At 53.8% G+C, this 91,991-nt stretch carries 72 protein-coding genes; 29 read left to right on the forward strand and 43 right to left on the reverse strand.

All coding sequences use genetic code 11. From position 1 onward, the window contains the following. Positions 1–113 precede the first annotated feature (113 nt). The 4 genes from EI42_RS13890 to EI42_RS13905 all read left to right on the forward strand — a co-directional run bounded on the left by EI42_RS13890 (position 114) and on the right by EI42_RS13905 (position 4,749). Positions 114–857, forward strand: coding sequence for a DUF4097 family beta strand repeat-containing protein (locus EI42_RS13890; RefSeq protein WP_111322953.1), 744 nt, complete (start codon positions 114–116; stop codon positions 855–857). Positions 858–1,079: 222 nt separating this feature from the next. Beyond that, entirely contained in the window at positions 1,080–2,240 is a 1,161-nt protein-coding gene (locus EI42_RS13895) for a DUF4097 family beta strand repeat-containing protein (protein WP_170142609.1), read from the forward strand. A 116-nt stretch (positions 2,241–2,356) separates the two neighbouring features. Beyond that, positions 2,357–3,022: an endonuclease III gene (gene nth / locus EI42_RS13900; RefSeq protein ID WP_111322957.1), complete on the forward strand. Its 666-nt coding sequence runs from the start codon at positions 2,357–2,359 to the stop codon at positions 3,020–3,022. A gap of 206 nt (positions 3,023–3,228) precedes the next feature. Continuing rightward, a complete protein-coding gene (locus EI42_RS13905) occupies positions 3,229–4,749 on the forward strand; it encodes a flavin monoamine oxidase family protein (protein WP_111322959.1) in 1,521 nt (506 codons plus the stop codon). A 33-nt stretch (positions 4,750–4,782) separates the two neighbouring features. Here EI42_RS13905 and EI42_RS13910 read toward each other — a convergent pair whose 3' ends face one another. After that, on the reverse strand, positions 4,783–5,598 hold the full coding sequence (locus tag EI42_RS13910; RefSeq protein ID WP_111322961.1) for a MerR family transcriptional regulator: 816 nt from the start codon (positions 5,596–5,598) through the stop codon (positions 4,783–4,785). Positions 5,599–6,049: 451 nt separating this feature from the next. Here EI42_RS13910 and EI42_RS13915 point away from each other — a divergent pair, with 451 nt between their 5' ends. Together EI42_RS13915 and EI42_RS13920 are read left to right on the forward strand one after the other, a co-directional pair. After that, on the forward strand, positions 6,050–6,946 hold the full coding sequence (locus tag EI42_RS13915; protein ID WP_111322963.1) for a serine/threonine protein kinase: 897 nt from the start codon (positions 6,050–6,052) through the stop codon (positions 6,944–6,946). Positions 6,947–7,011: 65 nt separating this feature from the next. Beyond that, positions 7,012–8,223 (forward strand): class I SAM-dependent methyltransferase, encoded by a 1,212-nt coding sequence (locus EI42_RS13920; protein ID WP_111322965.1) that lies wholly within the window; start codon positions 7,012–7,014, stop codon positions 8,221–8,223. On the opposite strand, the gene EI42_RS13925 is transcribed toward EI42_RS13920, so the two are convergent. Both EI42_RS13925 and EI42_RS13930 read right to left on the reverse strand, forming a co-directional pair. Next, positions 8,220–8,609 carry a VOC family protein gene (locus EI42_RS13925; RefSeq protein ID WP_111322967.1) on the reverse strand — a complete coding sequence of 130 codons (390 nt, stop codon included), beginning with the start codon at positions 8,607–8,609 and terminating at the stop codon, positions 8,220–8,222. The two genes, EI42_RS13920 and EI42_RS13925, sit on opposite strands and share 4 nt — an antisense overlap. Then, positions 8,610–8,996 carry a MerR family transcriptional regulator gene (locus tag EI42_RS13930; protein WP_170142610.1) on the reverse strand — a complete coding sequence of 129 codons (387 nt, stop codon included), beginning with the start codon at positions 8,994–8,996 and terminating at the stop codon, positions 8,610–8,612. 347 nt (positions 8,997–9,343) lie between these two features. Between EI42_RS13930 and EI42_RS13935 the strand changes: the two genes are divergently transcribed. Next, positions 9,344–11,500, forward strand: a complete 2,157-nt coding sequence (locus EI42_RS13935) for a tetratricopeptide repeat protein (RefSeq protein ID WP_111322971.1) — start codon at positions 9,344–9,346, stop codon at positions 11,498–11,500. A gap of 46 nt (positions 11,501–11,546) precedes the next feature. Here EI42_RS13935 and EI42_RS13940 read toward each other — a convergent pair whose 3' ends face one another. After that, positions 11,547–12,275, reverse strand: a complete 729-nt coding sequence (locus EI42_RS13940) for a class I SAM-dependent methyltransferase (protein ID WP_111322973.1) — start codon at positions 12,273–12,275, stop codon at positions 11,547–11,549. A gap of 209 nt (positions 12,276–12,484) precedes the next feature. Then, positions 12,485–13,591 (reverse strand): threonine aldolase family protein, encoded by a 1,107-nt coding sequence (locus tag EI42_RS13945; protein ID WP_111322975.1) that lies wholly within the window; start codon positions 13,589–13,591, stop codon positions 12,485–12,487. Positions 13,592–13,997: 406 nt separating this feature from the next. Here EI42_RS13945 and EI42_RS13950 point away from each other — a divergent pair, with 406 nt between their 5' ends. Beyond that, positions 13,998–15,455, forward strand: a complete 1,458-nt coding sequence (locus EI42_RS13950) for a leucine-rich repeat domain-containing protein (RefSeq protein ID WP_111322977.1) — start codon at positions 13,998–14,000, stop codon at positions 15,453–15,455. A 180-nt stretch (positions 15,456–15,635) separates the two neighbouring features. After that, positions 15,636–17,261, forward strand: a complete 1,626-nt coding sequence (locus EI42_RS13955) for a thiamine pyrophosphate-binding protein (RefSeq protein WP_111322979.1) — start codon at positions 15,636–15,638, stop codon at positions 17,259–17,261. A gap of 54 nt (positions 17,262–17,315) precedes the next feature. On the opposite strand, the gene EI42_RS13960 is transcribed toward EI42_RS13955, so the two are convergent. Continuing rightward, the gene (locus EI42_RS13960; RefSeq protein WP_137686031.1) at positions 17,316–18,068 is read right to left on the reverse strand and encodes a hypothetical protein; all 753 of its coding nucleotides are present in this window, start codon (positions 18,066–18,068) and stop codon (positions 17,316–17,318) included. Positions 18,069–18,243: 175 nt separating this feature from the next. Here EI42_RS13960 and EI42_RS13965 point away from each other — a divergent pair, with 175 nt between their 5' ends. The 3 genes from EI42_RS13965 (at position 18,244) to EI42_RS13975 (ending at position 21,813) form a co-directional block, all read left to right on the forward strand. Then, entirely contained in the window at positions 18,244–19,044 is an 801-nt protein-coding gene (locus EI42_RS13965) for a MerR family transcriptional regulator (protein WP_111322983.1), read from the forward strand. Between the two features lie 79 nt (positions 19,045–19,123). After that, positions 19,124–20,410, forward strand: coding sequence for an ABC transporter ATP-binding protein (locus tag EI42_RS13970; protein ID WP_211326165.1), 1,287 nt, complete (start codon positions 19,124–19,126; stop codon positions 20,408–20,410). Beyond that, on the forward strand, positions 20,407–21,813 hold the full coding sequence (locus tag EI42_RS13975) for a hypothetical protein (protein WP_111322985.1): 1,407 nt from the start codon (positions 20,407–20,409) through the stop codon (positions 21,811–21,813). Before EI42_RS13970 ends, EI42_RS13975 begins: the two co-directional genes overlap by 4 nt. 56 nt (positions 21,814–21,869) lie before the next feature. On the opposite strand, the gene EI42_RS13980 is transcribed toward EI42_RS13975, so the two are convergent. The 3 genes from EI42_RS13980 to EI42_RS13990 form a co-directional block, all read right to left on the reverse strand. Then, positions 21,870–22,658, reverse strand: coding sequence for a TerC family protein (locus EI42_RS13980; protein WP_111322987.1), 789 nt, complete (start codon positions 22,656–22,658; stop codon positions 21,870–21,872). Between the two features lie 126 nt (positions 22,659–22,784). Next, complete coding sequence (locus EI42_RS13985; RefSeq protein WP_170142611.1) at positions 22,785–23,957, reverse strand: AI-2E family transporter; 1,173 nt, start codon at positions 23,955–23,957, stop codon at positions 22,785–22,787. Positions 23,958–24,209: 252 nt separating this feature from the next. After that, a complete protein-coding gene (locus EI42_RS13990) occupies positions 24,210–24,443 on the reverse strand; it encodes a helix-turn-helix domain-containing protein (protein WP_111322991.1) in 234 nt (77 codons plus the stop codon). Between the two features lie 541 nt (positions 24,444–24,984). On the opposite strand from EI42_RS13990, the gene EI42_RS13995 reads away from it, so the two are divergent. Then, positions 24,985–26,124, forward strand: a complete 1,140-nt coding sequence (locus tag EI42_RS13995; protein ID WP_170142612.1) for a site-2 protease family protein — start codon at positions 24,985–24,987, stop codon at positions 26,122–26,124. Positions 26,125–26,537: 413 nt separating this feature from the next. Here EI42_RS13995 and EI42_RS14000 read toward each other — a convergent pair whose 3' ends face one another. The 4 genes from EI42_RS14000 to EI42_RS14015 form a co-directional block, all read right to left on the reverse strand. Further along, positions 26,538–28,088, reverse strand: a complete 1,551-nt coding sequence (locus tag EI42_RS14000) for an ABC transporter ATP-binding protein (RefSeq protein ID WP_111322995.1) — start codon at positions 28,086–28,088, stop codon at positions 26,538–26,540. A 12-nt stretch (positions 28,089–28,100) separates the two neighbouring features. After that, positions 28,101–29,015, reverse strand: coding sequence for an ABC transporter permease (locus EI42_RS14005; RefSeq protein ID WP_111322997.1), 915 nt, complete (start codon positions 29,013–29,015; stop codon positions 28,101–28,103). Positions 29,016–29,019: 4 nt separating this feature from the next. Continuing rightward, complete coding sequence (locus EI42_RS14010; protein ID WP_111322999.1) at positions 29,020–30,312, reverse strand: ABC transporter permease; 1,293 nt, start codon at positions 30,310–30,312, stop codon at positions 29,020–29,022. A gap of 96 nt (positions 30,313–30,408) precedes the next feature. Further along, positions 30,409–31,479: a BMP family lipoprotein gene (locus EI42_RS14015; RefSeq protein WP_111323001.1), complete on the reverse strand. Its 1,071-nt coding sequence runs from the start codon at positions 31,477–31,479 to the stop codon at positions 30,409–30,411. A 726-nt stretch (positions 31,480–32,205) separates the two neighbouring features. Between EI42_RS14015 and EI42_RS14020 the strand changes: the two genes are divergently transcribed. Beyond that, the gene (locus EI42_RS14020) at positions 32,206–32,745 is read left to right on the forward strand and encodes a GNAT family N-acetyltransferase (protein ID WP_111323003.1); all 540 of its coding nucleotides are present in this window, start codon (positions 32,206–32,208) and stop codon (positions 32,743–32,745) included. A gap of 56 nt (positions 32,746–32,801) precedes the next feature. Here the strand turns inward: EI42_RS14020 and EI42_RS14025 are convergent, their stop codons facing one another. After that, positions 32,802–33,617: an SDR family oxidoreductase gene (locus EI42_RS14025; protein WP_111323005.1), complete on the reverse strand. Its 816-nt coding sequence runs from the start codon at positions 33,615–33,617 to the stop codon at positions 32,802–32,804. A gap of 179 nt (positions 33,618–33,796) precedes the next feature. Between EI42_RS14025 and EI42_RS14030 the strand changes: the two genes are divergently transcribed. Next, positions 33,797–34,471, forward strand: coding sequence for a 1-deoxy-D-xylulose-5-phosphate synthase N-terminal domain-containing protein (locus EI42_RS14030; RefSeq protein ID WP_111323007.1), 675 nt, complete (start codon positions 33,797–33,799; stop codon positions 34,469–34,471). Positions 34,472–34,487: 16 nt separating this feature from the next. Next, complete coding sequence (locus EI42_RS14035) at positions 34,488–35,405, forward strand: transketolase family protein (RefSeq protein ID WP_211326167.1); 918 nt, start codon at positions 34,488–34,490, stop codon at positions 35,403–35,405. 47 nt (positions 35,406–35,452) lie between these two features. On the opposite strand, the gene EI42_RS14040 is transcribed toward EI42_RS14035, so the two are convergent. After that, complete coding sequence (locus EI42_RS14040) at positions 35,453–36,541, reverse strand: phosphotransferase enzyme family protein (RefSeq protein ID WP_111323009.1); 1,089 nt, start codon at positions 36,539–36,541, stop codon at positions 35,453–35,455. Positions 36,542–36,844: 303 nt separating this feature from the next. Here EI42_RS14040 and EI42_RS14045 point away from each other — a divergent pair, with 303 nt between their 5' ends. After that, complete coding sequence (locus tag EI42_RS14045) at positions 36,845–37,999, forward strand: radical SAM protein (RefSeq protein ID WP_111323011.1); 1,155 nt, start codon at positions 36,845–36,847, stop codon at positions 37,997–37,999. A 362-nt stretch (positions 38,000–38,361) separates the two neighbouring features. Continuing rightward, positions 38,362–39,519: a beta propeller repeat protein gene (locus EI42_RS14050; RefSeq protein WP_111323013.1), complete on the forward strand. Its 1,158-nt coding sequence runs from the start codon at positions 38,362–38,364 to the stop codon at positions 39,517–39,519. A gap of 56 nt (positions 39,520–39,575) precedes the next feature. Here EI42_RS14050 and EI42_RS14055 read toward each other — a convergent pair whose 3' ends face one another. Both EI42_RS14055 and EI42_RS14060 read right to left on the reverse strand, forming a co-directional pair. Continuing rightward, complete coding sequence (locus tag EI42_RS14055; protein ID WP_111323015.1) at positions 39,576–40,922, reverse strand: NAD(P)/FAD-dependent oxidoreductase; 1,347 nt, start codon at positions 40,920–40,922, stop codon at positions 39,576–39,578. Between the two features lie 169 nt (positions 40,923–41,091). Next, positions 41,092–41,907, reverse strand: a complete 816-nt coding sequence (locus tag EI42_RS14060) for a GNAT family N-acetyltransferase (RefSeq protein ID WP_111323017.1) — start codon at positions 41,905–41,907, stop codon at positions 41,092–41,094. A 313-nt stretch (positions 41,908–42,220) separates the two neighbouring features. Here EI42_RS14060 and EI42_RS14065 point away from each other — a divergent pair, with 313 nt between their 5' ends. Further along, positions 42,221–42,901 (forward strand): HAD family hydrolase, encoded by a 681-nt coding sequence (locus EI42_RS14065; RefSeq protein ID WP_111323019.1) that lies wholly within the window; start codon positions 42,221–42,223, stop codon positions 42,899–42,901. Positions 42,902–42,948: 47 nt separating this feature from the next. Here the strand turns inward: EI42_RS14065 and EI42_RS14070 are convergent, their stop codons facing one another. From EI42_RS14070 to EI42_RS14120, 11 genes are all read right to left on the reverse strand, one after another. Further along, entirely contained in the window at positions 42,949–43,788 is an 840-nt protein-coding gene (locus EI42_RS14070; protein ID WP_111323021.1) for an ATP-binding protein, read from the reverse strand. A gap of 1,014 nt (positions 43,789–44,802) precedes the next feature. Then, positions 44,803–45,279, reverse strand: a complete 477-nt coding sequence (locus tag EI42_RS14075) for a GNAT family N-acetyltransferase (RefSeq protein ID WP_170142613.1) — start codon at positions 45,277–45,279, stop codon at positions 44,803–44,805. 88 nt (positions 45,280–45,367) lie between these two features. Further along, positions 45,368–45,826: a DUF3592 domain-containing protein gene (locus tag EI42_RS14080; protein ID WP_111323025.1), complete on the reverse strand. Its 459-nt coding sequence runs from the start codon at positions 45,824–45,826 to the stop codon at positions 45,368–45,370. 522 nt (positions 45,827–46,348) lie between these two features. Beyond that, positions 46,349–46,525 carry a hypothetical protein gene (locus EI42_RS32510; RefSeq protein ID WP_170142614.1) on the reverse strand — a complete coding sequence of 59 codons (177 nt, stop codon included), beginning with the start codon at positions 46,523–46,525 and terminating at the stop codon, positions 46,349–46,351. 282 nt (positions 46,526–46,807) lie between these two features. Next, positions 46,808–47,053 (reverse strand): hypothetical protein, encoded by a 246-nt coding sequence (locus EI42_RS33245; RefSeq protein ID WP_111323027.1) that lies wholly within the window; start codon positions 47,051–47,053, stop codon positions 46,808–46,810. A 49-nt stretch (positions 47,054–47,102) separates the two neighbouring features. Further along, positions 47,103–51,200 (reverse strand): DUF6788 family protein, encoded by a 4,098-nt coding sequence (locus tag EI42_RS14090; RefSeq protein ID WP_111323029.1) that lies wholly within the window; start codon positions 51,198–51,200, stop codon positions 47,103–47,105. Between the two features lie 627 nt (positions 51,201–51,827). Then, positions 51,828–52,820: a 1-phosphofructokinase family hexose kinase gene (locus EI42_RS14100; protein WP_111323033.1), complete on the reverse strand. Its 993-nt coding sequence runs from the start codon at positions 52,818–52,820 to the stop codon at positions 51,828–51,830. A gap of 2 nt (positions 52,821–52,822) precedes the next feature. Beyond that, on the reverse strand, positions 52,823–53,731 hold the full coding sequence (locus tag EI42_RS14105) for an SIS domain-containing protein (RefSeq protein WP_170142615.1): 909 nt from the start codon (positions 53,729–53,731) through the stop codon (positions 52,823–52,825). Positions 53,732–53,908: 177 nt separating this feature from the next. Next, positions 53,909–54,940 (reverse strand): tagatose 1,6-diphosphate aldolase, encoded by a 1,032-nt coding sequence (locus EI42_RS14110; protein ID WP_111323037.1) that lies wholly within the window; start codon positions 54,938–54,940, stop codon positions 53,909–53,911. A gap of 709 nt (positions 54,941–55,649) precedes the next feature. Further along, the gene (locus EI42_RS14115) at positions 55,650–56,780 is read right to left on the reverse strand and encodes a hypothetical protein (RefSeq protein WP_137686030.1); all 1,131 of its coding nucleotides are present in this window, start codon (positions 56,778–56,780) and stop codon (positions 55,650–55,652) included. Positions 56,781–56,792: 12 nt separating this feature from the next. Continuing rightward, positions 56,793–57,296 (reverse strand): hypothetical protein, encoded by a 504-nt coding sequence (locus EI42_RS14120; RefSeq protein ID WP_111323041.1) that lies wholly within the window; start codon positions 57,294–57,296, stop codon positions 56,793–56,795. Positions 57,297–57,931: 635 nt separating this feature from the next. Between EI42_RS14120 and EI42_RS14130 the strand changes: the two genes are divergently transcribed. Next, positions 57,932–58,915: a GNAT family N-acetyltransferase gene (locus EI42_RS14130; RefSeq protein ID WP_170142616.1), complete on the forward strand. Its 984-nt coding sequence runs from the start codon at positions 57,932–57,934 to the stop codon at positions 58,913–58,915. On the opposite strand, the gene EI42_RS14135 is transcribed toward EI42_RS14130, so the two are convergent. Beyond that, positions 58,887–59,585, reverse strand: coding sequence for a nitroreductase family protein (locus EI42_RS14135; protein WP_111323047.1), 699 nt, complete (start codon positions 59,583–59,585; stop codon positions 58,887–58,889). The genes EI42_RS14130 and EI42_RS14135 overlap by 29 nt on opposite strands. A 174-nt stretch (positions 59,586–59,759) precedes the next feature. Beyond that, the gene (locus tag EI42_RS14140) at positions 59,760–60,593 is read right to left on the reverse strand and encodes an SGNH/GDSL hydrolase family protein (RefSeq protein ID WP_137686029.1); all 834 of its coding nucleotides are present in this window, start codon (positions 60,591–60,593) and stop codon (positions 59,760–59,762) included. Between the two features lie 222 nt (positions 60,594–60,815). Here EI42_RS14140 and EI42_RS14145 point away from each other — a divergent pair, with 222 nt between their 5' ends. Next, positions 60,816–61,235 carry a hypothetical protein gene (locus EI42_RS14145; RefSeq protein WP_111323051.1) on the forward strand — a complete coding sequence of 140 codons (420 nt, stop codon included), beginning with the start codon at positions 60,816–60,818 and terminating at the stop codon, positions 61,233–61,235. A gap of 837 nt (positions 61,236–62,072) precedes the next feature. On the opposite strand, the gene EI42_RS14155 is transcribed toward EI42_RS14145, so the two are convergent. Further along, a complete protein-coding gene (locus EI42_RS14155; protein WP_111323055.1) occupies positions 62,073–62,597 on the reverse strand; it encodes a hypothetical protein in 525 nt (174 codons plus the stop codon). Positions 62,598–62,818: 221 nt separating this feature from the next. Here EI42_RS14155 and EI42_RS14160 point away from each other — a divergent pair, with 221 nt between their 5' ends. From EI42_RS14160 to EI42_RS14175, 5 genes are all read left to right on the forward strand, one after another. Continuing rightward, positions 62,819–63,388, forward strand: a complete 570-nt coding sequence (locus EI42_RS14160; protein WP_137686028.1) for a hypothetical protein — start codon at positions 62,819–62,821, stop codon at positions 63,386–63,388. A 10-nt stretch (positions 63,389–63,398) separates the two neighbouring features. Further along, on the forward strand, positions 63,399–65,708 hold the full coding sequence (locus tag EI42_RS14165; protein ID WP_111323059.1) for a peptidase domain-containing ABC transporter: 2,310 nt from the start codon (positions 63,399–63,401) through the stop codon (positions 65,706–65,708). A 349-nt stretch (positions 65,709–66,057) separates the two neighbouring features. Next, on the forward strand, positions 66,058–66,324 hold the full coding sequence (locus EI42_RS14170) for a mersacidin/lichenicidin family type 2 lantibiotic (protein ID WP_111323061.1): 267 nt from the start codon (positions 66,058–66,060) through the stop codon (positions 66,322–66,324). A gap of 280 nt (positions 66,325–66,604) precedes the next feature. After that, complete coding sequence (locus tag EI42_RS31915) at positions 66,605–67,054, forward strand: hypothetical protein (protein ID WP_137686027.1); 450 nt, start codon at positions 66,605–66,607, stop codon at positions 67,052–67,054. Between the two features lie 97 nt (positions 67,055–67,151). Continuing rightward, on the forward strand, positions 67,152–67,808 hold the full coding sequence (locus EI42_RS14175; protein WP_111323063.1) for a class F sortase: 657 nt from the start codon (positions 67,152–67,154) through the stop codon (positions 67,806–67,808). A 76-nt stretch (positions 67,809–67,884) separates the two neighbouring features. Here EI42_RS14175 and EI42_RS14180 read toward each other — a convergent pair whose 3' ends face one another. Together EI42_RS14180 and EI42_RS14185 are read right to left on the reverse strand one after the other, a co-directional pair. After that, entirely contained in the window at positions 67,885–71,166 is a 3,282-nt protein-coding gene (locus tag EI42_RS14180) for a type 2 lanthipeptide synthetase LanM family protein (RefSeq protein WP_170142617.1), read from the reverse strand. Positions 71,167–71,297: 131 nt separating this feature from the next. Next, positions 71,298–71,603: a mersacidin/lichenicidin family type 2 lantibiotic gene (locus EI42_RS14185; RefSeq protein WP_211326168.1), complete on the reverse strand. Its 306-nt coding sequence runs from the start codon at positions 71,601–71,603 to the stop codon at positions 71,298–71,300. Positions 71,604–72,239: 636 nt separating this feature from the next. Here EI42_RS14185 and EI42_RS14190 point away from each other — a divergent pair. Both EI42_RS14190 and EI42_RS14195 read left to right on the forward strand, forming a co-directional pair. After that, positions 72,240–75,959, forward strand: coding sequence for a DUF6788 family protein (locus EI42_RS14190; RefSeq protein ID WP_111323067.1), 3,720 nt, complete (start codon positions 72,240–72,242; stop codon positions 75,957–75,959). 383 nt (positions 75,960–76,342) lie between these two features. Beyond that, positions 76,343–77,290: a sigma-70 family RNA polymerase sigma factor gene (locus EI42_RS14195; RefSeq protein ID WP_111323069.1), complete on the forward strand. Its 948-nt coding sequence runs from the start codon at positions 76,343–76,345 to the stop codon at positions 77,288–77,290. A 150-nt stretch (positions 77,291–77,440) separates the two neighbouring features. Here the strand turns inward: EI42_RS14195 and EI42_RS14200 are convergent, their stop codons facing one another. The 3 genes from EI42_RS14200 to EI42_RS14210 form a co-directional block, all read right to left on the reverse strand. Further along, on the reverse strand, positions 77,441–77,944 hold the full coding sequence (locus EI42_RS14200; RefSeq protein WP_111323071.1) for a GNAT family N-acetyltransferase: 504 nt from the start codon (positions 77,942–77,944) through the stop codon (positions 77,441–77,443). 150 nt (positions 77,945–78,094) lie between these two features. After that, on the reverse strand, positions 78,095–79,078 hold the full coding sequence (locus tag EI42_RS33250) for a DUF3761 domain-containing protein (protein WP_174843897.1): 984 nt from the start codon (positions 79,076–79,078) through the stop codon (positions 78,095–78,097). 199 nt (positions 79,079–79,277) lie between these two features. Beyond that, entirely contained in the window at positions 79,278–80,063 is a 786-nt protein-coding gene (locus tag EI42_RS14210; protein ID WP_137686026.1) for an endonuclease/exonuclease/phosphatase family protein, read from the reverse strand. Positions 80,064–80,235: 172 nt separating this feature from the next. Between EI42_RS14210 and EI42_RS14215 the strand changes: the two genes are divergently transcribed. Then, positions 80,236–80,706 carry an NUDIX hydrolase gene (locus EI42_RS14215; RefSeq protein ID WP_111323075.1) on the forward strand — a complete coding sequence of 157 codons (471 nt, stop codon included), beginning with the start codon at positions 80,236–80,238 and terminating at the stop codon, positions 80,704–80,706. A gap of 196 nt (positions 80,707–80,902) precedes the next feature. On the opposite strand, the gene EI42_RS14220 is transcribed toward EI42_RS14215, so the two are convergent. From EI42_RS14220 to EI42_RS33260, 7 genes are all read right to left on the reverse strand, one after another. Further along, on the reverse strand, positions 80,903–82,315 hold the full coding sequence (locus EI42_RS14220; protein ID WP_111323077.1) for a PP2C family protein-serine/threonine phosphatase: 1,413 nt from the start codon (positions 82,313–82,315) through the stop codon (positions 80,903–80,905). A 49-nt stretch (positions 82,316–82,364) separates the two neighbouring features. Beyond that, on the reverse strand, positions 82,365–82,601 hold the full coding sequence (locus tag EI42_RS14225; RefSeq protein WP_111323079.1) for a hypothetical protein: 237 nt from the start codon (positions 82,599–82,601) through the stop codon (positions 82,365–82,367). A 4,072-nt stretch (positions 82,602–86,673) separates the two neighbouring features. Beyond that, positions 86,674–87,300, reverse strand: coding sequence for a ribbon-helix-helix domain-containing protein (locus EI42_RS33255; protein ID WP_211326170.1), 627 nt, complete (start codon positions 87,298–87,300; stop codon positions 86,674–86,676). Then, positions 87,284–88,054, reverse strand: a complete 771-nt coding sequence (locus tag EI42_RS14235) for a ParA family protein (RefSeq protein WP_111323081.1) — start codon at positions 88,052–88,054, stop codon at positions 87,284–87,286. The genes EI42_RS33255 and EI42_RS14235 overlap by 17 nt, the downstream gene beginning before the upstream one ends. A gap of 524 nt (positions 88,055–88,578) precedes the next feature. Further along, complete coding sequence (gene dnaB / locus EI42_RS14240; protein WP_174843896.1) at positions 88,579–89,988, reverse strand: replicative DNA helicase; 1,410 nt, start codon at positions 89,986–89,988, stop codon at positions 88,579–88,581. A gap of 12 nt (positions 89,989–90,000) precedes the next feature. Further along, complete coding sequence (locus EI42_RS14245) at positions 90,001–90,963, reverse strand: AAA family ATPase (RefSeq protein WP_111323083.1); 963 nt, start codon at positions 90,961–90,963, stop codon at positions 90,001–90,003. 2 nt (positions 90,964–90,965) lie between these two features. Further along, positions 90,966–91,991: hypothetical protein (locus EI42_RS33260; RefSeq protein WP_211326171.1), on the reverse strand; the 1,026-nt coding region annotated here is incomplete at its 5' end.

A 91,991-nucleotide genomic window follows, 5' to 3' on the forward strand; every position in this document is an offset into this window, starting at 1 on the left:
GACTTCTTCACCGAATCTCAACCAAACTGTAACATTTCTGTAACACAATCCACAAAAATATCTGTCATACTCCTCATAGAAGCTTTTTATTCTCAAAAGTGTTGAGGAGTGCAATGGGAAGAAGTATTGTATGGGCCAGATGGGGAGGTTGCTTTCTCCTGTTTCTGCTGTTTGCTCTGAGCGCCTGTGACCAGAAGCAGATAACCTCGAAAACAGAGGACGGTGGTACGATTCCTTTTCAGGTCGTCGAGCCCCCGGAGCTGGTGATAGCAAGCGATGTAGCAGACATCGTGATCCGCAAGGGGGACAGCAATACCGTGACCTTCGCTATCACGCAGATCACAGATGAGGAGCGCAAGGACTTTCACATCACCGCGCGTCAGGATGGCAACACCATCCGCATAGAAGAGGTCTTACGTTCCAGAACAGCCAGCAATGAGACGCATCACGGGCCGCGCCTTGAGCTCACAACCCCGGAACACAGCAACATCCAGATCAAGAACAAGGTTGGTAGCTCCTCTATTGAGCAAATCACCGGCGTGGTCAAGATCCGTTCGGAGGCAGGAGCGATCGACATGAATGAGGTGACGCTGAAAGCCGGCTCGACGTTCCAGACCACAGCCGGAGCAATCGCCTTTCACGGTACGCTGGATACAACGGGCCCCTACTCTTTTGAAACCGAGGTCGGCTCGATTGATCTCACGCTGCCAGCCGATTCCGCCTTTCAACTCAATGCCTTCAGCACGCTCGGCCCTATCTCCAATGCCTTCGAGAGCGACGTGACGGGAAACAGCCCCAGAGCAGCGCTCACGCTGAGAACGGTGGTGGGCAATATCGCAATTCATAAGGCGAACTGAGCGTCGTCGGCTTCCCGGTATAAAGGAGGCTCGGGAGACCGGGCCTTCCTTTTCTTTACCAACAGGTCCCGGTTTTCTCATCTCTTTTGCTCTGATATGGTATATTTAGGCTGGACAACTGATTTTTTTTCTGGCAACAGATCGATAGATTTCAGTCCGAGAATTGCCAGCAGAAGGGAAGCCCTTCCTGATCGTACACGCAAGGAGAGACAAGGAGCCGTCATGAGTTATCAGGGAACGCCAAACGAGCCAGCCGAGCACCTCACTTTCTCGGAGACCGTCAACCGAGAAACGCCGCCCGCTGCTTCCCCGTATAGCTTTCACGGTACGGACCCGAATCTGCAACTGGATCCCACCCCGGTCGTCCGCACATCGACGCCGCCAAAACTGACCGGCTTCTTCCCACGGCTGAAGCTCCCTTCGCATGCCAAACCGAAGCAGGCAACTGATGAAGACGATATCTTTTCCCTGCCCTACACTAAAAAAGACGATCCCTCGCAGGTGACGGCCCCGACACTGCTGCTTCCTTTCGCACCCATTCCGCCGAAAGCAATTCAGAAGCGACATTCCGCTATTGTGAAGAGCCGCTGGCGCCTTCAGGCCGAGCAGGAAGGCGAAGAACTCACCACCAGCGCTCCCTGGTGGCGCTTTCCGCTGGTGCTGGTACTGTGTGGCATACTCCTGATTGCAGGCTTCTTCGTGGTGCGCCAGCTCAACGATAAGCCGGTTGATATCCCGCAACAGACGATCACGGTCGGCACGACGCCCCTGGTCAACATTCAGAGCAACGGCGGCGGACAGATTTTCCTCCATAGTGGACAGACCGGCTCAATTGAGGTCAAGGGAAGCCGTCACGCCTCCGGTTTCCTCGGCAATATCGCCAACGCAACGCTTGAGCTCAAGCAAAAGGGAAGTGAGCTTGATATCCTGACTGGCGGCCAGAATAGCGCGATCCCGCTGCTTCAACAGGAACGCGTTGACCTGGATATCACCCTGCCGAGTAATTGTACCGTTCAGATCACGCATACAAATGGCTCAATCACAATTGATGGCTTGCAGAGCCAGATCACGGTGACCACCCAGAGCAGCGATATCGACCTGACGAACGTCACCCTGAAAGGACAGAGCACGCTGAAAACGACGGATGGCGATATCACAATCAAGGGCGCGCTCGATCCCAACGGTAACTATCAACTGTACTCGGAAAGCGGCTCGATTGATCTCACGCTGCCCGCAGAGAGTACTTTTGCCCTGCAAGCCGAGGCCAAAGATGAGAAAGAAGTCTATAACGATTTCGCCAGCACCAACGCCGCTCACCCGCGCATTCAGGCCAGCGCACCAAAAGGCAGCATCTCACTCCATAAACAAAATACCCATTCATAACAGTCGCATTGACAAGCGGTTACAGAGCCTCTAGAGTATGCTGAAGACCCTTTCCATTTTTGCAAATGAGAAAAAGAAAAGGGAAGCGAAGCAATTCAGAAAAGAAGGGGCTCACAATGACACCTTATAGCGGTCCCGCCCCCTGCTCTCAGGAGCAGGTTCAGGCTATCATCAAGACACTGCATGATCTCTATCCGAACGCACGGTATGATCTCGACTTCTCCACGCCGCTTGAGATGCTGGTTGCGACCATCCTCGCCGCCCAGTGCACGGATGAGCGCGTCAATGCCGTGACCGGAGAGCTTTTCAAGAAATATCATACCGCCGCGGACTACGCGAACACGCCACAGGAAGAGCTTGAGCAGGATATCAAGTCAATCACGTTTTTCCGCAACAAGGCCCGCAGCATCCGCGCCGCCTGCCAGTATATGCTTGACCACTATCATGGAGAGGTCCCGCAGACCATCAAGGAGCTGGTCAAAATGCCGGGCATCGCGCGCAAAACGGCAAACGTGATCCTCGGGAACGCCTTCGGGATCAGTGAGGGCTTTATTGTTGACACGCATGTGGCCCGCCTCTCTGGCCGCTTCGGCTGGAGCAAGCAGAGCGATATCAACAAAATCGAGCAGGATCTGATGCGAATCATCCCCCGGGATGCATGGCTCGGACTCGCGTTCAGGATGATCTATCATGGCCGGGCGATCTGTAAGGCTCGCAAGCCGCTCTGTGACCAGTGCCAGCTTGCCGCATACTGTCCCTCGGCTTTTACCGTTGAGAAATAGCGCGGCGGGAGGATCATGTCCTCCTGCTGCCCTCCCCCGGCCGATGTTCCACCCTCAAAAACAGGGAAAAATAGGGTACAATAAGGGGAGAGAGCACCTATCAGTAGAAGATCAGCAGCTCCCTTAGCCTTGACAGAAGGGCGCTTTCTCCGCATAAAAACGGGATTCTGCGAAGGGTCCGCACGCCTTCCGAGGAGTTTTCTTTCATGAAGCAAGCTTCAAATGCGCACCACACAACACCCGACGATGACTGTATCACCCGCCAAAAGCGCTCATTCTCCCCTTCCAGACGCATGATAGGCCATATCGCCATTGTCGGAGCAGGCATAGCCGGACTGAGTGCAGCCCTCACCCTCCATGATGCCGGGGTTCCCTGCACTCTCTACGAAGCAAGCGACAGAGTAGGAGGGCGCATCCATTCCGCCACGCACTGGAGCCAGCAGCAAAGCGCGGAATGGTGCGGTGAGTACATCGATAGCGATCATTCTACCATTCTCGCGCTTGCTCGACGGTTTCGCCTTCCTCTCCTCGAAACACACCATGCGCATGGAGAAGACACAGGTATCAAATATCAGCTTCTCGGCAGATCCTATACCTTTGGCGAGCTGACCCGGTCCTTTCAGGAGATCGCTCCGCGCGTGCTTGAGCAGTATCATCAGATCGACCCTGCAACCACCTGGGACCATTACACGCCGATGGCAGCGATGCTTGATCATATGAGCACATACGATTGGATCGAGCGCTACATCCCCGACGGGCACGCTTCGCCGACAGGCATGCTGCTCGACACCCTCTATACAACCCTGTATGGCGTGGACACCTGGGAACAGAGCGCCATGAACCTGGTGACGTACCTCGGCTACCTGCTTGCCCATTCCCCGCAGTCAGCACTCTCCAGCTCTATTGACGTGAGCTACCGGATTGCGGGTGGCAATCAGCGACTGCCGGAAGCAATTGCGGCCTCTCTTCCCGAAGACGCTATCCGCCTGAGACACCGCCTTGTCGCGATCAAACGTCACGCCAACGATCGGGTAACGCTAACCTTCGACACCGAGCGCGGATTTCAGGACATCTCCTGTGAGTACGCGCTGTTAACGCTGCCATTTAGCGCCCTGCGCGAGGTCGATTATCGCAAGGCTGGCTTTGATACGCTCAAGCAAAAGGCCATCGCTGAGCTCGGGTATGGCACCAACTCCAAGCTCATACTTCAGTTTGATGCGCGTCCCTGGCAACGGATTTTCCAGAACCACAGCTTCCAATCGGACCGCCTGCAAGCGATCTGGGAAGCCACAACCGGTCAGCAGGGCGAGGGGGGCATTCTGGTTCACTTTACCGGCGGCACAAAAGGGCGCTTGTATGCTCCAGCCGCACCCTATACCACCACCAACGAGCCGGAGCATGCCGATCTGCTGCGTCACTATGCTCGTGACACGCTCGAACAGCTTGAGACGTTGCTTCCCGGCCTCAGCGATCACTTCACCGGCAAGGCCGCCCTGAGCTATCCCACAGGAGACCCGTTCATCCGTGGAAGTTATGCCTGCTGGTTGGTCGGACAGGTGACGAGTTTCTGCGGCTACGAAGGCGCCCGGCAGGGACCGATCCTCTTTGCGGGCGAACATTGCGCGAACGAGATGCAAGGCTTCATGGAAGGAGGCGCGCAGGAAGGTGTGCGAGCCGCCCGCGAGATTCTCCGGGATTGCGCCGTTTCTGTGGAGCAACCACTATAGCAGCGTTTTTTCCATCAAAACGACAGGGCACGCTTAGCGCCGCTGCTCATAGAGAGCAAGGGCCCGATATAGAAAGGCCTCCTCTTCTCCCTCATAGGGGAGCTGAAAGGGCCGCTGCTCCGGACTCATCTGCTTGATGTCGGTATGCATCCGCTTCAGGCTCTCGATAATGTCGGGATCGCCATGTGTGAAGCCCTGCATCAGGTCCAGCCATTCCGCCACCAGTTGTTGCGCTTCGGGGCTCTCCGGGGCGATGCCCTCGCGTACCATGCGCCTGAGTTCGCCACCGATGCGCTCCCACCTCAGACTTGCTTGCTTTTGCTCCTCTTCGCCGAAATCTTTGCCCCATTCCGCCAGCTTTTGCCGCTGTGCCTCAGTGTAGTGGGTTCGAGACAGCTCCTCAAGCCGTTTGACCTGCCACTCATCCAGATACTTCCTTCTCCAATCTCCCGCCTGCTCCTGCTGCATCATCTGGATTATATGAAGCAGTGTATGCCAGTCGCCAGCACCTGCCCGCAACATCTGTTCTGTTTTCTCGATTGCTTGCAGAATCGAATCAAGCTGCATACGCTTCTCGCGTAGCATGATCTTTTGCAGCAACAGCCATTCGCCCAGTTCATAAGGAGCGATCTGCAAGCAGCACTTGATCTCATCCAGCGAGAAGCCCAGATATTTGAGCGCCAGAATCTTCTGCAACTGCAAAACGTCCTCATCGGTATAGAGCCGATATCCCTTCTCGCTATGTGCCGAAGGCGAGAGCAACCCTTCCCTATCATAAAAGCGCACCGTGCGCACTGTCACACCTGCCATCCGAGCAACCTCACCGGTATAGTAGAGCCGCTTATTCACTGCTTCTTCTCCTGATCAAACTCTCTTTTTGGTTTGTACACCATGACGTAGCGTCACGGTCAAGGTCTTCCAGGTCCCAATGGACGTGTGCAAAAAGCCCGCGAAAATATGCTATACTTTCCTGCAAAGAACGCTTTCGGGAAACAGCATGTAGCCCGCGGGAGATATGATAAAGCGAATACCTGTTTTGCAGGACAGCGCCGAAAGGTGTCTATACACTAGCCATTTTAGCCTGTTTCCTTTCAAACCGTTGCTACAAAAGATACTATAGACTGGGGGACAGGGATTCTCCCTTTCGTATTGTAGAACACTACTGTATTTCAAAACGATCGAGAACAGAAGCTGTTGGAGGCAGGCGCGTTCATGGAACCCATAGCAAAAACTCTTTGAACGCTCTCTACAGCGCTCATCTCTCGCACCGGAGATGGCAGCCTGCTGAGGATACACAAAAATGACTATTCTGGAGCAAAACCGCCTACAAACAATAAACGGGTATCGAATCGTGCGCCTGCTGGACCGGGGCGAGGGCTCTGAAGTCTATCTGGCAATTCGAGAGCAGGATCAACAGCAGGTCGCGCTGAAAATTCTGCCAGGACGCCGCATGGGCGAGGAGTTGACCAAATTCTATGTGCATGCCAAGAAGCTGGCCCGGCTCCGACATCCGCATATCGTCCATATTCTGGATTTTGGTGTTGAGGACGACTTTGCCTTTTTAATTATGGATTACGCGCCAAATGGCACCCTGCGTGAGAAACACCCCCGTGGAAGCGTGCTGGCCCCTGAGACCGTCAATCAGTATGTGCAGCAGATCGCCGCTGCAATCGGGTATCTTCACGAGCAAACGCTGATCCACCGCGATCTCAAGCCGCATAACCTGCTTGTCGGGCCCCGTGGTGAGGTGCTGCTAGGAGACTTCGGCATTGCTGTGGTCTCGCATAGCCTTGACCCACTCTACCCGGAACAATACGACTTTGAGGGAACGGTGCTCTATGCTGCTCCCGAACAGCTTATCGGGCGGCCTCGACGCAGTAGCGATCAATACTCACTCGGAGTCATCGCCTATGAATGGCTCTGCGGTGAATGCCCCTTCACTGGCGACTTTGAAGCGCTGGTCGAGCAGCATCTGCACAAGCCCGCGCCGCCGCTGCGGAGCAAAAACCCGGCGCTGTCTCCCTTGATCGAGCAGGTCGTGATGAAGGCCCTGACCAAAGACGTTGAGAAGCGCTTCCCAAGCATCGCGGAGTTCGCCCAGGCGCTCGATTGGGCCACAGCACAGGTACTCACGCAGAAGGTCCGGGCGCTTCCCAGGCCAAAGCGACAGTTCAAATCCCCGCGCCTCTTCCCCTGATCCCCGGCCAGTGTTGCCGCATGCGTACCCCTGATGATACAATGCGGTCGACAAGGAGGGAATGTATGGCGGCACACTGGTGGCAGACGCTTTTCACAATCATTGCGGCACTGGACACACACCAAATCGATTATACGCTAAGCGGAGAAAGCGCACTTTACGCGCAACACATTGAGCTGGCAGGCACACCGCCTATCACGATCGCGCTTCAATGGGACCTTTTCCCTCGCGCCCGTGAGCTGTTCCCGGCCGCACAGATGCCAGATGAGACCACACTTTCGTTTCAACAAGATGGAGTCTCAGTAACCCTGTTCTGTCGCTATAATACGGTCGTCGCAACCGATCCCTACCGGCTTCAGATCGAGCGCGAGGGCCATCGTCTCTGGGTTCGCTCGGCCTATTTCTACGCCGCTCATCTGCCGGAACAGGACCCAATCGTGCAGGCGATCAGGCGCTACTGGCACACGCTCCAACAGCAGAACACGCGCCTCAATCAACAGGCCTGGACACAGGAAAGCTATGATGCCTGGGTGCATCGCTTCGGCCCAGCAGAAGCCGTCGCCTCACGCCTGCGCAAAGAGCCATATCAGCGCCTCGGCACGCTGGCCCCCTATCTTGTGACCTCCTCACCGGTTTCGTCTTCCGCGCGCCTGACCGACGAGCTGGCAGGAAAGCGCATTATCAACCTGCTTGGCTCACATGGCCTCAAAGCGACCGCTCTGGCGTTGTGTGGCGCGCAGGTGACCGTGGTCGACATTTCACCCGAAAACGCACGCTATGCCCTCGATGTCGCCCGGGCAGCAGGCGTGACGCTCCATTATCTGGTCTCCGATGTGCTGACGATGCCCGAGAGCGAACGACAGAACACGTATGACCTTGCCATCATGGAACTGGGAATTCTGCACTACTTTGTGGACCTTCAGCCGCTCTTTCAGACAGTCATGCAGGTCCTCAAGCCTGGTGGCAGGCTGATCCTTCAGGATTTCCACCCGATTTCAACCAAGCTGATTACCTCTCAGGGCAAAAAGCAGAAGGTCAGCGGCAACTACTTTGACCCGACCATCGTCGAAACAGATGTCGCCTTCCGCAAACACCTGCCCGACGAGCTGCAAAGCCGAACAGGCAAGGTCTATCAGCGCCGCTGGACCCTGGGCGAAATCGTCACCGCCGCCGCGCGGTCCGGGCTCCTGATCCGGCAACTGGACGAGGAGCCGAACCTGAAAAAGGATGATATCGGCATTCCCAAACTCTTCACGCTGGTCGCCGAACATCCTTAACCAATATTGACTTCAGCTACCTGCTCTTTCACATGTTGCACGTATTCCACAATTGTGCCATCAGGATGGCGGGCCAGCATATTCATCCCGGTCGGGACGCGCTGTGGCTCCTTCAGGATCTCCCCATGCGCCTCTAACAGCACACTCCGGAACGCTTCAAGCGAATCGACAAGGTAGGTTGCTTGTGTGGCCCGAAAGGGAGCAAGCGCCTGCTCCGAGCCCGCAATCAGCAGCATCGAGCCAACCTGAGCCAGTTCCAGTCCCATTTCAGCGTACTGAAAGCGCAATGTACACGGTTGACTGTACAATTTCTCGTAGAAAGCAATGCTCTCATCCAGGTGCTCCGCCTTAAGATATACTCGTAGCAGTGTAGATAGAATTTTCATTTACTCTCCTTCCGCAAGCTTTTCATACATCATCAATTGTTGCTCTATCTGTGCTAGCATGCATTCAAGAGAGCGCTTTTGCTCTTCATATAATGCATGATATTGACGCAGGATCTGTAAGCGGCGCTCAAGCAGTTCTTGCGGCAGCCCTCCATGCTCACGCCCCCTGTTGGGACAACCACCACGCATAAAGAGCGTGATATCTTCAAGCGACATCCCAAGCTGTTTGAGCTCATGCATACAGCACAAGAAAGAAATATCTTGCTCGGAAAAATCTCGCGTTCCGGCGGGTGTGCGAGCAATACGGGGAAGAATACCACTCTTCTCATAAAAGCGAATAGTATAGGCAGAAAGCCCCGTTCGCTTCACAACATCCTGGATCTTCATGTACACAACCTCCGCAGGTTCTGACGGAATCATACTCTTTAGAGTCGGCTCTAAGTCAAGGGGAAACCTCACAACAGGTATGCGCTGCCTCTACTAGCAGTATTTCTACAACAAAAGCGATCCCTCTTTTTCTCAAACAGAGAGAGTATTTATTGGTAAAGCAAAACGATAAGAGACCATTGCTTTTTCTTCTCTTTACAGAGAAATGAAAAGCGATTAAAAGCGAAATAGAGGATGAAAGCATAAACACATAGTTGCTTTATAGTCGATTCATCGTTATTATCTACAGAAGCAGTCCGTGCAGGGCCGCCCACGAAAACAGAGCGTCAGAAGGAAACGTAGCAAGCATGGAAACCGGTCTGTTCGACTCATTCGGCGACATTCTCAAGGCATATCGTAAACGCAGGAAGCTCACACAGAGCAAGCTTGCAGCACTCCTCAAGATACACCCGAACACCGTCGGCGCCTGGGAAAGAGGCGAATATCTCCCCGAAACCAAAGAAATCGTACTGGAGCTGGCTCGTCTGCTCCAACTGGATGAACAGGAAACACGCCGCCTGCTTGAAGCCAGCCTGTCCGCCCTCACACCGTACTGGTATGTCCCCTACCAGCGCAACCCTTTCTTTACGGGACGTGAAGCGCTACTGGATACCCTGCACACCCTGCTCCATACCAACCCCCGACGCCCCGCCTCCTATGCGCTCAGTGGCCTGGGTGGAAGTGGAAAAACACAGGTAGCTATTGAGTATGTTTATCGCACATTTCAGGAATATACGGCTGTCTTCTGGCTGGATGCCGCAACCACATCTACGCTGCTCGGTAGCTTCTATGCGCTGGCCGAGGCGCTCCAGGTTCCCGGCTTTCAGCATTTTGAGCCGCAGAAAATCGTGACCGTGGTGCAGCGCTGGCTGAACATGCATCGTGATTGGTTGCTCGTTGTGGATAATGTGGCAGACATTGAGACCCTGCGCTCATACCTCCCGGCGGCCCGTTCTGGTTCCCTGCTCTTCACCACGAGGCGGCAGGATCTCGATACCCTGGCTACCTGCCTGCCTGTAGAAGGGATGACCGAAGAGGAAGGGATCCATTTTCTGCTGAAGCGCGCTGGCCTGCCCAGGACACCCGATCTGGAAGCAACCGCCCGCACGCTGGTGCGCGAAATGGATGGGTTGCCGCTGGCACTCGATCAGGCAGGAGCATATATTTCTACTCAACAAATCCAGCGTCGCATAGCCAATCACCAAACTGATGATAGCCTGCGTGACTACCTGCATAGACTGCGACAGCAACCCATTCCATTATTGCAGAATCGCGGTGACTATAGCGATCACCCGCTTTCGGTGGTCAGCACCTTCACGCTCTCCTTTCTGGCTCTCAAGCAAACATACCCGGCCGCGGCTAAACTGCTGATCTTCTGCTGCTTTCTCGCCCCCGAGCCCGTCCCAGAGCGGCTTTTCACCAGAGGCATGACGACCCCGACGATACAGGCCATTGGAGAAAATCCGCTGGAGTTCAATCGGGCGCTACAGGCTTTGCAGGCCTACTCGCTGCTGCACCGTCATCCGGAACACGAGACACTCCATATGCATCGGTTGGTCCAGGTTGTGCTAAAAGCCTCCTTTTCCGAGACGGAGCGGTTTCAATGGGAAGAACGCGTTCTGGCCTGCCTGTGCGCACTCCTTCCAGATTCCTCGAATCCCGACGCTGCATGGCCGCTCCTCCCACATGCGTTCTATGCCGTCACACACTACAGGCATGATAGCGAGCATTACATAACGCTGGCCACCAGAGCCGCCGCCTATCTGACAACTATGGCTCGCTATGAAGCAGCCGAGAAGCTCTACAGGCGGGTAATGCAGCTACAGCATCCGCCCACGCTCTCCACGCTGCTCGGCTTCGCCGAACTACGGAGCCAGCAACATCACTATGACGAGGCCGAGGCGCTCTATCGACAGGCACTCCAGCAGGACGAGGATCATCAGCTCGCACTCAGTGGGCTGGCCGCGCTGCTCAGCTCGCAGGGACGCCATCAGGAAGCGGAACAACTCTTACTGCGTTCCCTCTCACCACACAGACAGGAGCAGGCTTTTTCTCCTGAGTTGCTGAACAATCTGGCGCAGCTCTACTATCAACAGGGACGCTATGAAGAGGCAGAGACTGTCAGCCTGCGCTCGCTCTACATGCTGGAACAGCGGCAAGGACGCGAGAGCCTTGCCCTTGTCACGCCGCTGAAACTGCTGGCACAGCTTGCCACTCACGCCCGGGAGTATACAAAAGCGGAATTCCTCTACCATCGAATACGCACACTCTATGAGAAGCATCAGGAGACGAAGCACCCCGAATATCTCTCGGCCTGTGTCGCGCTGATCGAGCTTGCACTGCTTCAGGGACAGCAGGCTCATGAACGCTATAAACAACTTCTTTCTTCTATTGAAGCTTTCACACCCGAGATACAGGAAACCCTCGCGCATCTGGAACAGCTTTTCCGTCAATCCGACGCTTAGTTGTTTCCTGCTGAACCAACAACAGGAAACAACATCCGGGAAGCGCTCAGGACTTCTCCAGAACAAGCTGCATTCTGGGGTGCTCAGCAGTGGGCGCAATGTTCTCATCAGAGGACGAGCAGACCAGACGCGTGGTAAAGCCGCATGACGCCGCCAACTCACTGAACTCTTCGGCAGTAAACATCTGAAACTCGAAATGGTCGCTCCCCTGAATGCCCGACTCGTCCGCGTACTGGACGACCGAATGCAGGCGATTTCCCTCCAGGTACACGCTGGTTTCCACGACAAAGCCGTTGATGTCCTGCCGTTTGGTGCCGTGGTGTCCCTCATAGTAGGTTCGATTGTACATATCGATCACAAAGCGACCGGCTGGAACCAGCTTGCGATAAATCTGGCGCAAAATGTGTCTATTGGTCTCCTCATCAAAATAACAAAAGCTCTGCCACATATTGATGACAGCATCAAATTCCCCGGAAAGGGCCTCAAGCTCCCGCATATCGCCCTGAACATATTGAATATCTTTCCCGGCCTTTCTAGCGCGGCGTCTGGCCTCCGCAATCGCGTCTCTATCGCGGTCCAGCCCGGTCACGGTATACCCGTAATCAGCCAGTAACAGCGCATGGCGTCCATATCCGCAACAGAGATCAAGGACGCGCTTGTAGCGAGGTAACGGCAATTGACGCGCCAGAAACGCCACATCCTTGCGGGTCCATTCCTCGTTCTGCAACGGCATGAACAACTGAAACCATAAGGAGGAGTAGATATTCGTCGTCATACGTCTTTCCCTTCTTACTTTCCAGGCAAATACTCACATTCAAATACTCAAATCATATCCGGTTTACCGCTATTTGTACAGCCATACATGTAACTTTATGCATATTATTTCAATGGATTTTTTCTTCTACCCCTGTTACCCTTCATGAATAGCAAAAGGCCCCGGGGATATCCTCCCCGGGGCATCAAAAAAGCAGCCGTTCCATACGCTCAGTACGCTTGCTGGAAGGCTGCTCTATCCTGCTTTCGCATCGTTGTGTGAGGCGTCTCAACAATGGTGCGAGCCGCTTGAATTGCCTGTTCAATATCCTGTCGGGTGACATCCAGATGGGTAATGGCCCGAACACGACCATTCATCTTGCTGAAGCGCACCCCATGCTCGTAACGCGCACGATCAATGAACTGTTGCGTTGTCATGCCCGTTTCGGTCACATCGAAGAAGACAATATTTGTTTCCACATCCTGCGGACGAATCCGAATGCCCGGCACCTCGGCCAGCCCCTGCGCCAGAAGCTTCGCGTTCTCATGATCTTCGGCCAGACGCTCAACATGATGCTCTAATGCATAGATGCCCGCGGCGGCAATAATCCCGGCCTGACGCATGGCACCACCCAGAAGCTGCTTGTATCGCCATGCTTCCTCTATAAAGGCTTTCGAGCCAGCAAGCACACCCCCGACTGGCGCACCAAGCCCCTTGCTGAGATCCAGCCACAGGCTATCAAGCGAGGCGGCATAGGCTTTCGCACTGATCCCGGTCGCAACCACGGCGTTTAACAGCCGCGCCCCATCCATATGGGTCGCCATTCCGTGGGCATGCGCGACCTCGCAGACCTCGCGAATGGTTTCCAGTGGCCAGCACTTTCCACCACCCATATTCGACGTCTGCTCGATTGAAATCGCACGGCTACGAGGATTATAGCGGCTTCGCTCACGAAGGGCCTCTTCTACCTGCCGTGCGGAATAGACGCCGCGCTCTCCATCAACGGTCCGAATCAAAATACCTTTGAGTGGTGTCGGGCCGCCGCCCTCGTAGTGCAGAGGGTGCGCGGTCTTATCCATAATTACTTCATCGCCAGGCTGACAGTGGACACAGAAAGCGATCTGGTTACACATTGTGCCCGAGGGCAGATAGAGAGCCGCTTCCTTGCCCAGAAGCTCGGCCACCATGTCCTGTAAACGGTTCACGGTGGGATCTTCACCTAGTTGCTCATCGCCAACCTCGGCCTGACACATGTACTCGCGCATGGCCAGGGTTGGCCTGGTAATCGTATCACTGTACAGATCTACCCGGATGGGAATATCGGTAGGTACATCCATAACGCAGCTATAAGGCTCCTCATTTTTCTGTAAATTCATGTTTCGCGTTTTGAGCGGAACGTGCACGGCCCCTTCCCGCGCTTCTGATCTTCTACATATACCCTGCGGGTCAGGCCGCTCTCTTCTTCAGTATATAGTAGCATGCTAATGTATAACAAGTAGAGTAAAGATCTATATTCGATAATGCGACTATGGAAACAATGACCATTGCCCTTATGTTTCGGCCTTTCGATCCGCTATTGTGAGATCGCTCACGTTTCTCGCCATCCAAATTCGGCGCTTCTTTCTGAGGCAGAATGTAAAAGTGAAGTATTTCATAGACAACCCTGCTTAAAAAAGTCACAATGTCGGATAGAATAGCCGTTTGTTTGTAACATATAAAGCAGCAAGGAGCCATCCGGGAACAATGGATATCGCAAAGCTTCTCTCATCCGCACATCTCTCGCATGAGCCTGCTTTCCTGCACGAAGCAGTTCATCATGCTTCCGAAGCAGAGCTAGAAGCCCTGGTACTGGCTCTGCTTGAGCGCGGCGACAATGAACCATCCTATCAGCGCCTTTTGCACTTTCAGGCCCTCGCCTGCCTCTCTGCGCTGCCAGCGCATTCACCGTTGCTACCGCGCCTGCATGCAACACTGCTCACGCTCTTTCCACCTCAACATTTCTACGAAACAGAGCTGCTCGGCATGGCGGGCAATGCACTTGTAGAGCCGGTGCAAAACCTGTTGCTCCAGACCGATACTGCTGATACCAGCAGGTGGCAAGCCGGCCTGCATACCCTGTTGCATATCGGAGGTGAGCAGGCCATGAATGCGCTTCATCGGCTGCTTGAGTGGCTTCGTTCACGGGAGGAGTTCACGGCAATTGTGCAGCCTTTGCAGGATGAATGGCTTGAGGGCTGGAAAAGCCGCCGTTTCCCACCCGAACGCTTTGCACGGGATGTCCTTGTGCCCATCTTCGGCACCACACCCCGGCTCCTCTTGCGCGACCTCTCTGGCTCGCTGAGCGGGCTGCAATACCTCTCGCACCTGGAACAACTCAAGATCTACGAGAGCCCGGAATTGACAAGCATTCAGGCATTACACGGACACCCGAACCTCCGGCAGGTACAGCTTGTGGGATGTCCCCGATTGCGTGACGCCACCATTTTCACCACGCTGCCGCGTCTGGAGCTGCTTGATCTGGCCCGCTGTCCGGGCCTCTATGATATTGATGTACTTGCCTGCCTGTCTCCACACATCGAACTCAATCTATGGTTCTCGCGCTCGCTAAAGGGGCTCCATCGGCTTTCCGGGCTTACTGAGCTCTCCTGTGATGCGCTGGAAGATGCGGCCGAGCTGGCACAGCTTCCCGGACTAAAGCGCCTGTTCCTTGACGGCTACTCGTATAGCGACGGCACCCATACGCCCAGACCACGCAATCTCCATGTCCTGTCTACGCTCAGCGGGCTGGAATCCCTGACCTTGCGAGATCTCACGCTGGATACACTGGCAGTGCTGGCCCCGCTCACCCGGCTGAAAGAGCTGCACCTGTATGGCTGCCAGCCCTTCACCGATCTGTCACCGCTGACGGCGTTGTCCGAGCTGGAAACCCTTTCGATTACTGATAGCCTGATCGAAGATATTCGCCCGCTTGCTGAATTGCCACGCCTGCGCAAGCTCTCCCTCTCGCTGAATACCCGTATCAAGCGGCTTGACATGCTGCCCCCCGTTGAGACGCTCGATATCTCGGGTTGTACCAATCTCGATCTACAGGCTTTGCAGCCCGTGCTACGAGGCTCCTCACTCAAAGAACTGTTTATCGGCGAAAATCGTGGCGAGCTTGATTATGCGGCACTCCCGCCCAACATCGACATCCGTCAATAAGGAAGTGCTCAGCTTTTATGGCTAGTCCACTGCCTATTTTTTCCTATTCTCTCGATTCGCTGTTTATAATAAGAGAGATTTCATACATGATTTTTTCAAAGACACGCCGCAGGAGCCAGAGAACGGGCTAGCTCGATATGGCTGAACAGGAGCTCGGGCGTGAAAGGAGGATTCACCAGCGTGAACAAACGGCAGCACCTCACCGGTGCGCAAGCACTTATCGCCTCACTTCAGGCATTTCAGGTTGATACTCTGTTCGGTATTCCCGGCGTGCATACGCTCCCGATATATGATGTTTTACGCGAAACACCCGGCATACGCCATATTCTGGGACGACATGAGCAGGGAGCCGGTTTTATGGCGGAGGGATATGCACGGGTCACAGGCCGCCCCGGCATCGTCAGCACGATCACCGGGCCTGGCGTCACTAACGCCACGACGCCGATGGGCAGTGCATTCGCCGATTCAATTCCACTTATGGTTATCAGTTCAGGACCTGCTCGCGCCTCTGTCGGTCGCAACCGGGGCGAACTCCATGAGGTCAAAAATCAAGCGGGCATTATGGAGGCGCTCGCCGGGTGGACTCGCTGTGTCCAGCATGTAGAAGAGATTCCAGGCGCGATTCAAGACGCCATGCGCGTGATGCTGCAAGGTCGCCCGCGTGGCGCTTATCTTCAGATCCCCCTTGACGTCCTTCGCGAAAAGGCGTATGTCACGCTCCCCGACGAGGAGGATCTAACCTATACTCGACCGCAACCCGCTACAGCCGATATTCAGGCCGCCGCGCACCTGCTGCGCGAGGCACAGTTTCCGGTCATCGTTGCCGGAGCTGGCGTCACCTTTTCTGGCGCGAATACAGAGCTTGTGCTGCTTGCAGAGCGGCTTCAGGCTCCGGTCATTCTGGGAAGCAAGAGCCATGACGTGATGTCCAGCGCTCACCCGCTTGCTGTCCTCACGACGGCCTATATCACTGATGAGCTGGATCCGCTACTGACGCGGGCCGATGTCGCGCTTGTGATTGGAAGCAAGCTCGGCGCGGAACGGACCGCCTATGGCCGCATGAAGCTCCCCCGCACGCTGATTCATATCGATATCGATGCATCCGAATTCGGGCGCAATTATCCCGCTTCACTCGGCATCGTTTCCGACGCTCGGGCCGCTCTGGAAGCGCTTTTGCCGCTCCTACCAGAAGAGGCACCGGCACGACCCGAGTTGCCCGCGCTGCTGGATGAGGCACGTGCCGCGGTCGTTGCCCATACCCGGGCCTATTTCGGCGAAGGGGTTTGCTTCCTGCCAGCCATCCGAGAGGCGCTGCCCCATGACGCGATTGTGGTGGCCGATATGACGATGCTTGGTTATGCCAGCACGGTCAGCCTGCCGATCTATGAGCCACGCACCTTCATCCACCCTAACGAATATTGTACTATCGGTTGTGGGCTTCCGCTGGCTCTGGGAGCGAAGGTAGCCGCACCGAAGCAGCCAGTCATCGCGCTCTGCGGTGATGCTGGCTTCCTGCTGAACATCGCTGAAATGGCGACAGCGGTACAGGAACAGATCCCGGTTATCGCGGTTGTCTTCAACGATTCGACCTTTACCGCGGTGAAAACCGAGCAGCGGGCTGCCTATGATCGCCGCTATATCGCGACGGATGTCATTGAGCCCGATTATGTGGCGCTGGCTCAGGCATTCCGCGCCTATGGAACCCGGGTCAGCACGCCGGAAGCGCTCCGGGACGCGCTCCGCGAGGCGCTCACCCTCAACCGCCCGACAGTAATTGAGGTCCAACTGCCACCCAAACAGTGGTAAAGTCAAGGGCAAGCGTCCCGACTCCGGTGACGCTTGCCTGCTCGTCTGGAAGCACTACTTCTTGAGACCGAGCATCAGGGTTTCGTCCAACAGTTTCCAGAAGCTCTGGTCAGCCTGCTTGATATGTCCAGCATCGTCGTTAAAGAAGACCGTGCCGCAGCCGCTTTGATCAGCGGTGACCTTGACTTCCTGCTTGCCTTGATAGAAGGTCAGGTCATAGTGCGGGCCCGCCATCATCGTACACATCTTTTTCTGGTCCAGTGGCGGCAACTTCTCGATCGCATCATACAGCTTTTGCACTTTCTCTTTATCGACAACCGTCGGCTTTTGCAGCGACGGGTTCATATCGACACCCCTCACCGTCGCATCCACCTTCTCAGGCTGAAACGCTGCCTTTGCCTCCGTGATAAGCTGCATCAAGATATCTTTGCTATCGGCGGTCAGGCGTCGAGTATCCGTCTGACTGAACCTGATGGTTCCACATCCGCTTTCATCAATGCTCACTTTTTCCTGTTTATCGCCCTGATTGAAGACCAGCCCATAGCCAGGCCCTGCTTGCCTGGTACAGGGTGTGTTATTCGGCAGGGCAGGCGCTGCCTTCAGCGTTTCAAGCAGCTTTTGTACGTTATTCTGGTCTGTTGTCTGGTAGATAGCATTGACTGTCTTCTGGTCGGCAGCATACAGCGTCATCTGTACGCTATTGGCATCGGCTGCACCCGCTCCAGTGGTGGTACTGGCGCTTCCACATGCGACCAGAAGCAGTGTCAGGAGAAGCAGGCCGAAAGCCGATATACTCTGTTTCTTCATCAGCATCGAACGCTCCTTTCTTGAAGGGATGCTGTAAACGTTCCATCGGAGATAATGACGTTGGACCCTCGCATTTTGTTCCCGATTGCCTGCTTTTTTCCCTGCAATTCGCCCACTTGCCCTTGACCTTGTCGCAGGGACAAGGTTGTATGATGTGAGAGAGAAAGGAGCAAGCATGAGAAAGCATTTGCATATCGGCGAGGTGGCGCAACTGCTGGGCATCACCCCCAAAGCGATCAGGCATTATCAAAAGCTCGGGCTGCTTGAAGAGCCAGCTCGCAGCCCGGCGGGCTACAGGCTCTACGATACGCGTGCGATTCTCCGCCTGCATCAGATCAAGCAGCTTCAGGCGCTCGGGCTTCCTCTTAAGCGGATTCGCGCTCTGCTTGGCCGTCAGACCAGAGAACAACCGCTGCCCGTTATCTTACAGGCGCTTGATGCAGAGCTTACAGCACAGATCCAGGAGCTGGAAGCGCGTCGTGCCAGAATCCGTGAACTGCTCTCCGAAGGGCCACTTGAGCAGGTTGAGCAGCTTCCGGCTTCATCTCGCATGCTGCAACAGATCAGGCAACAGCTTGAGCAGGAGGGCATTCAGGTTCACCCGGCCATCTGGGAGATCGAGACGAAAGTGATCTCCCTGCTGGAAGATTTCCGGTGGCCGATCTCCTCTACGCTGCTAGAGCAGTTTCGCCTCCTGATGCACGAGCAGCCCGAGCTCTGGAGGCACCTGCTCTCCATCTATAGCAGGCTTTCAACCACGCTTGAAGCGTCTGCCGATGGAGAGCTTCTGTTACAAGATCAGGAGATACAGGCCCTGATCACTGATGTAGTGAAATATCTGCCTGTACCCGAAATGCAAAAGCCATTTACGGACGCTTTCGCAGAACTGATGCTCGGCTCGCTGTCACCGCAGGCCGAGACAATGATACAGCTTCTCAAGCAGGCTCTTCTTGAACAACCACACCAGGAGCCCTGAGAAGCTTCCTCAGGGCCAGGAGGAATAGATGCAAGATACTGACAACAGGACGTTATCACGAAGTGAAGTATTTCCACTTATGTTTTCGTATACCGCGATTCGCTCGCGCTTCAACAACACCCTTATCACGCTTTGCTGTCTGCTTTTCCTTGAGGGTGGTGTGCTCCTGCTCGTTCTCATGCTCCTGCCCGTCCACGCATCGTTCAAGTGGGGAGGGGCGGCACTCGCGCTGCTTCTGCCCATCATCATCCTTATAAAAATGCGGGCACCGCTCCACACGCGCCATTGCCTGACAGAGAGCGAGCTGACAGTGCGCTATGGCACCTTCGTGGCCACAGTGCCCCGTGCGCTGATTGAGGTAGCAGAACCTGTGCAGAAACGGCTTTCCCCGTTTCACAGCACAACCCCGCTCTATGAGCAAGATGAGCAGCAATTGAACGTCTGCTTCTCGGAACAGGGACAGGTGTTATTCCGGCTGCGTAAACCGCTTCCCCTGCTCATCGGCCAACACGAAAAGCCTGTCCGCTCCATACTGCTAAACGTTGATGAGCGTGATAGCTTTCTCCGGCTGCTCGCTCAAGAGGAGAAGACGGTGCATCACCTTTCCGGAGCGCTGTATGAAGCGATCCCGGAGGAACAAGCGGCCATCACTATCGAGGGCCTGACCGCCCGATTCGGCTCCCTGAGCGCTGTGGATAACCTGACTATCCGGGTGCGGCGCGGTGAGATTTACGGGTTTCTGGGAACCAATGGAGCAGGCAAAACGACAACAATCAAGATGCTGGTCGGTCTGCTGCAACCGACAGCGGGTCGGATCACGCTTGCAGGCTATGACATCTGGCAAGAACCGCTTCCAGTAAAACAGCGTCTCGGGTATGTGGCAGACCGGGCCATTCTCTATGAACGCCTGACCGGACGCGAGTTTCTGACGTTTCTGGCGAGCGTGCGCCGTGTTCCCCGGGCTCGGGAACGGATCAGTTCACTCCTCGAACTGCTGGACCTGAGCGAGCATGCAGAGCGCCCCTGCGGTACCTATTCACTCGGGATGAAGCGCAAGCTTTCCCTTGCAGGAGCTCTGCTGCATCAACCGGACGTACTGGTGCTTGATGAGCCTCTCAACGGGCTGGACCCACAAAGCGCGTTTCGGCTCAAGCGGCTCCTGAGCGAACAGGCTGCGGCAGGCACAACCATTTTTCTCTCGCTGCATGACCTGGCGACGGCTGAGAATATCTGTCAGCGAGTGGGCATTATCCACAAAGGACGGTTGCTTGCTGAAGGAAGTCCTGCCGAACTATGCACCCTGCTGGCCGCTCCCGATCTGGAAACGGCCTTCCTCAAACTAACACAAGGAGAGGTAAATGTATGATATATATCTGGCAAGCCCGCTTCCAGAGCCTCCTGAATGGGCTACGCTATGAGAAGCCCATGCGGGTGGCGTTACCCTTCATGGTGTTGTTTGGCCTGCTTCCGCTTGGCTGGATGGTTGCAGACCTATCTCCCTGGCAGGTTCTCGGAGGAAGCTGGCTGCTTGTCGTTCTGCTCGCGCTCTTGAGCATCCGTACAAGCCTGAATAGCACCAGTACACAGCTTCTCTTGCTGCTTCCCTTCACACCGCGTACCCTCTGTTATACCGTGCTTGGCGAGCTCATCCTTGAACAGAGCTGGCCGCTCCTGACACTCTCAGGTGGCTCGCTCCTCTGGCTTGCGTCCAGGCACATGAACATATGCTGGCTGCTGCTCCTGTCAGCGGGCATGTTGCTTGCGCCAGTCTGTGCCCTGCTCGGCCTTCTGCTTGCTCATTCTCTGGCAAGTGGTGCGCTGTGGAGGCGCCTATGCTCGCTTATGGCGCTCGTTAGTGGGCTTCTTTTCATGAGCATCGCAAAGCTGCTCACGCCTCAACCGGAAGCGCTTCTGCTGTTACTCTGCTGTCTGCTGGCGCTGCTTCTTGGCCCGCTGGCACCACTTATCGGGAAATTATACGCATCTGTCTTCTACCAGCAGCAGGCATCCCGGCGGCACCGGCAGGCAGTTCCCGGGATGCGCCCGCTTCTCGCCTGGCTTGAGCGCAAGAACAACCCTGAAAGTGCCTTTCTGTTCAAGGCACTGCTGAACCAGAGCCGTAACCCGTTTACCTGGATCCGAACGGGCATTATGGTGCTGCTTGTTGCCCTTTTTCCTCTGGTCTATCCATACGTGCAGGGATACGCGTCAAAGAGCGTCGTGGCAACGCTGTACGCGCTTGCGGTCACGCTATTCCACGTGCTGGAGCCGGGTACCTGCGCGCTCGGCGGAGAGGGAAACCGCCTGACGCTCCTGCTGACAGCGCCACTCAAGCCGGCCCATCTGCTTCGTGCCCGTTTGCTTGTCTTTCTGTTATTGATCGTCGGGGAGGGTCTGTTCATCGGCGCGCTGCTTGGTTGGTGGCTTCATCTCACCGCACAGGAATATGCGAGCATGTTCACTACTGTCTGTCTGCTGCTCAGTGGCTGCACGACACTGCTTGTCTGTGGAAGCGCCCACGATGCCGACCTGAACCAGGCAGCCGAGACACTGGCCGAGCGCCTGCTACAAGAAGAGGGCCCGTTCACACCCCTGCGGATGCTTCTGCTCGGGAGCTGTCTGGGCTACGCGTTTGGTTCGGGTGTGCTACTCTGGACGCTCCCATTCTGGTATGCTCTGCCGCTGCTCAGTGTTCTGACGGGGACGCTGTTCCTGTTGAGCTGGCGTTTCGGTCTGGGGGGACTCACCAGGCTTGTCAAGCCGCACTAAAGAAGAAGGCAACGTTTCCCTCTTGTCGAAACGTTGCCTTCTACATTTTTCTCAACTTATTTCTTCACTGCTTCGCCTGTCTGATCCTGCACACTTGTGGTCTGGCTGTCGCCATTCTGTTTCTGCTGCTTCTTCTGATGGGTCATCCACCAGACGTAGAGAATGAAACCGAGCATAATTACAAGCACGATCCCACGAATCACAATTTCTGCGTAGGGGAGATTCTGCATCAGCCAGGGGCCAAGCCGCTGGTCCTCAAGGATCATTGAGGCTGCCGTCCAGGCAAGAATCAGGCTGGCTACATCAATCAACCAGGGAAGTTTCGACATAATCGCCGAAATAACCGCACTACTCAATAACAGGAAGCCGATACTGACAATCAGGCCGAAAATAAGTACCCCGATATGCCCATCTGAGAGTGCGCCCACGGCCAGCACGTTATCAAGGCTCATTGTCACATCAGCGACCAGAATGGTGATTAATGCATTGAAAAAGCTCTTCCCCTTTTTCTTCGATTGTGAAGCCTGTATCTCTGCCTCATGCTGCTCTGGATCTTCTTTCTCCTCTTTCTCAAAGAGCAACTTGATCGCGATATAGATAAGAATCAGGCCGCCTATTGTTTGCAGAAGAGGTATTTCAAGCAAAAAGGCGGCCAGAATCGTAAAGGCGATACGGAGGATAACAGCACTTCCACCACCAAGCAGGATCGCCCACCAACGCGTGCGCTTCTCCAGACCGGCGGCGGCAGCGCCGATAACAAGCGCGTTGTCCCCACTTAACACAAGGTCGGCCAGAATAATACTTCCGACCGGAGCCAACAAACCAGCGAGTTGATTCCAGTCCATAATATAGCTCCTCTATTGCATCTCTTGCAAGATATCTTGTGTCTGAAGCATTCCATTCCTACCCCAAAACATCAGACACGTTCAGAGGGAAGCTGTAGAGTCGTGCAACAGCTTCCCATGTTCCATTTATGAGCCTGAAGCCGCTTCGACCTCAGAAGCATGCGCCAGTTTTTGCGTTTTCTCTGACTCATCTCCATCTGAAGTAAACTCATCCGGGTGGCTCTCCTTCCAGGTTTTCCAGGCTGCAATGATAATCGCCTGCACAATCCCGGCAGTAATCGAGGCAAACAGCGCCCCTGCAATCCCGAAGAGCTCTCCGCCAGCCAGCAGCGCCAGCAACGAGACAACGGGATGTAGCCCGACCGCCGGGCCGACAATACGCGGGCTCAGAATATTGCTTTCCAGCACCTGAATCGCGATCAGGAAAGCAAGCGCCAGAACAGCAATAATCCACCCCTTTGTCAGCGCCAGGAGGATGCAGAGGATCCCGGTTATAAAGGCCCCGATGACCGGGATAAAGGAGAGGACAAAGGCCAGCACACCCAGAAATACGGCATACGGCACACCAATAATTGCCATATAGAGACCGGTCAGCGTACTCAAAATGGTGGAGAGCAGCAACTGACCGCGAATATATCCACCGCCAATCCGTTTGAACGTTTCAACAAGAAATGTGACGTTCTTGCGCTGGCTGCGTGGTGTCTGGGTTTTCAGCCAACGCGCGACCCGAGGGCCATCGATCAGCAGATAAATGCTCATCGTCGCCACAATCAGGGTATTAATCACGACATTGAATACCCCTTTGACAATGCCCGCCGCCTGTTGCGAAAGCGTGCCAAGCTGCGAGCCAAGCTGACGCCCAAATTGCAGCAGCGTGTCATAGATCTGCTGCTTTGAAATGTTCAGCCAGTCCAGATTCAGCGATGCCAGAAACGTGATAATCGGGCCATCACCTCGGATGATCGCCCGCTCAATGTTCTGTTCTAAAGAACGTGCCTCTTGAAATGCTGTTCGACCCAGGAAATAGAGCAGGACACAGAGCCCCATGAACAGCACGAGATAGACCGTTGCTATCGCCAGAGGTCGCGGCACATACCTCTGTAAAAATGTCACTGCGGGATAGAGGGCATAAGCCAGGAGCACAGCTACTGCCAGCAGGATCAGCGAACCGATTACCCACTGCAACAACCAGCCAATCACCAGCGCCAGCACAATCCAGACCAGGACCGTGAGCGAGATGACGAGCCGCCGTGTCCAGTTCCAGGGCTGCTCTCTCCTCGTTTCAGTTCCTCTGTTCAATCTTTCTCCACCTTTCAGAAGTCTCCAAACCAGCCAGACTTCAGAAAACGCTCTTTGAAAAAGGCACATTCCCTATAAACGAAAAAGAGATCGCAATATCAAATCCCCTACCCACTTTCAGCCTATCATTGTTCACAATCTGTACGTTTTCGGAGAAGCGGTCAGGAAAAGGAGCGCGGAGTGAGGAACCATTGCGGTAGATAGCCAACAAAAAAAGGGAGGCAATCTAGATTGCCCCCCTCGTGATCTTGCTTAGCTCGACAGGGTTGAGCCGCTGAGCAACTGATCCAGCGTGATCTTGCGTACGCGATATCCTCTCCGCTTGCCGCGGTGTGGCAGGGTCACGGCCTCAAGCGCACCTGTCTTAATCCAGCGGCGCACGGTCGTATCATCCACACGAAGCTGACGTGCAACCTCGCGTACGGTCAAGAGTTCGTCAGCAGGTCGGGGTTTGCTCAGATCAAGTTTTTCTTCTCGCACTGTCATGGTATGAACCTCCTCTGGTTTTCTCATTTGTGTACAAGATTCTCTATCGTCATTTTAGACTCGTATTTTCACCTTCGTCTGCCCGTCTCACCCCTCAGCAACCATGCTGATTACTGCAAGATGTATGAGACGCAAGGACATTCTTCTTTTCTGCCCGTCTGGCGACCGGCCTCACCGTTCCAGCATCCGCGAGGGCTTGCATACAGGGATAGAGAGAAATATGCACTCCCTCCCGCTTTTCAGGGAGGCGTTGTCGGCTGCGCGAGCCATCACCCTCCACTTCCCTGAACGGTCCCTGAGAGCCAGGGTCGGAGACGAACGGTGTTGCTATGAAAATTCGGTATGCGATTTGCGCACTATAGATGTTGTGTATGCAAAAGAGGTAATACGCCTAACGTATCCTCAGGTTCGTTTCAGCTCTTTCACAGCCTCAGCTTACGAAATGAGATTATGATTTCAGTATAACGCTGTTTTCTATCTATAGCAGCAAATGCACACTGTGATCCACCACACTACATCGACTAGTTTTGGAGCGCAATATATGCCGGACACGTTTCATCCTGGACGCATTGCCGGAATAGATATACATATTCATCTGAGCTGGTTCATAGCCTGTATTCTCCTGGTCTTCTCACTCGGCGCAACGTGGTACGTACAACTAGAGCCTGAATGGACCTTTGAGAGCTACTGGCTCTCCGCTTTGCTTTCCGCCTTATTGCTTTGCATTTGTTTATTGTTACACGAATTAGCCCATATTTTCGTTGCACGTTTCTACAGGTTGCGGATCAAAAGCCTCCATTTTTTCATTTTTGGTGCATTTCCCGAGTACGAGCAGGAACGATATCCACAGAAGCCAGGCCAGCATATCGCCATCGCGCTTGCAGGGCCGCTGGTCAGTGCGTTGCTTGGCACAATCTTCTACCTGCTCTCCCTACCGCTTCGCGGAACGCACCTTTTCATCGAAGCGATCTGTGACTTTCTGTATACGATGAACCTCCTTCTCGCGCTGCTCAACTTGCTTCCCGGGCTGCCGCTGGACGGGGGACAGATCCTGCACCAGCTCCTCTGGAAGAAGACCAGCAATCGGACCCGGGCCACGACCACCGCAACAGGGATCGGTCTGCTGCTTGCATACGCGCTTATTCTCCTCGGTATCGTCTCCTTTTTTATCAGTCAGGCCACAACAATCATTGGCCTGTGGACCGCCTTCATGGGCTGGTTCCTGCTCAGTGCATCTCAATGGCTTGGCCATCGACACCATTCCGGCATACAGCAAACAACCGTGCGTCAGGCATTGGTTGAAGAGCCTCTTCTTATCCCTTCGCATATATCGCTCTATACTGTTATAAACGATTATTTTCAGCCCCACGCACACGAATCAGCTCTTGTAGTACAAAATAGCCAGTTCGCAGGTATTATTACGCTCGAAGATATCCGACGCGTCGAGCGTTCGCAGTGGCCCCATACGCCGGTCAGCTATGTGATGCGGCTCGCGGACCAGCTTCACACGGTACAAGCAGAACAATCACTCTACGATGCGTTGGAATTGATGATCACGCACAACCTGCACTATCTGGCGGTCATCGAGGGCACATGCCCGATTGGCCTGCTGAGCCGTAAGCACGTGGCCCGCCAGCTTCAAGCATCCCGGTTACAGGGAGCGGAAATAGTCCATCCTTAGGCTCTTCACATGTACCGTCTCTTCTTTTTCCACTTTATGATTGTCTATCCGCTGCTATACATTCTTTTCTCTTGAGTATATCGTATGATTGTTCTATTTTCAAGCATTTTTTACGCCAAAAATCAGGAAAATACAAAGATACGAAAAAATAGAGACGGAAATACACGATTGAGAGGCATTTTCAGGTTCAGTTCAGGAATCTCTCAGGCTCTTTTCAGTCATATCGCTTATACTACAGACAAGGTATCTCTGGCGGGTGTTCTGTTATATGTCGATACGCTAAAGGGGCTGATCGATGTTTCTTCTATAAAAAAGAGATACCTTCTATGTGACCACACGAAACGAGCTTGTTACACCTCTTATGCAACAAGCTCGTTTTTTTCTATGGCGACGATAGGTATCCCGGAGAAACGCTACGAGGCTTCTTCCAGACGGCAGCCCGTCATCAGAATGCCGAGCTCCTCATCTGAGACATCCGGGGAAACAATGTCGACAATGCGTCCCTCATACATAACCGCTATTCGGTCCGAGAGGGCGCGTATTTCGTCCAGTTCGGCGGAGACCACCAGGACAGCCTTACCGGCGTCGCGTTGCTCAATAATGCGGCGATGAATAAACTCGATCGCGCCAATGTCCACACCTCGCGTTGGCTGTGAGGCAATCAGGACCCGAGGATCAGACGAAAACTCACGAGCGATAATCACCTTCTGCTGATTGCCGCCCGAGAGCGCCCTGACCGGTGTCTTCGTGTTTGGAGCGCGTACATCAAATTCCTGCATCAGGCGACGCGCCCAGGCGGCAATGCTACGCCAGCGCAACACCCACCCACTCCGGGAGAAACGGGGCCAGCCCTCGCGCCCGAGCATCATATTCTCTTCAATGGAGTCAGCCAGCACGAGTCCGCTTCCCCGGCGGTCTTCTGGCACGTGCGCCACACCGACCTTGCGCACCTGTTGCGCGTTCAGGGAGGTAATATCACGATCGCGCTTGTTCTCTTTATCGCCGGTGCTCATCGTAATGCGTCCCGCGGTTGCCTTGCGCGTTCCCGTCAGCACCTCGACCAGCTCAGATTGACCGTTGCCCTCAACGCCAGCCACGCCCAGAATCTCGCCCGCTTTCAGCGTAAAGCTGACACCGCGCAGCGCTTCCAGCCCTCGATCAGAGCGGGCATGCAGGTTTTCCACAGTGAGCACATCGGGACCCGGTGTGGCAGGCTGCTTCTCCACACGCAGCAGCACCTCGCGACCAACCATCAGACGCGCGATCTCGGCCTGATTTGTCTCGCGGGTGATGAGCTCGCCCACATTGCGCCCGCGCCGCAGCACCGTAATGCGGTCAGAGAGCTCCAGAACCTCGCGCAGCTTGTGCGTAATGAAGATGATCGTCTTTCCTTGCTCCACCAGGCCACGCAGGACACCAAACAGCTCATGCGTCTCCTGGGGCGTCAGCACGCCAGTCGGCTCGTCCATAATCAGGATATCAGCGGACCGATAGAGCGCCTTAAGGATCTCAACCCGCTGCTGAAGCCCGACCGAGAGCTTTTCAATGCGGGCATCGGGATCAATCGGCAGGCCATACTGCTCACTCAGTTTCTTGACGACATCACGGGCACGACGGACATTATATCCGGCTGCCAGGCCGCCCGGCTCATGACCGAGCACAATATTTTCCGCGACCGTCAGCGGCGGGATCAGCATAAAGTGCTGGTGAACCATGCCAATACGGCGGCGGATTGCGTCGCGCGGGCTCCCGATATGGACCGCCTCATTGTTCACCAGAATCTCGCCAGAATCGGGCCGAATCAGGCCGTAGAGAATATTCATCAGGGTTGACTTGCCAGCGCCATTTTCACCCATCAGGGCGTGAATTTCGCCCTTGCGCACCGCCAGATTGACATGATCGTTCGCGATCACGCCGGGCCACGCCTTGCAGATATCGCGCATCTCAACTGCCAGTTCTTGCATGTTCCCTTTCTCCTACTCTGAACCCGGCTCATAGGGCACGCCGCTTGCGGCAGGCGGGGTTGTCCTGCCAACCAGACCAACCAGCGCCACAATCGTCAGGATATAGGGCAGCATGTTCAGCAGGTTGGGTGACATCCCGGTATCCTGAAGACGCACGCTCAATGCCTGACCGAGACCGAAAATCAAACAGGCAATCGCCGTTCCCACAGGCGTATACTTCCCGAAAATCATCGCTGCCAACGCGATAAAGCCGGCGCCAGCCGTCATGTTCGCGTTAAAGACTCCGGCAATACCCAGTGAGAGGAAGCTTCCAGCGAGCCCGGAGAGCATGCCGCCAGCAATCACACAGCTATAGCGAATCGCCCGGACATGAATACCGGCAGTATCAGCCGCCTCGGGATTCTCACCGACAGCGCGAATCCGCAGGCCTATATTGGTGCGGAACAGCAGGAAATGCATACCGATCAACACCAGAATCGCGATATAGAAAATGACATTCTGTTGCAGGACCAGGGGCAGGCCGCCAACGCTCGGCAGGCGCAGGGACGCCGGGAGACCGGGCACACCCTGACCCGCCGTCTGCACGATCAGCAGGTAGTTCGTCAGGCCGAGTGCACCGATATTGATTGCGATCCCGCTGACGATCTGGTTTGCCTTGAAGTTGATCGAGGCCACCGCGTGAATCAGGGCCATCAAGCCGCCGGCAATCATCGCGCTGATGACACCGATCAGGACATTCTGCGTCGCCAGCGTCATCATGACCGCGGCATATGCGCCCGTCAACATCATGCCTTCCATCGCGATATTGACCACGCCGCTGCGCTCAGAAATCACGCCACCCAGGGCAGGCAGCAACAGGAGCGCTCCGAATTGGAGCGTTGCTTGCCAGAGATCACCCGAGGTTAATACTCTCAACAATACGTCCATATTTTCACTCCTCTTTGCTGCGAGCGGATTTTTCTTCGGCTGCCTGCGGAGGCTCCTTCGTCACCGGCCTGGCTGCTGGACCGGCAACAGCCAGCTTCCGCTGAAACGGATTCCGTCGCGTAAACTTACGGGCCAGAATGGGCAGGAACTCGGTCGCAACGCTGAAGAGAATCAACGCCTGAATGATATAGGAGAGGTCACCGGGAACCCCGGCCCGCAACTGCATAATCTGGCCGCCAGAGCGCAACGCGCCAAAGAGCAGCGAGGCCAGAAAGACGCCGATTGAGGTCGAATGCCCCAGCAGCGAAACACCAATCGCGTCGAAGCCTGTCGAGTCGCTGCGGAAAACCGAGGCAATCAACTGATAGGGGAAGCGCCCCATCAGTGCCAGCGCACCGGCCAGCCCGGCAAAGCCTCCCGCAAGCGCCATCGCCAGCACCATGTTTCGCTTGACCGAAATGCCGGCATACTCAGCCGCACGCGGGTTCTGGCCCACAACCTTCGTCTGATACCCGAATGTGGTGCGCGCCGTGATGAACCAGTAGAAGACCAGCACGAGAATCGCGATCAAAAAGCTGACATCGACAAAGTATTGTTCCGGGCGCTCAATTGGCGGCAGGAAAGTGCCCAACGTCTGATTATAGAAGACAGCCAACCGGGGCAGGCGTACCTGAACCGGCATGGACTGTGTCTGGTTAGAGAGCTGCGGAGCCTTGAACGGTCCGCTGATTAAAAAGTCGGTGAAAAAGAAGGCAATCCAGTTCAGCATGATCGTGGTAACAACCTCATGGGCCCCGCGCCATGCCTTGAGAAAGCCAACCAGACCGCCCCAGATCGCACCGGCCAGCACACCACCCAGAATCATCACGGGGATGAGCAGCCAGCCGGGCCACGACGAGCACGTCAAACCAAGAATACCCGCGGTCATCGCGCCCATCGCAAGCTGTCCCTCAGCCCCGATGTTGAAGAGCCCGGCCCGGAAGGCGATCGAGACCGACAGGCCGCAGAGAATCAGCGGAATCATGTTATCCAGCGTGCTGGAAAAGTTTTGCAGGGTGCCAAAAGCTCCGAAAAAGAGCGCATCATAGGCCGTCAGGGCTGCTGTAAAGCGTTCGTCAAGGGTGCCCTTTGATGTCACAATAATCATGATGCCACCGAGCACGATTGCCAGCACGACAGCGATCAGGGGACGACCGAGGGAATTGCGGAGCTTCTGAAGTATAAGGAGCAGGGCGGAAGGTGACTCATCCGGCCCGGATGACCCCTTCGTTCGAGATGGCGCTGTTGGCACGGCCATAATAGCGCTTCCTCCTTCGTGAGATGTGACTGAAGCAAAAAGAGATGTAAGGGCGAGAGGGTTCTGCTCCCACCCTTACACTTTTTCTGGAAGAGACTATGCCGGGATTTCAGAAGGGACTTTGAGCGAGCCATCCTTTATCTTCTTCGCGAGCTCGTCGGCCTTCGCTTTTGCGTCTGCCGGAACTTTGTCGCTGACGGGTGCATAGCCAACGCCATCATGTGCCAGATCGAAGAGAGGAGGATTGTTCGAGAACTTGCCGTTCACAAAATCTTTGACAGTGGCATACACTGAAGTGTCAACCCGCTTCACTGCGCTGGTAATCACGCTCTTGTTCACCTGGCTCTGGTCGGCATCCACGCCAATGCTGAAGACGCCTTCCTGCTCGGCAGCATCAAGTGCACCAACGCCACAGCCGCCTGCATCCTGGAAGATGATGTCAGCCTGATGCTGGTTAATCATGCTGAGAGCGGCATCTTTACATTTTGCGGTCGCCTGGAAATCCTGGGTGTAGGTCACCAGCACGTTGATCTTCTCGTTCACCTGCTTGGCGCAATATTTGTAACCGGCAATATAGCGATTCACCGGAGGAATCGACTCACCGGCAACCACGCCAATGGTGTTCTTCCCGCGCAGTTCGGGAATCTTGGACTTGCCATCCAGCTCCATTTGAGCCGCGATCGCGCCTACAAGACAGCCCGCCTCTTGCTCGCTAAAATAGAGAGGTGCAACATTGGGCAGCGTTGCGCACTCGCTTTTCCCGGCAGGCACAGCACAACCATCAATGATTGCGAATTTTTTGTCCGGGAACTGCGTTGCAACTTCATAGACAGCCTGCTGCATCAAAAAGCCAACCGCGAAAACGAGATCAGCCCCCTGAGCTGCGGTCGTGAGGTTCTTGATGTAGTCGGATTCATTCTTCGATTCAATAACCTGCTTGGTAAAACCAAACTCGTTCATGGCTTTGGTGTAGCCCTGAAATGCCAGATGGTTGAAACTCTGGTCGTTCAGGCCCCCTTTATCTGTGACCAGAGCCACCGAGACTTTACTTGCCCCGGTATTCGTATTATTGCTCGATGACGTGTTCCCGCCGCCACATGCCGTAAAGATAAACGCGCATCCGGCAAGCAGCAGTGCAACACGGGCAAAAACATCGAGTCTTCGCATACTGCGCTTCCTTTCTCCCTTAAAGAGTTCAAATATCTTCCCCTCTGGAACAGACAGGCCGCTCCTTCTGTCCGCTAAACGGGGTTCTTCAGCTAAATGAGCGATGAACCCGACAGTACTACGTCTCAAAAAGATGAGTTTCTCACCATGCTTTCAGGCACACAGCCCGAGATCTGAAACGGCACACCGTTTCCTCGCTCAAGAATACCTACACATAATAGAGGAAAAGTAGGAGAAATGGCAATAGGTTTCCTGGTTTGAGAAGAAAGGAAAGGGCTTGTAGAGCAAGCAAACGGCCTTGAAAAAATTTTAATAGGATCTTTATTTCTTTCGCTCATCTTTCTTGTATAATGGATATCCATTCGGACTTCACTCAGACATTTCTATTGTAGAAAACATCGAATATGGCCCGAGGAATCAAGGAACCATGTTCATCTCTTTTCCGTGCTGAATCTATTTTTCTCTTTATGCAGAACATGAAGAACTTGCTCCTTTTACCCACAACACACTCTATCCGGTTCGAGGTCGCTCAGCGCGAACAGATTCCATAGAAGCGCATGTCAGGCAGACTCAGCAGCTATTTGGCAAAGATTGTATAGTGTCAGAGAACAGCTCTCTCGTGCTCGTCCTGGGTCTGACCTCAAGTTGAATTTGTACGCTTATATTGAACTGTTCGTGTCGAGCATTCATCGCCACGCAACAAAAAGAAAGGACAGGAAAAGCCATATGCAACCACTCTATACGGTGAGGCTGATCGAAAAGTCCGATCTTCCCTTTCTCTGGGACATGCTTTGTGAAGCAGAAAACAACAATGCCAAACAGGAAGAACACGACAATAGAAAGGCGCCCTATATGCCTCTCTTCCGAAAATATCTGGAGCATTGGGGCAGATGGGGTGATACAGGTATTCTAGCCGTTACAGAGCGAGGCCACCGCCTCGGCGCAGCCTGGTATCGTCTCTTTCCGCCACAGGAGCCCGGTTACGGCTTCGTCTCCCCGGGAGTGCCTGAGCTTTCGATCACAGTCCGACCGGAAGCCCGCGGCCTGGGCGTGGGGAGCGCGCTGCTACAGGTCTTGCTCGGGGTCGCCTATGAGGTGGGATATAAGCGAATCAGCCTCGCGATTGAGCGGGATAGCTCGGCCCTCAAGTTCTATCAGCGCTACGGCTTTCATGATGCTGGTATTTCACAACCAACAGATACCACCGTGACGCTCATTCATGCTTTTGCCTGTGCTTATGAAAAATACGTCGGTTGCGTGGTCTAAGGAGGAGAACGCGGCAAAGCCTGCCCGCCGAGACAGGTTTTGCCGCCAGGCCGCTATCAGACACCACTGAAGGCAGAAAAACCGCCATCAATCGGCACCACAATTCCTGTGACAAAGGAGGCCGCCGGACTGACCAGCCAGAGCAGCGCCCCGGTCAGGTCGGCAGGTTCACCAAAACGGCCCGCAGGCGTATGGTCGAGAATCGCCTGTCCTCGTGCCGTATAGCCTCCCTGTGGATCAAGCATCAGAAAGCGATTCTGCTCTGTCAGGAAAAAGCCCGGCGCCAGCGCGTTGACCCGAATACGCGGGCTATACTCGCGCGCCAGATACACTGCAAGCCATTGCGTGAAATTATTGATTGCCGCCTTCGCCGCGCCATAGGAGACCACACGAGTCAGCGGGCGTAGCGACGCCATCGACGAAATATTGACGATACAGCCCGCACCCTGCTCTGCCATGCCCTGCCCGAAGACCTGACAGGCAAGCAGCGTTCCGGTAAAATTCAACTGGAAGGTTTCGCTGATCGCCTGCTCATCCAGCGCGAAAAACGGCAGTTCAGGGGATGTGGTCGCCTGTGCCCGGTTGCCTCCCGCCGCGTTCACCAGAATCGAGACCGGGCCGAGCGTTCGGGTAATCTCCGCCTGCACGCGCTCTAAATCCGCCCGTACAGTCACATCACAGGCAAACGCCCACGCCTGCCCTCCCTCCTGCTGAATCGCCGCCACAACGCGCTCACAGGACGCAAGCCCACGACTCAACACGACGACTTTCGCACCAGCCCGGGCCAGCGCGAGCGCCATTTCACGCCCGAGAACCCCACTTCCTCCGGTGATTACGGCTACCTGTCCACGAATCGAAAAAGGATCGGTCATAGTCTCTACCTCCTCTTGTCCATCATTGTATCTCATAGAGGCGATTCCTGTCCCTTTGGACAGCAGAAAAGACTGTCCTTCAACCGACCATTTGAACAGCGCTGAGAAACTGAAAGAGCGCTATACTGATGGAAGGATGTAGAACACGCGTATATCTCAGCAGTGAGAGGAAGACTAGCATGCAGGTTCAAGCCAATTTTGATACCGTGAAGCGCTTTATGTCGCTTGCTACAGGCGACGAGAAACATGAACCAAGCGCTCACTCAACTCTCGATATCATCTGGACGCTCTATGATCGCGTTCTCCGCTTTGATCCACAGAACCCGCGTAGTGAGGAACGGGACCGCTTTGTGTTAAGCAAAGGACATGGCCCCATCGCGTTTTTTGCCGTGCTGGCCGCAAAGGGCTTCTTCCCGCCGGAAGAGCTCAAGCGCTTCGGCACCTGGGACGGCATCCTCGGTGGGCACCCCGATCGCAATCAGGTGCCCGGAGCGGAGGTCTCAACCGGTTCCCTGGGACATGGCCTTTCTATGGCAATCGGGATGGCCCTGGGCCTGCGTATCAAGCGGAGCGACCGCCGCGTTTTTGCCCTGATCGGCGATGGCGAGACCAATGAGGGGAGCATCTGGGAAGCCTTTTTACTGGCGGGAAACCTCCACCTGCCCAACCTGACCTGTATTCTGGTGAATAACCATTCCAGCACTCGCGATCTGGGCGATATGGCGGCCAAACTCACTTCATTTGGCTGGACCAGCACCACTATCAACGGGCGCGATCATGAGCAGATCTATCAGGCTCTGATCCAGCAGGATCCCACACGCCCCACTGCCGTTATTGCCGATATTGCACACTGAAGAGGAAGGAAGCACGATGAGCGTTGCCATAGAACAGCGTATGCGTCACCATATGAAGCCCCTTTTTCTTGATATCCTGGGGCGTGATCCACGCACAACTGTTGTCCTGGCCGATATCAGCGAGGATATCCTGACCGACGTGATAGAGCGCTACCCGGACCGCGTCATCAATGTCGGTATCATGGAACAGACGATGATCAGCGCCGCCGCCGGGCTGGCCCTTGAAGGTTTTATTCCTATCGTCCACACGCTGACGCCGTTCCTTGTCGAGCGGCCATACGAGCAGTTGAAGGATGATTTCATCTATCAGCGACTGGGCGGCAACTTCATCAGCTCAGGCGCATCCTATGACTACAGCATTCAGGGAATGACCCATCATGGACCGGCTGATGTGGCGCTGCTCCGCAACCTGCCGGGCATGCAAATTGTCGTCCCGGGTACCACTGAAGAGTTCGACAGCCTCTTCAGGCAGGCCTACGCCAACGGTGCCCCCACCTACTACCGCCTGAGCACAGAAGAGAATCCAGCGCCCCAGGACACCACATTTGGCAAGCTGACCGTCGTTCAACGCGGCACACAGGCCACTGTAATCGCGGTCGGACCGATGCTCGGGCGCGTCCTGGAAGCAGTCGGTGATCTGGATGTCACGGTGCTCTATTGCACGACTGTTGCGCCATTTGATGCCGAAACGCTTCACGCCGAACAGCGGGGAGACGCCGTGATTCTGGTTGAGCCATACTATGAAGGAGCGCTCGTTCCTGAGATCACGGCGGCCCTGGAAGATCGCCCCGTGCGCATCAAGGCCATTGGCGTGCCCCACCAGATCCTTTCACGCTATGGCACCTATCAGCAGCACAATGAAGCGCTCGGCCTCACAGCCCGGGGTATTCGCGACCGTATCACGCGCTTTCTCCAGCAGCCCACACGACAGTAGCAGTTGGCAGAGCCGGTTCCAGGTTTTTGTATCCCTGGAACCGGCTTCTAATGAACGATATGCAGTCCCGCCTCGACGCAGGCACGAAGCCGCTGCATCGCCGCCGCAAAGCCCTGCTTCTCGGGAGCAGGCTCTTGCTGCAAACAGCGATTCATGTCGCGCACCAGCACCAGCGCCTCAAAAAGCTGAAGCAGCCTCTCATAATCGTCAGGGAGGGTACGGATCTGCATATACCCATTGAAGAACGCGAGACGGAGAGCGGCTTCATTCTCTCGACCAGCCAGCCCGGCCAGCATTACCGCGATATCGTAGAGGTAGTAGCCAAACTGGCATTCTTCGAAGTCGATTGCCCGCACCTCATCCTTATAGAAGAGGTAGTTGGTCTGCTGAAAATCGCCGTGGATCAGGCCGTAATACGCCCGCGTCTGGGGAAGCGAGTGCAGCACCTCCTCGGTCTTCTCTACAAGCGCGATCAGGGTTGCATGATCCTCGACCGAAAGCAAATCGGGATAATGCTGAAGCAGAAACTCCCGATCATAAATCGTGCGTGGGCCAAAGAACTGCTGCCAATCCCACACGGGCCGCGTAAATGAGGCGGGTGGTGAATACGTTTCGGCATGCTGATGCAGCCGCGCCATAAAGAGCCCCACGCGCTCCAGACGTCCCGGGGTCAGGCGGCTATCAACAAAGCGACCTTCTACCCAGTGGAACAGCGCACAGCGCGGGGTCTCCGGTATATCTTCTATCGCGACATTCACAATATAGGAGCCGTTTCGCGAGAGCACAGGAGACGGTACTACCAGCTCGGTATCATGGCGGAGCGCGGTCAGCCAGCGCAGCTCAGACAGCAGGGCCGGGGTCTCCAGCGCTTCGGGACCATAGATCCGCAATACATAGCGACTTTTCTCGATCTGATACGATACTTCTCGCTCCTCTATATCCTCTTCCTCCTCTTCTTCTACTTCGGGCGTGAGGAGAATCCTTCGTGTGGCCGCAACACGAAAAAGTGTATCAGACCGCTGAGAAAGCAAACTTAAGCGTGCGCTCCCGAGATCATAGTGCGTCAGAGCGGCCTCAGCCAGCTCTCGTAAACGGCGAACACGTGAATTGTACGGGAGTTTCTCGATTGACTCCATTCCCAATAAACCCTCTCAACAACAGAAGGAGTGTTTGCACGACACCCTTTGTATGCTTTATTCCGCCTGCCGCCACGCAGCAAGCGACGATCACACACACACCGATCAGGCAGAGCGGAAGCCTGGCCGCCATCTTCGGAGCGACAGCCAGTTCTATTCTGTTGTCCCTTACGATAGCATAGGGATCGGGGAGAAGACAAGACGCCCAGCACGAAAAACGCCTTCAGTTCGCCGATAGGGCAATGCAAAAAGTACCACTATGCGCTCTTGACAGGGTAGAATCTCTGTTCTATACTTGCTTCTATGCATGTACAGATTCAGCCTGATACCATCACAAAATTGCTGCACAGCGGCACCGAGTTTGAGCCAGCAGGCGACCACCCCCGCGAGGAGCGCAAGCGAGCCCCGCGGCAGGCTACCAGCCTTATGGAGTGCATCACGCATCTGAGTACGCCAAAGGGAAAGAAACCCGTGCTCAAGGCCATGCTCACGACCGCCTGTGAGCGCAACTGCTTCTATTGCCCCTTTCGTGCCGGACGCAGCATGACCAGGCGCCTGACTTTCTCACCCGACGAGATGGCACGCGGCTTCGAGACGCTCTACCGTGGCGGACTGGTCGACGGGCTCTTTCTTTCATCCGGGATCATTAAGGGGAGCATCACCACCCAGGACAGAATCATCGCGACCGCCGAAATCATCCGCAAGCGCTATCATTATGATGGGTATCTGCATCTGAAGATCATGCCGGGCATTCAGTATGAACAACTGTACCGGATCATGCAGCTTGCCGACCGGGTTTCAGTCAATCTCGAAGGCCCGACCGAGGAGCGATTAAGCGCCCTTGCACCGAAAAAAGAGTTTATGCACGAATTGTTGCGAATGCTTCAGCTTGCCGAGCAGATCAGGCGCGAACACCCACACGAGCGCCTCGCCAGCACCGTCACACAGTTCGTTGTCGGGGCCGTCGGCGACACCGATCTTGAGTTGATGACGCTTAGCCAGCAGCTCTATCGGCAGATGGGGCTGACCCGCGCCTACTATTCCGCTTTCACGCCAGTTCAGCAGACACCGTTTGAGCAACTACCGGCAACCTCTGAACTGCGAGAGCTTCGGCTGTATCAGGCCAGCTTTCTGGTGCGCTCCTATGGCTGGAATATCAATGAGCTCCCCTTTCAGGAGAACGGTAACCTGCTCACCACACTGGATCCTAAACGCGCCTGGGCCGAACGCCATCTGCGTCAGGCTCCCGTGGAAGTGATGACCGCCTCGCATGCACGATTGATGCGTGTCCCCGGCATCGGCCCTCAAACAGCCAGCGCTATTCTGGCCGCACGCCGCACCTCACGCCTGACCGACCTCTCACAGCTTCGTGCCCTCGGCATGGCAAACCCCGAACAGGCCGCGCCCTATCTTCTTCTCAGCGGACGCCGCCCACTCACTCAGCGCACCTTGTTCTAAACTATAGGAAAGAGCGAAACCCCACTGACACCCGATTCGCGAGCACTCCATCACTCCTGAAAAGGAGAAGAGCCGCTTCCCGGGGTAGGCGTGAGATGAGCCTGATATCCAGCCTGTAGCTATCGCGACCTCACATCTGGTGAGAGTGGTTTTCACCTCCGCAATGAAGCAAGCAATGCAATCCCCAAAATGCCATGTACACACCAGAAAAACCACGTTCATGCTTGTTTTGCCCCCTCATAATGAGGGAAATATGAGGAAACAATGAGTATTCGATGAGTATTCAGTGTGGGCTTTTGCGTTGTATGCATGCATACTGAGAGGCATGAAAAGTTTCTCAATACCAAATTTCTGGAGTATGTATGAAACGAAAAAGCTTCTGGTTTATCGCTCTCTTGCTCTGTTTGCTCACTCTATCAATGAGCGGGACAGCCCACGCGGCAGCGCGACAATGGAAGGTCGTGCCCAGTCCCAATTCAGCCGAGAACAATGGCTCTCTTAGCTCAATCGCCTTTACTCCTGAAGGGAATGCCTGGAGTGTTGGTTATGCCTATACCGACGGAGGCCAGCATTTCCAGTCGCTCGCTCTCTATCGGAGTGCCAGAGACCAGCAATGGAAGGTCGTACCCACGCCGCAATTCGCCGGGGGAAGCAGTGTTCTGTCATCTGTCGTTGCCCTCAGTGAGAACAACGCATGGGCAGTCGGTTCCTATACGACAGCATCGGGGCAGAATCAACCGCTGGTGCTGCACTGGGATGGTTCTTCATGGCAGCGAGTGAAGAGCCCCACACCGGGACAGGGCTCCACTGGCACCGAGCTAAACAGCATCACCGCCATTTCGGCTAATAACATCTGGGCCGCTGGAAGCTACTTCGACGGCACCTATACCAGGACGCTGGTTGAACACTGGGACGGCAAAGCGTGGCAGCTTGTTCAGAGCCCCAACGTTGAGACAGCTCAGGATAGCACCAACAAGTTCCGCAGCATTGTTGCTCGCTCTGCAAAGGACATCTGGGCCGTCGGTGAGGCCGCGCCTCCCATTCCCAATTCGAAGCCGATGCTTCAGCACTGGGATGGCAAAAAGTGGCAGGTTGTTCCCTACAAGACAACAGAGTCCGGTCGCTTGCTGAGTGTCACAGCCCTTTCCAAGAATGATGTTTGGGCCGTCGGTCAGACCTACCAGGGCCCAGGTGAGCCCCTCACGCTGCACTGGGACGGCAAGCAGTGGACGCGCGTTGAAAGCCCCACTCGGAACGAGATTTCAGGTCTTTATGGAGCCGTAGCACTTGCGAAGAACGATGTCTGGGCGGTTGGCTTCTCCGGTAGCTTCGATGGCGAGACGCTGGCGATGCACTGGGACGGCAAGCAGTGGACAATCGTTGAGACTCCGCGTCCCGATGAGACTGGCGGCTCGCTGCACGCCGTTGCTCTGGATCCCGCCACCAACAATCTCTGGGCGGTCGGTTTCTCCAACATGAACAGTATCAGCCCCAGGACATTGACAATGCTCTATAGCTAAAAAGCAAGCGAGAGGCTACAGAATGCGTAGCCTCTCGTCTCTGCTTTGGCGTTTGCTCAAGCGGCAGACGCCTTTTTCTCTTTCTCCTGCTCGGAAGGCAGTATCTTCGGCCCCTTGAGCAGCCCATCCTGAGCGAAGACCGTAATCAGGCGCACGCCACGGCGCGAACTCAGGTAGGCACGAGCCCACTGCATCATCACCAGCAGCCGATTCGCGAAACCGATCAGATAGACAAGGTGGACCGCCAGCCACATAAGCCAGGCCACAGGACCGGACAGCTTCAATCCCTTAAACAGGGCAACTGCGGAGCCCCGCCCGATTGTCGCCATGCTGCCTTTATCGAAGTATTTGAATGGAGCAGGCGCGGGCTTGCCCTCCACGCGTCGAGTAATCAGATCCGCCACATAGGAACCCTGCTGAAGCGCTGCCGGAGCCAGACCGGGAACCGGCTTCCCGTCCAGGACACAGGACGCGGTATCACCGATCACAAAGACATCGGGCAGATCCTTCACACTCAGATCAGGCTCAACGACCACTCGCCCGGCGCGGTCTGCCTCGACCCCAAGCCAGCTCGCAGCCGGAGACGCCTTGACGCCTGCGGTCCAGAGAATGGTGCTTGCGTTGATTCGCTCGCCGCCCGCGATCACGCCGTTCTCATCGATCAGCGATACGGCTGTGTTGGTGCGCACCTCGACCCCAAGCTTGACCAGCGCCTGCTTCGCTTTATGGGACAGGGCTTCCGGGAAGACAGGAAGCACACGCGGCGCCATCTCTAGCAGGATCACGCGCGCCATTGATGGGTCAATGTTGCGGAACTCCGACTTCAGTACTTTGTGGGCTACCTCAGCAATCGCTCCGGCCATCTCAATGCCGGTCGGGCCAGCACCCACGACAATAAAGGTCAACAGCTCACGCACGCGCTCAGGGTCCGTTTCCAGCTCTGCCGCCTCGAATGCCAGCAGCAACTTATGACGGATCGCCCGGGCATCCTCAATTGTTTTGAGTCCGGGAGCGTATTTTCTCCACTCTTCATGACCAAAGTAATTTTCACGAGCTCCCGTAGCCAGAATCAGATAATCATATGGGATAGTCTGATCTCCCATGAGAACTTGCTTCTTCTGCGTGTCAACACCGGTCACCTCGGCCATAATCACCTGCGTATTTCGCTGGCGTTTGAGCACATGGCGCACTGGTGCAGTGATTTCACCAGGGGACAGCGTCGCTGTCGCAACCTGATAGAGTAAGGGCTGAAAGAGATGATGGTTCGTTCGATCAATGACCGTCACCTGAACAGGGGCGTTGCCTAGCTTCTGTGCGGCACGCAAACCTCCAAACCCGGCACCAACAATCACAACACGAGGACGTGAAGACAGAGAAGAGGCTGTTTCTTGTGTCTGTTTCATACAACTCACTCCAATTTTTTTGACACAGATACCACGACATTGTTTTCTTTCAGCCTCATTGCTTGCAATCACATGTCTATCTCAAGTTCTAGCTATACTATACATCAGGAATCGATAGACTACAACAGTTTCAGCGGAACGCCCGCGAAGAAAGGCGTCAAAAAGCCAGTCAGGCCCTCCACGCAAACGAGCGAATACGGCAATATTCCCGAAAACCAAGCCCGGTATAGACGTGATAGCCTGCTGCCGATGCCATGAGCACGCTCACGCAGTAGCCCGCCTTACGCGCCTCACGCAAGGCCACAAACGAGGTATAGGAGCCGATACCATGCCTGCGCGCCTGGGGAATGGTCGCCACGTTATAGAGTCCCGCGACGCCTGCCCCCAGAAAGATCGCTGCTGTCGCCACAGCACGCCCGTAGAGCCGTGCCAGATATCGCCGATAGGGCCGCTTCTCGCCCAGCCCAAGCCGCTGCTCGAAATCGATCACGCTCTGCTCGATTGGCTCACGCGCGTAGCCGTATGCGACATTGCTCACATATAACCACTCACGCAGGGCCGCGGGCGTGCGCACCAGCTCAACCGTCAACCCTTCAGGGGCCAGACGACGCCGAGGCAGCGTGGTCAGATCCAGACCCATACCCGGACCCTCTCCACGATAACGCAAGCCGTGCCGCGCCAGCCGCTTCCCGAGCTCAGGCGGAGCAGCCGAGGGCATCAGCCACCAGATCATAGGAACATTGCGCCGCTGAAATGGAGCCAGCACCGTCAGAATCTCCTCGTCGAGCCGCTCAGGCGTGAGCCGCGAATGCACGACCGCATTGCAGAACGCGTCGTCGCTGTCACTCAGAACCGCGATCAGGCGGTGCGTGTTGGTAATGGTTGCGTTGTTCGCCGCGCCAAAATAGAAGAGCAATTCAGCCAGATTCTGCTCTATTGCCTCGGTAATCGCTGGAACCCCGGTCGAAAAAAGCACCTCAGCCATATTTCTCCTTTATGAGCAGATACACGTTTTCTTTTCTCTGATAGAACTACGCCACTTCGCACGCTCATTTTTCACGCTCGCGCCGATGCTCAACCACTATTGAAGCAAGCAGCCGGGAATGAATCGCGCACCCCACACTGTTGGTAATAGATGAGGAAAACAAAGAATATCTCCCACAAGTACCATTCAAGCAAATCAATTTTGTCTCTTCAAGGTCGACAGCATATCATAAAGAGGACATTGCATCTCCTCCCTTCTGGAAAAAGGAGTAGTTGCAAGTTGCAGAAGAGAGAACAGGATCTATTGTATAGCTATGTTAAAAGCAGTTATCTTTGACTTTGATGGTTTAATTATTGATACGGAGCTTCCCGAGTTCGAGACGTGGCGTGAGACATTTCAGGCATTCGGCGGAACGCTCAATCTGGAGAAGTGGTTACCGATGGTTGGCAGCGGAACAAGCACCGCTCCGTTTGATATCTATGCCTATCTGGAAGAGCAGGCCGGACGTACGCTTGATAAAGAGGCTATCAGAGCCGAACGCCAGCAACGGTATCTGGAAAAGATCGCGACACAACCACTGCTACCGGGCGTCGAAAAACTGATTTATGAGGCGCATCAGCAGGGTATCGCAGTTGCTGTGGCCTCCAGCTCTACCCGGAGCTGGGTTGAAGGACATCTTAAGGAGCGCGGGTTGCTTAACTATTTTCACAGCATCACGACCGCCGATGAGGTCGAGTTTGCCAAGCCGCGCCCCGATATCTATCTGAAGGCGTTACAGAAGCTCAACATTCAGCCGCATGAGGCAATTGCCCTCGAAGACTCCCTGCATGGCATGCGAGCCGCGAAGGCTGCGGGCATTTACTGTATTGTTGTCCCCAACACGCTGACCCGACACTTTGATTTCTCCGAGGCTGATCGGCGCATCTCCTCAATCGCTGAGCTCTCGCTGGCAAACCTGCTGCAAGACTTCGCCGACGCCGACGTAAGCCGATAACACAAGCAATGCCAGAGCTCAGTGAATCGGGCTCTGGCACCGAACAGCTATTCCCACGGACCAAGCGGCACGCAGGTGGTGATGTCGTGAAATCGCTGCCAGCGCTCGGGGTCGGGCTCGGTTCGGCCTGCCAGCGTCAACACGATATTGGAGGGCATATCTCCGTAGTGGCCGTCTAGCAGCCCACGCAACCAGCCATCCAGATACACCGCCGTACGCTCATAGGAGTCGCAAAAAAGGCCTACGGTATGGCTTGCGCTCAGGGTGCGCGCACCCGCCAGAAAGAGCGACGTCAGTACCTCCAGCGGCTCCTGAAGCAGGCGCTCTTCTTCTTTGTTCTTCAGCTTTGTCGCAACAAAGGCAGACCAGTTTTTCATCTGCTCTTCCACCTGCTCCTCATCCACCAGACGAAAGATCAGGCCGCTCAACGGAATCTTCTTGCCGATATGCAGACCCATTTTCGCCACCATGCCACCGAAAGCAACGAAAGGGGGCGGCTTCTGTCCCGCAGGATCGGCCATAAGCTCTTTCATCCGTTTCTGGTAGAGCGCGTGGCGCTGAAAGAGCGGCTTAAACGCTTTTTCGTCGAACTTCGCAAGCTGTCGAGCAAGCTGCATCATCGCTTCAAGCAGATCTTCGGCGCTCTCATCAATCCATGCGCTGACGCCCTGTGCCGCGGCCAGCACATCGACGTACCGACGCAGCAGGAGCGTTTTTCCGCTCCCCTGTGGACCGGTCACGATGAAGAGGAATTTTCGTTCTTCGTCTTCAACATCACGTGCAAGGTTCTCCTGATAAAGGGTCAGTTCCTTTTCACGTCCCCTGAATACTTCCTGTTGACGTCTGCGCCGGATAAACTGCAAACTCTCTTTATTATAGAATGACAATCTTTTCTCCTGATCGTACTTAGAATAGGAATCATTCTCTTTACTCTATATATCTGATGCAAGCAAGGCTTGTCTATGAAGAAGAACACACTGGCTCAGAGCACCACCGGGGTTCGGCGCATTTTTAGAGGGCGGAGAATGGAGAGAGCCACCTCATGCAAGCACAATGCTCCCCGTTTTGAAGGTTTGGGATGGTTGAGCGCAACTCATGCAATAGGAGAGAGAGGAGCGAGGGCGGGGGTCAACGCCCTCGCTATTGTGAGGAAATGGGGCTAGTAGCGTAGGTAGATATCGACACGCTAATGTTTCACATCCGAAACAACGCTTTACGCTTCGCTCACACCGTATACTGTTCTTGTGCCACCGCTACCCGGTGAGCAAGGGGACCACGAATAACAGTTGCTGAGTCCAGGTACTTTGCAAAATAACCGGAATGCAGGAGAAAGGAATCCCCTCCGCGAGCATCCGTCAATACCATCCCCACCACCGCAAATCCCGCGATACATACATCTTCCAGTTTTCTTTGTAAAGCACACCCCGGTTCTCTCTATCCCTTCCAACATCTCCCCTTGCTTCTGTACCGGATGCGTCGTGCATCACTGCACTACTTATTAGATACATGATCTGTGGCTCGGAGAGAAGTACATCTATGGGGCAAAGAGGGGGCAAAAAGGGGACAAATCAGCGCAATATGTCCATGCATCGCTCTCTTCGTGCACATATAAGGTAGAGGATGCGCACAATGACTTCTGCTTTTATTGTAATTGATAAGCAAATTGATGAACGTTGAGCAAGAAGAGATCGTAGCAAATAAAAAGAAAAGTGCAAATCTATTTTTAAGAAGAAGGAACATTCTCAGTCTCTAGTAATATAGGGATGCTTCAAAGACGCTTCAGGTCATTGGGATGCAACCTGTCTTGATAACCGAGCCTATCAAGGAAAAGCGTCGTTCCCCTCCCGTCACCCGTGGGGAGCAGCCAGACAGAAGGACACGTGCTGGCTGCTTCTTTTTTGCTACGACAACAGCAGTTCCATCTCGGTTTGCTTGCCCTGACCCCGCGTAACAAAGCCATGCTTCTCATAGACTGGCTTCCCCTCGTCGGTCGCTGAGAGCCAGATGCGCCAGGCTCCACTTTCACGCGCAAACTGGATCAACGCACTCAACAGGCGCGAGGCGATCCCTCTGCCCCGCCATTCGGGAAGCGTGTACATATTAAGGATGTAGGCCTCTCTGCCGGTCCCAAGACGCGCTGAAGGTGGAGGATCAAAGAAAACCAGGCCGCTGGTTCCGACAACGGTGCCGTTTACCTCGGCAATCCAGCTCACAAAGCCGCCCGAGGGAACCTTTTCACACATGTACTGGTACGTATTCTTCCAGAGCGCCTGGGGGTTCTGCACTTCATATATCTGGCTGAGGAATGCGACCCGCAGATCGGTCAGGATCTCAATATCATGCTCAGTGGCACGCCGCACTCTTATTTCTTCATTCATGGAAGGTATCCTTTTTCCTGAGGTTACTGTTTGCTCCTCATTATATACTGGTAGCAGCATCCGATGCTATCCGGGTGGAGAAAGAGAATCAGGCCTCGACGTGGTAGAAGGTCGGGTCATCAGGATCGATGTGCACCGTACACCAGGAACCCGGAGTGTAGCGTTGATAGTGATACTGAGTCCAGGGAATTTCTTGCTGAAAGTGATAGATTCTTCCTGTATCGCTGATCCATTCCAAATGAAGAATGTAACACTCGTAATGACCGCTATCCGCTTTCCACTGGCGTTCCTCGATTCGAGTTATCTGAGCCAGAATAGAGACCCCATGCCGTGCGAGCCACTGCTTTTTGTTCCGCCGTGTGAACCCATCAAACAGAGCTAATATGATCGCCCCGACGAGAAAGAGGATGCTAAACAGCACTGAAACTTCCGACCTGTTGCAAAAGAGCAAAAGGAGGATGAAGCAGACACTGGCAAACAGGAGGGCCAGCAACCCAATTCGCCGCTCCTGCCGAAGAATCGCTTTTTTTTGCGGATCTTTGAGCATCGGGAGTTCCCTCTTTCCTTTCGTATACCTCTTTTCCCTACCAGTAGTATACGCGATTTCACACCCTTTATATAGAGCTGTAGAGCTGTCAATCTCTCCATCGTGCTGACAGATCCCTATATATGCTCTCCATCTTTCTTTCTATGGCATAACCATACCATCGTAAGGGGAAACGAGGCACATCCCGAACGCGGACAAAAGAGAAACGCCCTCTGTGAACCGTTGCAGAGGGCGTTTACTGCGTTTCCCTACCACCCATCATCTCGCCTTCCATTTTGCGTATTCTGGCACGAAGTCAGGTCGTGGATACAAGCAAGGGCCCGCTTCGTACATCAGTCATAGTGTGACATCACTCTGTCCTTTCCTGCACCATCGATGCCAAACGCAACGGGGCAGTTGCGCCACATCCACGATGCTTCTAGAGCCGCCCTGCTCACACACCATCGGCGCGATCTTGCAGGGGCTCAGGACCTTCTGCCCACTTTACTACATACGCTTCTACAAAGGAGAGCGAACAACACATCATGGATGTGGATACATAATATCTGGCTTGAAGACGGTTCCGCTCCAGGACACAAGGCCGTGCCATACATCGACATGGGCAACGGCACTCAGAAGCACGAAGGTCAACACAAGGACGGTCACAAGGGCGAGGAGCACAAGTGCAAGCAACTGGCGGTTACGCAATGCGAGATTCATCCTGGCACATCCTTCCGCGGGAGCAACCGAAATGGGTGTGTCATTCGGACTGCTACTCACCTGCTCTGGTTCGACTTTCCAGTATAGCGCAGGCTCATTTTGAAAACCGGGTAGAGCTCTCAACACAACATACATGCCTTTCGAGAGCCGCAAGCGATTATGGGTGGAAGCTCGGGCAAGTAGCGCCGATTTCGCACACCGTCATTCTTCTGAATGGGTTTGTGAGGACGAACCTTCTGCGCCCCGCTATAAGCAAGTAGAACGGTGTCTGCAAAATCGGTCTCACTGCACGACCGCGATTACCGACGGGTCTATCAGTAATTCGCTTCCGAGAAGAATCATACCCTGTAACGGGGGGAAATGTGGCGGATTTTTCGCAATTTTCGGAGGGTGCAGTATACGTGGACAAACCGCGGGAGGTCGTACAACGAAATAGAGTTCGCCACCCTCGTCGTAAGAGATCACAAGGTAGAGTAATGGTCGCAATCTGCGATGAACCTCGCCCATTTTATGGATGAGATTTATCATTATTTGCCTATCAGACTCTTTTTAATAACCGTTGCATGTAAGATCACAATCAGCTCCGAGCCCCGGCATTATTATACATTGTAAGTACAAATTCTATTTGTCTGAGATACAATTTTGCTTCACACTCTCTATATATATGACGCGCCTCGTTGAGAAATTTTAAACCTTTCTCACTCCCTTCTTGTCGCAACAGCAATTCTCCATAAGAGAACAATGTATGTGCCAGTTCTAACCGCATCTCATTCCTTCGACTGATACCCAAAGCTTTTTCAAAATAAGCCCTTGCTTTTTCCACCCTGCCACGCTCATATATAAGCTGACCAAGCAGGCGATAACTTTTCCCTGAGAGCCATTCGAGTTCATACCTCTCTATCCCTTTAAGTGCCTGCTGGATCTGTGTATCTCCCCCCTCATTATCTTTCAATAACAATAATGCCTGAGCCATAACTAATAATCCTTCAACCTTTGTCTCCGATTCCAACCCTTCTATACTGAGAGCCCTTTGTAAAGAAAAAGTTGCCTGATGCAATTTTCTGATTACCTCTTTTGTATACAATGTATCCTCGCTCTGTCCTCTTAACATTCGATCTATGGCAAACAGAACACGAAGATTCCCCAGAGCGACAAAGGCCATTCCTACATAAGGTGGAATATAGACAGAGCGACAAAGGCTCAAGGCCTTGAACAGGGACGTAGCAGCGGCATCCAGTTCTCCTAATTCCTGGTATGCATATGAAAGATAGATGCTCATAACGCAAACAGACGCGGGCTCTACTATCTGTTCAGCAAGCGCAATTCCCTTTTCCAGTTCACTCACAGCGTCTTGGAGATTTCCCATACGAATACTGAGCACTCCCATATTCGCATGAATAAAAGCAGTTAAAGGTATCTCTCCTATACGCTCCATCATGCTTAAAGCATGACGTAATACAGATTGTGCCTTTGTAAATTCTCCCTTCCTGAGATATGCATCCCCCAGATCTAAATTCACCATCGCAATATCTCGTAACCGCTCATGCCGCTCAAAAAAAGCCAGAGCAGCATCATAGTAACGCACTCCCTGACTGCAACGCCCTCCACCCGTCTCTATTAGCCCCAGTAACCTATAAGCCGGACCAAGTTCAATGGAGTAGTTACCGACAAGGATACGACGGATATTTGTCAAATATTCATCCTTCTCGCTCTGCTTGCCGGGCTCCTTCATCGAGTTCTCGAAGAGCGTAAGTGCTTCTTGAGCTGATTGTCTGGCTTGCTCATAAGCGCCCTCACGCCAGAAGGTGTAGCTCTGCATCAGTCGTATCTGTGCCCATGCAGCCCCACCTTGAACCCCTGCCTCCCGCAAGATCTCTTCACCCTTTGCATAACACTGACGAGCAGGCTCATTATGGGCCGTATCATACCAGGCAACCCCGATCGCACACCAGAGCAGCGCCTGTATCTGCGCTTCTTCTTCTGAAAGCCCACTGGCACCATAGAGTTCACGGCGAACACGGAGTGCCTGTTCATAGATAGAGCGGGCCTCATCATATCGACCCTGAATGCGGGTGCATTCGCCGAGGCATTCAAGCAGGTAGGCGTGATGCTCCTGCTGTTCGTGGTGGGTTGCCAGATGTTGCAGGGCAATCCGGTAATATTGTTCGGCATTGGGATAGTCGGAGAGCCGATGTGCACGCCGGGCCGCCATCTCCGCGAAATAGGTGATCTTGCTCGGGGCTGCGCCACCTTTCACAAGGTGCTGCGTGATGTTGGCCGCCTCCTCTTCCTCGCGACCAGCATACAACCGCTGAAATACATCGGCCGCTCGCCGGTGCAGGCTGGCCCGACGTGCCGCCGAAAGCTTCTCATACAGGTGGTTAATCAGCAGCGGATGCCAGAACTGATAGGTAATATGCGTGCCGGTTCCCTCCTCGGTCAGCATACCGGAGCGCAGCGCCTCCTCTAATAGATCAAGCACGCGATCCTCGTCGGAACCGGGGGCCGCTGCCTCCATCTCGCTGATAACCTGAAACTCGAAAGGACCTCCCAGAACCGCTGCCTTGTTTAACAGGCGCTGACAATCAGGGCTCAACCGATCAAGTCGTAGATCGAGCACCGCCGCGATTGTTTCGGGAAGCTGCTCATCCAGCGATAGAAGATCGTTCTTGTCGCGCGCCAGCCCCGCCCCGATCGTGCGCGCCAATTCCTCGGCAAAGAACGGGTTCCCCGCCGCCCGCGAGCTGATCCGTTGCACCAGCGGCTCCGAAATATAGGGCACAGCCGAGACCAGTTTCCCGATCTCATCATCAGTCAGCGGCTCAAGAGAGACAATCTCAACGGCACGTTCTCGCTGAAGGTCGGTCAGCAGGGCGCGTAACGGGTGGCCCTCTGGCAGCTCATGTTCGCGACACGTCCCGACAATCACGATCGGGTGGCCCACAATCCGCCGGGCAAGGTAAGCCAGCATATCGCAACTACTCCCATCGGACCATTGCAGATCATCCAGCACAAGCAACAGGGGGCAGCTCTCGCTGATAAGCGTCAGCAGGTGTAGCGAAGCCTCTTTCAGGCGCAACTGCTCCTGTTCGGGCGAAATGGCCTGTGTATACGTCTGGACCGGAGGCAGGTGGTCAGCCAGCTCAGGAAGCAGCGCGAGCAGAGGCTGAAACAGTTGCGGGCGCTCGGTCAGGGCTCGACGGGGCCATGTCGCATTTGAGATCGCACGGCGTAGAATCTCGGTCCAGAGACGATAGGGGATCGAGCCTTCCTGAGCATAGACGCGGCTCCATGCAATCGCCCACCCTTTACGCTTGGCCTCACGACCGACCTCTTCAGCAAGACGCGTCTTCCCGATCCCGACTTCGCCCAGAACCAGAGCCGTCTGAGCGCGTTTCGGTGTATCCAGAGCCGAGACCACCGTGCGCTTCTGGACCGTCAGCTTGAAACGGTTCGCGTTCTCAATCTCCGTGATCATGCTGGAAAGCGCGGCAAGCTCTTCCTCGCGCCCCACAAGAGGGCTCTGGTGCTCACGTCCAATGCGCACCGCCTCGGGACGGGTGACTCGCGTGCTCGCTTCGTCCTCGGTCGGCTGCTGGGTAGAGACGGGGTCGAGCGAGAGCAGCGCATCTTTATTGCCAGAGCGCAGCATCTCGTACAAACGGCGTGTATCTGGAAGAGGAGCGATATTATATTCTTTCTGCAAGACAGAAACCAGGCTCTTATAAATGCGGATCGCTTCAGCACGCCGCCCAAGCGAAGCAAGCAAACGCATCAAACGCTGTACCGCTGCCTCGTTCGTGGGATCGACCGAAAGCAGACGGTCAAGCGGCTCAATCGCTCCTGGCAGCGCCTCACGCAGCACGCGTAGATCAGACAACTCAAGCAGCGCCCCGATCCAACTCCGTTGCAGTGAGGAACGACGCGTCAGTGCAGTCTCAAGCCGGCGCTCCTCCGGCAGAAAATCGCCACCATAGAGCGTCACGGCCTCATCTAAATAGTGCTCGGCCTCGCCCTCATCCCGGGTTGTGTGAGCCTGATTCAGCAAATATTCAAAATGATCAGCGTCAATCCAGACCTTTGACTGATCGGCAAGCACCACCATTTCCCGTTCAGTCAATAACAGCTCAGATACAGCATGGCGTCCCCGAGAAGGCTCAAGAAGCTGACGCAGGCTATAGACAGCCTTATCGAGACGCCCGGCGGCAGTCTCGAAATCGAGATCGGGCCAGAGCGCGTCCATAATCTGCTCACGGCCAAGCTTGCGCCCGGGACTGCTCACCAGGCATCCAAGCAACGCCCGAACACGCTGATGCTGCCATGACGATTCGGTCACGGTTTCCCAGGTTGCAGCGCGTCCTGTACGCCGTTCCAGCCGAAACTGGCCGAGGACATAAATACGAATCAGTGCATTTGAGAGCTCATCCGCCCGCTCCTGCATGGTTGGCGGCAATTGATCTCTGACCTGGGCCAACACCTCTTCAGGCAACTGTTTCCCTACATAGGAACGCGTTGTCTTGCCATCAACGGTTTTATAGGCATACCAGTACGGGCCGTGGCCGTTTCCTTCCCGGCACTTGCGGCAACGTGACTTCCCGCAATAACTGACTTGCTGGTGATAGGTTACTTTGCCAACTGTAATCGTCGTCGCTGTAGTGCTGATATTCGTATTCATGGACACTATTCTTTCCGACTAGCCAAAACTCTCTGCGGGGTTTGTCAACCTCCCTGCTGACCGCCCCGTCTACATAGAGTATACAAGGAAATATAAGAATCGTCATGAAAGCAGAAAACAAGCTCTAAAGTATGCCATAATAGAAAACTTCTAACATTATAACAGAACCATAGATAAAAAAAGAATGGCAAGAAATAGGATAAATGGGTCTACGGAAAATATATATAAAATTTTAATGCGAACGATATCGTATCAAAAAAAGACCTCCATTCAGGATCGAGAGATGCCCGCCTGTATTCCTGCTTCTCTGCGCTCGCCACTCGCCAATTACTCACACCAAACAGAAGACACCGCTCCACAAGCACAAGATATGACAGATGGGAAAGCGCCCTTCACAGACCAGAGCAGAGCAAGCATCTATATGAGCAGGGAGGGGCAGAGCAGGTTTCCACAAACGGCAGAGATACATAGGTGATTTTCTCTTTTTCAGTGAGGCAGTTCACAATGAAGCAGTGAAATAGGTTATTCTCTTTTCGCGAACAATCAGGCTATAATCAAAACAACACGAGCGACCGTCACCTGTTCAGGGGGTTGAGGGTGACAGGACGCTCGTATTATTTCGTCTATTTATGCTGTAACACGCTGTAATATGACCTGTTGCATCAACCGCTCGACATCCTCTCGCTGCAGCACACCAGCACCGGGCTGACGAGTATTGGCAGTTCCGCATGCGAGCGCCTGCCTGAAAGCCTGTTCCAGCACCGCATCAGCGGCGGCAGCCTCCACGATTGAGGAAGACGCGCCACATTCGACAGCTTGATAGAGCGCCGCCAGCATTCCGGCAACAAAGGCATCACCACAGCCAACTGTTGAAACCGGCTTCTCTATGCTCAGGTTCCCATACCAGGCCCCACAAGCCGAAACCAGCACCGCCCCTTCGGCACCAAGTGTGATAGCGACCAGTTCCACGCCGTGCTGACGCATGCGCTGTCCCGCCTGCACGGCCTCCTCGACGCTGCGTACTGCTCCACCGACAAAGGTCTGAATCTCTGTCGCATTCGGCTTGACCAGCAGAGGGCGAGCTTCAACGCCGGGACGAAGCGCCGCCCCGCTCGTATCCAGCGAGACCGGAACGTTCTGGCCATGCGCCACTTCAATCAGGCGAGCATAGAAATCAGTGGGAAGACCGGGCGGCAGCGAGCCTGACAGCGCAACCAGCTCCACATCAGCAAGCAGACGCCGAAACAGGGTCAGAAACGCCTCAACCTCAGCAGGCTGAATCGCGGGCCCGGGCTCGTTGACCTCGGTCACACGATTCTTGTTCAGCTCGACAATAGCAGTACAGGTGCGAGTCTCTCCGGCTATCTGCTGGAAGGTAGCTTCAATGCCAGCACGCGAGAGCTCGCTTTGCAGAAACTCGGCAGCAAGCCCACCGGCAAACCCCGTCGCGGTGACGGGTAGACCGAGCGTGTGCAGCACTCGCGCCACGTTCAGCCCCTTGCCACCGGGCAGCTTGAGCACGCGCTGTGCCTTGTACGACTCCCCGAGCTGAATCGTCTCAGGAACCATCAAGGTCGTATCGATTGCAGCATTCAGCGTGACAGTCAGAATCGGGCGCATCGCTAGGCTTCCGTCTCTGAAAGAACAATGGAGCGGCTCAAGTGGCGCGGAGCCATTGGATCAACTCCACGGGCCTCGGCCTTGCGCAGCGAGAACAGTTGCCCCTGCGCGATCGTTACCAGCGGATCAACACCGGGCCAGTATACGCTTGCACCCGTCTTGCGCACATCTTCGATGACCGCAGCAACGGCAGGATCATCTTTTCCATCCAGGCACCAGACAAGCGAGTTCTCGTCAAGGCTGGCAATCGGGCCATGCCGGTAGTCAAGCGTCTGGTGGCTCTCGGGCACCAGAATCGCGGTCTCCTGCAAATTCAGTGCGGCGGTGCGAGCCAGTCCGTAGCGCCAGCCACGCCCGAGATAGACCACGTGGTTAAAGCGCAAATAGGGCTTCGCGTCAAAGGTATTCAATGCTTGCTCAATCTCTTCGGCGAGTCCGGGCTGCTCACCGGCAATCAGCAGGCGCAGAGCCAGCGAGACGGCGACAATAAAGCGGGTCTGTACCACACCCTGCTCAGAAGCGAACTCAAGCGGGAGCACAGCATCAGCCAGCTCCTCAGCCGGGGAACCGCTATCACCAACCAGCACCAGCGTACGAATTCCTTCGGCCTTCGCACGACGTAACGCGGTCAGCAGCTCGGTTGTCGTCCCTGAGCGGCTGATAGCAATATTGGTCCAGCCCTTACGAGGCCGATAATCAGAAGGGAAGAGCGCCTGACCTGGAGCACCCTTTTCCTGCTCATAAAAAGCTGCCAGCGCCGCCGACACGTTGTACGAAGAGCCACAGCCCAGGAAAGCCAGCGGGCCTTCAAAGAACGGGGCCAGTTGTGCGCGATAGGCTTCAACACGCTGATAGGTCTGCCGCAAAATAGCGGGAATACTGCGAATGTCCTGTTCGATAGCCGTCGTCATACTGTTCTGCTCCTTCATCGCATTTTCACAAAAATAGACGCAAGAACGCATGTACTGTCATCAGGACGGAGCACATGCTTCAAGCACACCCCTGTACAGCATCATACCAGAAAAGATAGGTAAAGGGGAATTACTCCCGGCAAGGCAGTAACTCCCCTTCTGATCTGCTCTGTTTGCTTAAATGACCTCGATATTGTCCTTACCGCCGTAGAAGTCCCACCAGGGTTTTGCGCCCTTGCTGAGCACCTTATTCAGTGCAGTAATGTTCTTCACGCCCTGATCTTCAAGCCAGCTTCTCAACGCGCTCGCGCCGCCCTCGGCATAGACCTTGATGCCATCCTGCCAGGTCGCCCGACCGCAAAGCACACCAGCGAACGGGGTATCGGCTTCAGCAGCCAGCTCCAGGGTTTCCAGGAAGACAGCATTGCTGACGCCAGCGCTGAGGTAGATAAACGGCACACGCGACACAGACGCCGTCTCACGGAAATACTGCTTCGCCTGCTCACGTGTGTAGGCTACCTTGCCCTCAGTATTGGCCTGCGTGCCCTCAACATACTTCATGTTCACCGGGACTTCAACCTTGAGCACATCGACGCCATACTGCGGCTTGGAGAACTCGGCCATGTACTTCTTGACCTTCTCCGGCTTTACTTTGGCAAACTCGAAGCTCTTCTCGTCGCCGATCTCATCGCTATAAGCGATCACTTCCAGGAAGAAGGGAATATCATACGCGCGACACTCAGCGCCAACGCGCTCAATAAACGCCTCTTTGCGGGTGTTGATCTCGCGGGTATCGTCTGGATCATAGTACATCAGGATCTTGATGGCGTCAGCACCGGCCTCGACCAGACGGCGCACCGACCAATCATCCAGCAGATCAGGGAAACGACCCTTGACTGTTGCATCATAGCCGGTCTTCTCATAGGCCAGCAGCATGCCGGCATGAGATGCGCGATGTTTGGCAGCCTCCAGACCGTACTCAGGATCGAGCAGAATCGCGCTCGCGTGCTGCGTCAGAACCTCTGCTACCTGCACCTTGAACTCGCTCAGCTCCTCAATGGACGCCTCGCCTCCCTTTGCCTTCCCAATCGCCTTACGCAGAGAGCCTCGCTGATCCATTGCAGCAGCAGCGATCACGCCGCGCTCATCGGCCAGACGGTTGATATGCTCGAACTTACCACGTGAAATCTTTACTTTTGTTTCTCCCATTTTCTTCACCCTAAACTTCTTGTACGTCTACGTACCTGTTATGATAGCGGCCTGTACGCCGCGGCAACCCTGAACCAGGGTTTTTATCACAAGGCAGCATTCTTTGCTGCCTATCTGCTTATCTGTGCGTTTGTTTGTTTCCCTCGCGAAGCCGTTGCGGGCTCTTCGCAATTCAAGCGTATCACGTAAAGCCAACGGACGTCAAACAAAACGTCGCACTCCTGACGTATACAAGGTACGCATCGCATCGGCAACTCGTTGCACAAACGCCTGATTCGCACTCCTGGTTGCTCCACCAGCTATCAGCAGCGCCCCTCCATAGAGCCAGCGCCCTACCTATCAATGGAGCCGGGTCGTACTCTACCATATGTTGAATGGTTTATGCCAGCTCTTCCCGGTTCACGATGCGCGCCGACGGCCACAAAACGCAATCATCACAAATTAGACGACAAACCGAACGGGCCCGTTGAAGCAAGAAGGCTTTCTCGGGATAGAGAAGCACTACATTACCAGATCCATATATGGAAGAGCCGGTTGTTTCTTGCTTCAGGAGCACATAAAAACGGGAAGAGTCTGAACAGATTTACACTTCTCACTATATCATAACAGAACATGAAAAAGAGATGGTAGATAGGAACACCTATCTCCATCTCTCACCGGGATACATTGCCTGTGAGTCGGCAACAAGGGTACGAACCGAACGGAGGAATTATTGCTTCTCTTTCAGTGGATAAGGAGTGCCAAGCGGCCCCGTCACGATCCGCCCGTTGAGCAGCGTCGCCAGCTCGACCGCGATCGCATCAACCACGGTGCCACCACGTGTTATCTGAAGCTGCTCCTGGGAGTGGCGAAGCTCCCGCAGCGCCTCTACCAGTTGTTCCGCCTCTTTTCTGGTGCGTTCCAGCTCCTCTTCTGCGGAACGCGCGCGTTGCAAGCGAGCGATGATATTGTTCAGTGAGCCAGCAACCGGCCAGAGGAGGTTTTCACGAGTCAGCGGCACCCGCGCGTTCAGGTCTCCATTCGCGACGCGTGTCTGTGTCTGGATAATCTGCTCAATGCTCTGGTCGAGCTGTTCCATTTGCAGCGCCTTCTCCTGCATCTGAATCGCCAGATCGTGTTCAAGCCGCGCGATCTCTTCAGCCCGATCAGCACGAGCAATCGCCCGGCCAGCACTGCGCACCCAGAGATAGGCGATCAGCGCGACCGTAATATAGATGTTCGTGGGGATCAGCAACAGGTATGGCAGGCCAAGTTCTAGCAGCCGCGCAACCGTCGTCGTATGCGGCAGGAAAGCCAGCGCCCACCAGGCAAAGCCACAGTTAAAGAGCGCCACCCCAAAAACAACACGAGGAGGCAAAAGCGACGCAGCCAGCAGCTCCGGGATCACCAGAATACAGAGGATTGGCAATGAAATCACGCTTATGCCGCGTGGCGAGCAGAGCAAGACGAGCATGGTTGCGGCAATACAGGCACAGACCGCGATCCAGCCGGCCAGCATAGTCGAGCCGAAGCGGTTGACCACCAGCGCGAAGATGGTCGCCAGCGCCAGACCAGCCACAATCAGTGTCGGTGCCAGGGTCGCGGCTCGCAAGGCCAGCGGTAGAGCCGTCAGCGGCAGGAACAGCAGCGCCAGCAAGATCAGACTCGCCAGCCTCCCCCTGCGATAGGTTTCCCGCTTCTCCATATCCATCAACTCACCCGGCTTCTCAGGGGCTGCCAGCCGATACCACCAGCCCAGCAGGCCACTATCACCGGACCCCTGAACGCGCAAATAGGAGGGCACCTTTGGAAGCTTACTTGAATCGCCCTTGATACGCACTTTTTCCGCCTTCCACATCATCCAGCTCCTCACTTAGTCCATATCCACGACGCGAATGGAGCGCAAATCAGAAATAACCTGCTCCACAACTCCCGGCATAACAAAGAGCATCCGGGCAATGCGCTCCAGACTCGTCTGTCCATCGATCAATGCATAAACACTGCGATACAGGCGCGGCCACGAGGCCATATGCTCCGCTCCCAGATGTACCAGCCGCCGGGGAACGCCCGCAGAAGAGCGGGCAGCAGCGGTAGCAGGGAGTTCCTGTAACGCGGCCTTCTTTGCGCTCTCGGATAACCTCCAGCGAATTACTCCCAGACTCTTGATCATCTGCAATGCCTGCTCGTTCTCCATCAGGACATGACCGTTCTGGTCAGTAATCGAGCAGGAGCGCACCTTTCCCCTGTCAACCATAATCTCAAGGTGACAGGCTTCCTTCAGCATCGGGCCACCTGAAGGAAGATCCGCCGAGAGCACCCCTGTCCTGCGATGGTATGTCAGGACTTCCAACATGGTCTCTAAATCAAGGATGTACACGCACAAGACCTTTCCTTTGCAATCAAACCGCCAGGCACTTACTGCCTGGAACGCGCATCATTTGGGAGGGAAAAGAGAGGAAAGGGCCCGTTGCTTCTGTCCATCTTCTGTCCATGTATATTCTCCCCACCGATGACATCCCGAAAACCACAGTATTGAAATACAGTATAAACCATAAATTGTTTTTCTTCCGGAAAGTATCCTGATAGAAAAATAACATGCCTGTACCTTCATGTCAATAATAATAAACTTCACCATTCTTCCCTTGCATAAAGATATATACAATGAATTTTTCTGATACATCTTTACACATGTCTCTTTCCAAAAAAAGTACTATCTCACTCTACACACAATGCAAAACCGGATAGAGATATAATCATACTTCTCTCTGCATCGCTGGCAATAGCGCAGACTCTCCTCCTTTTCGGGCGCGAACGGCAGCGCAAAGAACACGCATCGTGCAAAGAACTTTCACGCCGTTCATGTTTCCAAAAGTACTCATATGAAAACGCTGTCGTCCCTCCCTTTGCACAGGACAAAACCGTCTTCTGTCTGCTATAATGAAGAGAGAACAGAACGCTCGTATTCGCTATGTGAAAGGATTCCCAAACAATGGCATATGGAAGGAGAAAGCCATGACTGGCTATTTTCGCATGCGAGCGCCCACCTGGAGAGATCTCCATGCCATCGGTGAGCTGCTGGCGATCTGCGAACAGGCAGAGACCGGGCAAAACAGCCGCACCGCACAGGAACACAGCCGCGCACTCTCAGACGCCTTTCAGAAGACCCCCCTTTTCTCCCTGGCCCGAGACGCCTGGTTACTGGTTGCAACCGAGCAGCGCTGTATTGGCTTTGCCTCGCTCTGGCGCTCGCCTGATGCCCCGCTCAACATGGTGATCTCCTCGCGCATCCATCCGGAGTATTGCGGCTCTGGGCTCGGCACGCTGCTTCTGCGCACCGCCGAACAACGCGCCCGCGAAGTCGCCGCTGGAGCTCCGGCCACCCTCTTGAGCTGGGTGACAGGCAGCAACACCGCCGCCCGCACGCTGCTTGAGAGCGAAGGCTACACAGCAACACGCACCTTCGCCAAAATGGATTATCCCCTTGACCGCGAGACGCCACCGCCGCAGATCCCCGCAGGGTTCACGCTACGTACCTTCATACCCGAACAGGATGAGTATGCGACTTATGAGGCCGACAACGAGGCGTTTCAGGATAGCTGGGGATATGTCCCGAGCTCATTCACAACCTGGAAACTGCATAATATCCAGCGCCCCGATTTTGACCCCTCGCTCTGGTTCCTTGCCATTCAGAACGAGACAATCGCAGGCTACGCGCTCTGCTTTCAGCATAAGGACCATAAGAAGCAGCCACTCGGCTGGATCGAAGCGCTGGCGGTGCGGCGGCCGTATCGACGGCAGGGGCTGGCCCGGGCACTCCTCCAGACCGCGTTTCACGAGTTTCAGCGCCGGGGAGCGGTCTGCTGTCAGCTCAATGTCGACCTCGAAAACCCGACGGGAGCGCTCCACCTCTACGAGAAGGCAGGTATGTCCCGCATGCCCAATGTAGAGATCCGCTACGAAAAGCTGCTCAACGACGCCCATCAAAGCGCACCATGACCTGATCAAGCGGCTTTTTCCCGATCGCGGGCACCTCTGCATCTTCGGCAGGATAGCCAACCGGAATCAAGACATAAGCACGTTCGTTGGCTGGACGCTTGAGGATCTGGCCCAGAAACCCCATTGGATTGGGTGTATGGGTCAGGGTCGCCAGGCCGGCAAAAGTCAGGGCCGAAAGCAGCATCCCAACCGCGATCCCAACCGATTCCTGTACATAATAATGCTTCACCTTGCGCTGTGAGCCGTCTGGCAGGGTTTCAAGTCCGTAGAGTTGTGCGAAGACCACAATGACATATGGAGCCTGTTCAATATGCGGCTTATGCCAGTCCGTACCAAGCGGTTCCAGCGCCTCCAACCATTCCCGCGACATCCGATGCTCATAGCTCTCCTTCTCCTCACGCTCCGCAGCCTCACGAAGCTGACGCTTCAGCTCGGGATCGCTGACCACAACAAACGTCCAGGGCTGCTGATTTGCGCCGCTCGGGGCCAGACTGGCCGCACGGATCGCGTTTTCAATCAACTCAAAGGGGACCGGCTCGCTGGAATACTCACGGATGGTACGTCTGCGTGTCATCGTCTCAAGATAGAGACGAACGCCGTCTCGTTGCGCTTCGGGGCTTAAACGGTGGGCCGTGTAGGGGACAAAGGGATAGGCTTTCTTGCCGGACATAGGGTTTTCGCTCCTTTCTGCTTTTGAAGCTGGCACCTGCTTCAGCGCGTCTCAGAGGAGAGGATGCGCCCGGTTTTGCTCGTATTGTCGTATTCCAGTATTGTACCACATCACGAGCCACAAATGAAAAGGCGAGAGGTATTTCCCCTCGCCCACATGAAACACGATAGAGCGCTAGTAGCCAACCGTTCTGCTAATAGCCCGCGCAATGACCTGATGCCCCTCAGGCGTTGCGTGGATATCGTGGAAATCGGAGCAGATCCAGGTATACGCGCAGATTCGTAGATTCGGCGTCTCCGCTCCCCCGAAGGCAGCAAACGTGTCTACCAGCGACCCATAACCCCGAATATCCGCGGCAAGGTGACCATTCAATTCCTGTATAAACTGAACTGTATTGGGACACTCATTCTGAAAGGGATTATAGTAATTCACCAGGATAATATCACCGGTCGGCTCGCCGTTGACGGTCAAGGCTTCGCGCAGCTTCGGGAAGATCACCTGTGTCAACTGCATGTCCATCTGCTGAAGCGCCTGCCGAAAACGGGGCACATCTCCCTTACAGGTCTTCACATCAAAGAACGAGAGAATGTCGTTCGAGCCTATATTGAACGTTACCGGGCTGACCTTGCCCTTATGCTCGTTGATATAGGTCAGCGCCGCCTCAAGCTGCGATCCAAGATAGGGGTACTTGCGCAGAAACGGATAGGGACACTCTCCGGTCTGTATCGTCTTACTGGTCTCGCCGGGGCAGCTCATATTCACATAGGAGCTGGTCCCATACTGGCGCAAGTTCTGATAGAAGTATTCAGCATAGCCATGATCGAAATCGAGATTCGGCTGATAGCCAAAGGCCATCGAATCGCCCAGAGCAAGATAATGCTCCTTTGGCCCGATGATCGGCACGGCCATACGCGCACCGGCCAGCGTTGAGGGAATGCAGAAAAGCGAGAGTATACAGAGCAGCGCCGCCAACCAGCCAACCACCCGCCTTGATACCCGTCTTGCCACTTCAACAACCTCCTTCCACCCATCACAGTAAAAGAACAGTGGTTACACTATTGTTCGAACCAACTGCCTACTTACTATATATTATACCTTTATCCTCAAATATCCGTAGAGCATGCTGGCAATCAAGCAAGCAAAAACGGGGGTTTTGGAGCAAAGAATACAATATACCTATACTCTCTCACCGTTTTTTGCTGGAGAATTCGTAATCGAGGTATTGGTGTGATGACAACACAAGAACAACATTACCTGCTTGCCGAGCAGCCCGCCTCGGTGGAACCACCGGAGACGTTCCGCCTGATCGCGCACCCTGACGGCACCTTTGAGCTGGTGCAGCAGCGCTCTCTACGCCTTTCGGCCACCATGCTCACGGCACTCAAAGAGATGCTCACACGCATTGCACACGCTCCGACATGCTACCAGAGCTATACAGAGAACGCTTTCACGCTCTGGTATGATGGGCATAGCCTGCATATCAGCGACGCCGCTCTGACGCTTTCCATCCCCCTCACCCGACTCCTTGCAGCCCTCGAAAAGCAGGAAAGTGCCTGTTGTTGTCACGGAAACGGGCACTTCTCAACCGCCGCCCTGCGCGTAATCCTGCCCTTTTACCACTCCGATTTCAAGCCATCCGACTGTCAGTAGAACACATCTGACTCCCAATAGAAGAATTTTGATTCAGAAGTACAATAGAAATATGCAGATCCACAGGGATGGTACCCCCTCTTTTCTCGTACTGAGAAAAGAAGTCAATGTGGAAACCCTCGTCTATACCAACACACACAAGGAGACGAGAGCGATTCGCTTCCTCTTCATCCCCGGAGAGAAGGAATTGCTCTCGTCTCGCTTTTGGTGTGTGCTGAATGGAGTACTGCGTGTGGCACAGTACAAATGAAGAGGTACTGCTATCAGGTGCGGTTGACACACATTGATAGGCGCTCCTCGTCCGCGCTCTCACAGAGCGGCACAACAAACAGACTCTTCAACGAACCTGCTTGCTTCAATGAGCAGTATACCCCGTTGCTAAAATATAATATGCAAAAATACGACTATGTCTGATAGTATTTATCAAAAGGCGCCCGCCTATCAGTGTATTTCGGTTTCAGGATGCAAGCAAGCAACAAAAACGACCTACCAGCGAAAGAGCGGCGTCTGACTCAGCAGATAGAGGAGAATGAGCGTCAGAATGAAAATGGCGATAATGGTCAGTAAGCATCCGAGCGTTTCCCAGTTCATCCATTCTGACATAACCGACTCCTTTTATGCTGGCGGGCTCATCGACGCCTCGCATCTTTCACATGAAGCGCTCTTTGATGAACTCCTTTCACTACAGATCTGGAAAAAAGCTTTCCTCTTATTATCTTATTATAATAATTTCTCTAATTGTAATGTATCTATTTTGTATATTGTAGAGTAAAGACATGGGATCGGCAAAAAAAAGCCGCCCTCCGTCAAAAGCGAAGAGCGACCGAGAAGGTTGGATTATGCCTGTGAGATTGGAATTGAGCTCTGCTGAAACTTTTTCTTACAGCCGATCATCGCGCCACAGGTGCTCATTGAGACTCCCATAAGCACTGCCAGCACCAGACTAAGCAGCCAGTTCAGCAGCAGATTCGAGGTGATGATCTGCTCCAGCGAGGGCTGCGTTCCGAGCGCCTCAGCCATTCCCGGGAGCACAACTGTCAGCAGCAGTACCAGCGCGCTGACGATATTAATACCCCCAAACAGCAGGCCCGTCCACAGGCCCGCAAACAGCCCGGGACGCACACGCCCCGTTTTTTTACCAAGCAAGAACCCGATCACGAAGTAGACCGTCAGGCTCAACAACAGAGTGACAATCTCAAGAATCAAGGAGAGCAGTTGTGCATCATTGGGAGCAGCCTGGGCGCGAACGAATAGACTTATACTGGAATTCACAATCACGACCAGGCAGGCGATGATCCCGGCAATGAGTGCATAGCGGAGGATAAGCTGCTTGACAGAACCCCCTGATATCTCCTGTTCCACGGTGGAACCTCCTTCCAGACAACACTTTTTCTCAAAAAAACGATCATTTCCACAACATTTTTCCATACTGCTAATCGAGTACACTCTTCAGGCCAATTCCATTATATGAGGCTTCAGGTAATATTCTTGTAAATGTGTTGATATAAAGTATATCAATAGACTTGTGTTGATTCTTATACTAATTGTAGGAGAAACATTTCTAGTTAATGGTGAATATACATATGATAGCTCCTCAATTACCCATTTTTCGAGAAGAAGCGGTACGAAATTATTTCCAGAAGCGGGAACAACGCTCACGACTGCGTTTCTACTTCTGGCCAATTGTAGCGTGTTTCTGGGTTCTGCTCAGTCTGTTTCTGATTATCGGCGGACTGGCATACTCTACCGATATTCCAGAGTATACCCCGGGAGCAGGCGTCATTCTGGGCAAAGAAACAGCCAATCAGCTAGAGACTGATTCCGCCGTTGCCGTCATCTTCGTTGCGCCGAAATATGCAAAACAGCTCAAGCCCGGGCAAGCCGTCCGCGTCACGCTTGGCATCAGCAACACCGACATTGAGACCAGTATCAAACAGGTCGAGCCGGGGCTGGTTGATCCGCGCACGGTTGCGCAGCGCTATCGGCTGACCGCCAGGCCCTATTTACCGCTGACGCAGCCCGCAGCAGCCGTGCTTGTTGAACTCCCCAACCTTGAGCCCGGGGCCTTTACGGGCAGTCTCTTAAAAGCCCGTGTGACCGTCGGTAAGGAGAGTATTTATTCATTTCTCGTGAACAAGTTGAAGGACCTATAAGAAGGATGCAATGGAAACAAAGCAACAGCAGAAACTAACGTTACCGCCCCCCGCGAAGTCCAGCGAGAATCCCGATATCTGGCAACTCGACACTGTGCCTATCGAGCAGGTGCAGGTGCGCCCGCGCCCCTTCCTGGCTCGTCTCTGGGGTCAATTCTTTAAAAAGAGGGTCCCTGTCCTCATCCAGATGACCGAAGTAGAATGTGGTCTGGCCTGTCTTGCCATGTTGCTCAGCTATCATGGGCGCAAGACCAGCATTTCAGAGCTGCGCACGCAATTCGGCATCGGACGAGATGGACTCTCGGCTCTGAGCATTGTGCAGGCGGCGCGCGGCTTCGGGCTCCAGGTCAAGCCCGTTGCCATGAAGCGCAGCGATTTCAGTCGCCTGCCCCTACCGGCCATTATTCACTGGCAATTCAACCATTATCTGATTGTCGAGCGCTGGACGCCAAAATATGCCGTTGTGATTGATCCGGCGAGCGGGCGGAAGAAAATGTCCCTTCAGGAGCTGAATGAGGGCTTTACAGGGATCGCTATTCTGGCCGAGCCTGGGCCACGCTTCAAGCGGCGCAAAACCTCACCGGGAACGCCGATTCTGGCAACCTTTCTCTGGAAAACGCTCAAACGATCTCCCGGCGCGGTGCTGCAAGTGCTGGCAGCCTCCGCGCTTCTTCAGGTTTTTGGCCTGCTTCTGCCGCTGCTCACCAAGCTGGTGACGGATTATGTGTTGCCAACTCGAACGCCTGAAATCATGTCTATTATCGGGGTTGGCGTCATGCTTCTGCTGCTGGTTCAGGCAATCACCACGCTGCTACGCGGATGGGTCATCGTCTACCTGCGCGTACGCATCGATATGAACATCATGTTCAGCTTCTTTGAGCATCTGCTTTCGTTGCCGTACAACTTCTTTCAGCAGCGCTCAAATGGCGATCTCCTCTCGCGTATCGAGAGTAATTCCGTGATTCGCGATACCCTGACCAACCCGTTTGTGTCAGCCCTGCTTGATAGCGTGATGGTCATCACCTATATGCTGATTCTCCTATGGCAATCGCCTACCTTTGCCGCCATCGCGCTGCTTATGGGGGCGCTTCAGGCCACCCTGATGATAAGCACCTATAATCATATTCGTGGCATGGCCAATCGCGAGCTCTCGGCACAGGGGAAGGCTCAGGGCTATATGAGCGAGGTACTGGCGGGCATCGCCACCATCAAATCATCAGGCACTGAGCAGCGGGCCCACGAGCGCTGGTCGAATCTCTTCCTTGATCAGCTCAACGTCCTGATTCAGCGCAGCTATATCCAGACATTGATTGATACAGGCATGAACCTGCTTCGCACCACCACCCCGCTGCTGCTGCTCTGCGTGGGCGCGTTCCTGGTGCTGAACGGCTCGATGACCATTGGTACTATGCTGGCAATGAACAGCCTGGCGGCGGCCTTCCTCTCGCCTCTGACCTCGCTCATCAGCAGCGGGCAACAGTTACAACTGGTACACGCCCATTTTGAGCGCCTGGCCGACGTGATCGCCGCTGAACCAGAACAGTATAATCAGCAGGTCATCTCGCCGCCAGAGCTGACGGGCCATGTCCAGTTGCGCAACGTCAGCTTCCGCTACGGGCCTGATAGTCCCTGGGTACTGAAAAACATCAACCTGGTGATCGAGCCGGGCCAGCAGGTCGCGATTGTAGGTAGAACCGGCTCGGGGAAGAGTACGCTCGGTAAGCTGCTCCTCGGCCTCTATATACCGTCCAGTGGCAAAATTCAGCTCGACGGCATTCCGATAGATCTGATGCGCTATTCTGAGGTGCGCCGTCAATTCGGTGTGGTGTTGCAGGAAGCCTCGATTTTCAGCGGAAGCATTATGCACAACATCACCTTTGACGATAGCTCGATCAGCAAAGAGCAGGCAATGAAAGCCGCCCAGATCGCCGCGTTCCATGAAGATATTGTCCAGATGCCTATGGGCTATGACACGATGGTAGCCGAGGGCGGAAGCGCGCTTTCTGGTGGTCAGCGCCAACGCCTGGCCCTCGCCCGGGCGATTGTGCGAAATCCGCGCATTTTGCTGCTGGATGAGGCCACAAGTAGCCTGGATGCCATTACAGAGCAGCGCATCACCGAAAATCTGCAAGGGCTTTCCTGCACACAGATCATTATCGCGCACCGCCTGAGCACAATTCGGAGCGCCGATATGATCGTTGTGCTTGATCAGGGCTCAATCGTGGAAAAGGGCACACATGAGGAATTGATGAAAAAAGGAGGCTACTACGCAGAGTTGCTCAAGCAACAATTTGAGAAGCAGCAGAAACAGACTTCCTGATCCCTCTTACAGCCTCTATCAGATTTCCGGCCGTCTGAACCGAAAAAGGCCGGCAGGTCTCGCCTCGTATCCAGTATTTCTGGGTAGGCGAGACTTTTTTTGAATTGGCTTCGGCAGACTTTACAAGCAGCAGAATGGCCATTCTTTTAAAAACACACATATTTATACACACGATATAACACCATCAGTATAATGTAAATGGATATCCGACCAACACAAAAAAGTATAGCTTCCAGAGGGGAAACAGTAATTTCTACTTGCTCTACCAGAGTTCGCCGGGAAGCTATACAGTGGGTGATGGGAGGGAATATCATTCCAATGAATGAACGTATTGAAAGGAGAACATAACATGAATCACGAGATTATCCGCGCATGGAAAGATGCATCATATCGCAAGAGCCTGTCTTCCGAGGATCTGGCAAATCTGCCCGAGAATCCTGCTGGCGCCATCGAGCTCAGCGATGCCGAGCTTGAGAGCATCCAGGGCGGACATCATCATCATAGAAAATGCTGTCTGAAGAAGAACACTGAGATTAACACTGTCGCTGTTATCTGCGCACAGTCGCTCCTCATCTTGAACCTCTGTATCACGATGGGTACAGACTGCATCTCGTAATTCTCGGAGGACCTACGCATTGTCGCAAGGTTAGGGTGCTGCCCTAACCTTGCAATCTTTTAGCAGCTTTCACCGGTATGTTCTAATGTTTCTCTTTAGTCCCAGTTTATACTAAAACTACTTAGAGAATTTTTCCATTCTCTCTTACTTGAAAAGTTGACATCTGGCGTCAGATAAAGATGGCAGGGATCAGCAGAGAAAGCCGATCCAGGAATGAAAAGCTGACACCCGCTGGAATGGATGTCGACACAAACTATCGAATACGAGGAGAAAAAAGACAATGATTTCCAACAACAAACGGACCAATGGTCAACAGAAACACATCGCTTCCATCAGTCGTTTACTCCTGGTTGCATTACTGGCCCTGGCCGCCGCTGCAATGCATGGCGCACTCTCTCAAACCTCGTCAGCGAAAGCCGCCGGTCTGCATCCAGCCGGGAAAATGGCCCCCATGCACTCCCACCATTTCGGTGATTTCTGTGGTCACGATTGCTGCGATGACTGCTGTGACGATTGCTGCGACGACTGCTGCGACGACTGCTATGAAGAGGTGCCACCTCCTGTGAAGGAAGAGCCCACGCCTGCACCCACAGAGGAAGTGAAGCCCACGCCTGCACCCACAGAGGAAGTGAGGCCCGCACCGACACAGGAAGTGAGACCACAGCCCCAGGCTCCTGTGATCGTGCCGCAGTTGCCGCCGACCGGTTCTGATCCAAACGCACACGTCTAGTACCGGACAAGCATTAAACACTGTCATCATTCTGAGGTAGAGAGAAGCATTTTCTCTCTACCTTCTTCCATTGAGAAGGGAAAGGAAAGGATTATCCATGCGGCATTTTATAAATCGGCGAATCATCATTCTGCTGCTTGCCGCCAGTCTCATTCTCAGCGTCTTTATCTGGTTTCTTCAGGGAGCCCCCCACCTTCCATTCAACCAGGCTATTCAAGCAACTATTCAGCCCGACTCACGCTCCCATGATAATCAACATCGGGCGAACCCGCTCCAGACGACGACTCCAACCCCGCACAGCGAACTCCTGGCGATGCAACTGGAAATCCCGGCGATCAAGCTCAAAGCCCCGGTTGAGTCGGTGGGCATCCTCCCAACGGGCGAAATGGGCCTGCCAACCCATAACCCCTGGGAACACGTGGGCCTGTACCGCTTCGGGCCCAAACCGGGAGAAAAGGGCAGTGCGGTGATTGCCGGCCATCTCGATCGGCCAGGAGGGAAGCCTGCTGTCTTCTGGGATCTCAGGCGCCTGCAACCGGGCGACCGCATTCTGATTTCGAGTGGCCAGGAGAGACAAACCTTCAAAGTAATCCGCCTCGTCACCTACAAGCCCACTGAGGCGCCTCTGAACGAAATTTTCGGGCGTAGCGACGGCTATTACCTGAACCTGATTACCTGTGCCGGTGACTGGGTTCCTGAGCTACAACGCACCACTGAGCGCCTGGTTGTCTTCACCCAGCGCGTAGACTCCTGACTATCCCCGCCAGCATACGCACAAAAAAAGGGAGCCCCGCCCGCCAGCGGAGTTCCCTCTTTTGTTACCTCTCGGCTTATAGGACACGGGGTGGCGCAAGCAGCAGCACCGAAGGCACAAGCTCGGGAGCCGCCAGCCGCAACAGCCCGTATCCACTGCCCGCAACCCCGACCATCAGGCCCGGCGTCTCGACACCGTTTGGCAGGCCAGACACAAAGTTCTGTTCCACCAGGCTGCCAAGCACTCGCTCCTCCACCTCACGGACGCGCTCTGCATAGGACGGGAAGCGCTTCACCGCTGCCCTCAGGAATTCCAGATTCCCGATGTCGCCATGACAGATCGAGTGGTTAAAGCCAAAGCCGTTTTCAAGCGTCGTTCGCAGGGCGCACTCGATCTCGGCCCGCGTCTCGGCGTCGTCCAGCACGTCAAGCGTATCCAGACGACCGAGCCCGATCCCCGACGCACCATGACACCACGCAATCATGAAGGAACAGCTTCGCTCAAGCGCCTGATCGAAAATGGATGCCGAATGGCCGCGCAGATCGGGCCAGTTCTGGCGCGTCTCCGAAAAGACAAAGCGCTCGTAGGCAATCGCCTGGAGAGCCATCCGCTGGAAACGTTCCTCACGGGTCAGCGCGTAGAGCCGCAACAACGCCCACGCAATGCCTGCGTTCCCGTGCGCGAACCCGGCCAGCGGCACCTGTTCTTCCTGCGCAGACCAGCCAACCCCGCGCCTCATCGTGCGCGCCTTACTCAGCAGATGATCAGCACATAGGCAGGCAAGCGACAGGATCTTCTCCGAGGGCGCGACAGCATACAGGCTCAGCAGCGCACCAATACCGCCGGCAGCGCCACCAATGATGTCGTAGAGCTCATCATGCTCGACCATCTCGGGCAACAGATCCGCCAGCGCCTCAGCCTCACGATACAGCTTCGGCTCGTTCCAGAGCGCCCCCAGATGTGACAGCAGGTAGATACAACCGCTGACACCGTTTCCGCCGAAAGGTCCGACGCCAAGCGCAGCCGGTCGCTCCTTGAGCCATTTCAAGCGAGAGGTGAGGCTTTCCTGTCCTTGCCGTGCAAGCGTTGTGTAGCGCTCCTCGCCGCTAACCGCGCCCAGATAGGCCAGAAACAGCGTGATGCCCGCCACGCCACCATAGAGGTCAAGATCAGCGGGCAACACATGCCACTCGCGATCACTGATCGGCGTCACTCCGAGCCAGCTTACCGCTCCCTTGTTGAGGAATACCAGTTCGTTGAGGCGATCGCCTGCCCGTCGTGCCTCAGCAAGCAAGCGCTCAGGAGTAGAGGACACGCGAGCAGAAGTGCTCAGCATCGCCCGGCGCTTTGGCCTATCGCTCCCGAGTGCCATTGTGGCAAAGGAAGCCCGAATAATCCAGCATTGCCGTTCAAGGTCATTCTTGTTCAGATTCTGAATGACCCTCCGGGTAGCGGTCAGGGTGGGCTCAGCGAAAAAGTGCTCGATACATCCACCACTGCTCGATGCAAGCGTGCAGGAACCCGGCGTTGTCGTAAAGACAGGGATGTCACCCCGCCAGAGATCCGCCCGCTCAAAAGCAATCACCTGCTCAAGAGCAGGCCGCTGATGCACGCCAATCCAGAGCCGGTCAAAGAGCCGATCACGTTCAAGGGCATCGCGCAACACATCGGGATGGAAGCTATCAATCAGCAGAACACCATACAGGAATGTAGGGCGCAGCACACAGCGAATTTCAGCATTCTCGAAGGAGGGGAGTAAGCGTTCAAGCAGCTCTTCACGCCGCTCCATGAGAATGCGGTAGACAGTAGTGAAGCCCTCAAGGATGGCATCCTGATAGGAGAGGGTATCAACGTCCTGCTCGCCAAGCTTTGGCCGATGCTGTCCGGCAGCAAGCCGCCCCTGTTCCTTGCGCAGGCGCATCTGATCGGTGCCCACCTCAGCCCACTTCGGAATCATGGTCGGAACAACCTGCCCGGCCTGTCCACCAAGCCCACTGATATCAACACCCGTTGCCTGCTCGCTGGACCACATGCGATAGGGCAGCAGGCCAATACGCAACACAGAACGGTCTATGCATTCGGGATCGATAAAGCCCTGTTCGACGACTGCTTGCATGCTCAGACGCGGCTGGAAAAGGGCTTCCAGATCAATTAATATGGGATGCTCGCCAGCGGCAATCAAATTCTCAAAGTGGAAGTCTGCCGCCTCCAATGCATAGAGCAGCGCCAGATAGCCACCCTGGCGGCGGTAAAAGCGCTCAACCTCTTCTTCAAGGGTGCAGGACTGACAGCGCACAAATTCCATCCAGCCATAGGACTTTCGATCCAGAATGCGCAGAGTCCGAAATGCAGGCTGAAAACCCGCCTCGTTGAGCCAGGCCAGCAGCTCCTGAAAGTGGACATCGACCGCCAGAGAGCGCGGCTTATAGACAAGCTGGAAACCACTGCTCCATGTCAGCACGGTCACGCTGCGTCCGCCACGATGCGTGTCGCCTTTGCCCGTCTGAATATCGACCAGCGCACCCGGCGTCGTGGGTACAGCAAACGTGGCACAGATCTCGGCCCAATCGGCGCACAGTCGCTCAAGCAACTCAAGCGATGTCTCCACCCACTGGTCAAGCGCTTCAACCAGCAAACGAGCCAGCACATTATATTCTTCCAGCAAAAGCAGCATGCGTCCAGGCTCACAGAGCTGCCGCACAAAATCCTGAAAACGCTCCTCGGAGGTCTCGCCAGTCAGCTTTTCTTCAAGCCGCGCAACATTGAGTTCCAGCACAAAGGTCTTGAGAAACCGGGGAAGCAAGCGCCCGGGCAACTGCGACAGCAGCGGGACGCAGATCGTCTTGAGCTCAAACGGGACAACCGTATAGCGTTGTGAAAGCGCATGAATACCCTTGCTGAGCCGCACTAACGCCTGCACCAGCAAAGGTTTCATGGGAGAGAGCAACGCCTGATTTTTCAGGAACTCCTCAAGGAAGGTCAGTTCCAGCGTGTCATCTGCCTGATCCCGTGCCTCAAACGCGGAGCGAAGCCGCTCTACCCACTCAGGACGCACCCCCACCCGCGTTTGCAGCGAATGCGCGGGCTCTGCCAGCATGGTTAACAGCTCTTGCTCGGTCAGTCCATCGAGGGCAAGCCGCCGCAGGAAAAGCTCAGTATCGTGGCGAAAGGGGGCTTGCTCCTTCCACTCGTCGAGGCGGCTCTGCGCCATACCCATTTCAAAGTGTGATTGCTCTATTGCACCATTACTCATATTTTGGAGCGCAACGCGCTCTTTCAGTGAAATGGCTGCATACCATGATGCATGCTGCCAGACGGGATATTTTGAAAGCTGCCGTTTGGAAATTGATTCTTGCATATACTCTCTTCTCTCTGCTGTACAGGACAACGGAAAATTCCCTTGCCACACATCCCGATGCACAAAAAGGTTAGGATGTCGGTAAAACATCCTAACCTCTCTTTATATGGAAAGTTGGTTGCGTTACGAGCTTAGTTAACGCAGTCCGTACCCATTGTGATACAAATGTTCAGCAGCAGGGCCGACTGCAAGCAGATAACGGCAACTGTGTTGATCTCGGTGTTGGAAAAGAAGGAACTGCTATGGCGATGATGACGATGGTGGTGATGGTGATGATGGTCATCATCGTAGTCATGACCGCCCTGAATGGCTTTCAGCTCGGCATCGCTCAGCTCGATGATGCCAGCAGGATTCTCGGGCAGGGTCTCCAGCTCCTCAACGGAAAGGGATTTGCGATATGATGCATCTTTCCACGCGCGAATGATCTCGTGCTTCATTATGAAACTCCTTTCAATACTCACAGTAAAGTCGTTGGCACCCGCGTTCACAAAAGGATTCTGCATAGCTCCGTTTTTTTCACCATAAATAGTGGCGAAATCAGGCTTCTACTCTGTATATAGAGCCTATACATCTGCCGTTCATCGGGCACCTATGTATATTATACTCGAACAGATACATATAGTTTTAAATTTATCCACTCATACAGCAGAAAAGCACTCACAGACACCTCAAGGAATTTTCTCACTTCTCTATAATCGCTCTCTATGAGCGATTTTCTGTGTGCAAGACGACTATGGGCACAAAAACATGCACTTCTTTCGATCCTGGAATCGGCATCTCTATAGGACTTCATGCTCCTGAGGAGGACCCGGAAAGCGGGCCAGATTATCGGCTCAACGCGCTTGACAGGCGAGTCAAAGCTGTATGTAATAGGAGAAAATCCACAATAATGATGAAATAGGAAATATGTGGTATGTTTATCAAAGAAAGTATATGGAATATGACAAGAACAAGCTATACTATCGGGGAGAATCTTTCTCGTTTGTCTTTTGCTTGTTCACTGGGCTATACGCTGTCACGGGTTTTTCCGGCATCATCGCTTCGGGTCTCAAAGGTGAAAGAGGCAAGTAACCATGAGTAGCAAAGTTTCCTATCGCCAGCAAATCAGTTATTGCGGGAAGCCACAGTGCCGCAAGTGCAGTCGCGGGATCGGGCATGGCCCTTACTGGTACGAATATCGGACTGTCAATGGGCAAACAACCCGAACCTACATCGGGAAAAAGTTACCACCCGAGATTCAGGCACGGCTGGAAAAAGTGGCCCAATCCCCGAACCGCCTCATTCAGGATGAGCTTGAGGGTGCGACGGTGCGCGTCTTCACATTCGGACATTTTCGGCTGGAACGCCGCACCCAACGCCAGTGGCAGCCCGTCAGTGAAGCTGGCTGGCAGCAACCTGCCGTTCGCTCCCTGCTTGCCTATCTGTTATGCAGTCCCGAGCGCCGCGCCCGCCGTTCGCAGCTCCTGGCCGCCCTCTGGCCCACAGAGGACCCCGAAAGCGCGACCCGCCGGCTCAGTAGAGCGCTCTCAACGCTGCAACACCTGTTGACCCCACGCGTCTCACGTCCGAAAGCGACCAGCCTGCTACAGACAAGCGATGAGTGGATCTCGCTTGCAGATCAGGCTGCTCTCTGGTGCGATGCCAGCGCGTTCACTCGACTCGCCAGCCGCCCGCCATCGACGAACGAGGAAGAATATGAGCGCCAGCTTCGGCGAGCGATCGCGCTCTATAATGGCGATTTCCTGCCGGAAGAACATCACGCTCCCTGGGTCCTCAGCCAGCGCCAGAAGCTCCGTCAGGACTGGCTCTCACTGCTTCTCGCCCTGGCCGACCTCTCCCTGAAACGCAATGAGACCACGGCAGCACTCGATCAGCTTGACCGCATTCTTATCGCCGACCCAACCTATGAGCCAGCCGTACAGCGCTTTCTCTACGCGCTCTCGCTGCTTAAAAGACGGGGCGAGGCCATTCGTGCCTATCACCGCTTCTACCAGGCACTCCAAAAGGAGCAACTGAGCCCTTCGGCGGAGACCATGCAGATCTACGAGGCGATTCGCCAGGGGCACCCGCTGAGGTTCCCTTTCACAGCGCAACCCCGTAGAGAGCGTCCCCCTGAACGACCAATCCTGAGGCCAGAGAAGCCAATCCAGACAGGAAGCCAGCAGATCGGACGAACGCATCAAAACCCCCTCGTCGGGAGAGAACAGGAGCTCCAACAGCTTCAGGCGCTACTCCAGGAGATTGAGGAGAAGCAGCATGGCGCTGCCCAGCGTCGCTCAAGTGCGGTACCGCTCTACACGCAGCGCCGCCCACAATGCATGTTTCTACTTGGAGATGCCGGGATCGGAAAAACGCGTCTGGCCGAAGAACTGGGGCGCATTGGCAGTCAGCGCGGCTGGCTTGTCATCTGGAGCCGCGTCTATCAGCAAGAGAGCGGCATTCCCTACCACATCTGGACGGAGGCACTGCGCAAACTGCTGGTTGAAACCGAGCTCTTCCCGACGCTACGCAGCAAGCTATTGACGCCTGTTCCCGCGGTGGGAGAAGCCGCGCCAGAACTGATGTTGCCCTCGGCCTCGCTGCAACCACTTAAAGCGCTGTTGCCAGAACTGGCCGGTCCACAGCCGCCGCTCTATCCCTCACTCTCACCAGAACAGGATCAGCTCCGCCTCTGGGAAGCGACACAGGAACTATTGATAGAAGCCAGCCAATCCGTTCCTTTACTAATAGTCCTGGATGATATCCAGTGGACTGACAGCAGCAGCGGCGAACTGCTCGGCTATCTTGCTCGCCATATCGATGGCTACCCGATATTTCTGCTTGCCACCTGCCGTGAAAGCGAGCTCGCGCCGACGCATCCGCTCCGCAACTATATTGCTCATATGCAACGAGAGCATACCATAAATATGCTTCAAGTGAAACCACTCTCACGTGAGGCAATAGGAAAAATGGTTGCCCATCTGCCCGAAGAGATGGTTGAACGCATTCAGGAGAAGGCAGCCGGGAACCCGTTCTTTGCTGAAGAGCTGGCACGCTCAACCCCGCCAGCGCTGCCCGGCTCAATCGCGGCGGCACTGGATCACCGCCTCAACCGTCTGAGCCGTCCCTGTCAGCATACGCTCTGCAACGCGGCCATCCTGGGCGGCTCTTTCGAGTTCCATATGCTCTCTTCCCTCGAACACGACGCCGATGAAGACACGCTGCTGGAACAGCTCGAAGAGGCGCTGCAATCCGGCGTGCTGATCGAAGAAGGCAGCGGCAGCAGGATCACCTATCACTTCTGGCACCCATTGATGGTCGATCATCTCTATAAAGCACTCTCACGTATCCGTCGCGCCCGGCTCCATCAGCGCGCCGCCACCATCCTCGAAGACATGTATCAGGGACGCACCGACGAAGTGGCCGCCGCGATCGTGCATCATCTCATCAGAGGCGATGCCGAGCCTGCCCGGATCGTTCACTATGCCGAGATTGCAGGCGACCATGCACAGGCGCTCTCAGCCTTTGCTGAGGCAGAGAAACACTATCAATTCGCGCTCCATTACCTCGAAAAGCTGGATCAGCAGAGCGAGCGACGCACTGCCCTGCAAGAACGCCTTGCTGAATGCCTGATGATTCGCGGCAACTTCCAGGAAGCACATAATCTCTACAATGAGATCCTTCAGGCTCAAGGGCATGCGCTCCCGCTATATGAGGCCCAGAAGCAGGCTCTCCTGCACGGCGAGGTGGGGCGAGCCTGGCGCAATAAAGGTGAAACGACGCTGGCTCATCAGGCGTGCGAGCAGGGCATGCAGATTCTGCGTGAGGCGGGCATTACCTCCGGTTTTGCCTGGGCCCGTCTGCTCTACCAACAGGGCAGCATCTATAGTATGGAAGGTCGCTACACCGCCGCCTGGGAAGCCGCTCAACGCGCCCTTGATTATTTCTCCTATCAACCAGACACGCAGCATCCCACGTCAGGCTTCACCACCCGCCTGGAACGAACCTTGCAGGGAGATCAGGTCAATCTGGGCAATATTCGACGCCTGCTCGGCCAGGTAGCAGCGGCTGAAGGGCGTCTGGGCGTCGCGCTGGAACACCTGACGATCGCCCGCAACATCTTTGAGCAGGCTGAACATAAGCGGCTGATCGGTCACGTCTCCTGTGATCTGAGCTATGTATTGATCAAAATGGGCAGACTAAAAGAGGCACAGGCAGCGCTGCGGCACGCTCGTACCCTTGCCGAACAAATTGGCGATACACCGCTGATGGGCGTGGTCTATAGCAACTATGGCGAGCTGGCAGCCAGTCAGAAGAACTATGAAGAGGCCGAAAGCTGGTATCAGAAGAGCATTGTGCTGGCCGAACAACACAGCGATAAGGTCTACATCAGCATGCGCTGCGCTCAACTCGCGCTGATGCAGGGCGAACAGGGCAAACTCTCAGTGGCAACCAGACAGATTACCCGCTCGATCAGAACCGCCCGCGCAATCCAGAATAACCCCTGCCTGGGAACCGCCTTGATCGTTCTGGGCACACTTCGCACCATTCAGGCCGATGAGGCAGAGACGATTCCCATACTTCAGAAACATCTGCTCCGCTGTGCCCGTCGTGATATCGAACGTGCCCTGCACCTGCCAGGCCTTGAAGCTGAACTGCTCCTCAAGGGAAAGCTGGCCCTGGCGGCTGTGGCAGTCCGCCAGGGGACCGCCGAAGCGCAAACACTCCTTGCAGAAGTGGAGGCCAGCGCAACCCGAAGTTCCTTTACCTTCCTGAGTGAGCAGGCGCATGAGCTTCGGCTACAAGCGCCCTGAACCGCTTCTCTGGCTTGCCCGTTATGAGCAAGCTTTTTTTATATAAGATTGGTATAAGACAAAACAAATACCGTGTACAAACGTCCTCTTCACCCTGCTTCTGGCTGTGATACCTCTCATGCTGCGAGGAAGAACAGAGAATACCTGTAGAATTGATAGAACTGTTTTCCCCTGTTCTACCCTTCTCTCGAATCATGATTGCCCGGTTCAGCGCCATCTCAAAAACGATCAGGTCAGGGCAAGGGCGCTACCAGCATCCGGTAGAAAAAGACTCGCAGGAATGACAGGGAAGCAAATTAGGAGATGATGAGAAGAACCCCCACGTATACTTTCTCTCAAAGAGATGCTATTTGAATGCTTTATGAGGTTGGAGGTAGTCCATCATGACCGTACCCTATCTTTATGAGAGAGGAAAGAGCCTGAAAGCCGATCCTGAGGCACTCAATGTCAGCGATAGCAGCCGCTTTTATCGCTATGAAATAGGACAGGTCCATCTCCTTTCAGCAGAAGAGGTCGCTCGTCTGGCTCAACGCATCGAACGAAGCAGAGCCGGAAAAAAGCGGCGCGGTCTCCATTCGGGCAAAGAAACAGATGATCAGGAAGCCAGAGAAGCGAAACAGCGTCTGATCGAGGCAAACCTGCGGCTGGTCATGCACATTGCCAGGAAGTACAGGGGCTTTGGCCTCGATCTGATGGATCTGATTCAAGAAGGCAACCTGGGCCTGATGCATGCTGTCGAGAAATTCGACCATCGGAAAGGTTTTCGTTTCAGTACGTATGCGACATGGTGGATTCGTCAGTATATCACGAGAGCGCTTGCCGAGCAGGCACACCTGATCCGCGTGCCACTCTACAAGGTCGAGGAGATCAAGCGCCTGGGGCGTGCACGCCGCAAATTGCAACAGGGAGAGGCCGCTGAACCCACCCTCGAAGAGCTGGCCGAACAAATGCAAATCAGCGTGCAAGAGGTGATTGATCTGCTCTCAACCAACCAGGAAACCATCAGCCTGGATATGCCCCGCAAAGGAGGTGATGACGAGGTCTCACTGAGTGAGCTGCTTGAAGATGATCCCGTATACTCGCCTGAGCGTGAAGTATTAACCAGAACATTACAGGAACAGATCCAGGAGTTGCTGGATTGCCTGTCACCCCGAGAGAAAAAGGTGCTACAACTGCGCTTCGGGCTGAATGGCAACAGTGAGCATAGCCTGACTGAGACAGGGAAGAAACTTGGATTAAGTCATGAGGCAGTACGCCAGATGGAGTTTCGAGCGCTGAAAAAGCTCGATCACCCGTGTCGTGATCGAATGCTCCAGGACTTTTTGGGGTGATGCAGGGCAGTTAGAAGGGATAAAATCATTGAGCCATTACGATGATGGGGACTAGGAACCAATCCCCCTGGTTCCGGTCCAAAAGGGAGAAAGAGCGAGCGGTTTCACGTGAATCGCTCGCTTTCCTGCTCATTTGCGCAGAGAAAGCCGTCAGTCCAACGTCCTGATCAGATACAGGCATTCATCCTGCCAGAATTGCCGCTTGCCAAGCGCATCAACATAGGTTCCCTTCAAGAGATAGGGACCAGGGCCCCATTGTCGATAGCCGAGCCGCTTGTAGAGCGCCTGTGCTCGCTCATTCCTGGTAGCAACGCTCAGGCCGATCGCACTATAGCCACGCTGTCGGGCCTGCTCCTCTGCCTGTGCCAGCAACAGAGAGCCGATTCCTTGAGAGCGCATCCCATAGGCAACAAAAAAGTCCTCAATATCAGGACAGCCGGTGTAAAACGGCACACTCTGCGCACCGTGCCACTGGATCAGCAGATGCCCGACCGGTTCCCCTTCCAGCCATGCAAGCAGATAAAGGGCGCTATCATTGCGCTGCCATTGCAACCGCTGCGCGTGCTTGGCAGGCCCACCGAACGGAAAACGCTTTGTGACCAGCTCAAGATCTTCTTCTGCCAGAAATCGTATCTCAACCGTCGATATTCCCATCTTCCTTACACCTCCATCATCTTCAAGTATAACAGAATCTTTTTCTCTAATGGAAGAATATCGCCCTTTTTCCTCATGACTTCCCCTTACAAACGAACATGCAGCCCTGAAACCGCTTCAGAGCTGCATTTGTACCGGGATCAGTGCGCGTTAGTGTGCATACAGTGTTCGGCCGGCGCCACCATGATATGAACAGACACCCGGGCGGCCTCCCGATTTGGAGTACATGCCATCGTTACATTGGACAACATACCCATTTCCATTGTAGAAATTGTTGATACAGGCAAAATAATTACAGAACTCAGGTGGGGGCGAATAGATCAGGCTGCCCGACTCAAAATTATAGCCCCAGGGATTCCCGTTCACGCCAATCGGAGCCGGTGGCTGTGTGGGTTCAGGCGGTTGGGTCGGAGCGGGCGGCTGCGTCGGTTCAGGAGTAGGCGCAGGCGGCTGCGTCGGCTCCGGTGTGGGTGATGGCGTCGGAGTGGGCGACGGTTTTGGTGTGGGCGTCGGAGACGGCTTCAGCGTCGGGGTAGGCGATGGCTTCAGCGTGGGCGTCGCAGTGGGCGCAAGCGTGGGCGTCACCACGACACTCTGTGCAACCGGCGCTTTCGGCACGGGAAGAGCAGCAAAGAGGCCACAGGAAAAGGTCACAACGAGCATCACCAGGCCCAGCGACAGAGCTCGCTTGATCCCTTTATGTGCAGGAGGCCAGGGACGCTTGTCACGAAATGTCCAGACTCCGACACAAATAAGATAGGCAAACATCGATATAATAGCAATCAGCGGAAACAGAAAGACAAACGCGCATCCGATCCCGAACTTTTTGCCTGCGGGCTGCTCCTTCCATCTGAGTGCGCTAAAGAGTGACTTATACCCGGGCCAGTCGATCAGGGGCAACGCGACCATCAGACCGAGGAGCAGCGCAGTTCCCAGGCTGGCCCAGACCGCATGCTCCATTCCGGGCTTATTCCCGTTCAGCCCTACAAGCGCAAAAGCAACGACGGTCAGCGCGATGAGCAGCGCTAACGCAAAGGGATGGCTTTTCGGCGGCCGAGGCGAAGAAGCCGGGTCAGAAAACTGACCGGGGAAAAGCTCTCCACTCCCAGGTTCAGGGCGTTCTTTTTTCTTCATGTGCAAATACCCTTCTTCATCTTAAAAATAGCGTCTCTACTCAGCTTTTAGCGAGTTCTCCCTTACTATAAACTCAACTATCCTCTTTGTCCAGAGTTTTCAAGAAAAAGCTGAAAAGAAGGAGCACGCGGAATATCTAGATGAGCGGGCAAAAAAAGAACTCCCGATCGGGAGCCAACCGGGAGTATAGAACTGTCTTTTATACCTCAAATACTGTCATGACCGGATAATGATCACTGGGATAGAGCGGAGGGCGAGCATCGCGAATAATCTCGCTGGAGCGCACCTGAAACTTCTTCGAGGGATCTCGCAGCATAATCCAGTCAATACGCTCTACCGTGGTCGATCGACCAAAACCGTGGAAGGTATTCGCGGTCTCATCGTCCTTGTTGCCAGCCGCCAGGAAGGTATCTGTGAACCCCTGCTCGCGCATAAACCCATAGACCTCGGAGGAGGGTGTGCAATTAAAGTCACCCGTTACCAGAATAGTATCATCAGGCGATTGCTGTTCCGCGAGCTGCTTAAGAATCAGGCGCATGCCTTCAACCCGAGCCTTTTCCGACACGTGGTCCAGATGAGTATTGACATGAATAAATTCAGTTCCGTTCTCGGCAATACGGAAGCGGGTCCAGGCCATCGAACGGTAACAGGCCGTCCCCCAGGAGAACGCGGGCTTCGTCGGATCCTCACTGAGCCAGAAACCACCATTCAGAATTGAGACCAGCCGATTATACTGCCAACTGATGGGGCTATAACAATAGCCAGTGTGGGAGCCTGTACGCGGGCCAAGCACGAACTCGTAATCACGCAGACGCACCATATACGTATCAAGGTTGCCCGCTTCAACCTCCTGAAAGCCGATCAGATCGGGATTGTACTTCTGAATCGTTTCCACATTCAGATCAGAACGGAAGCGCCACTGATTCTCGCCATCATCGCGGCCCATACCGCGAATGTTGAATGTCATTACGCGTAAGGTAGTCAAAAGGGGAAGCTCCTTTCTACTCAGCTCAATACTGATTGCTTGTTAGTATAGTGTACCACATCCACGCGTATTACGTTTTCCAACGATTCAGACGCCATGAGCTTCTGTTATCACCTTCCTCTCTATGCTATACTCATTTTTTAGGATAGGAAAGAAAGGGAAAGATGATCCAGTGGGATATATCGAAGAGCTACGACAATTGGTCGGAACGCGTCCTCTGATCCTGGCCGGAGCTATTGTCATTCTTCGGGATCAGGCCGGACAGATCTTATTACAGGCACGAAAGGAGCCAGCGGGCTCGTGGGGCCTCCCTGGCGGGCTGATGGAGCCGGGCGAATCGTTTGAAGAGACCGCTTGCCGCGAGGTCTACGAAGAGACGGGCTTGCGCATCCATGCGCCCCGACTCATCAATCTGTTTTCTGGCAAAGAGCATTTTCTTCTGTGCGCCAATGGAGATCAAGCCTATCTCGTCACCGCTGTCTTCCTGGCAGACTCGTATAGCGGCACACTTTCCATCGATTATACCGAAGGGAACGACGTGCGCTTTTTCGCTCCGGAGCAGCTTCCGGCACAAATCGTGAAAAGTCACTGGCAGGCGTTGAATAGCTATCTTCTCACATATGTTCAGCAGGTTTCCCACTAATGTATACGTGTACGTACACATCTACGTTTACGTGTACGGCTACGTCTGCATCAGGATCTTTGCTATCTTCTCACATATGCTCAGCAGGTTTCTCGCTAATGTATACGTGTACGTACACATCTACGTTTACGTGTACATCAGCATCTTTAAAAGCTCCGCATCTACGTCTTTGATTGCTTCACGTTTACGTGTACGTTTACGGAACGCGGGCCACAATCAGACTGATATTGTCTTTTCCGCCCCCTTTCAGAGCAGAGCGCAACAGCAGATCACTGGCGGCAACCGGATCGTCATAGCGATAGAGGATCCGTGCAATATCGTTATCGCGCACCATCTCCCAGAGCCCGTCTGAGCAGAGAAGCAGGACATCCTGTTCCTGTAAATCCAGCATAAACCAATCGACGTCAACATGCTCCTCACAGCCGAGGCTGCGATAAATCTTGTTGCGTTCAGGATGCGTGTACATCTCGTCGGGTGTGATCTCGCCAAGAGCCACCAGCGACGCGACAATCGAATGATCCTGCGTGATTTGCCGCAGCCCAAAACCTTCGCGAAACAGATATGCGCGACTGTCGCCCACATTCACAAGATAGGCCTTCATGCCCACAATCAGCGCAGCCGTGAGCGTCGTCCCCATGCTACAACCCCATTGAAGCGCACATTCCAGAATCGCGTTATTCGCCCATTCAACGCCATCTATCAGGACTTCGGTCAAAAAATTATCGCTTAACTCTTTGCCCATTACCACGCTTTGCAGCACAGTATGCATCATGCTCTGAATAGCAATTCGGCTAGCCTCGCGCCCGTTCTCGTGCCCGCCCATGCCATCAGCCACCACAAAGAGCGCAAAGGGAATAAGCTGGTCCTGATAGGTGCAGGTGCTCTGAAGCGCTATCAGGCTATCCTCATTGGGCGAACGCATACGCGTAATGCCTGTATTCCAGCCAACACCGACTTCAAGCGGTCGCACCGAGGCAATACGCAAAAACGTCGGGCGTGTTCCAGCCTGGAGCGAGACAGGACGCGCTGGTTTTGTCGGAATCTCATAGATGGCAACCGCGCTCTCAGGACGCTGCGTGACAACCGCTGAAGAGCGCCCCTTTACCGGGACATCTGCTTCATTGCTCTCGATCGGCTGCACCTGATGACGCCGAAGGGATGTATGATGTGTTTGCATAGGTCTCTTCTCCTCTGCCTCAGCGTCATCGAGTTGCGTCGATGCCCGCGGAGGTACCGGGACAAACGAGGCACGTGGAGGTACCTCCTTCTTGGGCGGCTTCTCCTCTGGTGGTTTCTCCTGTTTGCGCTGCTGTCGAGAAAACTGCCAGTGGAAGACGAGGAGCTTCCAGAGGCACCAGAGAAGAGCGCCCCAGACACAGAGCCAGATAAGCGAGGCTCCAAGAAACAAAAGAAACTGAGAAACGGCCAGAAGTTGTTGCTCCTGCCAGTGCTGCGAAAAGGCCGACGAATACTGCACAAGAAGAAACCAGCTCCGCGGAGGCAAACCGCTAAGATACCAGAGAAAACTGACGACCGCCACAACCAGTAGCCAGGACAAAAAACGGATGACAGAAGAACGAGTATAAAGCCTTTTCAACGCCTCCAACATGCTGTTGACCTTCTATCCAGTACAGTTACAAATACGCGACACGGGGTGTTCATACGTTAACCATCTGCTCCATATTCTGCATATAGAGCTCACACATCACATGCGTGGCCTCTTTTTCCCCGACATGTTCAGCCAGAGAAGATTGAATAGAGCCGATTCGCTCCATACGCGAGTGAATAAACGAGTGTCGGGCCATGCCTGACGAGAGACCAGACAGGCCACGACGCAAGGCGATAAATTCCTGTTCGATCTGTTCTCGTAGACGCGCCACTTCGCTTTGACTCATGATGCGGCTTCCCTTCTTGTCTCGCATACATTGTTCGGTGGAACTACATGGCCGCTCTACAATATCTTTCCCTTTTCTTAGCGCAAGTATAGTCAGGAGCTCTTTCCATGATCTCCTAAAGGTCTTCCAGAAAAAAGAACGCAATTTCAAGAAGGAAATCGGGCAAAAGAGCGGGTGAAAACTGATGCTCCGGCATCAACGGAATCTGGTTCAGCGTATAGATAAGTTCGTTCCCCTGATCTTCAACTGAGCCAGGCTCTCCTCTTTCCGCCTGTTTGATCGATTCGGCAACGTCGACCCTGGTGCTTGTCTGTCAGCTTGATAGTGCCGGGATACGTCAGGAAGCAGCTTCACGCCCTCTGCGGGTACGATGCAAGACGTCAATGATGCGCAGTACAAAATCTTGTTCGTCTTATACCGAGTCTTATAATTCCGGTGTCATTCAGTTCAACCTGTTAAAATAAGCTCAGCAGAAGGGTAGACGTACACGTACACGTAACCGTACACGTATACATTCTACTCACCAGGTTCAAAACAACTGCGTTTCCGTACACGTAACCGTACACCTGAATGGTGAGAGATGCCACCAGCCTGTAAGAGCATTCGAGCTGCTTGTACATAGCAACTGCTGGATCACGTACACGTACACGTAATCGTACACGTACACGACAACGGAGATTGCAACCTCCAGGCATAAGCCCTCATCACTCTGCAAGACACAGACAATGTCATCACCTCTGCCTAATTAGAGATCTATACTATAAGAAATATCGAGAAACATCAAAACACGAAGGGCACTTCCTGTCTCTATGCCAGAGAAAAGATTGTGCCACATTGAACGCCGTATAAGACATATGAGATACGCTTCTCTGTCGAGAACAGCATCTCTTCTGGCTACTCTGCCGCTCTCTCCTTCGAACACTATCGCTCTAATCGTAGGTTTGTGTTGCTCGCTCTGACACCGCATTTCTCTCTGTTTGCGGACGCTATTCTCTTCAAGCATTGTATAAGTAGTACTGACGCAGCCGGAACGCAACTCATGGCGATTATGCAGGATTGCACAACTGCATCGAGCTCGCTTCAATCTCTGGCTACACATTGCAACAAGCCAGGAAAAAGACTATAAGAATAGCAAGGAAGCTGACAGATCTTTAGCGCTATGGCGATGTACACGTAAACGTATACGTAATTTTATGAGGGCTCTATCCGGAGACATGAGCGGTAAAGCGAACTTACATCTACGTAAACGTCTACGTAGTAAGCTGCTGTACGCCTGGTAAAGCAGGAAGGTATAAACACGTACGTAAACGTATACGTTTTCTAGAAAACGTGGATATCCCGAGGATATCCAGGCAACTTTCTCCACGTGTCACCCCGTGAGTATCAGAGCGAAACATGCGCGTAGATGTACACGTATACGTGTACATCTACGTAAACACTTCGCATTTACAAATAGATAGAGCTTTCTTGCGTACACGTAAGCTTCTACGTTTGTAGAAACGAAAACCCGTTTACGTAAACGTAGACGTACACATGTATACGAGAAGAAGAGAAAAGAAGATATTCACGTAGACGTTTACGTAGATGTGAACAGAGAGAAGCTATTTCTCTCCGTGTACGTACACGTAAACATAGTGGTTCTACATAGAGTAATGTACACGTTTACGTACACGTATTTACCAGAAGAGAACCATCCAAAACGTAGACGTAGATGTTTACGTGTACGTACACGCGAGCAAAAGAACTCTGCCCCAACACGTGTACGTAAACGTGATTTCCGAAACAGTAATATATTTTACGTATACGTGTACGGAAACGTAGCTGTTCTCGTGAGCAAGAAAACTCTAACTCCGATAGGTATACGTGTACGTCCTTTAACAGAAGAATCTCGAAAAGGTATACGTACACGTAACCGTACACGTATACATTCTGCTCATTCACGTAGACGTAACCGTATACGTATACATTCTGCTCACCAGGTTCAAAACAACTACGTTTCCGTACACGTACACGTAACCGTACACGTATATTCACAATCCTGCTCATTCACGTAGACGTAGATGTATACGTGTACGATTACGTATACATCTACGTAATCGTACACGTATACATGCACTTCCTGATGAAGCGAGATGCATATGAGTAGCCTTCAACCATCAGCATCTCACGGTTTACATCTACGTGCACGTGTACGTTTCCGTACACGTAAACCTATCTCTGAATCAGTTGAGTTATGTGTACGTAGACGTTTACGTGTACAGTTTAGGCAGCTCTCCAACCAGGGAGCGCTAGAAACGAAGGTTTATGTGTACGTAACTACCAGTTGGTATAACATCTACGTGTACGTAATCGTACACGTAGATGTTTACGTAGACGCACAGGGAAATCTTGATAGCCGACGTATACGTAGACGTGCATAGTGCTGTAGAGGAGCACGTGTACGCGTACGTATACGTAGATGTACACGTAATCGTACACGTATACGTAGACATTCAGACTATCGAGTGCTCCGCTCTTTTTTTGCAGACGTACACGTAGATGTAGACGTATTCTATCGCACTACTCCAGCATTCCGTAAACGTACACGTAGATGTTTACGTAGACGTGTACGCATCATATAGAGGTTATTACTCATGCGTGTCGGGAAGATGTCGTATACGTAGATGTGTACATAAACGTAAACGTGTACGTATACCTGAATATTTTATATCTAGAAAACGTATACGTACACGTTAATTGAAAGGCTTCAAATAGAAACATTTACGTATACGTACACGTACATATGAAAGAGAGCAGCGTTATCTATACGAATACGTAAACGTATACGTGTACGTTTTTATAGTTCTTCTCGAGGAGATGCGTATACGTATACGTGTATATTTATTCATTGATAACTTCTTTTCCCTACAGGTCTGTACCTGTAGATGTTTACGTACACGTAGTCGTATACGTAATAGCGCAAAAGTTTTCTCGAAGCTATATTTTTACATCTACGTACACGTACACGTATTTCCCATGAATCTACAAAAACTCCAGTATAGAGTGTATGTAATCGGGTGTGTACACGGCCTTCTAGAATACGTAGATGTTTAAGAGTCCGTAAACATTTCCGGCAACAGCACAGAATCGTAAACGTGTACGTAATCGTATACATCTACGTGTACGTCTACAGCACTGAAGCGCAGCATTCTCCGACGTATACGTATACATCTACGTGTACGAGTACTTGACGATGAATTACTGAAGAATCTACGTAAACGTATACGTACACGCTCTCATTTAAAATGTTGGTCACGTTATGATATAAGCTTACGTTTACGTATACGATTACGTTTACATAGTCTGCCGTCTTGCGTGTACGTGATATCTAGAACTCTTCGTCTACGTGTACGTAAACGGACATCTGAGAGTACGCCTTAAGCTGTCCCCGTTTACGTGTACGTAAATGTACACGTAAACGCAATAAATTGTTACTACGTGTACGTATACGTCAACTTATTTGATCAGAGCAACATATACGTAAACGTGTACGTACACATTATTACATTCTTCTCTTCTGCACAAAGTACAACACTCCTGATCGAGTACGTACATGAAGCTAAATAGACTACATGCCAGGATGTATTTATGACGCCTGTTTGGCCTGATGAGTTTACGAGACAACTTATACAAGCATTTGAGCTCTCATCATTACTCAATATGACACCAACCTTACAAGCATAGAGAACACCGATTCTCCCCAGGCTGAGCAGCATTCGTGCTTTTCTGCAACGATATCGTACTGCTCGGCGAAGCAGTCGCCATCCCAACATCTAGAAGGAGGGATTCTTTGCCGTGACATTACCATACATTGTAGTGAGATGTAGAGAAACCGTTCCTTATATATAAAGCGAATACATTCTGTTCCGCGTGCATAGTGTGTGAAGGAAGTACAGAGGTGCGGCGAGAAAGGCATCTTATTGGGAACAGAGTGGAGGCCGACAGATAGAAAGAAAGGCGCTTACGTAACATCAACCTGTTGTCTCCCATCTTTCGGAGAAGAACATCTTTCCTTACGTAAGCGCTCAGGCAACTAGCGAGACTCGTACTTCTTCAAAAGATCGGAAATAGCCTCATTGAGCAAGGTCGTTTTGGGGATTTCCAGCTTATGAGCCAGGTCATCGAACGCATACTTGAGCCCTTTATCAATCCACAGCGTAATGCGCTCATGAGTCTTCTCGAAGGACTGTCCGCCTCGCTTGCGACGGAGGCCAGGTTTTCGGCGAACCTCATCTTCCTGAACCGGCTCCTCCTGGCTATCAACCGAAGCATCCACAGGAGTTGTCTCATGAGAGAGAGCCTCATCTGAGACAGAGGGAATCTCAACTGCTTCCTCCGTATGGGTTTCGGGAAATTCAGGTGCATACGAAGGCGCTGCTTCTCGAACCAGCATCTTTCGTTCCCGTGACTGTTCTTCAGGAGCGAAGGAAGATCCGGCCTCTTCAGCCAGAATCTCATCTATTGGTTGCATCACCGCCTCTTCCTGAGTTTCAGTGATTTGAGGCGTCTCGTCCTGCACCACTTCTTGCTGAGCCGGTTTTGAAGGAGTTCCCGTTCTTCTGGAAGCAGCTTTCTCTTTCTTCGGAGACGCTGGCGGTGTTTCCGCTGTTGTCGAGGGACGCAAGAGCGGATTAATAAACTTCCTAGATTCCTTCGGCACGGTGCAGAACCTCCTTCACCAGTTTTGTATATGCCTGTGCACCGGTGCTCATAGGAGCATAATCAAAAATGCAGGCGATCTGATTGTGCGCTTCCTCTACCTTAATATTACGCGGGATAACCGTATCAAAGACGAGCGAACCGAAATGATCACGTACGGCACCCAGAACGTTATTGCTCAATCGGGTATGATCGTCCAGATTCGCCACAACGCCAAAGATAGGAAGCTCGACATCCAGATTATCGCGTAATTCCTGCATCGTACTTTCCAGAATGCTGATCCCTATCAAAGCATAGGTAGTAAGAGCAATCGGGATAATGACATCTGTGCAAGCAATAAATGCGTTAACGGTCAGCACACCGAGATTGGGGGGCGTATCGATCAGAATATAATCATAGTTTTCCTTAATAGGAGTGAGAGCGCGCATCAGCTTTCGCTCTCGCCCGGGAGCCGATGCCATAAGCAGATCAGCAGCGCTCAGGTTAATAGAGCTTGGAACAAGATGGAGATTGGGTTCGCCTGTCTCAACGATCGCATCAGCAAGCTTTGTACCATTAATAAGAACGTCAAAGAGTGTGGGTTCCTGTTCCAGATTGCCTAGCAAGCTGTAGGTTGTGTTGCTCTGCGCATCTGTATCAACCAGAAGGACGCGCCGACCTGCACGAGCCAGACCATAACCGAGATTAATTGTTGTGGTGGTCTTTGTCACGCCTCCCTTATTATTGCACAGGGCAAAGATTCTTGTTGATTGCATTACTCACCTCAAGTCAAAAACTATCGCTTTTACACTTCACTTCTGCGGTTCTTGAAAGAGCTTTTACCGATCGGTCTCGGTGACTTCAGAGGAAAACAGATGATGTGCAGATTACGTCAACGTAGACGTATACGTAGCCGTCTACCATTAAGAACGACCACACTTCCACATTGTAACATACTCAGGTAGATTCAGAAAAGCAGCATGGTATTATAGAACATGTAGAAGAAACACGTTTACATCTACGACTACGTTTACGTATACGTAGCCGTCTTCGTATACGTACACATTTACGTAAACGGGACAAGATGGTACCCTGAAGTGCTACCAGATCTATCCAGGCATTCTGACACAAGTGATCCCTGCGCAACCTGGCTGGCAGGTTGCAGACCAATCTCCCTACAAGCAAGCATTGCCGCCGGATAGGTCAGTGACCTTCTATCCTTTTGCGTACGATCTGCCAGATGGGCTCAAATTTTCGATTCTGGGCGTTTTTTTGTTTGAGATGGGTTGGAAGTGCCACATCAGTCAAAATCGTCTTCCTGGAGAGTCTGTAGACGATGATATCCTGATGTCACAGGATCAACAGCGGATGGTGCAAGAGCATTCGGAGTAATATCCTGAAAACGGGTTTGTGAGCGGTTGAAGAAGAGACAGACTTCGCCCGTGGGCCCATTGCGATGCTTGGCGATGATAATGTCTGCCAGATTCTTGCGCTCGCTATCGGGATTGTAGACGTCGTCGCGGTAGATAAACAGCACCACATCGGCTGTCTGCTCGATACCACCTGATTCGCGCAGATCGGAGAGCATCGGGATTTTTGATTGTCGCGTTTCTACTGCACGAGACAACTGAGAGAGCGCCAATACTGGTACATTTAGCTCACGCGCCATTACTTTGAGTTGACGGCTAATCTCATCTACAGCCTGCACCCGATTGTCCTGTCGCTTATCGTTACCTGGAAGTTGCATAAGCTGCAAATAGTCGACAATGATCAAGTCAAGCTCTCCATACTCTGCAAACCACTGTCGCGCCTTGCTCTGCATCTGCAACGGAGTCAGAGCGGGAGTGTCATCGATCAGGATGGTACACTCGGATAGCGTTGCCATTGAGGTCACAATGCGCTCCCAGTCCTCATCATACAATTCGCCCGTGCGCAGCCGCTGCTGATCAATCCCGGCATCCATTGAAACCAGACGCTGTACAAGCTGTTCCTGGCTCATTTCCAGGCTGAAGATCCCCACACGCCGCTGATGTTTCAAAGCAGCGTTGTGAGCCAGACTGAGGGCAAAGCTGGTTTTCCCGACTGCCGGACGCGCAGCCAGAATAACCAGATCAGAGGGCTGCAAGCCTCCAAGCAAGCGATCGAGGTCAGTAAAGCCGGTTGGAGTACCCACAAGCTGTTCACGGCGGGAGGTCAGGTACTCTAACCGGGCCATATAATTCACCAGTGCGTCACTGATGTGAGGCTTAATGGTTTTCTGGTTGGTATACGTTTGCCGCACATCAAACAAAAGTTGCTCTGCATACTCAATTGCAGCATCTACATCATTTTCTGAATATGCCTTTGCGACAATTTGTCCACCGGCATGGATCAGACGCCGAAGAATAGCCATTCGCTCAACGATACGCGCATAATATTCTACATTGCCGCTTGTAGGCACACAACCAATCAGATCAATCACATATCCTTCGCCGCCCGCTGCTTCCAGCTTGTTTTCACGCTCCAGTTCATGGCACACCGTCACATAGTCGGCTGCTTCCCTGCGCTCAAACAGGCGTATAATGGCTGCATAAATCAATCTATGACCATCACGGTAAAAGTGTTCAGGTTGAAGAAATCCTGTCACCAGTGGGATTGCTTCAGGATCAATCAACAGACTTCCAAGTACACCTGCTTCAGCTTCAATATTGTGCGGTAAAGCTCTTTCCATTATATCCATCCTCTATCGCATATCAATCCCGGGAACAGTAAAAAAGGCGCAAAGACCGCGAAGGCGCGAGAAAACATATGGCCCCATCTGAAGTTCAAGACGCTCTTCGTTGAGATTTGACGTGAGCAGCGTCAGGCGCTGATAGCGGTACCGTTCATCGAAGATGCGGGCGTAGATGCGCCGTACCCACTCAGGGGCAGCCTTTGCAATGCCAGGGTCTCCGACGTCATCCAGAAACAGGATCTCTGTCTTTTTCAGCACTGTCATGATTTGTTCAGCCCGATCTGGCTTCTCAAGCAGCACAAGTAAATCCGGAGCATACACCGTAAGCATGTGGTAGCCCTGCTCGTTGAAGATGGGCTCAAGCGAACGGATAAGAGTTGTCTTGCCTACTCCCGGTAGGCCGCACAAACAGAGACCAAACTTGGTAGGCTCCGCCCAGAAAGCACAGCGATGGAGGGCAAAACTTCTTGTCAGATTGAGAATGGTGCTGCGTGCAGTTACAGTACCGCTTTCCTGATCCTCAACAGGCTTGCCTGCCTTCTTCTGCTCAACGGGCCACTCATCCAGGGTGTAGCGCTGATCCGAGAGCCCTGCTTTGCTTGCAGGTAGTCCCAGAACATGGCATGCATGCTTATACCGCTCTAGTCTGCTTGACCTCTCGTATCTTTCACGCTCTCGCTGAATAAAACGCTCGTATTGCTTGCCAGCTTCACAATCACAGTACTCAGGTGGGGCTGCATAGCCACTTGCTTCGTAGACAAGCGGCGTTTCATAGCCATCCGCGTTTTGTGGCCGTCCCTGTCTGGTGCAACCGATACATTCACCTCTCTCGTGCTGGAGCAGCATCTGACGCTGAATGGGGCTCCGAAGCGATTCAGGTATAGCCCTGATTTGCCGGGCGATTGCCTCGCTTCGCTCTCCAGCATCGTGACGGAGGCGCATTTTTTGAGGATTAAGACGCGAAAAATCCATTTTTACTTTTTCCCTTCTTCTATCTCTCTTACACGCTTCAGATAACCTTCCAGTTTTTTCGTATATTCTTCTGGTGTACAAGCATCTGAATAGGTCCGCTTGTACTGCTCGGCATATGGAAAGTTGGTTTTTATATACACCATTTTATTATTTTGCTCGACTATATCGTAGGTACCGTCTGTAGGCATGGTCATTGCAAAAGCCTTGCCGGGCTGAGCAGGAATTCCATGCATTGCAGATGGACCCGCTAAGGGCTGCTGGGATGGAGGATAAACACGCTCCTGGTCCTGCTTCAACAGGAAAACATAAAACTCAGCAAGAGATCTCTCCTTGTGCTCCTCCACAAGACAACTGGCCTCGGCGGTAATGCCCTGCTGCTGGTACTGCTTACAGAAACCGAAGAACAGAGCAGCTTTGTTGTGAATTGTCTCTGAGCCTGCGGAGTGCAGACTATGCATCACATGCACAAAAGCTGCAACAATTGAGTCTGGATGTGTTTTCTTCATCATGTTCAGGTAAAGCTGCACTTTCCGTTTCTCTCCAAAGACTTCGGCGAGAAAGCGAGCAAGCTCTTTACGTAACGTAACGTTAGAATTAAAATATAATTTATTAAAAAACTCTATAACGTTTAACGTTACGTAAGAGGCCACGAACTCTTGCGAGAAAGTTGCAAGATCCGTAAGATGCGGACGAGTCTTCTCGACAAGCTCCGCAATATGTGGCGGATATACCGCAGGCTGCACTTTCGGTTCGGGCACAGCCTCCAAACGGCGCGGCTTTGGTGGTACAGACGGGTCAGACTCCATCTCGTGGACAACACCCGCCTTCTGGCCCGATTTTGCCCCGGTAGACTTCTGCTTCGCCGGGGTATTCTCTTCACCCCTTGGTGCTTTCCGGGTAGACTCGACGGCTTTCAACTCCTCTGTCTCAGCAGGCATGTCTACCGACTCTTGAACCGAAGTCTCCCCAACCTGTGTTGTCTCAGCGGGAGAGTCTACCACTGCCTGAACCGAAGTCTCCCCAACCTG

It is taken from the genome of Thermosporothrix hazakensis, from assembly GCF_003253565.1.
GTDB lineage: Bacteria > Chloroflexota > Ktedonobacteria > Ktedonobacterales > Ktedonobacteraceae > Thermosporothrix > Thermosporothrix hazakensis.

Bases quoted from the DNA above. Each gene is read 5' to 3' on its own strand.
- EI42_RS13890 (WP_111322953.1), top strand. From the start codon at position 114: ATGGGAAGAAGTATTGTATGGGCCAGATGGGGAGGTTGCTTTCTCCTG.
- EI42_RS13895 (WP_170142609.1), top strand. From the start codon at position 1,080: ATGAGTTATCAGGGAACGCCAAACGAGCCAGCCGAGCACCTCACTTTC.
- nth (WP_111322957.1), top strand. From the start codon at position 2,357: ATGACACCTTATAGCGGTCCCGCCCCCTGCTCTCAGGAGCAGGTTCAG.
- EI42_RS13905 (WP_111322959.1), top strand. From the start codon at position 3,229: ATGAAGCAAGCTTCAAATGCGCACCACACAACACCCGACGATGACTGT.
- EI42_RS13915 (WP_111322963.1), top strand. From the start codon at position 6,050: ATGACTATTCTGGAGCAAAACCGCCTACAAACAATAAACGGGTATCGA.
- EI42_RS13920 (WP_111322965.1), top strand. From the start codon at position 7,012: ATGGCGGCACACTGGTGGCAGACGCTTTTCACAATCATTGCGGCACTG.
- EI42_RS13925 (WP_111322967.1), bottom strand. From the start codon at position 8,609: ATGAAAATTCTATCTACACTGCTACGAGTATATCTTAAGGCGGAGCAC.
- EI42_RS13930 (WP_170142610.1), bottom strand. From the start codon at position 8,996: ATGAAGATCCAGGATGTTGTGAAGCGAACGGGGCTTTCTGCCTATACT.
- EI42_RS13935 (WP_111322971.1), top strand. From the start codon at position 9,344: ATGGAAACCGGTCTGTTCGACTCATTCGGCGACATTCTCAAGGCATAT.
- EI42_RS13940 (WP_111322973.1), bottom strand. From the start codon at position 12,275: ATGACGACGAATATCTACTCCTCCTTATGGTTTCAGTTGTTCATGCCG.
- EI42_RS13945 (WP_111322975.1), bottom strand. From the start codon at position 13,591: ATGGATGTACCTACCGATATTCCCATCCGGGTAGATCTGTACAGTGAT.
- EI42_RS13950 (WP_111322977.1), top strand. From the start codon at position 13,998: ATGGATATCGCAAAGCTTCTCTCATCCGCACATCTCTCGCATGAGCCT.
- EI42_RS13960 (WP_137686031.1), bottom strand. From the start codon at position 18,068: ATGAAGAAACAGAGTATATCGGCTTTCGGCCTGCTTCTCCTGACACTG.
- EI42_RS13965 (WP_111322983.1), top strand. From the start codon at position 18,244: ATGAGAAAGCATTTGCATATCGGCGAGGTGGCGCAACTGCTGGGCATC.
- EI42_RS13970 (WP_211326165.1), top strand. From the start codon at position 19,124: ATGTTTTCGTATACCGCGATTCGCTCGCGCTTCAACAACACCCTTATC.
- EI42_RS13975 (WP_111322985.1), top strand. From the start codon at position 20,407: ATGATATATATCTGGCAAGCCCGCTTCCAGAGCCTCCTGAATGGGCTA.
- EI42_RS13980 (WP_111322987.1), bottom strand. From the start codon at position 22,658: ATGGACTGGAATCAACTCGCTGGTTTGTTGGCTCCGGTCGGAAGTATT.
- EI42_RS13990 (WP_111322991.1), bottom strand. From the start codon at position 24,443: ATGACAGTGCGAGAAGAAAAACTTGATCTGAGCAAACCCCGACCTGCT.
- EI42_RS13995 (WP_170142612.1), top strand. From the start codon at position 24,985: ATGCCGGACACGTTTCATCCTGGACGCATTGCCGGAATAGATATACAT.
- EI42_RS14000 (WP_111322995.1), bottom strand. From the start codon at position 28,088: ATGCAAGAACTGGCAGTTGAGATGCGCGATATCTGCAAGGCGTGGCCC.
- EI42_RS14005 (WP_111322997.1), bottom strand. From the start codon at position 29,015: ATGGACGTATTGTTGAGAGTATTAACCTCGGGTGATCTCTGGCAAGCA.
- EI42_RS14010 (WP_111322999.1), bottom strand. From the start codon at position 30,312: ATGGCCGTGCCAACAGCGCCATCTCGAACGAAGGGGTCATCCGGGCCG.
- EI42_RS14015 (WP_111323001.1), bottom strand. From the start codon at position 31,479: ATGCGAAGACTCGATGTTTTTGCCCGTGTTGCACTGCTGCTTGCCGGA.
- EI42_RS14020 (WP_111323003.1), top strand. From the start codon at position 32,206: ATGCAACCACTCTATACGGTGAGGCTGATCGAAAAGTCCGATCTTCCC.
- EI42_RS14025 (WP_111323005.1), bottom strand. From the start codon at position 33,617: ATGACCGATCCTTTTTCGATTCGTGGACAGGTAGCCGTAATCACCGGA.
- EI42_RS14030 (WP_111323007.1), top strand. From the start codon at position 33,797: ATGCAGGTTCAAGCCAATTTTGATACCGTGAAGCGCTTTATGTCGCTT.
- EI42_RS14035 (WP_211326167.1), top strand. From the start codon at position 34,488: ATGAGCGTTGCCATAGAACAGCGTATGCGTCACCATATGAAGCCCCTT.
- EI42_RS14040 (WP_111323009.1), bottom strand. From the start codon at position 36,541: ATGGAGTCAATCGAGAAACTCCCGTACAATTCACGTGTTCGCCGTTTA.
- EI42_RS14045 (WP_111323011.1), top strand. From the start codon at position 36,845: ATGCATGTACAGATTCAGCCTGATACCATCACAAAATTGCTGCACAGC.
- EI42_RS14050 (WP_111323013.1), top strand. From the start codon at position 38,362: ATGAAACGAAAAAGCTTCTGGTTTATCGCTCTCTTGCTCTGTTTGCTC.
- EI42_RS14055 (WP_111323015.1), bottom strand. From the start codon at position 40,922: ATGAAACAGACACAAGAAACAGCCTCTTCTCTGTCTTCACGTCCTCGT.
- EI42_RS14060 (WP_111323017.1), bottom strand. From the start codon at position 41,907: ATGGCTGAGGTGCTTTTTTCGACCGGGGTTCCAGCGATTACCGAGGCA.
- EI42_RS14065 (WP_111323019.1), top strand. From the start codon at position 42,221: ATGTTAAAAGCAGTTATCTTTGACTTTGATGGTTTAATTATTGATACG.
- EI42_RS14075 (WP_170142613.1), bottom strand. From the start codon at position 45,279: ATGAATGAAGAAATAAGAGTGCGGCGTGCCACTGAGCATGATATTGAG.
- EI42_RS14080 (WP_111323025.1), bottom strand. From the start codon at position 45,826: ATGCTCAAAGATCCGCAAAAAAAAGCGATTCTTCGGCAGGAGCGGCGA.
- EI42_RS32510 (WP_170142614.1), bottom strand. From the start codon at position 46,525: ATGAATCTCGCATTGCGTAACCGCCAGTTGCTTGCACTTGTGCTCCTC.
- EI42_RS33245 (WP_111323027.1), bottom strand. From the start codon at position 47,053: ATGATAAATCTCATCCATAAAATGGGCGAGGTTCATCGCAGATTGCGA.
- EI42_RS14090 (WP_111323029.1), bottom strand. From the start codon at position 51,200: ATGAATACGAATATCAGCACTACAGCGACGACGATTACAGTTGGCAAA.
- EI42_RS14100 (WP_111323033.1), bottom strand. From the start codon at position 52,820: ATGCGCCCGATTCTGACTGTCACGCTGAATGCTGCAATCGATACGACC.
- EI42_RS14105 (WP_170142615.1), bottom strand. From the start codon at position 53,731: ATGACGACGGCTATCGAACAGGACATTCGCAGTATTCCCGCTATTTTG.
- EI42_RS14110 (WP_111323037.1), bottom strand. From the start codon at position 54,940: ATGGGAGAAACAAAAGTAAAGATTTCACGTGGTAAGTTCGAGCATATC.
- EI42_RS14115 (WP_137686030.1), bottom strand. From the start codon at position 56,780: ATGATGTGGAAGGCGGAAAAAGTGCGTATCAAGGGCGATTCAAGTAAG.
- EI42_RS14130 (WP_170142616.1), top strand. From the start codon at position 57,932: ATGACTGGCTATTTTCGCATGCGAGCGCCCACCTGGAGAGATCTCCAT.
- EI42_RS14135 (WP_111323047.1), bottom strand. From the start codon at position 59,585: ATGTCCGGCAAGAAAGCCTATCCCTTTGTCCCCTACACGGCCCACCGT.
- EI42_RS14145 (WP_111323051.1), top strand. From the start codon at position 60,816: ATGACAACACAAGAACAACATTACCTGCTTGCCGAGCAGCCCGCCTCG.
- EI42_RS14160 (WP_137686028.1), top strand. From the start codon at position 62,819: ATGATAGCTCCTCAATTACCCATTTTTCGAGAAGAAGCGGTACGAAAT.
- EI42_RS14165 (WP_111323059.1), top strand. From the start codon at position 63,399: ATGGAAACAAAGCAACAGCAGAAACTAACGTTACCGCCCCCCGCGAAG.
- EI42_RS14170 (WP_111323061.1), top strand. From the start codon at position 66,058: ATGAATCACGAGATTATCCGCGCATGGAAAGATGCATCATATCGCAAG.
- EI42_RS31915 (WP_137686027.1), top strand. From the start codon at position 66,605: ATGATTTCCAACAACAAACGGACCAATGGTCAACAGAAACACATCGCT.
- EI42_RS14175 (WP_111323063.1), top strand. From the start codon at position 67,152: ATGCGGCATTTTATAAATCGGCGAATCATCATTCTGCTGCTTGCCGCC.
- EI42_RS14180 (WP_170142617.1), bottom strand. From the start codon at position 71,166: ATGCAAGAATCAATTTCCAAACGGCAGCTTTCAAAATATCCCGTCTGG.
- EI42_RS14185 (WP_211326168.1), bottom strand. From the start codon at position 71,603: ATGAAGCACGAGATCATTCGCGCGTGGAAAGATGCATCATATCGCAAA.
- EI42_RS14190 (WP_111323067.1), top strand. From the start codon at position 72,240: ATGAGTAGCAAAGTTTCCTATCGCCAGCAAATCAGTTATTGCGGGAAG.
- EI42_RS14195 (WP_111323069.1), top strand. From the start codon at position 76,343: ATGACCGTACCCTATCTTTATGAGAGAGGAAAGAGCCTGAAAGCCGAT.
- EI42_RS14200 (WP_111323071.1), bottom strand. From the start codon at position 77,944: ATGGGAATATCGACGGTTGAGATACGATTTCTGGCAGAAGAAGATCTT.
- EI42_RS33250 (WP_174843897.1), bottom strand. From the start codon at position 79,078: ATGAAGAAAAAAGAACGCCCTGAACCTGGGAGTGGAGAGCTTTTCCCC.
- EI42_RS14220 (WP_111323077.1), bottom strand. From the start codon at position 82,315: ATGTTGGAGGCGTTGAAAAGGCTTTATACTCGTTCTTCTGTCATCCGT.
- EI42_RS14225 (WP_111323079.1), bottom strand. From the start codon at position 82,601: ATGAGTCAAAGCGAAGTGGCGCGTCTACGAGAACAGATCGAACAGGAA.
- EI42_RS14235 (WP_111323081.1), bottom strand. From the start codon at position 88,054: ATGCAATCAACAAGAATCTTTGCCCTGTGCAATAATAAGGGAGGCGTG.
- dnaB (WP_174843896.1), bottom strand. From the start codon at position 89,988: ATGGAAAGAGCTTTACCGCACAATATTGAAGCTGAAGCAGGTGTACTT.
- EI42_RS14245 (WP_111323083.1), bottom strand. From the start codon at position 90,963: ATGGATTTTTCGCGTCTTAATCCTCAAAAAATGCGCCTCCGTCACGAT.